Below are 115,343 nucleotides of genomic sequence, written 5' to 3'. Positions count from 1 at the left end.
AGCTATTATAGTATACTTGACTTTTCTTCGTTCCGCAATTATACGCAATTGGCAAGCAATCTTTGCCGCTCCAACGCCGCTCGGTCAAAACCTGAACCGAGCATGTCCTTGCGGAATAAAATCGCGAAACCCTTCCAAATGAAGCAGCGCCGTTTTCACCTGTAAACCGCCTCTGAACCCCGTCAATGCAGAACTTTTGCCGATGACCCGGTGGCACGGAACGACGATCGGTACCGGATTGGCCCCGTTCGCTGTGCCCACAGCCCGTACGGCTTCCGGACTTCCGACCGCCTCCGCGATATCCGAATAACTCCGAACCTCCCCATACGGTATCCGGGTTAAAGCTCCCCACACATTTGTTTGAAAAGCGGTGCCGCGCAAATCCAAGGGGAAGTCGAACGCTTCCCGATGCCCGTCGAAGTATTCGGACAATTGCTTGATATATTCGGACAAACGAACGCACTCCTCGATCAATACGGGGTTCGGTATTTTTTTATTCGCCCACGATTGCAGTGTTTCAAATGATTCGTTCGGCAGTGTGATCCGGCATACCCCCCGATCTGTCGCCGCCAGGTAAAGCGTTCGATTTTGCAATACAGGATGCCTAAACGATGTCCAGTACACTTCCGTCCTATTTCCATTTCCCATCCGTTTCAATCCTCCTTTATTGAGCGGGCTCGCCGGTGCTCTCCGAAGCAGGTGTTTTTCCACCCAAATAATATTGAAATACGGGATTCATCATCCCGATCAGCTGCTCGAGAGGAACCGCGGAAAGCGCCTCGCTGCGCAGCAAATTGCGCACAACCGCCAGGCCGATGAGCTGGGATACGACAAGCTCCGCTCTGAGCTCCCGGTCAGGTGCTGCAATTTTCTGCGCCATCGGCTGAACGATATCTTGATCAAGCAGCTTGCGAAGCGACGAAGCGGCGTCGGGATTGGCCAGCGTACGCATGATGATCAGCATGGGATCGTTCGGATCGTGTTTGTCCCATTCCGGCACTTGCGAATTGAGCAGCCTCGCTCCCAAAGCCGATAATTCCCCCTCGAAAACGGAGGATGGGCATATGCCGACGCTTGTCAGAGCGCTTAGAAAAAGCTCTTCCTTCGATCCGAAATACCGGATGACCAAGGCGGCGTCAATGCCGGCTCTGGCGGCGATTTTTCGCACGGTTACCCTCTCGTAGCTGTCCTGCGAAAACAAAGCGCGCGCCGCCAAAAGAATCTGCTGGCGCGTAGCTTCGGAATCGCGGGTATTTTTGCGGGTCGTATGTTTCGATTCACTCATCTTTTCGTATTCACCTTTCGATCTTCAGTTATGGATGATTCCACGCAGCATAACATCATTTTAACACAAAAATATGTCAACACATGTTGACATGTAAATATTGGGTATTTTACAATAAACATTGTCAACACCCGTTGACAATTGGGCATCATCTTATCCCATATTAAATTATCGAAAAGAGGAGATCGACATGGCAAAAAAAGAAATCGCGGTGGTTGGAGGAGGTTTGGCCGGTTTAACCGCTTCCGTATTATTGGCAAGAGCCGGCTGCTCCGTCACGCTATTCGAACGGTCAAGCGTACTTGGCGGACGAGGAGCGACGAAAGATGTGGGCGGCTTTCGTTTCAATCTGGGCCCCCATTCGTTTTATCTGGAAGAAAACGTGAAGTCCGTCCTCGAAAATATCGGCGTCAATTATACCGGTCGAACACCGGATCGCTCGAAACAGCTTATGGAGCTTAAAGGAAAATTAGGCAAACTGCCGAACACAGTCCCTTTTATTTTGCATAATGAAGTGTTGGAGGAAGACGCGAAAAAGGAAATTTTGAATCTTCTTTCCGGTGTACAGCAGACGGATACCGCAAAATGGCGTGGGAAATCCGTAGCCGAATGGATGGAAGACTGCTCCATTTCACATCCCGATACACGATTATTTGTGGAAGGTGCCCTGCGGCTTCTTACTTACAGTTCCGCTGCCGATCTGTTTGATGCGGAGTTGTTTCTGAGTCTTTTACGCACGATGCCGGAGGTATGGTACTTGGATGACGGCTGGGGTACGCTCATTTCCGGCCTGGAACAAGCCGCAAGGGAGGCGGGTGTCCGAATAGCGCTTAGCTCCAAAGTAAACCGAATTCATGAGACGGCGCATGGGTACAGCCTGTTATTATCTGAAGGTTCTCCCCATCCGGTCTCTTTCGTGATATTGGCGGTTCCTCCCGCTGCTGTGTTAAATTTGCTGGAAGAAACCGACTTTCCGGAACTTCGAAATTGGGCGACGGAAACGATACCCATTTACGCGTCGGCTTTGAATGTGGCCTTGAGGCATTTGCCTAATCCGGAACAGCCGTTTGTGCTCGGATTCGATACTCCTTATTACTATTCCGCTCATTCCGATGCCGCCAGGTTGGCTCCTGACGAAGGAGCTGTAGTCCACCTTATGAAATATGTCCGGCCCGGGGAAACGATCCATCATGCGGCTGTCCGTGAAGAACTGCGCACCTGGATGGATTCGCTTCAGCCCGGCTGGCGCGACCTGATCGTCGAGGAGCAGTTCCTTCCGAGCATGATGGTGGCCGGCGATATCATACAGGCCAAACGCGGCGGTCTCGCCGGCCGGTTCGGTCCCCAAGTTCCGGGTACGCCGCACCTCTACGTTGCCGGAGATTGGGTTGGAAATGAAGCTCAATTGGCAAATGCCAGCATTATGAGTGCGTGTCGCGCCGCTTCCATGATTTTGGAAGGGGGCGAACTTTGAACATCGCCTTATTTATACTTCCGACAAAATAGTTAAGAGGCCGCCGGTTACGGCAGCCTCCAGTCAATCTATATGAGCTCGGTTACCCGATAACCGCATGAATAAACCTCTCGAGAGCGGCGACATCCGTAATGTTTTTGTTGCAGGATTCGCTGTTCACGCACAAATAGTTGCCGATCGCTTTATAGTAATCGGGCGAAGCGTTGGCCGGTCTTGATTTGGTGACGGCCGTAAACAAAGCTGCCTCTTCATGACGGTTGCACAAGAAACACAAGCTTTTCTTGTTGGTCGGGGTAAATCTTCCCTCCACCCCTACAGGCTTCCCGTCCAGATGATAAACCAGGAACAGCTTATTCGTGGCGATATCGGTCCATCCGAGATAAGTCAAATACCGGTAATCGATTGCGGCCAAATCGGGAACCTTTAACTTTTTATTTTTCGGAAACAGCTTCATAAGCTGCTTCTCCGTCACACGCGGAAACTCCGTCATATACGGCTCGAGCGACTGCAAATAGTGCTGGAATTCTCCCGGCGAATTGAGCCCCGCCATCCGCTCCAGCATCTGCCTCTGCAGCTCCGTTGAGTCTGCGAACGATTCGACAATTTTGACCTGAGCGCTGTACCTTACCGATTCCACTACTTTCGGATCGGATACCGTGCTGCAAGTTTTTTGCAGCAGATCGGCCTGTTTTTTGATCAAATTATATTGATGGTTTCTAATAAATGGTTGGTTCATCGCTTGTCAGCCCCTTATTTTGAATGGATGGAAAATAAGGTGCAAAGCCCATTATTAGAAACGATATAAGCTTACTCGGGCGACTATATTAAAATAACCGCCTCATGCAAAGTATCGCCCTAACATCAGGCTTTGCATGAGCCGTTACAAGTTCCGGCAAATTGATTTGCCATTTCTACCGACCTCCCTTGTCATGATCATTATAGCCTGAATGCAGGCTTTGCCGCAACCGTACATAGCAAGCAGGGCCAAATTGGCATCCGCGTGAAGGTTCAATCCATCATTTACCTGGACCCTGCCGAAGATTCCGGACAAAAGCCGGGATTTCTCCTGCACAGTCTGCCGGCATAGGATGGCAGCAGGGACGCCAGACCGCGGTAATATGCGCGGATTTTATGATTGTCGAGCGGATTGCCGGCCTGAAATCTTACCGTCAGTACCGCATGCACGTGTTGATAATCATATTGGCCGAAGGACGGAGGAAAAAGAGGCACGACGTCGTTTTCGTTGAAGATGCGGATCGATTCGCCGACCGAACGGCGAAACGCCGCGACAAATGCGGAATCGCCCACTCTCGGTGAACCGAACGTAACGACCGAAGGACGGCGGAACGCCGTGTGAGCCGCAATATCGGGAGCGCACAACGTGGCGAGTGCGCCTCCCGAGCTGTGGCCGGCAAGGACAAGCTGCCTGCCCCCGGCAGCCAGTCTGCCCAGCCGGCGCAGCAGCTTGTTTCTGACCGCACGGGCATACAGCTCGGTAAACCCCTTATGCGTATGTCCGCCTTTGCGAATATATGGATACGGCACCTGCTCCCAGTCGAAATCGGAGAGCAGGTCGTTTAAGTTTTCCGTTCCCCGGAATGCTACAATCACCTTCTCTTTGGAATGGATGATGAACCCGAGATAAGGAAACCGTTCTTCTCCCATCTCGGCGACAAGCCGGTACCCGCGAGGCAGCACGAACGTCCCCTTTGTCTTGTACTGCTCAAGCGACTGAGCGACGACGGCCGATAAAAATATCGCTTTGCGCACCCTGCGCGTGTCTTCCACTGCAATTCTCCTTTGCCTAAGAAGCGTTCCTAATACATTATTCAAAGCGCTTTTATCTGCACACGAAAAAAAAGAAAAACACCGGAAACAAGCCGGTGCCGTAATCGGATGGTACGTTATTCGGTGTCGTCGTCCTCTTTATTCTTCTTCTTGTTCTGATCGTCCCCGCTGTCGCCGCCTTGGTCCATTTCTTGTCCTTGCCCGTGTCCATCAAGCTCGTCGTTGTCTTGACCTTCATCCTGCCCTTGCTCCTCCTGCTTATCTTCCGTACCTTTTTTCCGGTCGTCGTTCTGATCCGTTTTATTTCCCGACTTCTGATCCTGTCCTTGGTCGTCCGCTTGCTTGTCTTTCTTCTTTTGGCCCTCCCCCTGCTCGCTTTGCTTCAACTTCTTCTGTGTCGCCTTGTCGATCTCTTCCTGCTGCTTAAGCTTGTAATCTTGGATTTCCTGCAGCGTCTTCAAATGAAACTGCGCTTCGTGGTCGATGATTCCGCCTTGCTCTCCTCCCGCTCCGCCTTGCTGAGTCGCAGACTGCTGCTTCTGAGTAGCCGCCTGGCCACCGCCTTCCGATCCGCCTGAGCCGCAAGCAGCAAGCCATAAGACACACATGAGCCATAACAAACCAAGTCGATTCATCGTATACCCTGCCTTCTTTTTTGGTTTATTTTTCCCGATTCGGCAGAGCGTATTCCGGGATGGAAAGATCCGATGTTTCGAGGGCATTGTTGTCAATTGTTACAATTTATTTTGTCATAAACTACAATGCTGTCCATATACTTAAGAGGCATAACGATTGACCAGAAAGAGGTGTCGCTACGATGTGGGAAAGTGTCCTAAATCGAGAACATTTGGAAATTCAGGCGGATCAGAGCCGCAAATCGGTGCTGCTGCGAATAAAAAAAGCGCAGCCCGCCGCCGAGGCCGCATCGCTGCACTTAAACGAATCCGAGTTTTTCGAAGTGATTCATACGTTATTGACGATTAACCGAACCTTTAACCAGCCGGCGAACTATTTCGATGCCGAAAAGCCGTAAAGAGCCCGGGGCGCTAAGTTCCCTTTACCAGCTTGTCGTATAACACCGCATAAGCCGCTGCCGATTTGCGCCAGCTGAAGTCTTTTTTCTTGATGTTGTTTAAAATGGCAGCCCACGCCTCGGCATTGGAATAAATCCGCACGGCGCGTTCGACCGTATACAGCATGTCGTGAGCGTTGTAGTAGCTGAAGCTGAACCCGGTGCCTTCGCCGGTTTCTTCATTGTAAGCCTGCACCGTGTCGCACAGCCCTCCGGTTTCGCGGACGATCGGCACGGAGCGGTAGCGCATCGCAATCAGCTGGCCGATGCCGCACGGCTCGAATTTGGACGGCATCAGGAACAGATCGGAGCCGGCATATATTTTCCGGGCGAGCGTCTCGTCAAACAAAATGTTCGCCGACAGCTTGTCCGGATACCGGTCCGCAGCCCACTGAAACAGCCGCTCGAACCGCTGCTCGCCGGTGCCGAGCACGACCCACTGCGCCTCCAGCGCAAGAAGCTGCTCGATTACGTGGTCAATAAGATCGATGCCCTTTTGCTCGACAAGCCGGGTTACGAGCGCGATCAGCGGCACCTCCTTGCGGATGGGGAGACCGAGCCGTTCCTGCAAGAGCAGTTTGTTTTGCTGCTTTTTGGCGAATGAATCGCGATAATTGACATCGACGCGCGGATCCGTCATCGGGTCGAATTCGTCGTAATCGATCCCGTTGACGATGCCGTACAGCCGGTGGCTTTGGCTGCGCAGCAGGCTGTCCATGTTTTCGCCGTAAAACGGCATCTGGATTTCGGAGGCATACGTCGGGCTGACCGTCGTGATCACATCGGAGTACAGCAGCCCGCCCTTCAAAAAGCTCGCCCCTCCGTGCATTTCCAGCGCATACCCCGAAAAATGCTCCTCCCCGAGCGCGAAGAAATCCTCAAACATCTCCTTGGCAAAAACTCCTTGGTACATCAAATTATGTATCGTCATCATCGTCTTGATATGTTTGTACGGCTCCTGCCAGCTGAAGTGCGCCCGCAGCAGAACAGGAATCATCCCTGTCTGCCAATCGTGGCAGTGAATGATGTCAGGCATAAAATCGATGTACGGCAGCGCGTCAAGCACCGCCCGGCAAAAGTACGCGAACCGTTCGGCGTCGTCCCCGTAGCCGTAGCAGCCTTTGCGCCGGTAGTAATATTCGTTGTCGATAAAATAAAAGGTGATGCCGTCATGAACGAGCTGTAAAATGCCGCAGTACAGGTTCCGCCACCCCATCGTCAGGTTGAACGTAGCAACGGTTTCCATCTGCTCCTTGTAAACTGCGGGCACGTCCTCGTAATTCGGCAGGATGACCCGCACGTCCGTCCCCAGCTTGGCCAACTCCTTCGGCAGAGAACCGATGACGTCGGCCAGCCCTCCCGTTTTTGCAAAAGGTACAGCTTCCGATGCCGCAAACAACACTTTCATGGCGTTTATCCACTCCTTTTATTTGTTGCCGAGCGTTTCGATTCGTTGAGGTTATGCCCTGCCGCGGCGGTTCGAGGAAGCGGAAATTGCGGGTTGTTCGGGGGAGCGGTGCGTTTCATAGGCGTGTGTCTTGGGTGCAGGGGATATCCTTTCGGTTCCTCTTGAAAAAATGGTTCTCATATTGAAACGGCTAGAAGTTGAACCATTTTTTCAAAGGGAACTCGCTTTCGCTCTCCAGGACATCCCCAGGTAACTATCATCGCCCATGAAATGCACACAGTCTCAAACCAAAACCCGCCGACCCGCGTTCCGGGAAGGCCACGAAAGAAACGGCAAAACCTCAAAGGCCGAAGCGACCGGCATTTTTTCTCTATAGTAAAGTCAATGAGAGCTTATACACTGAAGAACCGCTTGTTCAGATCACTTTCGTTTTGGAGGCGATAAACGGCGCTTTGTTGTCGCCGGTCAGCACGCGTCCGCGGCTGATGAATACATCCTTGTCGAGGATTGCGTTTTCGATGATGACGTTTTCCTCGATCTCGCAGTTTTGCAGGATGATGCTGTTTTTCACGTAGGCGCCTTTGCGGATTTTGACGCCCCTGAACAGGATGCTGTTTTCGACTTTTCCTTCGATGACGCAGCCGTTGGCGATCAGCGAGTTTTTGGCGATAGCATTGTCCAAGTATTTAGCCGGCGGCTCGTCTTTGACCTTCGTGTAAATCAGATTTTGCCGGAAGAACAGCTCGCGCCAAATGTTCGGATTCAGCAGCTGCATGCTGTGCTTGTAATAACTTTGAATCGTATTCACTACTCCAGCATACCCTTCGTGCAAATACCCGTAAACGCTCAGCCGGTCGATATTTTTCATGATGCCGTCCCGAACGAGATGATCGTATCCTTGGGCGAGGCACGATTCGACCATATCGAGCAGCAGCTCTTTTTTCATTACGAACATTTCCATCGAAATGTTGTCGGTGCGCAGGCGGCCGGTATTTTCCTCGATCACGGTCACCTGGCCGCTTTCCTTCACCGCCAGCCGGCGGAATTTGGCCAGCTCCTCGTGATCCGCCCGCTTGTACACGACGGTAATATCCGCTTCTTTCTCCATATGGTATTCAAGCACGGCGTTGAAATCGATGTTGCACACCAGGTGGCTGCGCGAGATGACGACGTATTCCTCCGGTCCCCGGTAAAAGTAGTCGCGATGGCTGTAAAACTGGAACAAATCGCCTCGCGCCATGCCGGTCGTCTCGTGCAGTACTGCCGGCAGGATGAAAAGCCCCCCTCTTTTGCGGTCGAGATCCCATTCCTTGCCGGAGCCGAGATGATCCATCAGCGAGCGGTATTTATGCTGTGTGAACACGGCTACGTTTTCGATGCCGGAATTCACCATGCTGGAAAGCGCAAAATCGATCAGCCTGTATCTCGCGCCGAACGGCACTGAAGCCACGCAGCGGTAATAGGTCAATTCTTCCAAATCATCCGGTTCGTTAACCAAGTTGATAACGCCCATCATCCGTTTCATCCGCCGTCACCCTTTCATCGTCGTCAAGCTGATTGTTTCGTTGCTGCCGATCAACGTGATGTCTTGACTGCCTTCCGGGTGGCCGATGGTAACGCCGTCCTCGATGACCGTCCCTTCTCCGATGATCGCCTTATAAATGCGGACATGGCTGCCGATTCTTACGTTCGGCATGATGACCGAGTCCTTGATTAAGCTGCCCTCTCCCGTCTGCACTCCGTAAAATAGTACCGAGTGGTCCACCTCGCCGAATACGCAGCAGCCTTCGTTGACCAGCGATTTGCGCACCTGCGCGGTAGGAGCGATATATTGGCCGGGCTGAGCGTAGTTGACCGAATATATGCGCCAGCTGCGGTCGTTCAAATTAAACTCGGGATCGTTTTCGAGCAGGTCCATATTCGCTTCCCATAAGCTTTCGATCGTGCCGACGTCTTTCCAGTAGCCCTGGAACGGATAAGCGAACAGCTCTATGCGGTCGCGCAGCATTTGCGGGATGATATCTTTGCCGAAGTCCTTGCTCGACTGCGCGTTCTGCTCATCCTTGATCAGGTACGATTTCAGCGTGCTCCAATTGAATATATAAATGCCCATCGAAGCGAGGTTGCTTTTCGGCTCCTTCGGCTTCTCGGCGAATTCCGTAATCCGGTCGTCGTCGTCCGTGCTCATGATGCCGAAGCGGCTCGCTTCCTCCCATTTCACCTGAATGACGGCGATCGACGCGTCGGCGCCCTTGCGTTTATGAAAATCGAGCATCCGGTCGTAATCCATCTTGTAGATGTGGTCCCCCGAAATGACGAGCACATATTCCGGGTCGTACTGCTCGATAAACGGAATGTTGCGGTAAATCGCATTCGCCGTCCCTTCATACCAGTTGCCCCCCTGCTGCTCCATAAACGGAGGAAGCACGGTAACACCGCCGTTTTTGCGGTCAAGATCCCAAGGGGCGCCGATCCCGATGTAGGTGTTCAGCACAAGCGGCTGGTACTGCGTCAGCACGCCTACCGTATCGATGCCGGAGTTCGTACAGTTGCTGAGCGTAAAATCGATAATCCGGTATTTGCCGCCGAAATGAACCGCAGGCTTCGCCAAATTTTTCGTGAGCAGCCCGAGCCTTCTTCCTTCGCCGCCTGCCAGCAGCATGGCCACGCATTGTTTTTTGCGCATTGCTGATGCCCCCTTTGGATGAGTGAGTATGGCCGTATTTCAAACTTTGGCGTCAATCCGCCGTCCGGCGGCGCCTCCCCGGTTTGGTGCCGGATGCAGCCGCGCTGCGGACGGGTTTCAGCCAGACGGCGCCGAGCGGCGGAATCGTCATCTCGATGCTGTAGGGACGATTATGCCAAGGCAGCTTATTCGCCTTCAACCCGGCTGGATTGCACACACCTGAGCCCCCGTATTTTTCCATATCACTGTTAAAAAATTCGATATACTCGCCGGGCATCGGGACGCCGATGCGGTATCCGTGATGCACGACCGGAGTGAAGTTGCACACAAAAACGATAAAATCGGACGGGTCTTTCGCTTTTCTCATGAAGGTAACAATGCTTTGCTGGTCATCGTGAGGATCGATCCACTCGAAGCCTTCCGGCCGGTGGTCAAGCTCCCAAAGTGAAGGTTCGGTGCGGTAAAGTCGGTTTAAATCGCGGGTATATTGAAACATATTCCGGTGACTGTCGTACTGCTCGATCATTTCCCAATCGATGTCCTCCAGGTCTTTCCATTCGTCGAATTGACCGAACTCGCCGCCCATAAACAGCAGCTTTTTGCCAGGATGGGCCATCATATAGCCGTATAAGGCGCGCAGATTGGCGAACTTTTGCCAGTAGTCACCCGGCATTTTGTTCAGAAGGGATTTTTTGCCGTGCACCACCTCGTCATGCGACAAAGGCAGCACGTAATTTTCGGAGTAAGTGTACATGAAGGAAAACGTCAGCTTGCGGTGGCTTCCCCTGCGGAAATACGGGTCCACCTCCATATACTTAAGCATGTCGTTCATCCAGCCCATGTTCCATTTATAATTGAAACCGAGCCCTCCGGTGTAAACCGGTGTCGTAACGAGCGGCCAATCGCTGGAATCTTCCGCCATCATCAGGCAGTCGGGAAAATAAGCGAATACCGTCTCGTTCAGTTTTTTCAAAAAAGCGATCGCATCGAGATGCTCATCGCCGCCGTGACGATTCTTGATCCATTCCTCGCGCGGCTTCATGAAATTGAGCGACAGCATGCTGGCGACCGCATCGACGCGCAGTCCGTCGATGTGAAACTGCTCCATCCAGAACACGGCGTTCGAGATCAGAAAGCACACCACTTCCGGTTTGGAAAAATCAAACGCGAGCGTGCCCCATTCTTTCTTGTCCGCCAGACGCGGGTCTTCCGGCTCGTAAAGCGGCTGCCCGTCGAACAGCCTGAGTCCGTGATCGTCCTTGACAAAATGGCCGGGCACCCAGTCCATGATGACGCCGAGCCCGCTTTGATGACAGCGGTCGACAAAATACATAAAATCTTTCGGCGTGCCGAACCGGCTCGTTACCGAGTAATACCCGGTCGCCTGGTACCCCCACGAACGGTCGTACGGATGCTCCGCGAGCGGCAGCAGCTCGATATGGGTATATCCCATTTCCACTGCATATGCGACGAGGTCGTCGGCCAGTTCCCTGTAGGTGCGGAAGGTTCCGTCAGGATGCTTTTTCCACGTGCCGAGATGCACTTCGTAAATGAGCATCGGGCTGTTGTAGGAGGAGCGCTCCCGCTTGGCTTCAAACCATGCGCCGTCGTTCCACTCGTAGCCGGCAAGCTCGTAAACCCGCGAAGCGGTGCCCGGCTTCAGCTCCGAGTAAAACGCATAAGGGTCGGCTTTCCAAATCGTCGTGCCCTGTGCCGTTTCAATCTCGTACTTGTAATATTGGCCTTCGCTTACGCCCGGGATAAACGCCGACCATACGCCCCAAGTGCTGACTTTGGCCATTGGATGTTTGCGCCCGTCCCAGCCGTTAAAATCGCCGGCGACGCGAACCGCTCTCGCGTGCGGAGCCCATACCGCAAACCGGACTCCGGCGATGCCGTTCCACGTCATGAAATGAGCGCCGAGCATACGGTAGCTGTGGTACAAGCTGCCTTCGTGGAACAAGTACAAATCTTCGCTGCTTGGGATCAAATTTGTCATCGGGCCATCCCCTTCGAGAGCTGTGTGAAACGTCATCGACACTGTGCGCACGCTCCTATATGTGAAAATACTACATCGGACGTAAAAATCCTTTCCTTGCAGCGTAAATTCACAATCTTTTTACTCAAACGGACCTAAACGACAAAAAAAGCAGGATTTTCACGGATTAGGTCGAATTATTAGCTGATTACCAAAGAAGGGTGGAACTACTGTGAATGACAAATTAAAAGGGCTTCTGCTCGGCATGTCGATCGGCGTCATGCTGACAGGCTCGCTTGCTTTTGCCGACTCTACGCAAATCGAAGTGACCCTGAAAAACCTGAAATACATGTTTGACGGAAAAGAGGTCAAGCAGCAGGACGGTCAGCAAAGCATCGTGTATGACGGCACGACGTACGTGCCTATCCGGTTTGTCAGCGAAGCTCTGGGCAAGCAGGTGACGTGGGACGGCGAGAACGATACGATCTGGATCGGCAAAACTCCGAACGCCGTCGTTGCCGAGTATACCGGCGGACAAGTCACTTCCGGGCAGCTCGACAACTACATCGCCTTCTGGACCTTGCTTGATCCGGAAAACAAGCCGCGCGAGACGGTCAAGGGTTATAAGAAAACCATGCTGAACCAGTGGATCGGTTATCAAATTTTAGCGGGACGGGCCGACGATGCGCTGAAAGCTTCTCTGAAGGATACATACGAAAGCCAGTACGAACAGATTAAAAACCGGATCACCCAGCAAAACGGAGGTGCCGATTTTGACGGGCTGCTTGGCGAGGTGAATCTGACGCCGGACGATATCCGGCATTACATCGAAACGGTGGTCACTGCGCAAAAGGTCGTTGAATCGCAAATTACCGACGTGCGTCTGAAAGACCTGTACGATTACGAAATCAAGTTCCGCACCGGTCAATTTACGACGGCATCCGTACGCCATATCCTGATCGGGCTCACGGACAGCAAGGGCAATGCAAGAACGAAGGAAGACGCCAAGAAGCGAGCCGACGATGTGCTTGCCAAACTGAAGGACGGGGGCGATTTTGCCGCTCTCGCCAAGGAATATTCCGACGATCCGGGCTCGAGTGCAAACGGAGGTTTGTACGAAAACGCCCCTGTCCAGGAATGGGTGCTCCCTTTCAAAAACGCCGTGTTGGACCAGGAGCCGGGCAAGCTCAGCAGACCGGTCGAAACGGAGTTCGGCTATCATATTATCCGGGTCGAGTCCCGCAATACGCTCACGTTCGAGCAGGCTAAAGACCAAATCAAACGGCAGGCCGTATTCAACCAGCTCGATCAATTCAACAAAGTCGAACTGCCGGGCCTTATTCAGAGCACCAACATTCCGGATTGATCCGGTTTCATTCCGCTTGTTAAAGCCGCCTCGCGCGGCTTTTTGCTTGCCATTTTTGTATTGGCCAGCGGATTCATGTACAATAGGAGATTGAAACAAGACCTGATGAACATACCCCGTGAAAGAAGGTACCGCTACATATGTTTGCTGCTCAAGATTGGGTCGATTACGAACTGCTCGATACCGGCGGCGGCGAGAAGCTGGAACGTTGGGGCAACATCGTTCTGCGCCGCCCGGACCCGCAAATCATTTGGCCCTTAGTGAAAGAAACCGGCATTTGGAAAAACGCCGATGCCCATTACCATCGCAGCTCCAGCGGCGGCGGCAACTGGGAGTACAGAAAGCAAATCCCGGAGCGCTGGACGATCCGCTATGACAAGCTGCAATTTTACATTAAGCCGACCGGCTTCAAGCATACGGGGTTGTTCCCGGAGCAGGCGGCCAACTGGCGCTGGATGATGGACAAGATCCAGGCGTCCGGCCGGCGTATCCGCGTGCTGAATCTGTTCGCATACACCGGCGGCGCTTCGGTTGCCTGCGCTTCCGCCGGAGCCGAAGTATGCCACGTTGACGCTTCGAAAGGCGTCGTTCAATGGGCCAAGGAGAATCTCCAGCTTTCCGGTCTCGGCGACCGCCCGGTTCGCTTCATTACCGACGACGTGTTCAAATTCGTGCAGAGGGAAGTGCGCCGCGGCAGCAAATACGATGCGATCATCATGGATCCTCCGTCCTACGGACGCGGACCGAACGGCGAAACCTGGAAGCTTGAGACCGACTTGTATCCGTTCATCGAGACCTGCATGGGGATTTTGACGGAACAGCCGCTGTTTTTCCTCATCAACTCCTATACGACCGGCCTCTCCGCCACGGTGCTGCGCAATATCCTGACATTGTCGCTCGGACGCAAGCATAACGGCACCATCACGTGCGGCGAAATCGGCCTGCCGATTACGGCGTCGGGCCTGACGCTGCCCTGCGGCATTTTGGGACGCTGGGAGTCGTAAAATGAAGACGCGTTTTCCGAACGTCCCCATCCTTTATGAGGATAATCATGTGCTGGTCGCGGTCAAACCGGTGAATGTGCCGACGCAGGAGGATGACTCGCGCGATCCGGACCTGCTCACCTATTTGAAGCAGGATATCAAGATCCGGTTTCAAAAGCCCGGCAACGTCTATTTGGGGCTTGTTCACCGGCTGGACCGCCCGGTCGGCGGCGTGATGGTGTTCGCCAAGACGTCGAAGGCCGCCTCCCGCCTCTCCGATGCGGTCCGCACCCGAACGCTGCGCAAAACGTATACCGCCGTCGTGCGCGGCAGGCCGAAGCAGCCGCAGGCGACGCTGAAGCATTATTTGCTCAAGGACGAGCGAACGAATACCGTCTCCGTCGTGCCCCCGGATAAGAGCGGCGCCAAAGAAGCGGTGCTGGATTACCGCGTGATCGGTTCGTCCGAAGGGTTATCGCTTGTGCGCATCCATCTGCACACCGGGCGGCCGCATCAAATTCGCGTGCAGTTTGCCGCGATCGGCTGCCCGCTGTACGGCGACCAGCGCTACGGAGCGAAGCTGAACGAGGCAGGCCAGCAAATCGCGCTGTGGGCGACGCAGCTTACGTTCGAGCATCCGACGCTCAAAGAAACGATGAGCTTCAGCTCCATGCCGCCAAACGAATATCCGTGGCACCTTTGGCCGGCCGACCTGCTGCAGGTCGGCCCAGGCAGCACACCATGAAGGCCGGACGGCAAGTGTCCGGTCTTTTTTTCCGTCAGGGAGTGTTCCGTTACCCGGCTACTTTTCCGAGCAAATAAACGAGCAGCTGCTGGTTGTGCGACGAAATCCGGCCCAAATATCCGCGAATGAACTCCTCACGAATCCGCACTCCCCGTTCGCATTCCGCTCTCCCCTTCTCCGTCATCAGCACCCATACGATTCTCCGGTCCTTTTCGTCCCGCTCCCGGATAATCAGCTCGCCTTTTTCCATTCGGTCCAGCAGCGTCGTAATGGCCGCCGGAGTCGTCGCCAAATACTCGATAAAATCGGATGGCTTCATGCGTTCCTGCGTCGCCAGCAGCTCCAGCACGCCCAGCTGCCCCTCGGTCAGCGTCGGCGCAAGTTGGGCCTCCATGTACGAGTGGATGTCCTTGGACAGCTTGGACCATACTTTGACAAAATCGTTCGGACTCAAAGTCGATCATCTCCTGCTACACCAAACTTTTCCTCTTTCCTAAAAAAATTATAACAAGCTTTGTGCGCGAAAAAAAGGTTAATCCCATTAATATTTTGGGACATGAATCGGCAAAAACGAGGAACACTTGACCCATTTCAACATATATTGCAGTATAGGCTGATAACACGATGTAGAGGCTTGTCAGATCGGCGCGTTACTCGGCCAAAATTTTCCGAAGGAGCGATTGGCAATGGACGATTGGAAGGTGAACCTCGCTGAAAAAGCTTTGGAGAAAGGCATAATAAACGACCCGCAGTGGCTGCAAAAGCTCGATGAGCCTGTGCCTCTGTGGGCCGTTTTGGACATGATGCTGCAGCTTGTCCGCAAGCTGGAGCCGGAATATTCAAGTTATGATTGATCGGCAGTCATACCGTCGGGCTTATAACCGATCAGGCTAAACGAATGACATCAAGGACGAAATCCGTTTTGTCCAAAGCGATGACCTGCTTGCCGGTCGACTTGCGCTCCTCGATCGGAGCGCTTTCGGTCGAGAACGTGCGGCGCTCTCCGCTCTTCAGCACAGCGACGAGGTCAAACGCTTCCTTGACCGCGAAAGCGCCGACCAGCATCGTCCCGTTCGGCTTCACACGTTTGCCTTCCTTGAACTCGAAGGTGAATATGCCTTTGCCGCCCCGGCCTTGGACGGAATAGTCCATGAGCAGCGAACGTTTGGCATACCCAAGATCGGATACGACGAGAACCTCGCCTTCTTCCCCTTCCACCCATTCGGAAGCGATCACCTCATCGTCTTCTTTCAGCTGGATACCTCTCACCCCGGCCGCCGCACGGCCCATCGGGTTCACCTCATCCTCGCGGAAACGAATGCTCATGCCGAGTTTGGTGACGAGTAAAATTTCCATATTGTTCAGGCTGAGACGCACATCGATCACTTCGTCGCCATCTCCGAGCTTGCAGGCGACGATTCCGGTCGTCCGGTTCGTCATGTACTCTTTCAGCTCAGTCCGCTTGACTTGGCCTTTTTTGGTTACGAACACGAGCGACTTGGCCGGATCTTCGAAATCTTTGACCGGAATGACACTCACGATCTTGTCGTCTTTCGGAATCGGGATTATGTTGACGATGGCCGTTCCGTTTTCCTTCCACTTGTACTCCGGCACCTGGTGGACCGGAAGCAAATAATATTGCCCTTTTTGCGTGAAAATCATCAGGTTTTCCAGCGTGTTCACGTCGAGCATATAGCGGACGTAATCGCCTTCCTTCACGCCGGTGCTTTCGATTTCGCCTCCGGAGCGGGTAAACGACAGCTTGCTTGTCCGCTTGATGTATCCGTCGTTTGACAGCGTCACGAACACATCCTCCGCAGTGACCATCACTTCCAGGTTTACCTTGAGCTCCTCGACTTCGCCCTGAATCTCGGAACGGCGGTCAACGCCGTATTTGCTGCGAATGCCGCCGATTTCATCCTTGATGACGCCAAGCAGCTTTTTTGTGCTGGACAGGATCGATTGCAGATAAGCGATCGTTTTCTGCACGTCCTTCAGCTCTTTTTCCAGCGACGTAATCTCCAGGTTGGTCAGCCTGTACAGCTGAAGCACCAGGATCGCATCCGCCTGCCGCTCGGAAAAACCGAATTTCTCCACGAGGTTGTTTTGCGCGTCCTGGCGATTTTTCGACGCCTTGATCGTGGCAATCACTTCGTCCAAAATATTTAGCGCTTTAACGAGCCCTTCCAGCACGTGGGCGCGGTCCTCGGCTTTTTCCAGTTCATATTGCGAGCGGAACGTGACGACTTCCTTCTGGTGCTCGATGTACGCCTCCACCATCTCTTTCAAGCCAAGCTGCTTCGGCGTTTTGTTGACGATCGCCACCATATTGAAATTGTACGTCACCTGCAGGTCCGTCTTCTTCAGCAGGTACGCGAGAACGCCCTGTGCGTCCGCATCCTTCTTCAGCTCGACGACGATGCGCAGCCCGTTTCGTCCGCTTTCGTCCCGCACTTCGGCGATGCCTTCGATTTTCTTCTCCAAACGGATGTTCTCCATCGCGGTGACGAGACGGGATTTGACGACTTGATACGGAATTTCCGTGATGACGATCTGCTGCTTGCCGCCGCGAAGATCCTCGATGGCCGTCTTCGAGCGCACGTAGATGCGGCCTTTGCCGGTACGGTATGCCTCGCGAATGCCTTCCTCGCCCATGATGATACCGCCGGTCGGGAAGTCCGGACCTCTCACGATCGTCATCAGCTCTTCGAGCGTGATGTCAGGTTTATCCATCACCGCGATGCAGGCGTCGATCACCTCGCGCAGGTTGTGCGGCGGTATTTCCGTCGCAAAGCCGGAGGAGATGCCGCTGACGCCGTTGACGAGCAGGTTCGGATAACGTGAAGGCAGCACGACAGGCTCCTTCGCCGTATTGTCGAAATTATCCTTGAACTGCACGGTGCGCTTCTCAATATCGCGGAGCAGCTCCATCGCAATCTCCGACAAGCGAGCTTCCGTGTAGCGCATCGCCGCCGCCGGATCATCGTCAATGGAGCCCCAGTTGCCGTGCCCGTCGATCAGCACGTGGCCCATTTTCCAAGGCTGCGCCATCCGGACCATACCCTCGTATATCGACGCGTCGCCGTGCGGATGGTAGTTGCCCATTACGTCCCCGACCGTTTTGGCCGATTTGCGGTACGGCTTGTCCGGGGTGTTGCCGGCATCATACATCGCATACAAAATGCGCCGCTGCACCGGCTTGAGTCCGTCGCGCACGTCGGGTATGGCCCGGTCCTGGATAATATATTTCGAATAGCGTCCGAAGCGGTCGCCTACGATTTCTTCCAAATATGCGGGTAGAAACTCTTCGAGAATGCTCACATGTACCCCCCTGTCGATTCATAACAGTACGGCGAGCAATGGCCTTTCAGGACATACCGCCCCTGAACCATGCTCACCGGTCTTATTCTTCGTATTCGGTAAAATCGACGTTCTCGATGATCCAGCGTTTGCGCGGGTCGACCTTGTCGCCCATCAGCGTCGATACGCGGCGCTCCGCTTTGGCGGCGTCTTCAATCTGCACCTGCAGCAGCGTCCGCGTTTCCGGGTCCATCGTCGTCTCCCACAGCTGCTCCGGGTTCATCTCGCCGAGACCTTTGTAGCGCTGAAGCTCGAGACCTTTGCCGAGCTCCTTGGTCAGCGCCTGCAGCTGCTCGTCGGTCCAGGCGTATTTGACGACGGTGTTTTTGCCCGATTTCTTCGTCACCTTGAACAGCGGAGGCTGGGCGATATACACCTTGCCGTTATCGATCAGCGGCTTCATGTACCGGTAAAAGAAAGTCAGCAGCAGCACCTGTATATGCGCACCGTCCGTGTCGGCGTCGGTCATGATGATGATCTTGCTGTAATTGCTCTCCGACTGGTCGAACTCCGGCCCGACGCCCGCTCCGATGGCAGCGATGATCGCCTTGTATTCGTCGTTTTTCATAATATCGACGAGCTTCGCTTTCTCCGGATTCATCGGCTTGCCCTTCAGCGGCAAAATCGCCTGGTACCGCGAATCCCGGCCCTGCTTCGCCGAACCGCCCGCCGAATCGCCCTCGACGATGAACAGCTCGGTGCGCGTAAAATCTTTCGACTGCGCCGGCGTCAGCTTGCCCCCGAGGTTCGAGCTTTCGCTTTTGCCCTTCTTGCCGCTGCGCACTTCCTCGCGCGCCTTACGCGCCGCTTCGCGGGCTTTCGCCGACTGGATCGCCTTTTTCATGATCAATTGGGCGGTTTGCGGGTTCTCCTCAAGGAAAACGGCCATATGATCGGCCACGACCGAATCGACCGCGCCGCGCGCCGAAGCGCTGCCGAGCTGGTCCTTCGTCTGTCCGACGAATTCGACCTCGCCCATTTTCACGTTGATGACGGCCATCATGCCTTCGCGCAGGTCTTGGCCGTCGAGATTTTTATCCTTTTCCTTCAAAAAGCCGTTCTTCCGCGCATAATCGTTCATCACACGCGTGTACGCCGTCTTGAAGCCGGTCTCGTGCGTTCCGCCGCCGCGGGTCGGGATCGAGTTGACGAACGACACGATCGTTTCGGTGTAGCCGTCGTTGTACTGCAGCGCCACCTCGACTTCGATATCATCTTTCTCGTCGGCAAAATGGATCACATCGTGCAGCACCGTCTTCTCTTCGTTCAAAAATTGCACGAACTGACTGGCGCCGCCGTCGTATTTGAACGTCTCTTCCTTGTCGGCGCGCTCGTCCTTCAGGGTTACCTGCAGCCCCGAATTCAGAAAAGCGATTTCCTGCAGGCGTTCGGCCAGCGTATCGTAGTTAAGCGCGATGCCGCCCTGGAATACGCGTTTGTCCGGCTTAAACGTAACTTTCGTTCCGGTCTTGTTCGTATTTCCGATCACTTCCAGACCGGTTACCGGTTCGCCGACATGCTCCTTGCCGTCCGGGTCAACCCAATATTCGAAGCGCATCCGGTGCGTTTTTCCTCCGAGGTAAATCGTCACCTCGAGCCACTCGGACAAGGCGTTTGTTACGGAAGCGCCTACGCCGTGCAGGCCCCCGGACTTTTTGTAGCCGCCGCCGCCGAATTTTCCTCCCGCGTGCAAAATCGTAAATACGACCTGCGGTGTCGGGATGCCGATCTTATGCATGCCCGTCGGGATGCCGCGGCCGTTGTCGAGCACCGTGACCGAGTTGTCCTTATGTATCGTCACGTCGATTTTCGAACAAAACTTCGCCAAATGCTCGTCCACGGCGTTGTCGACGATTTCCCAGACGAGGTGATGCAGGCCGGACGGGCCGGTGCTGCCGATATACATGCCGGGTCTTTTGCGGACCGCGACAAGCCCTTCGAGCACTTGAATATCGTCGGCGCCGTAGTCGGACGGCTTATTTTCTATATTGGCAAACAGGTCGATCTGTTCGGGCATTGAGGTTCCCCCTAATATGCGAAAAAACGATGGTCGTCTGTTTTTTCCGGTTCTCTTTCGTTCTACAGCGTTCTAATGTGCATTATATGCATTCGACAGCGCTAGTTCAAGATATCTTTTTTCGTAAACGCCCAAAAAGACACGATCACCGACGCGATTCCCCAGACGGAAAGCACGATTAAGGAGAACGTTAAGTCCATTCCTTTGATCGGTGGCATTGATCCGGTCAAGTAATCGGTAAGCCGAAAATTGACCATAAACAAGTATTTCGCCGTCTCCCAGGACGACACCATGTTGGTCAAAATCGTGCCGGCAATGATCAGCGCGAGCATGATGCCCATTCCCGCCGCGGTGCTGCGCACGAGCACGGAAATCATCAGCGACATGACGGCCACGATCAAAGCGGCAAACCAGACAAGCCCGAACTCCATGATCAAATATATCCACTGCTCCACCGGCCTGACGTACGACAAATCGAGCTCCGCTCCGACTACCCGAAAGCCGAAAAATACCGGCATATCCCAGCCTCCGTAGCCGAACACGACGCCGGAAATAAGGTAACAGAGCACCGCCGTCGAGATGACGGTAAGCGACACGAACAGCACGAGGCTGATCAGCTTGCTGAGCAATATTTTCCACCGTTCGACAGGTCGGGTGAGCAGCAGCTTGATCGTGCCTGTCGAATGCTCGGAGGAGACGAGATCGGAGGCAATGACCATCACCATGAGCGGGATAAACAGGCTGATTGCGTTTTTCAGAAACTCCCGGGTGAACGTGACCGCATTCGGCGAAGCCGGATTGACGTCCTTGTCCAAATAATATTGAGCCAGCTTGACCTCGACGCGGCGCCACTGCTTCCATTCCTCCGGCACCCGGTTGCTGCCGATGCTTCGCGTATAATCGACAATTTTCTGCCGCTGCTCCGCCCGCCAGTCGCTTGTACCGAACTGCTTCAGGTTGCTTTGCGCCACTTTGTACTGGGCATATGTAAACATCGGGATAAGGGCGGCGAGGATGAGAATGACGACGAGAAAACGGCGTTTTTTGACGATTTTGATACATTCGTTCTGAATAAGCGGTATTAAGCTACTCAATGCGCTCACCTTCCGTCAGGCTGAGGAACAAGTCCTCCAGCGTCGGATTTTTCATCTCGATGGCAAACAGCCGAACGCCTGCTTCCACCAGGCTTTGATTGATGCGCGGCACGTCGCCGGTGTTCATTTGCGTAACAATCGTACCGCCGTTTTGCTCGCCATGCGGGTCCGGCTCCGTAACGGCGAGCACCTGAATGTCCGGAGAACGGCCGAGCACGTCCAGCGCCCGATCCAGCGGCTCCGCCTTCCAGACGACGCGGCTGCCGGCCTGGGCGATCAGCTTGTCCACCTCACCCACCTGAATAACTTCACCGTGGCTGATGATCGCCACACGGTCGCACATTTGCTGAATTTCGCTGAGCAAATGGCTTGAAACGAACAAGCTTAGCCCCGTATCCGCAAGCTGGCGGATAAATTCGCGCATTTCCTTGATCCCTTGCGGATCGAGTCCGTTCGTAGGCTCATCCAAAATCAGCAGTTTAGGATTTCCCAGCAGCGCCTGGGCAATACCGAGACGCTGGCGCATCCCGAGCGAATATGTGCGCACCTTGTCGTGGATGCGCTGATCCATGCCGACGATGTCGACCACCTCGCGAATCCGCTTTTCGCCGACGCCGGGCAGCATCCGGGCAAAATGCTCGAGATTTTCCCAGCCGCTCAAATACCCGTACAGCTCCGGATTCTCGACAATACAGCCGACATATCGGAGCGCTTCATTATGCCGCATATGTACGTCGTAACCGCAAATTTTCACGGAGCCTTCCGTCGGTTTGATCAGATCGACGAGCATGCGGATCGTCGTCGTCTTGCCGGCGCCGTTCGGGCCGAGAAAGCCGAATATTTCACCGGCATATACATCAAACGAAATGCCCTTGATGATCCATTTGTTCTTTATTTTTTTACGAAGTCCGTTAACGGACAAAACGACCTCAGGCTGCCCATGCTGAGCCACGAAACCCACGCCTCCTTTTAAACTCATTTCAAGATCTGCGCGATCCGCTCGGCAATCCGTTCGTAGCCGTCCTGGTTCGGATGGAAATGATCGCTGTACAAATATTTGGTCAGATTCAGCTCAAACAAATCGTAGGTCGGCACGACGACGACGTTCGGGTACCGGTTCGCCATTTCGAAGGCGGACGTGTTCCACTTTTGCACGACGAGAGAGCCTTCTCTCGTTTCGTCCAGATCAAGGAACGGATGGTATAACCCGACATAATATACGATCGCCTTCGGGTTCGCTTTGGCTACGATGCTTAGCACCTGCTCAAGCCGCTTTAACGCTTCGGGCATCCGATCCGCGGCCGCCTTTGCGCTGAAGCCCTGAGACTGATCGAGTATGCCTTGGCCGCCTTCAAACAAATCGTTGCCGCCGATCGTAAGCAGCACGATATCCGATTCGGCGATCGCTTGGGAGATTTCTTTTTTCGCGTCAAGATCCTTCAGTAAATCGGTCGTCCGGTAACCCGGAATGGCGAAGTTGTTGTATACGAAAACCGGCTTGCCGGCCTGCTTCTCCAGCTTGTCCCGCAGCTGTCCGACGTACCCCTTGCCCGTCAAATCCCCGGTTCCCGCCGTCAGCGAATCGCCGAGCGCGACGATGCGAAGCTGCTCTCTGTCCGCCAGCACGTCCGGCTTCTTCTGCTCCGAAGCCGGGAGCCCCGGCTCGTTCGACACGACAGGATTCGGAAACAAAATTTGATTGACCGCATACACAAATCCGAATGCGCAGAGCGCCGTAGAAACGATGCTGCCGATGACGACCGCGCGCCATAACCACTTGGACGATTTCAAACGTTTCCCCTCCACCTGCTTCTGTTAAAATATGTCGATTGCTCTGTTTTTAAGAGTAAAGGTTTGAGCGGGAATTTGCAAACTCGAGGCCCCCCCCTAAATGGGAGCCCCCCCTAAATCCCCCCATGGGGGGGACCCCAGGCGCTCGGGCGCCCTGGACCCGCCCGCGGTACGGGAGTGCTCGCTTCTAGTTCGCGTTCGTCGGGCATGGATTTTTTGGGCTGCGCATAAAAAATCCTATGCCCGACACGCTTTACTTTGGGAGCGAAGCTGCCGGGAGTGACTGAGTGCCTCGGGCTCGCGATTGTCCTTCATGGTTTTGCTGTAGCAAAACCTATTACAGACGCGCTTTACTTTGGCGCGGTGTGGTGCCAAACAAAAAACAAGCCCCCATGTTCTCAGGCGGAGCTTGTTTTTTGTGTTAAAGATATGTAACGCGGCAAATCAACTTTGATCACACATCAAATCACTTGCTTCAAAAGGCGGTATTGCGCTTGGATGAGGCCGTGGTAGATGCCGCGGTGCTTCATCAGCTGCTCGTGATTGCCCATTTCCATCAGCGTGCCGTGATCCATCACGACGATGTTGTCGGCGCTGCGGATCGTCGAGAGACGATGCGCGATAATAAATGAGGTGCGCCCTTTCAGAAGCAGCTTGAGCGCCTCCTGAATTTTCAGCTCCGTTTCCGTATCGATGCTGGCCGTCGCCTCGTCGAGGATGAGAATGCGCGGATCGGCGAGCAGCGCCCGGGCGAACGAAATGAGCTGCCGCTGTCCCATCGAAAGCACGTTGCCGCGCTCCTGCACCTCGGTGTCGTAGCCGTTCGGCAGGTTCACGATAAAATCGTGAGCACGTACCGCCTTGGCGGCCCGCTCCACTTCCTCATCGGTTGCGTCCAGCTTGCCGAATCGAATGTTTTCCCGGATCGTGCCGGAGAAAATGAACGTGTCCTGCAGCACGATACCGACCTGCGATCTCAAGCTGTGCAGCGAGACGTCGCGGATATCGTAGCCGTCGATCGTGATCCGGCCGGCCGTCACATCGTAAAACCGGCACAGCAGGTTGATGATCGTGCTTTTGCCGGAGCCCGTATGGCCGACCAAAGCGACCGACTGCCCCGCTTCCACGTTCAGGTTCAGCCCTTTCAGGGCATAACGTCCGGGCTCGTATTCGAATTTCACGTTTTCAAAGTGAATGTTGCCGATGATCGGCGGAAGCTGGATCGGATCTTTTCTCTCCGGGACGGAAGGCTTCTCGTCGATAAATTCGAATATCCGCTCGGACGAAGCCATGGCGATGAGCAGGTTCGAGTACATTTGGCCGAGCCGGTTGATCGGCTCCCAGAAGTTGCCGATATAGTTCGCGAACGCAACGAGCAGACCGACCGTAATTTCGCCTTTTTGAATCAAGTAGGCGCCGAACCAAAACAAAATGCAGTACCCGATCGCACCCGTCACCTCGATGATCGGGTTGAAGCTTTGGTTGAGCGTCGACGCCCGGTTCCAATGCTTCGTGTTATCCTGGTTCATATGATCGAAGAAGGCGATATTTTCTTTTTCCTGGGTAAAAGCTTGCGTCACCTTGATTCCCTGAATGCACTCGTTCAGGTGCGAGTTAATGCGCGCGGTGCGGATTTGCACCGTCTGCCACGAGCGGCGGATGGCGACGCGCAGCTTGGTCGATACGAGAAACATGATCGGTACGGTCACGATAATCGCAAGCCCCAGCTTGAAGTTAAAAAACAGCAAGATGATGATGATGCCGGTAAGCTGCACACAGTCGATCATCAGGTTGACGACGCCGTTGGTCAGCAGATCCTGCAGCGAATTGACGTAGTTGACGATGCGTACCAACACCGAGCCGGCGGGCCGTTTGTCGAAAAAGTTAAACGAAAGCTTCTGAATGTGGCTGAACAAGTCGTCCCGCAGGTCGTAAATCACCTTTTGCCCGATAAAGTTCGTATAGCGGATACGGTATGTATTGGCGGTCCATTGTATAAGATACAGCGCCAAAATGCCTCCGACCGCAAACAGCAGCAGCTTGCCGTTGCCGGCGAGGAGCGCCTTGTCGATGGCGAAGCTGATGAGCAGCGGGATAAATAGCTTCGACAGCGCGCCGACGCACATCATGATGATGATGATCGGCAGCAGCTGCTTGCTGTAAGGCTTGACGTATTTGGCCATACGCCGGACCTGGTTCCAGTCGAAAGGCTTGTCGAGCTCCTCGTCGTCCTGATAGATGAACCTGTGCTGCACGTCCTGCTTCGGAGCTGCGTTTTCCGCAGCCTTTTTTTCATGGGCGGCTTGGGTGCTCAATGGGAAAACCTCCTTTGGGCGGCGGCTGCAACTTCGGAGGCAGAGACTTTTTCCGCCGCTTCGACCCCCGAAGCGCTGTCGGACTCGATCCCCTCGCTGTCCTGCTCCGGCTCGTCTGCAAACTGGATTTTGTATGTTTCCAGATACGGGCCTTCCTGCTTCATCAGCTGCTCGTGGGTTCCCCGCTGCACAACGCGGCCTTGATCGAGCACAAGTATTTCATCCGCGTGCTTCAATGAAGATATTCGGTGCGCGATGATAAACGTCGTGCGGCCTTTCATCACTTCCTGGAAGCCAAGCTGAATCTCGTGTTCGGTTTCCATATCTACGGCGCTTGTCGCGTCGTCGAGGATCAGAATTTTCGGGTTTTTCAGCAGCGCCCGCGCGATCGCAATCCGCTGCTTTTGCCCGCCCGAGAGGCCGAGTCCGCGCTCGCCGACGATCGTATCATAGCCGAGCGGCAGCTCCATGATGAAATCGTGCGCCTTGGCCAGCTTCGCCGCGCGAACGATGTCGTCCATCGACGCGTCGCGAATGCCGTAGGCGATATTGTTGCGGATCGTCGAGGAGAACAGGAACGTTTCCTGGAAGACGATCGCCATTTGCTGACGCAGGCTTTCCAGCGTCACGTCGCGGATGTCGATGCCGTCGACCGTAATTTTGCCCATCTTGACGTTGTAAGCGCGAAGCAGCAGCTGAATGACCGTCGATTTGCCGGAGCCGGTGCCGCCAAGCAGTCCGATTATGGAGCCTGCAGGCGCATCGATGTTCAGGTCATGCAGAGCCGGCTGCTGTTCCGGATAAGCGAAGGTGACGTTTTCGAAGCGCACATGTCCTTTCACCCGCTCGGATTTCAGCTCGATCGCATTGTCCTTATTTTTCACGTGAACATGGTGATGCAAAATTTCCAGCAGCCGTTCGCCGGCGGCCTTCGACTGCGTGAAGTTGTTGATATGAAAGCCGATTTGCCACATCGGTCCGATGATGTACCAGATCAAGCTGAAGCAGGCGACGAGCTCGCCGAGCGTAATGGTTTTCCCCAGCACCAGGTAACCGCCGACGCCGAGAAGAATGACGACGCTCGCATTCGCAAAAAACTCCATCCGCGGAAAATAGGTCGCCCAAATGTTCGACGTATCGACGTTGTTTTGCTTGTATTCCTCGTTGCGCTGAGCAAACTTTTCGATTTCAAAAGGCTCCCGCGCGAACGACTTGACCGTGCGGACACCGGTGATGTTCTCCTGAACGGAAGTCGTCATGGCGCTCATCGATTTGCGGATTTGCCGGAACGCCGGATGGATCTTGCTTTCAAAGCGGATCGCCGTAAAAGCAAGCAAGGGCATCGCCGCCATCGTGATCAGCGTCAGCTTCCAATTGATCGTCATCATCATGATCGTGCCGAACGAAAACATGAGAACGACGTTTAATATTTGCACGAAACCGAAGCCGATAAAGTCGCGCACAGCCTGCAAATCCGCCGTCAGTCTCGACATCAGGTCGCCGGTGCGCGCTTTGTCGTAATACTGGAACGATAAATACTGCAGCTTCTCGTACAGCGAATTTCTCAGCCGGTAAGCCGTGCGGTTGGCGAGCTGACCGCTCGATGCGCCCTGCAGCCACATGAACAAACCTTTAATCGTGACTACGGTAACGACAAGCAGCGCCAAGTAAGGGACCCCTTCAAACTGCTTTTTCGTGATGACTTCGTCGATCAGGTACCTGAGCAAGTTCGGGTAAACGAGCCCCAGCGTAACCGCGACGAGCAGGCAGAGAATAGCGGCATACAAAAATCGCCTCTCCGGCCAGTAAAACTCCTTCAGCTGCCTGAATACTTCCATGACTACCTCCCAGTTGTTGTGAGAAACGCGGGCGGCTTTCGCCCGAAAAACCGCCTAAAAAGCAAAAAAGACGGCTTTTCAAAAGCCTTCTTACCTTCGGAGCGTCGAAATTCCCGCGCGCTCTGCAAGCGTTTTTATGAATCTTAACACCAACCACCGCAAGCGGCAACAGCGCCGTTTCCGATAATTCACGGTTTCGCCACATTTAACCCGATATGCTCACAAAATGGAGAAACAATCCAACTAATTCATCCAAATGGTGCCGAATGTTGCCAAAGAAAGCCCTTTCATGAAAACGGCGCAAATAGGCTGCCGAAACCGCATGAAATCAAGGTTTTTGGCAGCCTGAAAATATCGGTATAATTAATTTTTCGCGTTGTCCGGCCTTTGCAATGCCTATCCAAGCAGACCGAGCAGCTCCGCCTTGCGCGTCTCCAGCTCCTGCTCGTTCAGCTTCATTTCAAGCGCGGCGGTCAAGCCTTCGACATGTTCCTCCAGCGATACGATATGCCGCTCTCGCAGCTGCTGGAACCATTGCCGGTATTCGCTTAAGTAAGCTTGTTTAAGCGCCTCGGCCTGCATCGCAGCGTAGCGGTTGATCGGTTCGGTTAGCCTGGCCTCCAGCTCCCCTTTCAGCTTCGCTTTGCCGTCCCCTTCGAAAAACGTTTTGGCATTTTTGAAAAAGCCTGCCAGCCATTTGCCCGAAACGTCGTCCGCCGACAGCTTCTGATTCAGCTCCGGCGTCGCAAACTTCGCGCTCTCGTAGCTGTCCGCCTCATAGGCGTCCACCCGCCCGGCGATTTCCCGCTCCCATTCCGCATAACGCGCGCGGGCGAGCTCGTTCATTTTGTTTTCGATTCGCAGCGTCGTCGCGAGCGATTCCTGGGACAGGTCAAAGGCAATCATGCCCGTCAGATCGTCCCAAGCCGTCTGCATAAGCGTTCTGACATCGCCCCGGTCCTCCCGGAAGACGGACGGATTAAACGCGATATTAAACAGCTCGCCGAACCGGAAGGAGGTTCGCTGCTTCACGTAATAGAGCAGCTCGTCGATTTCCTTGGCCAGTTCCTTCTCGTCGTTCGCCGCATCGGTTTGCCGCAGAAGCCGCTCCGCTTCCTGCCGGGCGCTGCGCAGCGAAGCCGCCTTGCGCTGCCGCTCCTCCGCGTCGGACCGCGCCTCGGCGATCCACTGCCCCATCACGTCAGCCGCGCGTTTAATTTCCTGCTGCGCGGAACGGACGGCGATATCGGTCAGCTCCTCCAGCGAAAACTTGACGAAATCGCGCTCAAACGCCGTAATGCCGGATTGCTCGGCAAGGGCGCCGTCCCCCGCAAGCTTTCCTTCCAGGGCCATTTGGCTGGAAATCGGGAAAATGCGCGGATGACGGATGCCGTGCGTCAGCAGGTTCGCTTCGACGTGTCCGACGACGCCGTCCAGCTCCTCCTGGCTGGAAGCAAGATCCGCCGCATTGACGATAAAAAACATTTTATCCATTTCAAAGCTGTCCTTCACCCGTCCGAGCTGCAGCAAAAATTCCCGGTCCGCCTGAGAGAACGCGTGATTGTAATAAGTGACGAACAAAATGGCGTCGGCGTTTTTAATGTAATTGAACGCAACTCCGGTATGCCGCGCGTTGATCGAATCGGCCCCCGGCGTATCGACGAACACAATCCCCTGCTCGGTCAGCGGATTGGCATAATACAGCTCGATCACATCGACAAAGCACGACTTGCTTTCGTCCGCTACGTACTCGCGGAACTCTTCGAGCCCAACCCGAAGCTCGCGTCCCAAATTCGGCTCCGCCGCTTGCCAGCCCTTCTCGACCGCCTTCAGAAACGTGAAGTGAGGTTTGCCTTTGGCGGTCACGTGTGCCGGGGAAAGCTTGCCAATCTGCGCAAGCGCCGCCGTCAGATCCGGGCTTTCGGCTCCAAGCGCCTTCAGCGAGTATAAAATATCTTCGGTCATCGCTTCGAGCGATTTCATTTTCACTTTGACGCTGCCGTGCGGCCAATCGGCGTCCGGCGGCATGATTTTGTTGATCGCCGCCGTCGTCGGATTCGGCGATACCGGCAGCACGCGTTCGCCGATCAGTGCGTTGGCGAACGACGACTTGCCTGCACTGAAAGCGCCGAACAGCGCGATCGTGAAGCGGCTCTGGCGCAGCCGCTCCGCCTTGTCGCGCATCGCCCGCGCGACGCGCGCGAGCGCCGCCGTGCCGGCGATGGCGCGCTCCGCCGCGGCGAGCTGCTCCGCGGCGCGGGCGAGCCGCTCGCGGTGCCGGCTCGCGCCGAGCGCGCCGGCCGCCGGCCGTGCCGCGGACGCGCCCGCCGGCTCCGCCGCAGCGCGTGCGGGCGCGGCTGGCGCAGCCGGAGCGGCGCCGCTTGGCGCAGGCGCCGCGGCTGCGCGGGCCGGCGCGCGGTAGCCGGCCGCGTCCGGCAGTGCCGGCGGCAGCGGCGCGGGCGCGAGCGCGGCGAGCAGCCGCTCGCGGTACGCGGCCTCCTCGCCCGCGAGCCGCTCGAGCTCGCGCACTGCGCGAAGCCGCGTCTCGAGCGCCGCGAGCTGCGCTTCGAGCGCGGCCCGCTCCGGCGCGCCCAGCTGCGCCGCGAGCTCGGCGAGCCGGTCGGCGGCGTCAAACGCGCGCTTGCGGCCGAGCGTCTTCGCCTCGGCGGCGATCTGCCGGCTGTAGTTGAGCGTGTACTCGCCGGTAAAACCGGCCGCAGGGTTCACCTGAGCGGCAAGCCACTCCGGCGTCACTTCCACTTGCAGCTCTTCGGCGACGCCCGCCGCATCGTCGGACCGGAAGCCGAACGCGCTCCACTGCTTCTTGAGCGCGTCGCGAAGATGCCATTCCAGCTGCGTGTGCACCTTCTCCGTAAAGTCGCGGTGGAACGCTTCGAGCCGCCGCTCGATTTCCTTCGCAGTTTTTGCCGCCCCGGCGAAAAATCCGACCTTAAAGCCGGGTTTCCGGCTCTGCAGGTACTCGTGCGCCAAATCCCGCGTCGCCGCGGGCGTAATATTGGCGTTTTCCGCTACGCCGGACGCCTCCTTGCGCATCGCTTCCTTCATTTGCTCCGGAAGCTTCTTCAGCGCCTCCAGCCGCTCCGCCAGACGCGCGTATTCGGCTTGCGCTTCCTCCGCCCCGTCTTCGGCGAGCTCGTCTCTCAGCGCGGATTTGACCGCCTCAGTGCGGTCCGCCATCGCCTTGGCATGTTCGTTCACCAGATGAACGGCCGATGAATACAGGCTGTATTCCGTCAGCTGAGGGGCGCGTCCGACCAGCTCCTTTAGCGTCCATAGGAGACGGTCCCAATCGTTTAACGGATGGTTCTCCTGTTTTACCGACGTATAAAATACGCCGTCCGGCTCGATATGCCAGTTGCGGAAAGCTTGCAGCGCGCTTTCTTTGTACTCCTCGAACGACAGCTCCTGCTCGCGGTGTTTGTCGATCATATTGATGATCAAATAAAGCGGTTTGCCGCGTTCCTTCATTTTTTTCGTAAATGCAAAGTTGATTTCCGACTGCACATGATTGTAATCCATCACGTAAAAAACGACATCCGCCAAATGCAGCGCCGATTCCGTCGCCATATGGTGCGCATCGTCCGTCGAGTCGATGCCGGGCGTGTCAAGCAGTGCCGCATGCTCGCCGAGAAAATCGATCGGATAGCGGATTTCCACCGTTTCGATATCCGTGCCGTTTTTGCAGTAAGCATCCAGCTCAGCCAGCGGAATCGAATGTACCTGCGGCCCGCCTCCGCCATCATGCTCCCCATCTTCCGAAGACCTGTGGGTGACCCTCGCCTCCGGCTTCCCGTTTGCAATGCTGACGATGTTTGCGCTGGTCGGGATCGGGCTCGACGGCAGCAGCTCGTGCCCGCACAGCTTGTTGATCATGCTCGACTTCCCCGCCGAAAAATGCCCGCAAAACGCGATATACATTCGCTGCGCTTCCGATTTGTCCAGAAGCTGCCGCATTTTTCTCGTTTGTACCCGGTCGCCTGCCGTTTCGAAGTTGTTCTCTATATTCTGCAGCGCCGTCAGTATGCGTTCCCCGCTGTAAAGCACGTTGTTCATCTCGCTTTTGTCTCTCCCCGTCTCTCTCTAACGTCTAGGTTAAATAAATAAAAAAAAACCGAAGAAGCTTCGGTTTTTAGTGTACCATATTTTCGCGTTCCGGGATAAAAATTTCGAAAACGCCGCCATGCTGAAGAATCGTAATGTCCTTGTTTTTCACTTTCATCACCACGACATCCGGTTTCGCCTTCATACGGTCCAAGTAGCTTTCCGGAACGTCGCCGGAGCCGTTAACCGTCACGCCTTCCACTTGCTTCTCTTCGTTTTCGGCGATCGGCGTAGCAAGCACCTTTTCATAAATATCGGAAAATACTTCAAAATCATTTGTATATACAGATATGCATTTCATAAGCCATTCCCATCCTTTGCCAATTGTCTCGTCATCTCTATGGATTAGATTTCCTACTGTTTCCGGTTTTCATACGTTTTTTTCCTTCTTTGCATATATCCAAAAGCGGACATACCCCGCATTGCGGGTTTTGCGCCTTGCAATGGTAGCGCCCGAAAAAAATCAACCGGTGGTGCGTGAGAGTCCATTCGTCCTTCGGCACCTTTTTCATCAGCTTCTTCTCGACTTCAAGCACCGAATCTTCTTCCGCCGCAAGGCCCAGCCGTTTGGACACTCGCTCTACATGAGTATCGACTGCGATAGCCGGTACGCCGAAAGCGTTGGACACGACCACATTCGCCGTTTTACGTCCGACGCCGGGCAGCTCGGTCAGCTGCTCGTGAGATTCGGGAATTTGCCCGTTATACTTGTCCAGCAATATTTGACAAAGCTTTTGTATGTTCTTCGCCTTATTGCGAAAAAGCCCGATTCTGCGAATATCCTGCTCCAGTTCTTCAAGCGGCACCGCCAAGTAATCTTCCGGCCGCTTGTACTTTTGGAAAAGGGTAGCTGTCACCTTGTTGACCGTCTCATCCGTACATTGTGCGGACAATAAAACCGCAATAGTCAACTCGAAAGCGTTCGAATGATGCAGTTCGCAATGAGCGTCCGGAAACATGCCGCCGATCGTATCCAGAATGTGGCGGACCTTCGAAGTTGTTGCCAAATTGCCTGTCCCCCTTCTTAAAGGGTGTTAAATCCAAGTTTAACGAAAAGCGCAAAGGTAATCAATGCCTAAAACCGACAAAAAGCGAACATTTTTTTAAAATTAACATTTCGTTGCAAAAACGGCAGCACCTCTTCCGAGGTGCTGCAAGCGAAACTATTTTTCAATTTCAATGATCTTGTCGTCGAGCACATAAACCGTCACTTCGTCGTTTTCGGCAAATGCATTAGGGGCTATCGTGTTCGTTCCACTGTGCAAATACGCTTTGGCGTGGAAGTTGTAGGTCGTTTTATCGTTATTCGCGGTAGATTTAAGCTGAAGCTGATTGAGCACGTAATCGTAGGAAGCGACAACGCGCTTGGTCGCTTGCGCCACACTGATGAGCACCTGGTCGCCTCCGTCTTTGATCACTTCGACACGGTCGCCGGTTTTCACGCTCGTCAACGCCGCGGATGTCGTTCCGTTCAGTTTAATAGTAAAATTTTTACCGACCGGAATGACTTGAACTGCACCGGAGAAGTCCTGCACCGTTACCGTACTCGAAGCGCTGTCGACGCCGGTCACCTTGCCGCGGATCGTATTCATCAAGTTTACTTTTTCCAGTGTGCTTCCGTAGAACGACATCTTCACATATTCATCAAGCACGATATCTTCGAACGTCCCGCCGGTTTGCGTAGCCTTAACGATTTTGTTATTGTTGTCCACCGTGACGGTCGAGAGTGTACCCGTCTCGTCTTTCACGCTGATTTGGCGATCGGCGGTATTGATGACAAGTACCTTGTAGATTCCCGATTTCTTCGAAACGATCGAGTTGACCATATCCTGATCGCGGTTGAGTGCCAATCTGACGGTATCCCCCACCTTGACGTCGGAAAGCGTAGCGCTTTTCCCTTTGCCGATCACGTCGATGGATGCACCGTAGGTCACATTGAATCTCAGGTTTTGCCCGCCGGCTGTGCGGACCGTAATTTCGTCCGGATCGGCGCTCGTGTTGACCTGCGTCACCGTTCCGTCGATATTTTGCGATAAGGATACCGAAATCAGCTTATCTTTGGAAGCACGGATGTCAAGATGCGTGCCTTTCTCCAAATATTTCTTGAACGTATCGTAAGGCGTATCGAGATCAAACGATTTGTATACAGTGGAATCCGTCAGCTTGTAAACGCTGTACGATCCATTCTCCTGCGCAACGGTAAGCAGCTTGAGGTCCGGGTCGTAGTTGACGATTTCGGCAAAGGTCAAATCGTTGACCGATCGGTTGGTCACGGTAATTTTCACGACTTTGTCATTGAGAATATCCAGCGACAGCTGATCGCCAACCTCCAGATCGTAAATCCCGGCGTTGCTCAGCCCTTCGACGGAAACGATCGTATTGTCGGCGATATAATATGCGCCCAGCGTGTTGCCCGTTTTGTTGATCGTGATGATCGTTTTGTCCTGATTGACGCTTGTAAGCGTGCCCTGAACGTTCGTGCCGAAGTCCGCCGCTTTATGGACCTTTATCGACACGATCTCGTTGTTTACGATCTCGTATCCGACAACATCCCCCGCGCGAAGCTTGCCGAGCTCTCCGACGCTGCCGTCGACGTTCACTACGGTAACCCGATTTGACACCGCATACGTCTCCTGATTGCCGCTCGATTGCTCAAGGAATACCATACGGCCGTCCTGGTCTTTCGGGTTCACGATGGAACCTTCGGCTTTTTTGTTGATCGGCACTTCCTTGACGATAATTTGCGAAATTTTCGAATTCGCCACAAGCAGGCTTCTCTTCAGCTCCACCTTACTTCCGATCGGGATGGAGCCAAGACTCATCCCCCGCCCGTCTTTGTCCGTTACCGTTACGTTTGCCGCGAGCTGCTGGAGGTTCTTTTTGCCGTTTTGCATAATCGATACCATCATTTGGTCGACGTACAACTCGGAAAGTATCCCTTCCGCCGACTCCATCCGCTCTTGGTCGTTCGTAATCTCGATGTAATAGGCCGTTCCCGAAACGGCGACGACGTACACCTCGTAGGTTTGCTTGATCGCGGATGCGGCGATCTTATTTTCGCTTTTTGCACTGTACACCGCTGCTTCCGGGCTGATCGTATAATCGTACGACTGGCCTTTCGCATCGAGCACCGTAATTTTTTTATCGGTAATCTCCGCGGCGTAGCCCGTTATGACCCGTTCGGAGCGCTTGGTCAAATATTGGTCGGCACGGCTTAAAAATGTCGCCATCTGAGCCCGTGTAACCGCATTTTTCGGGCCGAAATTGTAATCGTCGATGCCGTTGACGATCTTCAGCAAATAGGCTTCATTTATGTATCCGAGAGCCCAGGAGGAAAACTCTTTCGCATCCTGGAACGATGAAGGCACAGACGATACCTGCTTCGCCTCGACTTCCTTTCCGGCCGCGCGGACGACGATTTTCGCTACCCATTCACGGGTAGCCGGTTTTGAGCCCCACGCCGTTTTGGAGGAGCCGGACGTTCCTTCCGTTTCCTCCGCTGCGCTGATGAGTCCCTTGTCAATGGCGAGCGCTACGTAAGGTTTGGCATAATCGTCTACGGTAACGGGCAGCGCGTATGAAGCGTTTTTCACTTCACCGGCCAGGCCCATCATGCGGATTGCCATAATAATCGCGTCCTGCTGCGAAACCTGGTTGTCGGGCAAAAAGGAACCGTTCGCATATCCCTCGATAATGCCGAGCGTGGCCAGCTTCGTAACGTGTTTCGTATACCACGTGTTAGGAACCACATCTGTAAAAGAAGTGCGCACCGAAGTATTGCTTAACGACGTGCTGTTTATGGTGCTATTTGTCGTGTTGGTCGACGTGTTGTTGTTGGTGGACGTGCTGTTTGTCGTCGTTCCCGCTGATGTACCGGTTGTCGACCCCGCCGGCGTCGTCGTATCGGCTGCGAAAGCCGCCGTGTTGCCCATGGCCATAGCCAGCGTGAGCACACTCGCAACAAGCTTTGTGCGGCGTTTATTTTTTTTGTTCATTATGTTGCTCCTCTCCCAAGCGGCGATATTAGAGTGATAGTTTCATAGATTTGCATTCAGGAACGTTTCATTGGATGAGGAAGGTCCATATGCCCCATCAGGCTTTCCGCTTTCTTGCCGTCCACCAAAATGTCCACCATCTCGATTTCCGGAAACTGAAACAGCGTGCGGCGAAGCGCTTCAAGCACGAGCTCTTCCCCGGGAGCTCCTTTTCGCGCCTCCGGACTTATCGACAAATCGACGGTAAGAGCCGATCCCGAGCGTACTGCGCTCTTGAACGTAAAACCTTTGCAAAGAGGCACCAGCTTGGCGTCCGAGGATGTTGCCAGCGCACCGAGTGCGGCCAAATACTTGTCCTCATCCTGCTTATAGGAAACGGCGATCTCCTTCTCAATCAGCTTTTCTCCGTTTTCATCGCCGAAATAAGCCTTCAGCGTCTTTCCTTCAACCGGTTTCTTCGCTTCGGACTGTACGGGAGCCGGCGCAGCTTGGGATTCGTTCCCCGATGCCGGGTGGTGCCCATCCGTTTTGGCTTGTCCGCAGCCGGTTATCGCAAATAGCAAGCATGCGCCTGCAGCTATGACGTACATCTTCTTGAGCATCGAAATCCTCCTAAATAGTAAGCATCGGCATTCGCTGGCGCGGGCCGTCCTGCTTAGGATGATAGCCTTCAATTGGAGTTAAGGGTCTCTACGATGGCGGCGACAATCGATGCGGCAAGTTTGTTTTGGAACGCATCCTGATATAAAAGCGATTCTTCTTCCTTGTTCGATAAATAGCCGCATTCCAGCAGTACGGCAGGCATCGTCGTATGTTTGATCACGTAAAAATCGGACTGCCGGACTCTGCGGTCGTTAAGTCCGGTGCCGGCCAAAGCTTGCCGATGAACGATGTTCGCGAAGGATTCGCTTTCCTTTCTGGAATAATACGTTTCAATGCCGCGAATTGTTGCATTGGAAAATTTATTCGCATGAATCGATAAAAATAAGTCCGCCTCCGCGTCATTGGCCACGGCAACCCGTTCGGCGAGCTCCAGAAACGTATCATCCTTGCGCGTCATGACCACTTCGATGTCCTTCTCTTTTTCCAGCAGGTTGGCCACCTTCGTCACCATAGAGAGCGTAAAGTCCTTCTCGTATCTGCCGGTGGCGGAAACTGCCCCGGTGTCTTTATCGCCATGTCCGGCATCGATGACAACTTTATATTTCGGCGCAGGCTTTACGTCAAATACGAACTGATTCGTCTGCTTGGAATCCGCAGGCTTCAAAACTATTTTACTCTTTAAATCTATTACCATTCTAACGATAGATGGCTCAGTTGAAAATAGGGAGTAACGAATTTTTTGAATGGCCGGGTGATCGACCGCAATTTCCCCCTGCTTGTCCGCGTTCACTTTCAGGGAGGGATCAAGCTGGGCATATGGAAAATCGACGACGAGGCGGTCCGGATTTTTCAGCTTCGTGATGTTCGGCTTCATTCCGTTTGCCGATGTTTTGACGATGATTTGCTCCGCATTCAGGCTGATTCCTTGCACCGTCACGATCGTTTTCTCTTCGGCGGGTTTTGTACCCTCAGGTTTCGCTCCCGCAGCCGTTCCCGGCTTTGCTGCCGCATCGGAGGATGTCGCCGCGCCTCCGCCCGCCGTCCCGTTTCCGGTTGTGCCTGCAGGCTTGTCCGAGACACCGTTTCCGACCGAGCCAGCAGGCTTGTCCGGCGTGCCGGTTTCCGGTTTGCCCGCCGCCGGATTCGGCAAGTTCTGCGGATTTTGCTGCTCCGCCGGCTTCGGGCCGATCGCCTCTATAGGCTTCGCTGAGGGCTGCTCGTTTTGCGGAGAGGCATTTTGTGAGTTCGTATTTTGTCCATTCGTATTCGGTTGGCCGGAATTTGGTTGCCCGGTATTGGGCTTGTTCGCATTTGGCTGGTCGGCATTCGGCGGGCTAACAGCGGGACGGCTCGCGACCGGCTGGGCCGCATTTTGCGAGCTTTTATCGGATGCGTCGGCATTTTGCGGCTCGGAGGCCGACGCTGCATTTTTGAACAAAAATACCGAACGTGTAAGCTCGTCCCACGTCACTTTAACGCCGAGCTGCTCGCTTACGAAACGAAGCGGCAGCATCGTGTTGCCTTCTACGATCGCCGGTGCGGCCTCAAGCGCAACCTTCGCATTGTTCACGACCGCTACAGGCTGATCGATGCTCAGTTCGATGTTCGTCTGCTCTTTTTTCACGGTCACTTTACGGGCATCGCCGTCCCACTGCACCTTGGCGCCAAGCTCTTCCGCGATAATACGCACAGGCACGATTGTGGTGCCTTCCTTCACGATGCGCGGCGCCACCTCCGCAGTCAACTGCTTGCCGTTCAAAAACAGCTGTATGGGCTGCACCGCAGCGCCGGCTGAAACCGGAAACAGCAAAATCGACAAAGTCACGAACAATGCGAAAAATACGAATGAAAACCTCATTTTACACCTCTGTTAGTTCTGGATTATGTATGGCATGCAAAAAAGAACAGAAATAGACATAAATCTGAAAATAACGGGAACATCCGACGATATATTAGACCGATTTTTTTCCAAAAAGTTGCGGTTGACTCCCCAAAAATCGATGCTTTTCTCAATAAAAAAAGCTGCCCCGAGGAAGCCTGTGAAGGCTACCCGGGACAGCCGGGACATTCCGCTTATTTGTAGGCGAGCCGGGATGCGTGAGCCGCTTCGTACGCCGCAATTTTGTCCTGATGCTGGAGCGTCAGACCGATGTCGTCAAGACCTTGCAGAAGGAACTGACGGCGGTGCTCGTCGAGATCGAACGAAATTTCAAGCCCTTGGCCGTCAGTGATCTTTTTGTTCTCCAGATCGACCGTCAGCTTGTAGCCTTCGTTTTTCGCGGTGCGCTGGAACAGCTCTTCCACCTGCTCCTCGCTGAGCTTGATCGGCAGAATGCCGTTTTTGAAGCAGTTGTTGTAAAAAATGTCGGCGAACGAAGGAGCGATGACGACGTTGAAGCCGTAGTCCTGAATCGCCCACGGAGCGTGCTCGCGGGAGGAGCCGCAGCCGAAATTCGCGCGGGAGAGCAGAACCGAAGCTCCTTGGTAGCGTGGCTGGTTCAGGCTGAATTCAGGAATGACGTTGCCCTTCTCGTCCCAGCGCCATTCGAAGAAAAGGAATTGGCCGAAGCCGGAACGCTCGATGCGCTTCAAAAATTGCTTAGGAATGATCGCGTCCGTGTCCACGTTCACGCGGTCGACCGGAGCCACAAGGCCGGTATGCTGTTTAAATGGTTCCATGGTTATATCCCCTCACGATCTATGATTTAAGCTTCTTGCTTTACTTTGAATTTCCAGTCGCGCACGTCGACGAAACGTCCTTCGATCGCAGCTGCGGCCGCCATCGCCGGAGATACGAGGTGCGTGCGTCCGCCGCGGCCTTGACGGCCTTCGAAGTTCCGGTTGGACGTCGAAGCACAGCGCTGGCCCGGTTGCAGAACGTCCGGATTCATCGCCAGACACATGCTGCAGCCTGCATCGCGCCATTCGAAGCCGGCTTCGGTGAAGATTTTGTCCAAACCTTCCTTTTCCGCCTGTATTTTTACGCGTCCGGAGCCCGGAACGACGATTGCCGTCACATTCGGGTTAACCTTATAGCCTTGAGCCACCGCAGCCGCGGCGCGCAGGTCTTCGATCCGGCCGTTCGTGCAGGAGCCGATAAACACGTAGTCGATAGCGACTTCCGTCATCGGTGTGCCCGGCTTCAAATCCATATATTCAAGCGCCTTTTCAGCCGCTTTGCGTTCGTTTTCCGTAGCGAAGCTTTTCGGATCCGGCACTTTCGCCGTAATGTCGGTACCCATGCCCGGGCTTGTGCCCCAGGTCACCTGCGGGATCAAGGAGTCCGCATCGAATTCGACCACTCGGTCGTAGCTGGCGCCCGGATCGGTAACGAGCTGCTTCCACTGCTCCACCGCTTGATCGAATGCCGCTCCTTGAGGAACGTACTCACGTCCGCGCAGGAAGTTGAACGTCGTTTCGTCCGGAGCGATCAGGCCCGCTCTTGCGCCCGCTTCGATGGACATGTTGCACACGGTCATGCGCTCTTCCATCGACAGGGAACGAATCGCTTCGCCGGTGTACTCGATAACATAACCTGTCGCAAAGTCGGTGCCGTATTTGGCGATGACGCCGAGAATGAGGTCCTTCGCCGTAACGCCCGGCTTCAGCTTGCCGTTAATGCGCACTTCCAGCGTTTTCGGCTTGGATTGCTGCAAGCATTGGGTGGCGAGCACGTGTTCCACTTCGCTTGTACCGATACCGAAAGCGAGTGCGCCGAACGCGCCGTGCGTCGATGTGTGGCTGTCGCCGCAGACGATCGTTTTGCCCGGATGCGTCAGGCCGAGCTCAGGCCCCATAACGTGAACGACGCCTTGGTCGATGCTGTTCAGGTCGAACAAAGTGACGCCGAAATCGGCGCAGTTTTTGGAAAGCGTGTCGACCTGCTGCTTGGAGATCGGGTCGGTGATGTTGAAGCGGTCTTTCGTCGGAACGTTGTGGTCCATCGTCGCGAACGTCAGGTCCGGACGGCGCACCTTGCGGCCGTTCATGCGGAGGCCTTCGAACGCCTGCGGGGACGTTACCTCATGCACCAGGTGCAAGTCGATGTAGATGATGCTCGGCTTGCCGGCTTCCTGATGAATAACATGGTTGTCCCAAATTTTTTCGAACATTGTTTTTGCCATGGAATCCTCACCTCATTAAGTATTCGTATAATCGTAGTAAAAGTGCAACCTCATCACCCATATTACCACGTTTCATTTGTTAACATCGTACCATTTCTTTCTTCATTGATCCAAGATATAATATCTATAAGATTAATAGGTTCGAACAATAACGATTGACGTCATCCAAATTCATGCCAAACGAAGGAGCGTATCCCATGGGTCAAGAAATCGAACGCAAATTTATGCTCGCCAGGTTCCCCGAAGATGAGATCCGGCAGGGCGTTTTAACCGTCGTATCGAGAAAAGAAATCGATCAGACGTACCTCGCGTTTTCCGCTACCGAAGAAGTCCGCATCCGCAGACTGTCCGAGAACGGCCGCAATGAGTACACGCATACTTTTAAAAGAGGCAACGGACTATCCCGCGAGGAAATCGAATATGCGATCTCCGAAGATATTTATGCACAGCTTCTCGGGAGCTCCGGTAAAACGCCGCTGAAAAAAGTGCGCACGACGCTTGTTTCCGCGGACGCGCTTCATTTCGACATCGACGAGTACCGCCCTCAGTTTGACCTGACGGTCGTGGAGGTGGAGTTTGCCGATACTTTAAGCGCGGAAAACTTCGAAGCGCCTTCATGGTTCGGCCGTGAGCTCGGAAGCGAAGAGGAATACCGCAATAAAAAGCTATGGCTGTCGCTGCAGGAAACTCCTTCCCCGAGGGAGGGCTGAGCGATGGAGCTGAGACAGCTTCAATACGCGCTGCAAATCGCCATCGAGCGCAATTTTTCCCGCGCCGCGGAAAAGCTCCATATCGCGCAGCCGTCGCTCAGCCAGCAGCTCTCGAAGCTCGAGAAGGAAATCGGCGTGCTGTTGTTTCAGCGCACGACCAACTCGGTCGAGCTGACGCATGCCGGCTCGCTGTTTATGGAGAAAGCGCAGTCGATTCTCGATATGGTCGAACAGCTTAAACAGGAGATGGAAGATATTTCGCAGATGCGCAAAGGACGTGTGGTCGTCGGCAGCCTGCCGATAACGGGAGCGCATATTTTGCCGCTCGTGCTGCCCGCCTTTCAAGAGAGATACCCGGAAATCGAAATCGTGCTCGTCGAAGAGACAACCGCGAATCTGGAGCAGCTCACCTTGGGGGGACAAGCCGACATCAGTCTGCTTTCGCTGCCGCTCATCGACGACGCGCTCGCCTACGAGCCGATCATCGAAGAGGAAATCGTGCTCGCCGTCCCGCCCCAGCATCCGCTTGCGGCGGCGGAAGCAAACGGCAGCGCTTCTTCGGTCGAAATCGAAAGCTTGCGCCACGAGCCGTTCATCGCGCTCAAGAAAGGCCAGGGGTTCCGCCAAATTACGCTGGAGCTTTGCCAAAACGCCGGATTTACGCCGAACATCGTTTTCGAAAGCAGCAACATCGAAACGGTGCAGTCGCTCGTCGCCGCGGGAATGGGCATCGCCTTTGTGCCGCATATGGTGTCCCGCAGCGGCTGGAGCCAGCATGCCCCGGCTTATTTGAAGCTCGCCTCGCATCCGACGCGAACGCTGGTCATCGCCTACCGTAAGGGGCGTTATTTGTCCAAAGCGGTCGACGCGTTCATCTCGACGTTTCGCGACGTGCTGGGGCAAACGAAAAGCCGATCCGGCAGCTGAGGATCGGCTTTCTTCATCTGGGTATAAACCCGCGATTTTATTAATAAAGGCTTGGTCTGCGATCCTCGAATATCGGAATCGTTTTCCGTACCCGGTCGACATCGTCCAGATTAATCGACGCGCGGATGATGCGTTCGCTTTCGTCGCCTTCGGCGATCACCTCGCCCCAAGGGCCGATGACCATCGAATGGCCGAAAAAGTCCGTGGCGCCGCTAATGCCTACACGGTTGCACGACACGACGAACATTTGATTTTCGATCGCTCTTGCCGTGAGCAGCGTCCGCCAATGATGAAGCCGCGGCTTCGGCCATTCCGCAGGGACGAACAGCACCTTCGCCCCGCCGAGCGCCAGCTTGCGCGCCAGCTCCGGAAAGCGGATGTCGTAGCAAATCATCACGCCGGCCGGCACTTCTCCGAGCTGAACCGCACCTACCCGCTCGCCGCCGACCAAATACTTCTCCTCATCCATCAAGCGGAACAGATGAATTTTCGAATAATCCGCCACTTTGTTCCCTTCGCGGTCATACACGTAAATCGTATTGCGGACGTCGGCGCCGACCTTTTCCGCAATCGAACCGCCCACAATATGGACGCCATGCTCGCGGCTGAAGGCGGACAGCAGCGCGTCCGTCCGTTCGCCGTTCGGATCCGCCAGCTCGTGAATGCGGTCCAGCGCATAGCCGGTGTTCCACATTTCCGGAAAAACGATGACGTCCGGCTTCGGCGATCCGTTTACCGCTTCGGCGAGCAGCGTTTCCAGCTTGGCAAAGTTGGCGTCCGGCTCGCCGATCGCGATATCCATCTGCAGCAACGCAATGTTTAATGTATTCGTCGACATAAGTTCACTCTCCATGACATAGACAGCAGTTATCTTTTTAATATATGCGAAAAAGGCGCCGGGCTCAATGGTTTTTGATCAGCAAATTATTGCAGGTCGAACAGCTCCCCGGAGTGCCCCGCCGGGCGGCTCTTCCTTTACTGTTTAACGGCGAGCCAGACCGTCCAGCGGTCTTTTTCTACGATCGGCCCGCCTGTTTTAAACGCTGCCCTCTCTTCAATAAAATCGCAAAGCTCCTCCAGTTGCCGATCGGCAAGCTCATGCAAAATCGATCGCCCCGTTCGGGCCATGAGATCGCTTCTCAACGCTTCCATTCCGGAATACGACGCGCGCGTTTCCCATAGCGTTTCCGTTTCGACCGTCTGAAAACCGGCAGCCGCCAAAGCCTGACACACCACTTCGTCCGGATGGCGGCGAGCCGTTTCGAACGGCGCAAGCCATCGATATTTTTCGAAAAAATACCCGCGAATATGCTCGGCGTTTCCCGGCAGCAAGCAATCCTCCGGCGTTCGGTCCTGCACGATCAGCATTCCTGTATCGGCAAGCAGCCGATGGGCTTCCTTAAAGCAAAGGAGTAAATCCGGGTGCGAAAGATGATGGATCAGCGCCCTTTCCAGGATGATGTCGAATTTCCCGCCGGGAAGCCCCGTATGTTGAGCGGTGCCTTGCCAAAATGCGATTTGCGGCAAACCCGCGCAATTTTCTGCCGCCCCCGCGAGCATCGCTTCGGAAAAATCAATGCCGACCGCTTCCGCGGCGCCGAGCTCGATCAGCGCCTTCGTATATATGCCGCCACCGCACCCGATGTCCGCGGCTTTTTTGCCCGGAAAGGAAATGCGGGCGGAAAGCCAGCTTTTCCAGCTGTCATTGACCGATCTTTGCGCGTAGCTGCTTCGGTTTGCGGCATCATGAAAATCGATGGTCATTTTCGGCACCATCCTCGAATATCAGTTTTATGTTTCGTTTAACAAAACTAAGTACCGCTATACGAAACAATCTCATTTTACCATGCTTATATCCTTGTTGAGAAGCGTTTTTCCATGCCCTTCTATGCCGCCTATACATGGGGATTAAATTTATGTTACATTATTGCTAACCTGAGTCTGACAAGACAAGTGAAATCGCAAATTGGAGTGAACGTTTATGACTACAAAATCAACGCAGGCCGGCGCTTCGGCTTTTCCGATTCGGGCGGCGGAGCGCATTCAGGAGCTGCCTGTGCAGTTTTTCGCCAAGCTGGTCGGAAAGGCAAACGAGCAAATCGCCGCAGGCCATGATGTCATCAATCTTGGGCAAGGCAACCCGGACCAGCCGACTCCCGAGCACATCGTGCGCTCGCTGCAAAAAGCGGCCGAAAATCCACAATACCACCGGTACCCGCCGTTTAACGGGTATTTGTTTCTGAAGCAGGCGGTCGCGCAGCGTTATAAGGAAGATTACGGCGTCGAGCTTGACCCGGAAACCGAAGTCGCCATTTTGTTCGGCGGCAAAACGGGGCTCGTCGAGATCAGCCAATGTTTGCTGAACCCCGGCGACGTTTGCCTTGTGCCCGACCCCGGCTATCCCGATTATTGGTCGGGCGTGGCGCTCGCGGGAGCGGAAATGGTAATGATGCCGCTGCGGGCGGATAACGCCTTTCTGCCTGATTATTCCGTGCTGAAGCAGGACGATGTGAACCGCGCGAAGCTGATGTTCATCAACTATCCGAACAATCCGACCGCGGTGACGGCTCCGGCTTCCTTTTATGAGGAGACGATTCGGTTTGCCGCGAAAAACGGCATCGTCGTCGCCAGCGATTTCGCCTACGGCGCGATCGGCTTTGACGGACAAAAGCCGGTCAGCTTCCTGCAGCTTCCGGGAGCGAAAGAAGTCGGCATCGAATTTTATACGTTATCGAAAACATACAATATGGCCGGCTGGCGCGTCGGCTTCGCTCTCGGCAACCGCGAGGTGGTCCGCCTGATCAATTTGATCCAGGACCACTATTACTGCAGCCTGTTCGGCGGCATTCAGGAAGCTGCGGCTGCCGCGCTGACAGGGCCTCAGGACTGCGTGGCGAATCTGCTTGCCACTTACCAGAGCCGCAGGGACGCGCTGTATGCGGCGCTTAAGCGCATCGGCTGGGAAGCAAAGCCTTCGCAGGGATCGTTTTTCTGCTGGCTGCCCGTGCCGAAAGGTTATACGTCGACCTCTCTGGCCGATCTGCTGCTTGACAAAGCGAAAATCGTCGTCGCGCCGGGCATCGGTTTCGGGGAAAGCGGCGAAGGCTTCGTACGGCTCGGACTGCTGTCCGACGAAGCCCGCCTGGAAGAAGCGGTCGACCGCATCGGCAAGCTGAACTTGTTTTAGAAGCGGCGGCGTCCGTGCATTTTGTCCAAGCAGCGGCTCCCGAAACTTTACAAGCGCGGCCGCGGCATGGTATCCTAAAAAGAAAACAAACGTAATGATGGGAATAGTAAGAAGTCGGCTTAGCGACCAGAGAGTAAATTCCGCAGGCTGCAAGAATTTACCGCATGATGCCCTTCCGAACCCGCCCCGGAACGGCCAACGATGAGTTGGACGGCGTCCCTCTGCCGTTACAGAGGCCTTAAGACGGATGAATGTCAAATTCATCAAGCAAGGTGGTACCGCGGAAGCTCAAGCTTTCGTCCTTAGCCGGACGGAAGCTTTTTCATTTTTCATCCCTATTTCCTGAAACGAAGAAAGAAGTGATTCAAACCATGAAGCAAAGGATTGTCGTTAAAATCGGCAGCAGTTCGCTGACCTCGGACGAAGGCGGACTCAATAAGGAAAAAATCGTCTTTTTTGCCGGGGAGCTGGCGCGGGCTCATGCGGACGGCTTCGAGGTGCTGCTCGTCACATCGGGTGCGGTGGCCGCGGGCTTCCGCCAAATCGGCTACGCGAGCCGTCCGAAAATACTGCACGAGAAGCAAGCTTCCGCGGCCGTCGGCCAGGCGCTGCTGATGCAGGCGTACCACGAGGCGTTCAGCGCCCATGGCGTAGGGGTCGCGCAAATACTGCTCACCCGCTACGATTTCTCCAACCGGAAGCGAATCCATAACGCAATGATGACGATCGACGAGCTGATGCGCCGCGGCATCATTCCAATCATCAACGAAAACGACACGGTGTCGGTCGATGAGCTGAAATTCAGCGAAAACGATACGCTTTCCGCGCTCGTCGCCAATCTGGTCAAAGCGAGCCGACTGGCGATTCTCACCGATATCGACGGGCTTTACACAGCCGACCCGCGAAAAAATCCGGAAGCGCGGCGCATCGACCGCGTGGAAACGATCGGCGACGAGCTTTACCGTATCGCGGGCGGCTCGGGCTCTTCCGTCGGGACGGGGGGTATGCTCTCCAAGCTCGAAGCGGCGCGCATCGCCATGCGCGGCGGCGTGCCGGTGTTCATCGGCCAGGTGCTCGAGCCGGGCGACCTGCGGATTGCCCTTGACGGAATCGGCAAGGGTACATATTTCGAGACGACGGCTCATGCGCTGCCGGTCAAAAAACAATGGCTCGGCTTCCACTCGCTGCCGCAGGGCCGCATCGCCGTCGACGGCGGCGCGGAAGCCGCCCTTGTGAGCGGCGGCAAAAGCCTGCTTCCGGCCGGCGTCAAGGAAGTGAGCGGCGATTTTCACCCCGGCGACGTCGTCGAGGTCGTCGGTCCCGGCGGACATACGCTCGGCCGCGGCGTCGTCAACTATGCGGCATGGCAGCTGCAGGCGGTCGCCGGGCTGTCGACCGAAGAGGTGCAGCGCCGCATCGAGGTGCCGCGGATCGAGGTCATCCACCGCGACGAGTGGATTACGCTGCAGCAGGTGAACTGATGCTCCGCGGCGCTGCTGCATCGGGATGCCGCCGTATGACGCCGAGTGTTTGAGTCGCATACGCCAAAACAAGAAGGTACAATATGAATCCAAGAGGAGGAATCACTCTATGTCGATACATCAAACCGCCGTCAGCGAAGTGGTACAGAAGGCCACGCTGGCGAAGCAAGCGGCTCACCGGATGAGCATGCTCACGACGGAGCAAAAAAACGAAGCGCTGCTGCGGATGGCGGATGCCCTTATCTCGGAGCAAGCTTCGATCATCTCCGCCAATGCGCTCGATTTGCAGCGCGGCCGCGAGAACGGCACCAGCGAGTCGCTGCTTGACCGGCTTGCGCTGAATGAAACGCGCATCGCCGCCATGGCTGACGGCCTGCGCCAGGTTGTGGAGCTGCCCGATCCTGTCGGCGACTTGCTCGAAGAGTTTGACCGGCCTAACGGCATGCACATCCGTAAAGTCCGCGTGCCGCTCGGCGTCATCGGCATGATCTACGAAGCGCGCCCTAACGTGACCGTGGACGCCGCCGGCCTTTGCCTGAAAACGGGCAACGCCGTCGTTTTGCGCGGCGGCTCTTCGGCGCTGGAATCCAACCGGCGCATCGTGGAAGTGCTTCACGGCGCATTGGCAGAGTCGGCAATTCCGGCGGACGCGCTGCAGCTCATCTTCAGCGCCGACCGCTCCTCCGTCGACGAAATGTTGAAGCTGAACGGGCTGATCGACGTGCTCATCCCACGCGGCGGCGCATCGCTTATCCGGAACGTGGTCATGAACGCGACCGTGCCGGTCATCGAAACCGGTGCGGGCATATGCCATACGTTTATCGATGAGAGCGCGCAGCCGGACATGGCGGCTCGCATCGCGATCAATGCGAAGGTGCAGCGCCCGTCCGTCTGCAACTCGATGGAGACGCTGCTCGTGCATGAGGCTTATGCCGAAAAGCACCTCGCCACGCTTGCCGAGGAATTCCGCAGCCGCAATACCGAGCTGCGCGGCGACGAACGTGCGCGCCGGCTCATTCCGGACATGAAGGCGGCGGCCGCGGCAGATTGGGATACCGAATATAACGACTACATTTTGAACGTGAAGATCGTATCCGGCCTCGACGAAGCCCTGGAGCACATACGCCGCCACGGCACGATGCATTCCGAGTGCATCGTTACGGAAAACGAAGCGAATGCGCAGCGGTTTTTGCAAGAAGTGGATGCCGCCGCCGTTTATCATAACGTCTCCACCCGCTTCACCGACGGTTTCGAATTCGGCTTCGGCGCCGAAATCGGCATCAGCACGCAGAAGCTGCACGCGCGCGGACCGATGGGCCTCCCTGCCCTCACCTCGACCAAATTCGTCGTAACCGGAAGCGGACAAATTCGCGGCTAAGGCTGCTGCGCATGATAATATTACGCAAGGGCCCGAGAGGAGTTTACCGAAAATGAGCATGACTTTACTGGACGCCAAAATCACATTCGTCGGCGCCGGATCGATGGCGGAAGCGATCATTCGCGGGCTGCTCGATAAGCATAAAGCCAAGCCGGATAACCTGTTTGCCTTCAACCGCAGCGATGTCTCGAAACTCAAGGCGCTGCGCGAAAAATACGGCATCCGCATCACGGGAGAACCGGCGGAAAAAGACGAATTCGTGCGCAAAGCCGATATCGTCGTCGTCGCTTTCAAGCCGAAAGATGCCGTTGAAGGACTGAGCGCACTGCGCCGCCTGCTTCATCCCGGCCAGCTGCTCGTATCCGTCATCGCCGGTTTGTCGATCGAAACGATGCAGTTTATTCTCGAAGCGCAGATGCCGATCGCCCGTACGATGCCGAATACGTCCAGTACGATCGGCCTTGGCGCATGCGGCCTCAGCTTCTCCCCTGCCGTAAGTGAAACGCAGCGCGGTCTCGCCCGGGAGATGTTCGAGGCGACGGGGATCGTCGCGCTCGTCGAAGAAACGCAGCTCGACATCGTCACCGGCGTTTCGGGCAGCGGCCCCGCCTACATCTACTATATGATGGAGGCGATGATCAAAGGCGGCGTGCAGGGCGGGCTTTCCGAGGAGACTGCACGCGAGCTGACGGTGCAAACCGTGCTCGGGGCTGCCCGCATGGTGCAGACGACGCTGGAAAATCCGGCCGATTTGCGCCGGAAGGTAACATCACCGAACGGAACAACGCAGGCTGCGCTCGAGACGCTGGACCGTCATCATTTTTCGGAAGGCGTTGTTAAGGCTGTCCTCCGCGCGGCGGAACGCGCCAAGGAAATGGGCGATGCAATCAGCGAAGGCGCCGGATTGACGGCCGGAACCGCATCCGCTCTCCGTTCCCAAAATATTCAAAAGTAGGTGTTTGATCAGTGAGTTCTTATTGTTTGGCCACATATCGCTGCTACGACGAGAAAGCCGATTTCGCCAAAAAAGCCCAAGGCATTGCGGTAGGACTTACCGTCGGCAGCTGGACGGATCTTCCCGAGGCCAAAAAAGCCGAGATGGAAAAGCATTTGGGCCGCGTTGTCGATATTCGCGTCCATGAGCCTGCAGAGGGAGCTCCGTTGTCGGAGCGTTACGCCGATATCGATATCGCTTACCCCGATCTGAACTACAGCCGGGACATCCCCGCTCTGCTCGTTACCGTGTTCGGCAAGCTGTCGATGGACGGGCGGATCAAGCTGATCGATTTGAAGTTTTCCGGGGAGTTCCTATCCGCATTCCCCGGTCCGAAATTCGGCATCCGCGGCGTTCGGAACCTGCTCGGCGTTCATGACCGCCCGCTTCTGATGAGCATCTTCAAATCGGTTATCGGACATGACATGCCGGCGTTAAGGGAGCAGTTTTACTTGCAGGCGCTCGGCGGCGTCGATCTTATCAAAGACGATGAAATATTGTTCGAAAATCCGTTGACACCGATCGAAAAAAGGGTCGAAACGTGCCTGGAAGCCGCCCATCAGGCCGAGAAAGAAACCGGTCAAAAGCTTCTCTACGCCGTCAATTTGACAGGACCGACATTCGAGCTTAAAAATCAAGCCCGCAAGGCGATTGCCGCCGGCGCTAACGCATTTCTGTTCAACGTCCTCGCCTACGGCTTCGATGTTCTGCACGAGCTGGCACGCGACCCGGAAATCAAAGTGCCGATCATGGCGCATCCCGCAATGGCCGGAGCGATGTACCCGTCGCCGTATCACGGCATCGCCGCTTCGGTGCTGCTTGGCAAGCTGATGCGGATCGCAGGGGCGGACATCGTGCTGTTCCCTTCTCCTTACGGCTCGGTCGTCATGCCGCGGGAAGAAAATATGGCGATCCAGCACGCGCTGCTGTCCGGACCTCCCGAGTACATATATGCGGGAGGAAGCGGGAACGGCTCCGGGACGGCGAATCCGGCCGGTACGGCGTTCCCTCAAACCAGCTTTCCGGTACCTTCCGCCGGCATCCACCCCGGACTTGTACCGCTTATTTTGAAAGATTTCGGCGGTGAAGTGATCGTGAACGCCGGAGGCGGCATCCACGGCCACCCGATGGGCACTGCAGCCGGAGGACACGCTTTCCGCCAAGCGATCGACGCATGCCTTCAAGGCAAGCCGCTGCGCGTCTATGCCGAAACGCATCCGGAGCTGCAGGCGGCTATCAACGCATGGGGGATCAAAGAATGAATGGCAGCATGAACAGACAACGAATCATCTTTTGCGATTTTGACGGGACGATCACCGTGAACGATAATATCGTCGCGATTATGAAGCATTTCAAACCGGAGGGCTGGGACAAACTCGTCGAGCAGGTTTTAAGCAAGCAAATCTCGATCAGTGAGGGTGTCGGCGCTATGTTCGCGCTGCTCCCCTCTTCCCGGCAAAAGGAAGTCGTCGACTATGCGATCAGCAACGCCGTCATCCGTCCGGGCTTCCGCGAACTTCTCGATTACTGCCGCGAGCAGGACGTTAAGTTTCTTGTGACAAGCGGCGGCATCGACTTTTTCGTCTATCCGCTGCTGGCGCCGTTTTCGATACCTCAGGAAAACATCTACTGCAACGGCAGCGACTTTACCGGAGAACGCATCCGCATCGTCTGGCCGCATCCGTGCGATGAGCAGTGCCACAACGAATGCGGCATGTGCAAAACGACGATTATCCGTTCGTATCCAAGCGATCGGTACGAGAAAATTTTGATCGGCGACAGCGTCACCGACTTCGAAGGCGCCAAGCTGGTCGATACTGTGTTTGCCCGTTCCCACTTGATCGACATGTGCAAGGAGATTGGACTGCCGTACCATCCGTTTAACGATTTTTACGACATCATCGACAAATTACAATCGAAGGAGGCAATACGTCCGTGACCGCCCCCATTTTGCTGGAGGAAAAACAACGCGCTTTCGCCGAGCTGCGCGAAGCGAAGACGCTGCTTGCCGCCAAAGGCTGGTTTCCCGCCACCAGCGGCAACTTATCGATCCGCGTCGGCGAGTTTTCGCCGGAGCAGTTTACATTTGCCATTACCGCGAGCGGCAAAGACAAGTCGGTAAACACCCCGTCCGACTTCCTGCTCGTGAATGAAAAAGGCCAGCCCACCGAAGCGACGGGGTTGAAGCCTTCCGCAGAGACGCTCATTCATTGCGAAATATACCGGCTGACCGGCTGCGGCGCGATTTATCACGTGCATACCGTATTCAACAACCTGGTATCCGAGCTGTTCTGGGAACAGCGCAGCATTCCGGTCGAAGGGGTCGAACTGATCAAAGCGTTTAACATTTGGGACGAAGACGCGGTCATTCACGTGCCGATTTTGCCCAACTATGCGGACATCCCGAAAATCGCCGCGCTCGTACCGGACGTACTCGACAAACGCGTTCCCGGCATCATGCTGCGCAAGCACGGCATTTACGCCTGGGGCGCCAATCCGTTCGAAGCGAAACGCCACCTTGAGGCGTTCGAATTTTTGTTCGAATATGTCTATCGCTGGCATTTGTTGAAAAAGTAAGGCTCCTAATAAAGGGATCGCTAGTGGCAGGTATAAAACCCGCCCGAGCGATCCTATTATTTTTTTACTAGTCGCTTTTAGCTGTCCGCTCCCGAAAACATAAAGTCTCCCCGGCTCCTACCGTCCGATTAACTAATTCACCTGAAAAACAAAAAAACCCGGATCCTTTCCGATATTCAGAAAGGAAACGGGGCATTCTTTGCCACTCGGCTAATGTTTGATATCCATCATGTACCACAAACCCATAACGGAAGCAACCTATGGTTTGGGTGTGCGCATTTACCCCAGTATTGGCAAATGCTTAAATTCTCACATTGCACGCCTGAGCGCCTGAGATCCATCTCCCCCGGAACTTACGACACTGCCGGCTGCGGTGCCTTTTTGCCGAACGAGTAAACATACAGCAGCGCGCTGAACACTACAACAACGCTTAGGAATAAAATAAGATTGCCGTATAAATATGCCCGAGCGTCCGAGATCAACGGATGAAGCGGGAATGCGAACAGCTCTTTTTCCATCGCCTTGGCGACCAACGCCGTCACTATCGCCCCGGAAAGCGTCGAAATCATATTGAAAAATCCCATTCCTATGCCGATCTGATGACCAGGCAGCACTTGCGTGACGCTTTCCGCAAGGGCAGTCTGCGCGAAAGAAAAACCGATGTACATCAATACAAGCGCCGTACCGATGTACCAGACCCAAAGCCCGACGGACGAAGATTGCAGCAGCAGACTGGTTGCAATCAAACCAAGTCCCAGGTATACGACAAAATGGCTTCCTCTCTTGACCGTCATATTGCCGGCCACTTTGCCGAAGATAACGGCGCTGAATGCTCCCGGAAACATGACAAGTCCGATATTTTCCGTGCTCAGACCGTACATTTTGCTTAACATGAGCGGGATGACAAACATGATGGACATGACCGTTCCGAAGATCAGGAATCCGATCGCCAGGCCGCTCCGGTACAGCGAATTCGTAAAAAGGCCCGGATCGACAAACGGTTCTTTCGCCCGGTGAATACGAACGATAAACAAGACTAGCGCCGCCAAGGATGTGAGCAAATAAAGCCAGTTCGTTTCCGTCGTAAACAAAATGAGCGTCGTGACCACAAGGCCGAGCAGCACCGCACCGATTAAATCCATGCTGCCCGCTTTGCGACCTTCCGTAGGCAGATACTTTTGAAAAAAAGGAATGGCGGCGAGCACAGGAAGCGGTACGAGAAACAATACGGCCCAATGAAACGTTCCTGCGATATAACCGCCGAGCACCGGCCCGATGCCGATCGCAAAAGATACAGTTGAAGTGATAATCCCGAACATTTTCCCCCTCTCTTCCTGCGAGAAGAAACGGGCAACCATGACAAACACGAGCGCCGGGATTGCAGAGCAGCCTGCCCCTTGAATCGCTCTCGCTATAATGATCGTCGGGTACCACGACTGTAACGCAAAACCCAAAATCGACCCTGTGCTGTAAAGCACGATGCCTATCGTAATCAGTTTTTTGACGCTGAACATATCGGACAGCTTTCCGAATATGACCATGCCCATGCCGAACACGATAAAAAAGATCGTAACGACCCAGCTTACTCCGGATGCGGTAAGGCTGAACTGTTCGGCGATGCTTGGCGTTGACACGTTAAATACGGATTCGTTCAGTACGGCGAAAAAAATAACAAAATAGATCCACGGCACACTTTTCTTTATCTCCGCGTGCTGCGTCACAGAATGGGCACCACTCTCCACTGCATGCATTTCTTTATTTTCCCTCCTATTTTTAATTGAAAACTCAAATCTTGTTCGATACCCTCCTATCCTAACATAAGCTGTGTTCGGCAATTTCTTATCGATTGCTGTTTTGGACTTGTCTGAGAAAAATGTTCATCAGCAATGGCAGCGATATCAAAATGGGCGGATCATCCAAGCGCGGCGGGTAAAGCATCACCTGCTGGCGGGGGATTGGCGTATGGGGCATAACCTCGATCGGTTCCTTGGACCTTGTGCGCAAAGTAGTATGAGGAAGCAAAATGTCCATTGCCCGCATCCCCCAGGAAACGGAGGTGGCCATCAAATAGTAGGTGCCCGGTTTGACGTCGTTAAAACAAAAATCGCCGAGCGACGGAAGCAGCGTTCCGTAGAGAGGCAAACCTTCGGGAATCGGTTTGGCGAACAAGCCGATCAAAATAATGCCCTCAAAAGGAACTTCCGCCTGTACGGTCCCTTCTATTCGGTTATACGCCGTTGAAACCGGATGCCATCTGCTCCAGTCGTTCAGCTTGCGCAAAGTGTGGAAATGGTTGTCCGCCTGATGCGTCTGGTTGCGAAATTCGGAAGGCGTCACTCCTACCCGTTCGGTAAATCGGGTCGTAAAGGTGCCCAAACTTTGCTGGCCGATCTCAAGTCCGATATCGCGAACGCTTAAGTTCGTTTGCAGCAGCAAATCCTTGGCCTTTTGCAGCCGCATCGAAGAGACGTAATACTGCGGCGAAAGCCCGGTTCTTTCTTTGAAAATGCGAATGAAGTGATATTGGCTGTAACCTGCGTATCGCGCCAATCGGGTAAGCGGAAGGTCCTCATAAATATTTTGATGAATGTATTCGATGACTCCGTCGATTTCCGCATAACGGTCGGTTAGCATTTCTGTTACTCCTTCCTAATTATTTCGCAGCCCGAAATAAGGGAACAATAGTTCGTATTTATATTAGCATATTTTTGATAAAAATGGAACAACTTTATCACCCCCTAAATCCCCCTCTAGGGGGACCCCAGGCTTCCGTAGCCGGCCTTGCTCCGCAAAGCCCTTAAGGCGCTCGGGCGCCCTGGACCCGCCCGGTTTGCACGGCCGCTCGCTGCTAGGTCGCGTTTGTCCGGCATGGATTTATTGTTGCTTGTAATAAATCCTATGCCGGACACGCTGCACTTTTGGCGCGATGCCTGGGGAGGAGGTTCGTGCCTCGTGCCCGCGGATGGCTGCCGTGGTTTTTGCTGACGCAAACACCTATGGCTGCCCCGCTCCACTTTATTTGGCGCGATAAGAGTGGTTGCTGCCTCAAACCCTGCTCACAAAAAACGACCCTCTCTCCTTTCGGCGAGTAGGGTCGTTTAAGGCGCAACGCCTTATTTCGTGCGAAACTTCTGCGCATATTCTTTGGCCTGCTTGACGTTAGCAACGCGGTTGCGGCTCCAGTCGAGCAAAATGCGGTCGATGTATTTGAAATGCACCTTGCCGGCAAATACCGCCTCCTTCAGAGCGGCTAAAATCAGCTCTTCCTTATACCGGTCTTTGTCCAGCCAGGTGGTGATTGTCTCCATTTCCATCGGCGTCAGCGGGCGGCCGAACTCGTTTTCGAAAATCGTGAATACGTTGCTTCCCTCGTCCTGCAAAAGGGAAGCCGCCGTCTCCGCCTGCCGCTTCCGGTAATCGTCTGCCCAGCAGGCCGCCATTTTTTCGTAAAGCGGGGTAAAATTGTAGCGCTCGAACTGAACGCCGGTCTGGGCGTCGACATCCTGATCGATCGTAATAAAGCCGCCTTTCAGCAGCCTTTGCAGGCTGGCAATTACCGACTCCTGCCCGACCGACATGCGCGCCTGAATATCCTCAAGCGTCGGAAACTCCGCTTTTTCCTTTTCCCCGAACGCCATCACATGGATCAGCAGCATCGCGTCGGTTTCGGTCAGCTTGAGCCGCGCATACGTTTTAAGAAGCAAATAAGGGATCTGAACGGATCCCTCTCGAATGCCGGCGAGGAAGCCGGCCATGACCGATTGTTGTTCTTTCATCCGACCATCCTCTCTCCTTGCCTGTTAGGTTACGGATACAAGCGATACAGCAGCCGCGGGAACGGAATCGTCTCTCTGACGTGGTCGAGGCCGCATATCCACGCGACCGTCCGTTCCAAACCGAGCCCGAAGCCGGAATGCGGCACTGTACCGTATTTGCGCAAATCCAGGTACCATTGGTACGCTTCCTTGGATAGCTCGTGTTCCTGGAACCGCTGTTCCATCAATTGCGGATCGTCGATCCGCTGACTGCCGCCGATGATTTCCCCATAACCTTCCGGGGCGATCATATCCGCACACAGAACGACCTCCGGCCGTTCGGGGTCCGGCTTCATGTAGAAAGCCTTGATCTCCGTCGGATATTTTGTGATGAATACCGGCTTGTCGAACTGCTCGGCGATCGCCGTCTCGTGCGGTGCTCCGAAGTCTTCGCCCCAGGTGAACTCCATCCCCCGCTTTTGCAAAAACTGTACGGCCTCGTCGTACGAAATTCGCGGGAATGGCGCCTGCACCTTTTCCAGCCTGGTCGTATCGCGTTCGAGCACCTTCAGCTCCTTTTCGCAATGCTGCAGCACCGACTGGACGATATGGGCGACAAATTGCTCCTGGATCTTCAGATTTTCCTCATGGTCGACAAACGCCATCTCCGGCTCGATCATCCAAAATTCGATCAAATGCCGGCGTGTTTTCGATTTTTCCGCTCGGAACGTAGGACCGAACGAATAAACGCGACCGAGCGCCATTGCCGCAGCTTCCATATACAGCTGGCCGCTTTGCGTCAGAAAGGCGTCTTCATCGAAATATTTCGTATGAAACAGGTTAGTCGTTCCTTCACAGGAAGACGGCGTTAGAATAGGAGGATCGACCAGGTGGAAGCCCCGCTCGTCGAAAAATTGCTGGATCGCGCGAATGATCTGCGCTCTTATGACGAGAATCGCCCGCTGCCGCGGACTGCGCAGCCATAGATGGCGGTGGTCCATCAGGAAATCGACGCCGTGCTCCTTCGGAGTGATCGGATATTCTTCCGTGATTTGGATGATTTCGATTGCCGTGACGGTCAGCTCATAGCCGCTTTGACTCCGCTCATCTTCGCGGACCGAACCGGTCACATAAAGCGAGCTTTCCTGGGTCAGCTTTGAAGCGGCTTCCCATACGTCGGCTCCCACTTCGCTTTTGACGACAACCGCCTGAATGAACCCGGAACCGTCACGCAGCTGCAGGAACTGGATTTTTCCGCTGGAACGTTTATTGTACAGCCAGCAGCCGATCGTAACCGCGCCGCCTACGTGATTTTTGACATCGCGAATCATACATTTTTCAGACATACGGCAACCTCCTGCATCGCTGATCTACGTCATTTCCATCATTATACACTAATTCTCCCGGACAATTAAGGCGTGGGTATCTCGGGCGATGACGAGCTCCTCGTTCGTCGGGATGACGAGCACCGCGACCTTCGAAGAAGGCGTCGATATGGCCCGTTCTTGGCCGGAATGATGTTCGTTAAGCACATCGTCGATCTCCACTCCGAAAAACGTCAAACCGTCGCAAACCGCCTTGCGCAGCCGGGCGGAATTTTCTCCGACGCCGGCCGTGAAAACGAGGACATCGAGCCCGTTCATCGCCGCGGCATACGAGCCGATATATTTGCGCAGCCGGTAAGCGTACATGTCAAAAGCGAGCGCGGCGTTTTTGTCGCCATCCTTCATCGCCTGCACGATTTCCCTCATATCGCTGGAACCGCCGGAAATGGCGAGCAGCCCGCTGTGCTTGTTGAGCATCGAATTGACTTCGCCGAGCGTCAAATCCTCCTTGGCCATCGTATAAGGTACGATCGCCGGATCGATGTCGCCGCTGCGCGTCCCCATCATCAGCCCTTCCAGCGGCGTCATCCCCATGCTCGTGTCAAACGATTTGCCGCCCAGCACTGCCGTACAGCTTGCCCCGTTTCCGATATGGCAGGTAATCATTTTCAGCTCCTCGATCGGCTTGCCCAGAAATGCTGCAGCGCGTTTGCTCACGTAATCGTGCGATGTGCCGTGGAACCCGTACCGGCGTATTTTATGTTTCCGGTAGAGCACCATCGGAATCGGATACAAATAAGCTACCGGCGGCATCGTCTGATGAAAAGCCGTATCAAACACGACCGTCTGCGGCGTATCCGGCATGTTCGCTTCCACCGCCTGAATCCCGAGCATGTGCGCGGGGTTATGGAGCGGCGCCAGATCGAACAGCTGTTTGATTTCCCGCTTTACCTCGTCGGTGACGAGAACCGACTCTTTGAAGCTCTCCCCCCCGTGTACGACACGATGCCCCACCGCATCGATCTCCCCGATCGACCCGAGCACGCCGTACACCGGATGCACCAGCGAATCAAGCACTTTGCGGATCGCCGTCGTATGCTCCAAAATTTCGCTGACCTCGCGGTATTCCTGCTTGCCCGTCGGCTCGCAGCTCAATATCGCCGTCTCCATGCCGATGCGCTCGACTTTGCCTTTGGCAAGCACCGATTCGTCCCGCATATCGTATAGCTGAAACTTGACGGAGGAGCTGCCTGCGTTGATAACAAGAATTTTCATGATATCCGGTCACCGTCCTTATTGTAGCGGAAAAAGCCTTGTCCTGTCTTGACGCCAAGCTGCCCTGCCCGGACCATCTGCTTTAATACCGGTGCCGGCCGGTATTTGATATCGCCGAATTCGCGGAACAGACGTTCCATCGCGGCCAGCACCGAATCAAGCCCGAACCGGTCGATCATTTCGAGCGGCCCGTAATGAAAATCGTAGCCGATGCGCATCGCCGTGTCGATATCTTCAGCCGTCGCCACCCGCTCCGACAAAACGTGCAGCGCTTCGTTGATGAGCGTGCAGATGAGCCGCGTCGTCACGTAACCCGGCGACTCGTACACCTGGATGCCGTGCTTTTGAATCGTCTCGGTAACAAAACGCTTCGTTTCCTCGAATGTCTGATCCGACGTTTTCAAGCCGCGGATGATTTCCACCAGATCGATTTTCCACACAGGATGAAGAAAATGAAGACCGATCACTCGCTCCGGCCGGTTTGTAACGGCCGCCAACTCAGTCAAACTGAGGGTGGACGTGTTGCTGGCAATGATGACATCCGGCGGGCAAATTGCATCGAGCTGCCGGAACAGCTCCATTTTCTGCTCCAAATCTTCGCTGATCGTTTCGATCACCATATCGCACAGCGACACGTCGCCCAGAAATGTAACCTTATGTATGCGGGACAAAATCAGCTTTTTCTCCGCCGCGGTAATCGCCCATTTTTCCATCTGCTTGTCCAGATTATTTTCGATCATTTCCCAAGCGGCATCCAGCTTTTCGATTGTCCGCTCGGTTAAAAATACTTCGAGACCTTTCGCAGCCAGCATTTCGGCAATGCCTTGCCCCATCGTGCCCGCTCCGAGCACGCCGATTTTTTTAAATGTCATAAGTCCGTTACACCGCCTTTTAACAATGACAAAATAAACAAGTTTAAGCGAATATATCTTTTATTTTACACGATAAAACCCGATTTGACTGTTAATCATATCATACCCTTATATGGCGCACAAACGACTTTTTTGTGGCTTAAAATCATTTTTCCATGCATGCAAAAAATCCAGCCCCTCCACAGGGACTGGATCGAATCATGCAGGCTGCGGCAGCTCCGAACCCGCGAGAAGCTCGCGAAATTGTTCGCCGGACAATACTTCCTCGTGAATCAGGATGTCGAGCGACTGCGTGAACACCGAACGGTGCTGTTCCAGCACCTTGCGGGTTTCCTCGGTCAACTGCTCCAGAATAGCCGCATTTTCCTTCATCAGTTCTTCTTTCGTCACCATTTGCCGGTCGATGATGCCGAGATTCGTTAATCCGCAATCCATCATCGTGTGTACGAGATTAAGCGCCTGCTCGAAATCGTTGCGGGAGCCGGTGCTCCGGCCGCCGTAAAACATTTCCTCGGCCACGGCCCCCCCGAGAGCGATCATGATCTGCTGCTGCAAATGCTCCTTCGTGTACAGATATTGATCCTGCTGCGGGTTATGACGCACATAACCGAGCGCCTTGCCCCGCGGGCTCAACGCGACCTGAGATACCGACCCGGGACGTACGATTTCGGCTACGATCGCATGGCCCAGTTCGTGCAGCGCCACACGGTCGCGTTCTTCCTTCGTCGATTCGCGGTCGGTTCGCTCGCCCATCATCACTTTGTCGACGGCGAGCGACAGGTGGCGCTGCTCGATGCTTTCCAGATCATCGCGCATCGCATAAATCGCCGCCTCGTTCATGACGCTCTCCAGCTGGGCACCGGAGAAGCCGAACGTTTCTTCCGCCACCGTCTCCAGGCTGACGCCTTCGGCGAGCGGTTTATTTTTCGCATGGATGTTCAAAATATGCAGACGCCCTTTTTTATCAGGCAGATCCACCTCGATATGGCGGTCGAAACGGCCCGGCCGCAGCAGTGCGCTGTCCAGCATCTCCTTGCGGTTGGTTGCCGCCATGATGAGAATGCGAGGGCTTTCCGCCGTATGAATTCCGTCCATCTCGGTGAGCAATTGGTTGAGCGTCTGATCGTATTCGCGATGCTGTCCGCCATCCCGCTTGCCGCCAATAACGTCGATTTCGTCGATGAAGACGATCGCACTGTCTTTGTTTTCTTTGGAGGCGCGGTTTCGCGCTTCCTTGAACAAGTCGCGGATGCGGCTTGCACCGACGCCGACGTACATCTCGACAAACTCACTTCCGGATGCCGCCATAAAAACCGAATTCGTGTAATGCGCCGCGGCTTTGGCCATCAGCGTTTTCCCCGTGCCCGGAGGACCGGTCAGCAAAATCCCTTTGAGCGGACGTATGCCCAGCTTCTGAATCTCCTCGTAGCGGATCAGAAAGTCCAGAGCTTCGCGCAGCTCTTTTTTAGCCCGGTCCTGGCCGCCGATTTCATCGAACGTCAGAAACGCCGGCGTGCGCACTTTGCCGCGGCGTTCGCCGCCCATTCCCATATTTCCGCCGCGCATACGAGTCATGTAAAAAAGAGAAGCTAACAATACCGTCATGAAAATAACCGGGATGATATTCACCCCGATGAACAGCAAAAACAACAAAACGACTGGAATCGTACCTATCAATATTTCTTTACCGTACTTACTCATTTGGCCACACTCCGATCTTCGCAGGCGTGCGCGGCAAAATGACGAATTTGCTTTGATCACCGTCCGTCAGTCTGATATATACATTTTTCTCGTCCATTTCGCTCGACACTTGCAGCCCGTTCATATTTTTCGCGTGCTCCTGCAGCGTTTTGGGAATTTGCGCGTACTGCTTCGTTTCCATCGCCTGCGCGACGTCGAACAGCACGCTGGACCACCATTGATCCAGCTTCGGCGTCGAATTGCCGGTCACGCGGAATTCCACATCTTTCTGGCCGATGATGGAAGCGCCGTCCGTCGTGATTTTGTGAACAATTTCACGAAGATTTGCATCAGGACGGAGCTTCAGTTCGATAACCGCCTTGCTGCCGGACAGATCCATATTGGCGCTTTCTACACCGGGAGCGGATGTCACGATAGCATTCAGCGGGTTTTCCATTGCCATGCTGCGGTATGCGTAATACCCTCCGAACAGCAGGCTCGCACTTAAAAAGACGCTTATAAAGACAGGTAAGAGACGTAACCTCATAGCTAACGTCCCCCTTTCTGATATCATATTTTGTATACTCCGAGTATATCATATGATATAGCAATTGGGCTAATGTAATGTGTACCATCTGCCGATGCCCCCCCTAAATCCCCCTCTAGGGGGACCCCATGCTTTCGAAGCTGGCTTTGCTTCGCAAAGCCCTCAAGGCGCTTTGGCGCCCTGGACCCGCCCGCAGCACGGGAGTGCTCGCTTCTGGTTCGCGTTTGTCCGGCATGGATTTTTTGCTTTCAGGCAAAAAATCCAATGCCGGACACGCTTTACGTTTGGCGTGATCCTTTGGAGAGTTCATTCGTGCCTCGGGCCCGCGATTGGCGTCATGGATTGGTGCAGGTGCACCGAATCTTCTGCCGCCCCGCTTTACAACTTCGATACCCGAAAAGACAAACAAAAACAAACAAACCGGACCTGAGGTCCGGTTAGCGTTCGAAGCTATCGATTTGGTTGTTGTTAATATCGTATACGCTGAATTGCGTTTTGTCGGGCATGACGTCGACGATCATATAATGGTACACCGGCTTGGGGCCGACAACGACGTTTTTCTTGTCCTTGACGGCGGTATACAGCGGGGCGCCGGCGCCGCCGATCGTCAGCTGCGGCACTTTGTTGCGGAATGCCGCATAAAAGGAAGAATCGACTTCGCGCCGGCTGTAGTTATGTTCGTGGCCGACAAAAACGGCGCTGACGTTGTATTTGTCCAAAATCGCCCATAACGCGTCACGTTCGCCGGGATTCGCGTCCAGCGAATTGCCGAAATGGCTGCTGCCCGGATACGCCGGAATATGGAAGGAAACGAAAATGTGTTTCTTATCGCCTGTCTGCAGCAGCTTCTCCAGCCAATCGCGCTGCGCGCCGTCGACGATAAATTTCCTTTTCGCATCCTGCCGATTGGAATTAAGCACGATAAAGCGGGAGTCGCCGTGATCGAAATAGTATACGGTTCTCCCGTAGCCGGCAAGCTGGTCGCTTGGCAAGTAATCGAACTGCTTGCTGAACACTTTTTCGTCATAATCATGATTTCCTAACGCCGGATAGACGACATTCAATGGAAAATAATCGCTGACAATCCGTTTCCATTCCGTCAGTTCGCTGTTCACCGAGCTGCCTCTAACCTGATCGCCGGTAAACAGAAGGAAAGCCGGCTGCGGGGACAGCTCCTTCACCTTGCCGAGCAGCTTGCGCAGCGTCGCTTCCGCGATTGCGTCGCCGGATCCGCGGCTGTCCCCCATCACGACAAAACGAAACGTCGAAGAATCGGTTGGGGAAGATTGGGGGGATGAGGGAGCAGGCGAAGTTCCCGAAGCCCCGGCTTCGTCTGCCGGACCCGTACCCGGCACGCCGGCACATGCGGTTAATACGATGATGAAAAATATGATGGCCGTCACAGCAACAAAATTGCGCATCCGCATCCTCCCCAGTTCCGTCCGGCTATTGCAGGCTTAGCTTGTACGTATCTATCAGCGTGCCGTCCTTGAAATCGTAGTAATCGTAAAAATATTTCCAGCCTTGCTCACTTTCATATTTGTAGAAGGCTTCCCAAACAAGCCTGTCCCCAAGCTTGCCCGGAGTGGTGCGAAGAACGGTGCTGTCCGGGTTTTTCGCAAGCACCGCCTCCTTCACCTGGTCTGCAGTTACTCCGTCGGACGCCATTTCGGTAATCACTTCGTCATCGCTAACCCAGACAATGATCGGCTGGCCGATTTTGTCTTCCCCATGGATGATCGTATACTGCTTGTTTCCAATAAACCGCTCCACCTTGACAGGCTTTACCAAAATCGTTTTTTCATATGCGACCTTGACGGCCTGGCGCTGCACGCTCCATTCGCTTTCTTCGACGGAAGCGAGAAACTTAAAACCGAAAAATACGATCGCGGCCACAACCACACTCAGCCCGATTAAAATTTTATAACGAAGTTTCATGGCCGTTAGCCCCTTACGATGTCAGCCTTTCAAAGCATTTTTGCGCTTCATGCAAAATGCGCTCTTCATCGAGAGTCAAGCATTCGCCGCCGCGTACAACCCACCGGCCGTCGATGCAAACGTCAACCACGTCTTTAGCCGAAGCCGCATAGACGATATGGGATACGTAGTTCGTTTTCGGATAAAAATGCGACTGATCGATATCGACGGCGATAAAATCCGCTTTCATGCCCGGAGCGAGAATTCCCACATCCTCAAGCCAAATCGATTTGGCGCCTTCCGAAGTACCCATCTTGAAAGCTTCCGCGGCGGGCACAGCAACCGGGTCTCCGGACACCCCTTTATGGATAAGTGCGGCGAGACGCATTTCCTCGAACATGTCCAGGTTATTGTTGCTGGCCGAGCTGTCCGTGCCCAAGGAAACGAGTACACCCGCTTGGCGCAGGTCCGTCACGCGAGCGATTCCGCTTGCCAGTTTCAGGTTGCTGCCGGGATTATGCGAGACGCGAACATCGTAACGTTTCAAGATCGCAATCTCTTCGTCGGTCAAATGAACCCCGTGTGCGACAAGCGTCGGTCTGGAAAATACGCCGAGTTTTTCGAGATGTGCGACCGGACGCAGTCCGTATTGCTGCTCATTGTCAAGCACTTCCCGCAACGATTCCGACATATGCGTATGAATCGGCAGATTCAATTCGTGTGCAACCTGGACGATCCGCTCGATATAGTCCGGCGGACACGTATACGGCGCGTGCGGCGACATCATCGTCGTAATGCGGCCGTTCGCTTTGCCGTTCCAGTCTTTGGCGAATTGCGTCGCTTCCTTCAGCTTCGCGTCCTGTACCTCCGGCGGACACAGCCCGATGACGCCGCGGGTCAGCACGGCCCTCATGCCGGACTGCTCCACCGCCTGCGCCACCTCGTTCATATGGTCGTACATATCGACAAATGTCGTCGTACCGCCCTTGACCATTTCCAAAATGGACAGCAGCGTGCCGTATTTGACATCATGTGCGGTAAACTTTCCCTCGATCGGCCACATTTTTTCCTGCAGCCATACTTGAAGCGCCATATCGTCCCCGTACCCGCGCAGCAGCGACATCGCCGCATGACAGTGCGTGTTGACAAGGCCGGGCATATACAGCTTGCCTTTCCCGTCAATCACTTCATTGTAGCCTTCCAACGATGGAGGAGCCTGTTCCCCGATCGCCGTGATGCGGTTATCTTCGAGCTCCATATAACCGGAGATAACCGGCTTGTCTTCGTTCATTGTAACAAATAATCCGTTGGTGATCAGCGTTTTAGCCATAAAGGTCAAAATCCCTTCTTCCATATATGTAGAAAAACTCCCTTTTCAATGTACCTTTTCCACCGCATAAAATCAAGAAAGTCGATGTTCCAAGCCTCATAAAGCGGCACACATGAACATAATTTGAAAGGGGCAAACTAGGATTGCTTTTCGGGGATCGGGTATGGTATTTTTAATTTTGTGTAAATTTCTGCACGGTTCTACATAGTTTTCACATTATGAACGGGGGGTTAACCAGTGCTTTTTGCCAAAAAGAATGATACCGATTTCCTGCTGCTTCTCATCAAATCAGCGGAAAACACGCTGGAGGGGGCGCAAATGTTCCGTAACGCCATGATGGGGGACAAGCCGCCGGCGAGCTTTTATCCCGAGCTGAAAGACCTGGAGCATAGGGGAGACCAGATAACGCATCAAATCTTCAAAGGCTTGAACAAGACGTTTATTACTCCGCTTGACCGCGAGGATATTCTCGAGCTCGCCTCCAAATTGGACGACGTGATGGACGGAATTGAAGCGACGATCGCCCGTTTCGATTATATGAACGTACAAAAAACCGACAAGTTTATGAAAGATTTCTCCGCCGTCATCGTCCAGTCGTGCCAACACATTTTGGACGCTTTCAAGCTGCTTGCCCGCAAAAAGTACATGCAGCTCACCGAGCATACGGTGCAAATCAACAGTCTTGAAAACGAAGGCGATACGCTTATGAGGGAAGGCATCAGGCAAATTTTCCTCCACCCGACAGACCCTTATCACGATTTTAAGCTGAAAGAGATATACGAGCGTCTGGAACAAACAACCGACGCGTGCGAGGATGTCGCGAACATCTTGGAGAGTGTCGTGCTCCGCTATTCTTAAGGGTTGTTAGATCAGGAGGAAACCATGCTTACCCTACTTGTATTTATTGTCATACTGGCGCTGCTCTTCGATTTCATCAACGGGTTTCACGATACGGCGAATGCCATTGCAACGTCGATTTCCACCCGCGCCTTATCGCCGAGAGTCGCGGTGTTCGGAGCGGCCATCCTTAACTTCGTCGGCGCTGTATTTTCCTCGGAGGTCGCCAAGACGGTCGGCGGGAAAATTGCGAACCCGGCCAATATTCCGAACGGTATGCCAATCGTTATTGCAGCCCTGCTCGCTGCGATTATTTGGAACCTGTTGACATGGTATTTCGGAATTCCTTCATCCTCCTCACACACGTTGATCGGATCTCTGGCAGGCGCCGTCATCGCCGGCGCCGGAGTCGATTTCGTCAATTGGAAGGGATTTATTGAAATCATCGAAATATTGATTTTGTCTCCGATTGTCGCGTTCGGTACCGGCTTCGTCATCATGTGGATCATCAAGCTGCTTATCATCAGCGGAGGCAACAGCTCCCGCTCCAAGCTGAACAGGGTGTTCCGCACGCTGCAAATTTTTTCAGCGGGCCTCCTGTCCTTCTCGCACGGCGGCAATGACGCGCAAAAGGCGATGGGCGTCATCGTATTCGCGCTGGTCGCCACCGGCGTCCAGCAAGATCTGCAGGTCCCCTTATGGGTTAAACTGCTTGCTGCTACGGCTATGGGGCTTGGAACGTCGATCGGCGGATGGCGGATCATCAATACGGTGAGCAAAAAGCTGATCAAGATCGAACCGATCAACGGCTTCGCTTCGGATTTGAACTCGTCGATCGTTATCCAAACGTCCACCGCCATGGGCATGCCATTGTCCACCACACACGTCATTTCCTCATCGATCATCGGCACAGGAAGCGTCATGAGGTTTTACGACGTCAAATGGTCGGTCGTAACAAAAATGGTAATGACCTGGGTCATTACCATTCCGATCAGCATCGTGCTGTCCTATATCATATATAAAATCATCTTCGGCTTGTTCTATTAGAACAAGCCTTTTTCGTATTGACATGATCGATACATGGGCATAGTACAGCGTGTCGGCCATAGGTTTTGCGCCAGCAAAACCATGGCAAACATACGCGGGCACGAGGCACGCATCCGCTCCCAAATCATCGCTCCCAAAGTAAAGCGTGCCCGATATAGGATTTTTGAGTGAAGCCCAAAATCCATGTCGGGCAGACGCGAACTAGAAGCGAGCATGAGCTCCCGGAGGGCGGGTCCAGGGCGCCCGAGCGCCTTAAGGGCTTTGCGGAGCAAAGCCAGCTACGGAAGCCTGGGGTCCCCCTAGAGGGGGATTTAGGGGGTGCCCTTTGATTTTAGGGGGTGCCTTTGATTTATGGAGTGATTTTCATTTGTCCAAATAATACGCCAAACTTTGCAGTTCCGCCGTGAGATCCGCATGATGGACCCGTACCGTACTCGGAACTTTAATAATCACCGGAGCAAAGTTCAGTATCGCCTCAACCCCGGCTTCGACGAACTGATTGGCGACATTTTGCGCCTCCGGGGCCGGCACCGTGATGATGCCGATCCGCACGTGCAGCCGTTTAATCGTCTCGGAAAGCTCCTGCATCGGCTGCACAAACAAATTGTTGATCTGCTCCCCGACCTTGGCCTGATGCGCATCAAACACAGCGACGATTTTCATGTTATCCTTTAAATAAACGTTATAATTGCAAAGCGCCCGTCCCAGGTTGCCCGCACCGACCAGAGCTACGGAAATAAGCTTGTCCAGCTTCAAAATTTGCCGTATTTTTTCAATCAAATAATCGACGTCGTAACCGATCCCCTTTTTCCCGAACTCCCCGAAATAGGCGAGATCTTTGCGGATCTGCGCCGGGTTCAGGTCAAGCTTGTGCCCCAGATCCTGCGAGGAAACGGTATGCACGTTTTTCATGCTGAGCTCGTTCAAAAAACGTAAATATATCGGAAGCCGCCGGACGACGGCTTCGGAAATTTTCGGCGTTTTCATTGTTCATGCTCTCCCATCCATTGCTTAATCCGCGAAACGAGCTGGGTCGTCGGCATATGCTCGATTTTCGGTCCCGGCAGCGAGTACAGAAAGTAACGGCCGTAATTCGTATCGATCACTCTCGTGTCATAAATGACCACAATGCCTTTGTCACCCGCAGTCCTAACCAATCGGCCGAACCCTTGCTTGAACCGGATCACCGCCTGGGGCACCGAAAGCTTCATAAACGGATTTAAGTTCTGCTTTTTCAAAAACTCCGTTTTCGCCTCGACGAGCGGGTGATTCGGGGGCTGGAACGGAAGCCGAACGATCGCAAGGCAGGTGAGCGCTTCTCCCGGAATATCCACGCCTTCCCAGAAGCTGCTCGTGCCGAGCAGCACGCATGCCGGGTGGCTTTGGAACATCCGCGTCAGCTTGCTGCGATTGCTGCTGTCGACGCCTTGACCGAGCACCTGAATGCCATGCGCGGTCAGCCGATCCTTAAGGCCCGGGTGCGTCGCCTTCAGCATCCGGTTGGACGTGAACAACACGAGCATGCGCCCGTTGGTCTCCACCGCGATGTCGGAGAGCGAATCGACAAGCTTTTCCACGAAAACGGCCTCGCTGCCCATCCCCTTGAGGCTTGGGAAATCCCGCGGAATGACGACTAACGCCTGCTGCCGGTAATTAAAAGGCGATGGCAGCATGACCGTTTTCAGCTTCCCTCCGTTATCTTCGGTTCCGAGTCCAAGCTGCTCGCACGTATATTGAAACGACTTGTCTACCGACAGCGTAGCGGAGGTCATTACGACGCTTTCCTTCGCGTCGAAGAAATATTCCTTCAGCATCGGACTTACGTCCATCGGTACGCTGAACAGCTGAAGCGATTTTGCCTTCATTGTCGGGCTCGCCTCCAGCCAGTACACGTACGTATCGTCGGTCATATTCATAAAGAAATGCAGCGCATCCTTGTGGCGCGTAAGCTCTTTGCCGCTGCCACCAAGGTCCGTTACTACACTCTGCACCTCATATTCCTCCTGAACCTCTTTCAGCTCGCTTAACATCTTGTCGAGCTTCTTCGATACATCGTTCAGATTCAAATAAAGGTTGCTTTCGATGCCCTGCAGCGTCGGCCAAATCGAAGGAAGTTTTTCCTTCTTCATCCGCAGTACCGGCTGACCCATCTCGCTTTGCGACGGGTCGCTGCCTGCGGCAAGCAGTTGATACAGCTGCTCGGTCAGCAAATCCCAATCTTCCTTAATCTGCACAAGCTTGGGGACAATTTGGTCGATCGTCATTACCCAGCCGGCCGCAAGCTCGCCCTCGTGTTTTTGCAAACGCTGGCGCAGGTGTGACAGCTGTCCGCTGCGGCTATCTTTATACAGCCATTGCAGCGTATTGACCAATTGGAAATAATGCAGTTCGATGCCGAGATGTTTGCTCGCCACCTCTTCGAAATGATGGGCCTCATCGATAACAAGATGCTTGTACGCCGGCAAAATGCGGTTTTCCGCCTTCATATCGGTGAACAGCAGCGAATGGTTCGTAATGATGACATCCGCATTGTTCGACGCATACCTGGCCCGATGGTAGAAGCACTTGCGAAACCACGGGCAGTTGCGGTTCAGGCAGGAATCGGCATCGCTCGCCACCGTATGCCAAAACTGCGGACCTTTGCTGCCGAAATGAAGCTCCTCTTCGTCACCGGTGGCGGTTTCCCCGAGCCAAACGAGCATTTGTCCGGCCGTGACGCGGTCTTCTTTGGCGTTTTCAAAATCGAGTGCATTCATTTTATGTTCGAATTTGCGCAGGCACAAATAATGGCTTCTGCCTTTAAGCACAGCAGCCCGGAAAGGTACGGGAAATATATCATGAAGCAGCGGTACGTCCCGTTCCTTAAGCTGTTCCTGCAAATTGATCGTATGCGTGCTGACGACGACTTTTTTGTCCTGCTTCATGCCATAATAAAGGGCGGGAATCAAGTAACCGAGCGATTTCCCCGTTCCGGTGCCGGCTTCGATGAGCAGATGCTGTTTGCCCTGCAGTGCAGCTTCGACCTCCTGCTGCATCTTCACCTGCGCTTCCCGGTCTTCGTACATTTCGAATCGCACCTGCAAATTTCGTTTTACTTGTGCGTAAAACTCGGAAAATTGATCGGGTATCGCAGCGACGTCGCTTTCCTCGCGGACGAACTCGTCCTGATCCCAGTCATCAACCGCCAGTGCAAATTGGCGAAAAAATTTGCCGGTTTCCGGTTCGGCGGCAGGCTGCAGCTCTCTGAAGGTGCGAATTTCTTCCAAAAACCAGCCCAAATCGGTTGCATGCGCCTCGAAGAGCGCGCACATCCGCTGCAGCGTCAGCAGAGGAAGCTCGAGCAGCCTCTCGATGCATTTGAGCCAGAGCAGCGCCGTCACCTCGGCATCGCTGTCCGCTTGATGCGGGCGCTCGTGCTCTATGCCGAAAGCCTGGCAAGCAAGCGACAGCTGCAGGCTTGACATGCCGGGAAACAGCATCCGCAGCAAATCCATCGTATCGAGCACACGGCCGTCAAACGGAAAATAGCCGTTTTCGTCCAGCGCTTTTTGCAAAAAAGACAAGTCAAAACCGACATTATGGCCGACCAGCACCGCATCCGTAAGCAGCGGAACCATCTCGCCGATGACCTGCTCCATACGCGGGGCGTGCTGGACCATTTCGTCCGTAATGCCGGTTAAGCTTGTAATAGAAGAAGGTATACCGATTCCTGGATTTACCAGGGAAGTATACCTGTCCGTAATTTGAAATTGATTTATGATGACAAGGCCGACCTGAATGATTTCGTCATTCGACTGGCTTCCCGTCGTTTCGAAGTCCAGAACCGCGAATTTCATTGCTTCCCGTGTCAATCCCTTCTTAAGCTCTTCCTCTAAGCATACCAAAAAGAGGGGACTTATGGGAATAGAAAGTTTAGTCAAACATAAATTCGAGCGTACCCTTATGTTCGTAACATAATCCCATATTCAGTAATGGCTCAATGCTGGCAGGGTCGGTTTTATAAGCTTTGCGAAAATATTCGCACGCTTTGTCGAGATTATGATTTTGCACTTGAATACAGCCCATGGCGTTATAGGAGATAGCTTTCATTTTGGCGTTTTCGGCAATATGTGTGAGAAATTGAAAATGTCGGTAAGCTTCCGCCAAATCCCCTTTACGCAGATGGCTCATAGCCAAATAGACGCGGGCGAGCAAAAAATCGGGCTGTCCGCTTACAATGCTTTCAAACTCCCGGATCGCTTCGTCATACATAAGCAGCTTGTAATAGCCCTGTCCTCTTTGAAACGGAAGCGAATGTTTTCCGGAAAGCTCCGGATCGGATGCATGTATATAAGCTTCGTGCTTGGCGCGCTCCTGTACATACTTCCCCATTTTTTCTTCAAAAAGCAGCCACTGTTCGATGAACGTGTCACTCATGCCGCGCAAAATGCGCAGTTTTTCGTCCATCTCCGCTTTTTTCGCAGGGGGTGCCGCCGCATAACCGGCTATAATTTCATCAAGCACTTCGTTCATTGACGCAAAAAGTTGAATTATCATACGCGCATCCCACCTTACCGAAGGTTATCTTCATTGTTTGCTTGGATGCGCTATTTCATGCGTCACAAAATCGTGGAATGGATCTCTTCTTTGAGCAAACTGACGACTTTGTTGTTCTCCCCCATAATCGCGATCGTCGGCTTGTACCGGCGGGCTTCTTCGTCCGTCATGACCGCATAGGAGATGATGATCACCGTATCTCCCGGCTGAACGAGTCGCGCCGCAGCGCCGTTCAGGCAGACGACGCCGGAGCCGCGCGGCCCGGGAATGATATAGGTCTCGAAGCGTGCGCCGTTGTTATTGTTAACGATTTGCACTTTCTCGTTGGGGAGCATGTCGACCTGGTCAAGCAAATCCTCGTCGATCGTAATGCTGCCGACATAGTTCAAATTCGCCTCAGTAACGGTGGCGCGATGGATTTTCGATTTCAGCATCGTTCTAAACATGCGAATTCCCCATTTCTATGATCAAATTATCGATCAGCCGCGTTTTGCCGAATTTTACGGCTAGTGCAATAATGACGGACGGCGGCATTTGTCCCGGCTGGACAGGTGCAAGCTCCGGATAAGAGAGCAGCTCGACATAGTCGATGTCGGCCAGTTGTGCCGTACGAATATGCTCCTCCACCCGCCGCCTGACCTCATCCGGCGATGCGCTCCTTTCCCGGATGAGGGCTTCCGCCAGCCGCAGCGACTGGGACAGTACCAGCGCCTGCTTTCGCTCTTCCGGGCTTAAATATACGTTGCGCGAGCTCATCGCAAGCCCGTCTTCCTCCCTGAGCGTCGGGCATGGCACGATCGTCACGTTCATGTTGAGATCGTCGACCATCCGGCGAATGACCGCCACTTGCTGCGCGTCCTTCATGCCGAAAAAAGCTTTGTCCGGCTGTACGATGTTGAACAGTTTGGTGACGACCGTCGCAACGCCGTCAAAATGTCCGGGACGGGACGCTCCGCACAGCCGCTCCGTTACTTCGGCGACGCTGACGGTCGTCTTGATCGGACGCGGATACATTTCCGACGTTTCCGGCAAAAAGACGATGTCGGCGCCGGCCGCTTCCGCCATCTTCAGATCGCGCTCGTGATCGCGCGGATATTTTTCAAAATCCTCGTTGGGACCGAATTGCAGCGGATTGACAAAGATGCTCATGACGACGATATCCGTCTCTTTTTTCGCCGCCGCAAGTAAGCTCAGATGACCTTCGTGCAAATATCCCATCGTGGGAACAAATCCGACGGTGCCGTCGCCTTTTTCTTTTCTAAGCCGGCGAATTTCCTCTTTCAACTGCGAAATGCGCTTGATTGCTTGCATCGCTAATAACCCCTTTATTTAGAAGGCACGCTGCCGTATAAAGGCTGCAATTCCTCCTGCTCGATATGAAAAGCATGCTCTTTCGTCGGGAAGCTTCGTTCCTTGACTTCGCGGATATATTCGGAAATGCCGCTGCGGATTATATCTCCGACATTGGCATACGTTTTTACAAATTTTTTCGGCACGATGTCCGCCGCATAGCCAAGCAGATCGTGAAAAACGAGCACCTGCCCGTCCGTGGCCGGTCCCGCTCCGATGCCAATCGTCGGGATGGCCAGCTTATCGGTAATCAGCTCGGCGATCTCGTCCGTCACCAGCTCCAGCACGATGGAAAAAGCGCCCGCCTGCTCAAGCGCCTTGGCATCCTCCAGCAGCTTCTGCGCCTGCTTGGAGCTTTTCCCCTGCACGCGGTAGCCGCCGATCTGATTGATCGACTGCGGCGTAAGGCCGACGTGGGCCATGACCGGAATGCCGGCCCGCACCAAACCTTGGACGGCCTCCGCAATCTCCGCTCCGCCTTCCATTTTCACCGCATTGGCCAGACCCTCCTGCATGATTCTCGCCGCGTGCTTCAGCGTAACGTCCAGGCTTCCGTGGTAAGTGGCAAATGGCATATCGGTCACAATAAACGTGTTCGTTGCGCCGCGGGTGACAGCCCGCGTATGATACACCATGTCGTCAATCGTTACCGGTACGGTCGATTCATAACCGAGCACGACGTTGCCGAGCGAGTCGCCGACCAAAATCGCGTCAACTCCCGCCTCCTCGGCCAGACGCGCCGACGGGTAATCGTAGGCTGTAACAACGGTAATCGGGACGCGATCCTGCTTCATTTTTTTGAACCGGGTCAATGTGAGAGCTTTTTTCTCCATATCGGTTTCCCCTTTCGCCGGAGGATTTCCCCCGTTAGTATGCGCCCGAGCAGCCCGTTATGAACCGATAAAAGCAAAAAAACCTTTTAGCCCGCAGCTAAAAGGTCCATTCGTCAAAAAGAATCTCATGATTCTTCTGTCTCGGTCCGTTCGGCTCAGAGCAGAATCCACATAGAACAACATTGCAGCTGATTCAGTTGTGCAGTATTGCAGAAATGACGCATGCGGAGTACGGTTCCGCGAAAGATACCGTCTCGTTAACGCCATTATAACAGACTTCAGGGAAAAGGAACAGTCTCTTTTTTCCATAAATTAGCGAAGTTCGACATCACCGGAGTAAACTTTGACACGTTCGCCGCTTGCAACCCGCACCGTTAATGCACCGCTGTCGTCAATCGACTCGGCGACCCCTTCGACATAGCCGTTCGGCATCTGACAGCGAACCGTCCGGTGCAGCGATACCGAGAGCGCCTCCCACATCATTCGGACAGGGGCAAAACCTTGCTCATGAAACAGCGAATACAGCACCTCGAATTCATGCAAAAAAGCGGCAATCAGAGCGGCCCGGTCAACCGGACGGCCCGACTCGATAAACAGCGATGTCGCCTTATCCTGCAGCTCCTCGGGATAGTCGTCCGGCTCCAGATTGGCGCTAATGCCGATACCCGCCACGATATACTTCAGCCTTTCGTCCTCGGCTTTCGATTCGAGCAATATACCGGATATTTTTTTGCCGTTTGCCAGCAAATCGTTCGGCCATTTGATGCCGGCGTCGACATTGGTGGCACCCCGGATCGCCCGACACAACGCCACCGCGGCAAGAAGAGTGAGCTGCGGCGTAAAATGCAGCGGTACCCGCGGGCGCAGCAACAGGCTCATCCAGATGCCCTTTCCTTTGGGCGAATGCCAGCCGCGGCCCATCCGGCCGCGGCCGGCCGTTTGCCGCTCGGCGATGACGAGCGTTCCCTCCTCCGCGCCCTCTTCCGCGAGCCGGTGCAGCACGTTTTGTGTAGAATCGGCTTCGTCGATATAACGAATTGTGCGGCCCATCGCTTTCGTTGACAAGCTGGCGCTTAAACGGCCTACATCCAGCCTGTCCGGCTTGGCGATGAGCCGGTAGCCTTTGCGTGACACCGCTTCAAACCGGTAGCCTTGCTGGCGTAAAGCTTCGATATGCTTCCAAATCGCGGTGCGGCTGCAGTTCAGTTTTTCGCTGAGCTGCTCGCCGGAAAGGAATTCGTTCGGATGCCGCTCGAACAGCTCGATAATTTTTTCATTCATAGGAATTCGGACTCCGTTTAGGTTCATCTACATTTTCTTTGCAAAGGGTATAAGCTTTATCCAGCAGAACCTGCTTGTCGTTAGCCAAAGCTCCGGTAGCTGTCAAAGTTAGCAGCCGGTGAAGCAGCTCGCCGACCCACGGACCCGGACGCTGCTGCAAATGCTGAGTCAGCTCCGTTCCGGTGATCGCCAGGTCGCTCATCCGCACCGTCGGCATCTCTTCGATCCACGCCGCCCCGCCGGCGGCGAACGCTTCCCTCGCTTGCACGATGACATCGTCGGGCAGTTCGAGGCCAACTCCCGGATCGAGCCGATAAATCGCGGCGAGATCCTCCATACAGCTGATGCCATACTGCAGTGTCGTCCGTTTCCACAGATCGCCCAGCGCATTCAGGGCGCCGCCCGCGCTTCGCACCGCTTCCTGCATTTTGCGGTCCGCGGCGACCCGCTGCGCGATCTGCTCCAGCTTCGTCTTTGCGAACGTCAGCGTCCGCAGCGACTCCTTCACCGCTTCCGCCTCCGCGGCGAGCGCGATAAACAGATACCCCCAGCGCTGCAGGGGGTTCACTAGCACGTGCAGCGGCTTCCATCGCTTCACGGCTTCGGCTTCGAGCGGCATGCCGACGTCAGCCTTCAGCTGCCGCAGCACGCCGCTCTCCGCGAGCAGAAGGAGCGCCCGGTTCGGGTGCGCTCCTTCGATCATCCGCTCGAGCTCCGCCCGCACCCGCTCGAGCGCAATATGCCCCAGCAGCGGTGCCAGCTCAAGCAGCGCCTGCCACGTCCGCGGTTCGACAGCGAGCTCGTATTCGGCCGCGAACCGCAAGCAGCGCAGCATGCGCAGCGCATCCTCGCCGAAGCGCTCTTTCGGCTCGCCGACGCAGCGAAGCAGCTTTTGCGCGATGTCCCGCCGCCCGCCGAACGGGTCGGTCAGCCCGCCGTCCGCATCCATGGCCATCGCATTCATTGTGAAGTCGCGGCGCAGCAGATCTTCCTGCAAATCGCCGACAAATTCGACCTCCGCCGGCCGGCGAAACTCTATGTAATCCGCTTCCTTGCGGAACGTCGTCACTTCGTAAGGCGTTTTGCCGATCATCACGGTGACCGTTCCATGCTGCAGCCCGGTGGGCACCGTTCGCTCGAACAGCGCCTGAACCTGCTCCGGCAGCGCCGATGTGGCGATGTCGATGTCTTTGATCGGCCGGCCCATCACCGTATCGCGCACATAACCGCCGACCATATAGGCCAAATAGCCATGCTCCGCCAGTTTCTGCAGAATGTGCCGGGCCCCTTGCTCCAGTTGCTTTTGCATGCGTTTACCCCAAACAGGTCAGTTTATTCGTCAAATCTTCCGGAAGCTCGCGTTCAAGCACCCGGTAATAAATTTCCTCATATTGGGCCATGATCCGCTCGTTGCAAAACGTCGTACGCGCCCGGTGCAAGCACGCTTTTTTCACCGTCTCATACAGCTTCTCGTCGTTCAGCAGCAGCTTCACATAAGCGGCCATCTTCTCCGTGTCGCCGATATCGGCCAAAAACCCGGTTTCCCCGTGGGTAATGAGCTCCGGAATACCGCCGGCATTCGACGCGATCGTCGGCACGCCGCAGGCCATCGCTTCCAATGCGACAAGGCCGAAGCTTTCTTTTTCCGACGGCAGAAGCATCACATCGGCCAGCGACAGCAATTGCGCGACATCGTCCTGCTTCCCGCAAAACGTCACTTTGTCGAGCAATCCGAGCTCCTTGACCTTGCAGTGCACCTTCGACAGCTCCGGCCCTTCGCCGACGAAAAGCAGCCGTGAAGGAATATCCTTGCTTACGAGCGAGAACGTTTCGACTACGTCCAGCACTCTTTTGACTGGGCGGAAGTTGGAGATATGGATCAAAATCTTTTCATGCGGGTGCGCGAACTCCCGGCGCAGCTTCTCGACATCCCGCGGATAATACACCCGCTTGTCGACAAAATTGTATGCGAGATCGATAGGCTTCTCGATCGCCAGCAATTCGCGAGTTTCCCTGATCAAATCTTCGGAAACGGCTGTTACGGCGTCGCTCTGGTTGATCGCGTAACGAATCAGGTCTTTCAGCGATTCGTCATGCGCCAGCACCGTAATATCCGTTCCGTGCAGCGTCGTGACCACCTTCAGCTGGCTGCCGACCATTTGGCGCGCAATCAGTGCGCATACCGCATGGGGGATCGCATAATGCACATGAAGCAGGTCCAGCCCTTCGAGCTGTGCCACTTGCGCCAGCTTGCTGGCGAGCGACAAATCGTAAGGAGGATATTTGAACACGTAATAGTCGTTCACTTCGACTTCGTGGTAGAAAATATTCTTATGAAACTTGCCGAGCCGAAAAGGCATGCTGTGCGTAATAAAATGAACCTCGTGTCCCTTCTCCGCCAGCAGCTTGCCCAGCTCCGTCGCGACGACGCCGGAACCGCCCAATGTCGGGTAACACGTGATGCCGATTTTCAACCTGCCGTTCATGAGTCTCCCTCCGTTTCCGTGCAAATCTTCACCATAATGTATTCAGAGCCTTTTTAAAATAGGTTTACCAAATAAGGAAGCTTGGTTACGAATCCTTCCGCATAATCGACCATCCGTTTTTGGCCGAGCATCCGGTCGCGCGCCTCCACACGCTCCAAATAACCTTGGTTGAGCGGCGTTTTCACCGTATCCGCCCCTGCCGTTTCGAACTGCGAGCGGTACGCTCGCAGAGCAGCCATTTTATCCTCGTGGCATGACGTCACATCGACGAGCAAATCGGATTCATACGTATCGTTGATGAAATAAAAATATAACTGCTCCACCGTATGTGCCGGTTCCTCCGGCATATATTTGCGCAGCTTCGCATTGAATACAGCCTCCTCGACAAGGCGGCTGCAGGCGATGTGGTCGGGATGCCGGTCCTGCCAATAAGGCGCAAAAACGATGGCCGGCTTCAGCTTGCGGATTTCCGCAACGATAGCGTCAATTTGTTCCCGCCCGCCGACAAGCCCACGATCGGGAAGTTCCAGGTTCGATCGATAACTTAATCCGAGGATTCGTGCGGCATCGGCCGCCTCATGCTTGCGCGTCTCCACCGTGCCGTTCGACGACATTTCGGCCCGTGTCAAATCGCAAATGCCGATGCGGCGTCCGGCAAGCGAATGCTTGCGGATCGTTCCGCCCATGCCGATCTCGGCATCGTCCGGGTGAGCGCCAAACACCAAAATATCAAGCTGAGCCGCCATTATTCGATCACACCCGGTTTATATTTATGTACGAGCTCCCGCCACGCGAAATCGCCGCGATCGAGCGCTTTCACTAAAATTTCCGCCGTGGCGATATTGGTCGCCACCGGAACTCCCTGCACGTCGCATAAGCGAAGCAGCGCGCTGATGTCCGGTTCGTGCGGCTGCGCCATCAGCGGATCGCGCAAAAAGATTATCAAATCCATGTCGTCGGTCGCCACCATCGCTCCAATCTGCTGGTCGCCGCCCAAAGGGCCGGACATAAACCTGTGAACCTGAAGCGAGGTGTTTTCCATTATCCGCGTGCCCGTCGTCCCGGTCGCATAAAGCGTATGATGCTGAAACACCGGTTCGTATGCCGTGACGAAGTTGACCATCTCTTCTTTTTTACGGTCGTGTGCAATTAATGCGATGTTCATCGAGAGACCCTCCTGTATACAAGAAGGACAAAGAGCGGCGCACGAAAAGCCCGTTCTTTGCCCCTTGCTCATTAATCGATAAAATGCTCGAAGCCGTATGTAATGCCGGTCAGGCTCATCACCTTTTTGACGGCTATGTTGACTCCAGGCATGTACCCCGCGCGTTCGTAGGAATCGTGGCGGATTTTGAGCGTTTGCCCGTGTCCGCCGAAAACCACTTCCTGCTGTGCGAATACGCCGGGCAATCTCACGCTATGTATGCGAAAGCCGTTATAATAACCCCCGCGCGCCCCTTCGATCGTCTCTTCCTCTTTCGGGTTGCCCTGGCGAAGCTCGGGACGGTTTTGCGCGATCAGCTCCGCGGTCTTGATCGAAGTTCCCGACGGAGCGTCGAGCTTTTGATCTCCATGATACTCGATAATTTCCACATGCGGCATATATTTTGCGGCCTGAGCTGCAAATTTCATCATCAAGATGGCTCCGATCGAAAAATTCGGGGCAATGATGCCGCCGATGCCTTGTTCCTTGCACAGCTTGTCCAAGTTTTCGACATCCTCCGGAGTAAAACCCGTTGCTCCGATGACCGGACGAACTTTATGTTTGATCGCCAGTTTGGCGTTGGAAATGACGGATTGCGGCGTCGTAAAATCAACGATCACATCCGGCTTCGCTTCGACCAAAGCGAGCTCCAGATCGGTTTTCACCGCGACGCCGCAATTGTCCAGGCCAGCCAGTCGGCCCGCGTCGATCCCTTCGGAGGATCGACCGACGGCAGCGACGAGCTGCAGCTCGGGATCGCCCAGCACCATTTTGACCACTTCCCGGCCCATTCTTCCGCTAGCGCCGGCAACGGCAACTTTGATTGGTTCAGTCATGATATCAGTTCCTTTCTACTTGCTGCGGGGCTTTGCCGAGCCGCCTATATATAGTTGAAATTTCGATTCGAATTCGGAAAGCAGCTGCCCCGCCCCCTGATGCTGCGGATCCAGCTTGAGCGCTTCTTTCACCGCCTGAATGGCAGGGCCGTAATCCTCGGTCCGGGCGTAAGCCAACGCAAGCAGCAGGAAGGCTTCCAGTGCAAGCGGATCAAGCGCGACCGCTTGCTTCAGCATCGCGATGGCCATGTAGATTTGACCGCCCGGCTGCGAAAAATATTTCTCAGCTTTCTGAAGCAGCTCTTTAGCCTGCAGGTTTTGGAAATGGGAGCGGTAATATTCGTCCTCCGGCTCCAGCCGACGGGCCATGTCCGCATGCTCTAACGCCTTGGCCAGCTTGTTGCTTCTTGCGCACGTAATCGACAGCTTGTAATGGTAATTTGCATTTCCCGGCTCCAGCTCGATGGCCCGTTCGAACCATTCGATCGCCTTCTCAAAATCCCCCGCCAAAATCGACTCGTACGCTTTTTGAATCGCCCGCTTTCCGTCCATTCCGGCGCCATCCTCCTTTCGCAAAAAAGGGTGATGGTACAGCATATGAACTTCAGTTCGAATCGGTGTTTATTTTCGTCCAACGGTTCGCGTCGCGGGTGTTGAACTTGTGCATCACTTTCTCATGGGCTTCCGTTAAATCGATGCCCAGCGAATTGGCGAAGCAGATCGTAATAAATAAAATATCTCCCAGCTCCAGCTCGATCGAGCTGTCGGCTTCATCTTTCTTTTTCGGCTTCGGTCCAAACTGGTGATTCACTTCTCTCGCGAGCTCTCCGACTTCCTCGGACATCCTCGCAAGCATCGCCAGCGGGCTGAAATACCCTTCCTTAAACTGCGATATGTACCCGTCGACTTCCTGCTGCAAACTCTTCAGGGAGCGTTCCGCCATATAACCACCTGCCTTCCCTAAGTTCCCGAAACAGGCTGTTCGTTCATCATAGAAAACAGCCATATTAACATGTTAACGCAAAGCAGCGGTAATGACAAATTTTTTTTGAAAAAAGAAAAAACAGGTATAATGATCCGCGGGCGGATTCATCATACCTGAGAGAGCGCCTAAATTTCCAGGAGGACCTTATGGAACCCCGCCAAAACACCGCCATCATAAAATCGATCATCCCCATCGTGCTCGGAACGGCGATCTACGCGTTCGGACTTCATTATTTTGTGATTTCGAACGAATTGATGGAAGGGGGGATTACGGGCATCGCTCTGCTGCTGCACTACGTGCTGAACATTCCTCCTTCCTACAGTACGCTAGCCATCAATATCCCGCTGTTTTATATAGGATGGAGAGTGTTCGGCAGACAGTCGATGCTGTATACCGTCGTCGGCACCGTTTCGCTTTCCGTCTTCCTTTGGATCATGGAGCTTGTCATTGCCCGGGGCTGGATAGTGCCGTTTCACAGCCGCCAAGATTACTTTCTCGTTACCGCTTATGCCGGGGTCACGCTCGGGATCGGACTTGGCATCGTGTTCCGTTATGGCGGAACGACCGGAGGATCGGACATTATTGCACGCATCGGCCAAAAATATAAAGGCTGGAGCATGGGCCAAATGATATTGCTGTTCGACCTGACGGTCATCGGAACATCGCTGCTGTTCATCCCGAAGGAAAAAGTGCTTTATACGTTTGTCGCCGTGTTCATCTCTTCCAAGACGATCGACGTTATCATCGAAGGAGCTTATTCCGCCAAAGCGTTCACGGTCATTACCGATCATGCCGAGGCTTTAACGTCAGCGATTATGCGGGACATGGATCGCGGCGCCACGCTGATTCCGGCGGTAGGCGCCTATTCCGGCAAAACGAAGCACGTCGTCTACTGCGTCGTGTACCGGTACGAAATGAAACATCTGAAGGATCTCGTACACCGCGTCGACCCGGCCGCCTTCATTATTATCAACGAAGTCCACGACGTCGTCGGAGAAGGTTTCCGAACCGTATGAGGCCGTCACATTTTATCGATTCTCCTCACCGGAATGATTCCGCGTTCCTTTTGAAACAGCCTCCACCCGGCATACACCAGCGCCGCTATGATTGCCGAGCCAATGCCGATCGACCAAATGATCGGTCTGCCGTTATCGATGATCGGCAAGTAGGCCGGCGTATCTTTTTTATGGAACAATCTATCGATCATTTGCCGAATCTCCGGGATGACCGACAAAATCCTTTTATACGGCTCCGTTTCACTTGCCAGCTGCGATTGAACGAATGTAACAAGCGAATCGGCTTTTTCCACGTCCGTTGGGGATCTGGAAATAAGCAGGGACGGATGGATCAGTCCGTAATGCGAATAAAGCCCGGCGAAAGCTTTGTCCGTTTCCGCACGGCTCGCTTCCGTTGCCCCTTTTTCCAGCGCCTTTATATCATTTTGCAGAACGTTATAATATTGCAGCCACATCGGATCGTTCATCGACTTCAGCGCATCGACGGCGAGACGCAGCTTGATCGTGGAAACTTGTCCTTCATCCGGCGAAAATTTAACCGCATTAAACACGCGTTTCGCTTGTGTGACCGTTTCCGTTAAAGCATGCATCCCTTCCACCGATGTAATGCCTTCAAAGTGAATTTGCGTCAGTTGGTCGCTAACCTGCTGCAGGGAATCCCGTCCGCCCATTATATCGCCCTGCTGCACCTTTTTATACATGTCGTCGGCCAGCTCATTCAAACGTTCGATCTTCTTCACCTGCTCTTCGCTGCGTATCGTCGCATTTTGCTCCGTACCGGCCCCGTCCCGGTTGCAGCCGGCAAGCAGCGCCACAAGCGTCAGCGCTACTAATATTGCTGCACCTTTTTTCCTTGCCCCTTGAAAAAACATCGGACATCCCTCCTAGTTTCTATCCTATGGGGGGATGTCCTCTTTTAGACCGAAAGCCGGCGCAGTTTCATCATGATGAAAGCGAGACCAATGGTGACTAGACTAAGGATGACCGTAAATGTCGCAATATCGGGCAAGTCGTCGGCCAGCACCCGCGGCAGCCACGGATAAACGCCTTGGCCGTAATCCATATAATCGTTTAATAAAGTCCAGACGGACGCGACGGCTGCGGCCCATACGCCATACCGGTAAAACATCACATAAAGCAGCGCTTCCGCGGCCATGCCGAGATGGGAAAACACAAGCATGCCATCCTTCCATGTCATCACATCTCCCTGCACGGCAGAGACGACGATCATCGTTACCGCCCAAATGCCGTATTTAACGGAAGTGATGACGGCAAACGCTTCAACAAAGCTGCGTACAGGCCCAATTGCGCGGTTATTCCGTCCCCGCGAGTCCCAAATCATCCATGCGAGGAATGCCGTAAAAAAAAGACTTGCAGTCGGACTATCAGGAACAAACGGCAAAAACCAAAGCGGTTTCGTTTCGTAAGTATCGACCAGTTGCTCTCCGTACCAGATGTACCCATAAATCGTCCCGAGAAAATTGACCCAGAACAACCCCCAAAGCATTTTCGGACCGGAAAGAAATGATTTGGAAAAATAGTAACCTAACATCGGTCTCGTCCCCCTGGCTGCGGCCTGTTTCAAAATGAAAACCTGACCGAGAGTATCGGTCAGGTTTACTGGCTTAAGATTTCTTTTGCTTCGCCAGCCATTCGGCCAGCTTGTCGATATCGGCATCGGTCAGACCTTTCTTGATGTTTGCATCGTACTGAGGACTCATGCCGCCTTGACCGTTTTTGATGATGCCTAAAATTTCGTCTTTGGAATGTTTGTCGCCAATGCCAAGCAGCATCGGGATGCCGGCATTCGGCATACCTTTCAAATCTCCGCCGTGACACTGTACGCAAGTCGCCTTCTTGTAAATCTCCGCAGCCGGATCGTCGGCTGCAACGAGTGCCGGAGCAGCCGCTTTCTTCTGCTGTCCTCCGCCTCCTGCGCCTTGCCCGCTGCCTTCCTTCCCTTTGTTCGCATGCAGTTCTTCTTCACGCTTGATATGTTCGGGAATGATATTTTTTTCTTTCAGTTCCAATTCATAGTGATGCCAGGAAACAATCGTTAAGTACGTGCATGCGACTAAGCTTAGTCCCATCAGCGTTGATGCGATCGGGCGTCTGTAGAAACGGCGCTCCTTGCCGGTATCGAGAAACGGAGCGAGAAGCAGACCGCCAAACGCGATCCCCGGAACGATTACCGTACCCAAAACGACAAACTGGTTGGATGTGTACGGATATTTGAGCAACTGGTACAGAAACAGGAAATACCAGTCGGGCATCGGAATGAACTGCGTATTCGTCGGGTCCGCCGGATATCCGAGAGGAGCCGGATCGGACATGACGAGCACCAGAATACCGACAAGCACGACGACCGCAACCATCCATTCCTTCAGCAGGAAGTTCGGAATAAACACCTCGGATTTTCCCGGATAAGCGGAAAAATCGGGCTGCTGCAAACGCGACGATTTCGCGCGGACGCGGGAATCGCCCACGTATACGATTTTTTCGTCAGATTTATGACCGTGAGCCACTTCAGCCACTCCTTTCTATTATAGCGGACCGGAAATACCTTGTTTACGGATCATGAAGAAGTGACCTGCGAGAAGTCCAAGCAGAGCACCCGGCAAGAAAAATACGTGCAGCGCGAAGAAGCGGGTTAGCGTTTGCGCACCGACGATTTCGCCGCCCTGTAAGAAGGTTTTCACATAGTCGCCAATGAAGGGAACGGATGCCGCGATTTTGATGCCCACCTGCGTCGCAAAGTAAGCTTTGTTGTCCCAAGGAAGCAGGTACCCTGTGAAGCCAAGGCCCAGCATCACGAAGAAAATCAACATACCTACGACCCAGTTCATTTCACGAGGCGCTTTGTAAGAGCCGGTGAAGAACACGCGGAGCGTATGTAGGAACATCATGACGATAACAAGGCTTGCGCCCCAATGGTGCATGCCGCGCACGATGACGCCGAACGCCACCTTGTGCTGCAAGTAATCGACGCTCGCGTAAGCGTTGATAATATCCGGCACGTAATACATCGTCAAAAACATCCCGGATAAAATCTGAATAACGGTGATGAAAAACGTCAAACCGCCGAAACAATAAACAAATGCGGAGAAATGGTGCGCCGGGTTCACGTGTTCTGGAACTTCGTGGTCCGCAACGTCTCTCCACATCGGCGTGATATCCAGACGTTCATCGATCCAGTTGTACATGTTTTTAAACATCTGATGTTACGCCTCCTTCGTTAGACGTGTTTATTCGGACCAAGCTGTCCTACATAAACGAAGCCATTTTCCACTTTCACTTCATACTCGTCGAGCGGCGCCGGAGCAACGGCCAGGTTTTTGCCTTCCGCCGTATAATGAGCGCCGTGGCATGGGCAGAAGTACTGGTCTTTATACTCCGGATTCGCATTCCAGTTGACCGTACAGCCCAAATGCTTGCAAGTCGGATTCAAGGCGAAGATCTTGCCGTTTTTATCCTTAGAAATCCATGCTTCGAGTTCCGGATCGCTCTCGTACCAGCCGTCAACCTGATGCACTTGGAACTTAAACGATGCCGGCGTGTTCGTGATTTTGGACTCTTCGACAACTTTAACCCAAGCCGCCTTCGATTTAGGCTGAAGCACTGGATCGATCGCAAAACGAATCATCGGCACAAGCATGCCCGCGCCCATGAACGCGCCGGCTCCTCCAAGGGTATAAGAGAGGAATTGACGGCGGGACATCTCGCGTCGTTTCACCGGCTTCTCCCCATGATGCTCAGACTCGTGGTTTTTGTGATCATTCATTTTCCCGTTCTACCCCCTTTAAGCGACATCACACTATCGTTCGACACAACTTTACACCTCATACTAGGACATAACTAATAATAGCCTACGGCTCCAGTAGCGTCAAGAACGGCGGGTTTGATTTAAAGCCGGTAAACCAAGCGTTTCAGGCAAAGTTTAACGAAATTGTCACAACTGATTTTCAGCCTAAAACTTATGCCTTCTTGCTATATAATGGGCAATTTATTCCTCAATCATACGCCGGGATTCAAGTTCTTCGCAGTTTGCCACATAGCGCCGACCTCACCTGCAATGCGAAGTCGCACTGCGGCCGAATCCAAACTCAGCCCCTCGCTACCGACATGAACGATCAAATCTGCCGACGGCAGATTGACGGTATGTAACGGCACGGACTCCGACATCACCAGCAGATAGCGGAACCCCGCCTCGTCCTTCAGCCGTTGGCACAACCGGTTCAGACGCTCCGCCTCCAACGGATCGTCGATAAAATGATAGGCGGGATACGTAACGACCCTCCCTTTAAACGGAATTTCGACAAGATCGAGCAAATCGCGCAGACGCTCCAGCTTTTCGGCTGCTTCATGCGGCGCTTCGCTGCCGGCAAGTCCCGTGACGGGCAGCAGGCATGTGTCCAAATACGTCCGCAGTTCATCCCATTGTTCTTTCGATATATCGCTGAATTTCATGTTTTTTCACCCCGCTCCCTAGTCTAAAACAAAGTCCCCAAAAAGGGAAGAAATCTTCCGAAGCACAAAAAAAGACATATGGCCGGATGCCATACATCTTTCATAATGGTGTCATATTTAGACCACATGCGAAGCTTAACCTTGGGATAACAATGTTTTCAGTTCCGTGGTGAGGGCAATAAACGATTGTTCGTCTCCCTCGGCCAAAGCTTTGTCTATTTCTTGGTACAAATACTGTTCCCTGAATTTGCGAAGCGCCTCATCGAGCACCATTTCCGCAAACAGGTTCAGCATTGTATCGGTCGACACATTTGATTTTCCCATAGGACCTACCTCCATGCAGCGGCCTAGCCAGCAGCTTGAGAGCGTTTAACTGCCATGTTGTTTATTGTTTAATCCGCTTGTGTCCGGTATTCCGTTCCCTTGAGCACGTAGCCTTCCATCGTCCGTTTCATGCGCTGCAAATCTTCTTCGGTAAGTTCACGGACGACCCGGGCCGGCGAACCCAGCGAGAGCGTGTAGGACGGAATCTTTTTGTTTTCCGTCACCAGCGAACCTGCTCCTATTAAAGCATATTCACCGATCTCGGCGCCGTTAAGTACAATAGCCCCCATGCCGATTAATGTGCCCTTACCTATCGTGCATCCGTGGATGATCGCCGCGTGTCCTACAGACACTTCTTCCCCAACGATAAGCGGTTGGTTCGTGTTTACATGACCGACGCTTCCGTCCTGAATGTTGGAACGGCTGCCGATCATAATGGGAGCCAAGTCTCCACGCAGCACCGTGTTGTACCATACCGTCGACATTTCGCCTATCGTCACGTCACCGATGATATGCGCGCCCGGTGCGATAAATACACTAGAGTGCACCTTGGGTACGAATTGCCCATACGAATGAAACATACGATCACTCCTTCGGTCCAATATTTGCCGGCCCATCGCCGGCTTGAAATTGGAGTGATTGTAGCAATCCCGTTACAGCTTGTCAATGGGGAGCGCTACTCTATCTTCTTCGGCCACGTATGTTCCTTGAATGATCCCGGAGCCGAGCTTCGTGATTCGCAGCACCTTGCCGTGCTGCCCGTCCTCGCCGATGCGCAAAAGCCCCAAATGCATCATCATCTGTACGATCCTCGTCTCAAGAATCGATTCCGGAGTGTCGTAATAAAACGGGCGAATCAGCGGAACAAGCACCTGCTGCAGCGAATCGTAAGTCGTCCACTCGCCGGTCAGCTTGTCGATCCACTGCACCAGAGCCTGAACATTGGGCACCGGATTTTTATACAGCCTGAGCCAGAAACGGTACACTTGCAGCAAATCTTCCTTGTATCCCTCCACGACCCTCGCCGTCCCCAAATCGGTCAACGTCAGCGTCTGATTATGTTCGCTGATCAGGTCGTGATAGTAGCAATAATCATAGATGAGCGAAAAACGGCTCGGGTATTCCCTGAACATCCGACCGTAGCCGAACCGCCACGCGGTTTTGCCGACCGGCTCTTCCTTGACGGAAAACCGGTCCAGCACCTGCTGCAGCGAACGTTTATACATATAACTTTCCGCAGTCAAAGCAACCGGCTGCTGATAAAGGTAATGGAGGAAATGGTATATGTCGTCCACGATCAGCTTCTGCTCGTCGCGATATACACCCGGTTCCCCGAGCGTGACCAGGCTTTTGCGAAAATGTTTGGCGAGCACGTCACCGAACCGTTTCTTCAAATCCGCCGGCACCTGGAACAAATACCGCGTTTGCTGCGAGTAGCCGTTGAACAGCCAGCCGCGCTGCTTAAATCTCGTGATCATGTCCCGCGGGTTCCAGTTATCGTTTGCATCTTTTTGAAACCTGCTTTGCTGCACGCGAGCAATAAGCTCTTCGAGACTAAACGAACTCCTCTGGTCGAACAGCAGCGAATTTAAAAAACGAATATCCTCCATCCCCAGATTCTCAACCAGCCGTTCAAACACGTCCCTCCGGTTCACCGTAGTCAAAATGGACTGGATCAGCTCGTTTTTGGAGTGTCCGTTGCATTCGCATTCGTAATTGTTCGCAATTCGGCTCAACTCGTGAATGTCCGCATAGCTGAGCATGTCCGCCAAGTTCATTGCCGTACCCCCTGCGTGGCGCTTGCGCGATAATCGTTTCTACTTCCCATTATGGGAACCATCCGGAGGAAATAAACGTGACGCCAAGAAAAAAAGCCCAAGCTGCCTAAGCTTGGACTTTTGAAGAAAGGACCGATTATTCCAGCGCATCGAGATGTTTAGTACAGTTGAGTAAAAGCGGACTCCAACCGATCTGCGTTTTTTGCAGCACGCTGAGGGACGTATTTTTCAAAAAGTCGCTTAGCGTTTCGCCCGTCAGCTTCTTCAGCAGCGGCACGATCATCCCCCCATGGCTTACCACAAGCACCCGTCGCCCCGGGTAGGAAACCGCAGCGTCCTCCAGCACCGTCAGCCCGCGGGAGAGCAGCTGCTCGTCCGGCTCCATCCCGAGCTCGAGCTCGCGCTGGCGCCAATTGTCACCCCATCGCTCAATCCTTTCCTGCTCCGTCGTTCCTTCGATTTGCCCGAAAGATCTCTCGCGCATGCGCGGCTCATAGGCCCAGATCGGAATTTGCAGCTCGCTTGCAATAATGTCCGCCGTTTGCCGCGCCCGAATCAAATCGCTCGTAATGATCCCGTCCCAAGATTCGTCTTTCAGCCTGCGTGCCAGGGCCTCCGCCTGCTTGATGCCTACCTCGGCCAGCGGGGTATCGAGCTGTCCTTGCATGCGTCCCAGCAAATTCCATTCCGTCGTGCCGTGGCGAATGAGTCCTACCGTTGTCATATTGTCGACTTCTCCTTTGTCCCAAAAAAAGTAGCCCCTTTGGAAGGGGCATCTCGTTCGTTTAAGATCGCGTCCGCGACAGCCAGTTCATGATGAGCAGCGTTGCCGTCATGCCGATCAGCGAAAGAGCCAGCATGTAGTCCCGATACGTATGAATCGGTCCGACCTGGTATGTAAACGGCTCGTTAAATCCTTTCAAACTGGCCACAGCGGAAGGCATCGCATGTACGTTCATCGATTCCTGCTTGCTGCTGGCGACGACTACCGGTTCGCCGATACGACCGAATACGGAAGTGTCGGTAGCGGACATCTGGGTTTCAGGTTTTTGCTCATGGACGATGGAATACAGGAAGCTGAACATAAACAAAGCCAGGCAAAACGCGATGACCGCCGTAAAATTTCGCCGCATTTTGAAGGAGATGGCATACATCCGGTCCGTAACCGGCATTTTCCAATTCTCATCCTCGTAGATCCGCTTCATAACGCTGGAAGAAATCGGCGTGCTTGCTTCCAGCATCGTTCCTTCTGCGGCAAATTTGATTAGCTCCGCGCTCTCCTGCCACATCTTAAACTCTTCGGCGCAGGCGGGACAATGTTTTATATGTTCATTCACGCATTGTTTTTTCAGATCGGTATCGGGCAAATCCCAATACACTCCAAACAACTCTTGAATGTCCTCACATTTCATCGCTGATTCATCCCTTCATACTCTTCAAAAATAGGTTCCATAAAATACGGCTCCAGCTGCAGCTTCACGCTCGCCCTCGCCCGAAACAGCAGCGATTTGACCGAGCTGACAGTTTGCCCGAGAATCCCCGCAATCTCTTGATAATCGAGCTGCTCGTATTCCCGTAAAATGAGTGCGGACCGCTGTTTTTCCGGCAAATTGTTGATGGCATCCCGTACCATGGACACTTTTTCGTTACGCAGCACGGTCTGCAGGGGGAGCGTCTCCACGTCCGTCTGCGGCGTGTGGCCGCTTTGTTCCAAAGAGACTTTCATTGTTTTATTTTTACGAAGCTCGCTCAGCACGGTATTTCTCGCAATCGTATAAAGCCATGTGGAAAAAGTTGCCTCGATCTCGCGGAACGAATGCAGGCTTCGGTAAGCCTTATAAAACGTTTCGTTGCACAGATCCTCCGCCATCGACTCCATCTGGGCGCTTTTCAGCATATGATAGATGAAAGCGAGAATTTTTCGTTCATACCGGCGCATGAGTTCGTTGTATAGTTGAACGTTACCGTCTTTGATTTCTCTAATCAACTGGGAATCGGTCATTCTACCTACGACCCTCCTCGTGATTCCGTATGCTCTCCCAGTGATTCACATAGTTTTACCTATCCGGGAGGAAAAAGTTGCGCTCGTATGTTAAAAAGTTTTCAGCAAATTTTCAGGTAAGATAAAGCTGACAAGCCGTCAATAAAGCATTCGTTAAAGACACGCAAAAATCCTGCTTTTTTCGACAGTTATATACGGGCATACATCTATTCTATTTTATATGAGATTCGATTACAAATATACTTCTAGGAATCCAATGCGTAGGAAGCAAATGTGGTTTCCCGAAACTTCTCTTTCCATGGCGAACGGCCCGGGATCTTGGAGAAAAGCTCTTCGGCGCGATTGTAATATAACGACTGGATGATGCGGCAGTATTCGATGCAGCCGGAGTCGGCGACGAACGCAAGGCATTCCGGCTTATGGCGCAAAAACTGCTCCGTTGACATGTTCCCCTCGTAAAACAGCTTCAATGCCGGGAACTTCCCGTCGCAATGGGCAAGCATATACAAGATCGGAAGCGTCCGCTTCTTGTGCAACAGGTCGTTTTTCAAATCGTACCGCTGCACATCTTTTACATCGTTATTGATCTGTGCCATAATCCCGATGCAGTCGGCCAATTCATTCATGAGCCTGATCGCTGCGGCGTCGGATTGAGGTGCGTCGAAGCCTCCCATATAACAAGCAAGCCGAATTAATGAACCCGATTTCTCTTGCACTACTGCTATGTAATCCTGCTCCGATTCGACGCAGTGGCCGAGCAAATCTTTATGTTGTCCGTCGATGGCGCGCGATACGATGCGGGCCGTTTCCTGAATCATCGGAACCGTTTGCGGCGAGTGCTCGACCAGTTGCCCCAGTTTTCCCATAAACCCCATCAGAAACGCGAGTATCGCGTTAATCGTCTGTTCCTGTGGGCACCGCATCCACGGCTTCTCCATGTTATCGCGATCCTGCACGTCGTCCACAATGTCCAGTGTAAGTATCAAGAGCTCCGTAAGAGCAGCAATTTCTCTAATAAATGGAGATTCTCCCCCCAACATGCGGTGGCTGTATTCCGTTATGTCTCCCCATATACTATGCTCCGCCGCTTTGTCCGCGATAAACGATTTTAGCAACGCATTTAACGGCTCCGCTTTTACATATTCATCCAAGAGCTCATTCATGACTTCTATTATTTCGCTTCGCACGTTGTTCCCTCTCCCTGCCTCAGCTTACTGCCGAAATCTTGCCGTTCAGCGGCACAATAATACGCATGCGAAGCCCGCAGCCTTCGCTCGTTTTTAACTCGAGATGGCCGTCCAGATGCAAAACACGGCTTCTCATCTGCGCCAGCCCGGCGCCGGAAGCGCTCAGCTTCCCCGTTTCGATGCGCACCGGATCGAAGCCAATACCGTCGTCGTGATAATGGAGATGAGCTTCATTATCTATAACGAGCAGTAGAAACGTGACTATAGTCGCTTTCGAATGTTTTTTTGCGTTGCTTAGCAGCTCCTGGATAATGCGGTACAGATGACGTTTCGTGTCCATGTCCCACCCCTCAACCGCTTCGGCGTTATCGGCGCTGAAGTCAAGTTCGAACGGGCAGGCTGCTCTTTCGTCCTCCATCAATTTATTCACCGTCCGGATCAGACCAAGCTCGCTCAGCAGGCTCGGGTACAGCTCAAAGCATCTATGGCGCAAGTTCGATTGCATAACCTCCACATAGTCCATTATGCTGCGGACTTGTTTCGCTTCTTTTGGCGGGATTGTGCCGCTTCCGGCTGCCGAAGCGAGTCGCTGCTTAAGGAGATCCAAGTCCTGCATGGTCGAGTCGTACAGTTCGGTTACGATTCTGCTGCGCTCCGTCTCCTGCAGCTCGAACATCAGCTTGCGGTACCAAATGAAATCCTGCCCCGTCAGTTCGTTTGGCACATAAGCGGCAACTTTCCGAAGCTTCATATTCAGCTTGCGGATCAGATGCATATTTTCCAGACTGACTGCGAGATAGGAAACTATTAAAGTCAGCCACTGCACCTCTTCCTTGCCAAGAAGCGTATTTGTCTTTTTCCTCGTCATAACCAGATAACTCGTAAATTCTTCATGTCGATTGATCTCCAGACACGTATACATTTCCGTCCCGGTGCCGCTGCGAATAAGCGCCTCGACGTCTCTTTCCCTGATTTCCCCTTCGCAAATCGTTTCGATCGTATCTTTATATTGAAACGCTAGCGCCCCGCCGAAAACCTGCAAGGTCTGAACGATATCGGTCAAAATCATTTCCTTCAGCTCCCGGAAGCTGGAAATCGTCTGCAGGTTGGTGGAAATTTTTTTCAATGCCAGCTGCAGGTTATGTTTGCGTGGGAATATGACCGCTTCCAGCTTCGTAGCGAAGTATTCGAGCGAATACAAAACGAAAGTGAGTATGATCAGAGTAAGAAAAAAGATGAAAACCAGATGCTTCGGCGAGGCATCGCGTTCAAAGATCACCGCGGCAAGTCCTGTAATGATTCCGCTTGGAATGACGGACAGGATCATTGTGAACACAAGCCGACGCAGCACGAGCTGAATATCATACAGCTGCTTCGACATGATCAGGTACGCGAATGAGATCGGCAGAATCAGCACAAACCAGCCTGTATACAGCGAGCTTACGAAATCGTCTCTCCATAGCAGCTGAGGGATAAAGCTCAGACAAACAAAAGGAGAGAAAGAGACGATAAATGACCACCAGACCGTTTTGATGATGGTCGACGCGTAAGAGTTTTCTTTTCGGTATTTGAAATAGAGGTAAGATAGAAATAGAAGATTGACCACGATTCCGAGCAAAAAGAAGGCGATAACTAATTTAGTACTAGGCTCGTAAAATAGATTCGTGATTTTTGGCAAAAAAAACGTAATTCTTGTTGAAAATGCAAAAATGACAAAGTAATAGCCATATCTAAGTAGACGAGTTGGGAATGTAATAATAGTGTTTCCTTTTTCTCGCATCAGTACTATAAGAAATTGAAGGAATAATAGCGGCAATGCCATCATTAACGTACTGATTACCACTTTTCCGAGCGTATCTCCCCTTTGGGAAGCACCGAGGCTTGCGAAAATGAATGCGATGTCCAAAAATAATAATGATAGAAAAAGTGCCGACCGAGAATAACGCTGTTTTGTATACAGCAGAATCGCCAATGAAATACATAAAATCTCTCCGAATATAGGAAAAACATCAACATGAGCAGAAGTATTTGCTTTTCTAGTTTCTACTTCGATCGTTTGACCGTCTCGCTCTATTGCAATACTATTTGCCTGCTCAATACTTCCCCATTTTTGTACTGTAAAAAATCGATCGACCGTTTCTCCGTTGATTAGTTTAACAACATCGCCAGGCTGGAGATTCAAATTTAAGCTGGCGCTGGAAAACTCCAGTTTTCGGACGATCCAATCTTTGCTCTGGTTTTGCTGAAGCAATATGCCGAGATATGGATACTGAAAACTAATATAACTAAACCATAATTGCAGCGAAACTAGTAAAACAATAACCATTCTCGTAAAAAAAACGGAACTCATTAAAAGATTCCCCTTGCTTTTTCCATATTTTCCGTGAATAATAAAAGAGCAAGACCTGTAAAAATTTGTCGGAAAGTGAGTGATTCTTATGCAAACCGCTATTTTTTCTTCAGGACTCCAACATGTTGTTTACGAGTTGAAACAGATGGATTCTCAGCAAATCATTCAGCGGCTCAAGGATCGCAAGTGGCTTTCTTCTTTCTCGTTATCCGCTGCTGAGGAACACGCTCTAACGAAGCTCTTTGCGGAAAAGGCAGACGATCGTACCAGAAAATCGGCCCCCGCGGATACTTGGTATTAATCTCCTTCATTATTTTACCAAATGAAAAAGAGATTGTATATTTAGAGTTTTGTTTCTAAATATGCAATCTCTTTTATTTGTTTAAAACAAATATTGTTGGCACTTGAATTATTGTTGGATTAGCTTGCGAATCTCTTCTACAGATATATCAATCGTCTCCGCCACTTTTTCAGGGGAAAATCCTTTGTCGAGCAATTTCCTAATGATCTCTTCTCTTCCTTTTTCAATTCCTTTTTCAATTCCTTTTTCAATTCCCTCTTCAATACCTTCTTCGTATCCCCATCGTTTCCACGCAGGCATAAGTTCCATGATCAGCTTCCCCTCCTCCGGAAATTGTCGCTGAAGCTCCCGAAGTATCGCTTCTTCTTCTTCTTTATCAGGTTTAAAATACAAGTCTGCCACGGACATAATCAACGCCAGCCGAGCGTCGTCCAACTTCTTGCGGAGCCGTAAAATCATCCGCAAATAGGCCAGTCTAACGTCCCGTCTCTCCCTTTTATTATACCCCATTTTTGCAAGCAGCGCAGCGGCCACCGGATTATCCGATTCGATGAATGTTCTCCAGTTCTTGCTTCGCAGCTCGACCTTCAAAAATTGAAATCGCAAAATATCGTGCTCCGGAATCGCCATTGACACAGTATCCGGTTCATCCTTGGCTTCGTCGGCCGTAAAAATCGCAATTGGAATTATCAGCTTATGTTCTTTCCGATGCCTTTCGAACAGGCGACTGAAATAAATAAACATCCTTTCGTGGAAATCCGTGTCTTTGTAGGACTGAGGCTCGAAATGAACGAGTACATACGCATCAAGAGCTTTGTAACGGGTTTCCAACAGCAAGTCCAGGCTGCGTGATTCCTCACCGACTATATCGACGAGCAGTTCCTGCATAAGAAATCGTGTCTGGGTATGATCAAGCAATGGGTCCAATCCGGGAAAAAACAATTCGATAAATTCCTTGAAAAACGTCTGCAGCAGCTTCTTAAACGCTTCGTCGTGATTGACGATCGCTTTTTTGTTCGATGTGAGCTGATCATCCTGCTCATTCATTTCGGCTTCCCCCTTCCTGAACATATCATAACCTTTTCCAGGCTGCATTTACAAAAAAAAATAGCCACCTTAGAAAGGTGGCCCACACTCATGAAGGAGTGTGTAGAATTCGGATAGGAGTGGAGAGAAACCATACTGTACTTTTATTATATGAATCCGTTTTCATTTTGTCAACATTTTTTTGTAAACGTTTTATTAATTTTTAAAAAATTAAATGTGCACCGAATACTGCGATTTCAGAAGCTCGAATGCCTTGTCCATTTGAATCTCGTCGCGGAAAGACAACCGAAGTACTCCCGGCACGTCCTCACGGCTTTCGATAATCTGGATGTTGCTGATGTTGATCCGGTGATCTCCGAGCTGCGTTGCGATCCGCCCGACGATGCCCGGCTCATCGGGAACGTCCACGTAAATTTCGTAAACCGACGTGATCATGCCTTTGCGGCGTTCGGGCAGTTCGCTGCGGAACCGGTTCGCCTTGCGGAACTCTTCCTCGATCCCCGCACCGTCCATATTGTCCAGAAGCCGGATAAACCGTTCGATTTCCCCGTTCCAATCGTTCAGCAGTCGCAGCATAATATCGCGGTTGTTAATCAAAATGTCGCGCCAAATAATCGGATCGCTGGACGCAATCCGCGTAATATCGCGAAACCCGCCTGCGGCCAGATCGCGGTAGAGCGGATTTTGCTCATTATACTTCGCGATCTGATTGACGAGGGCAACCGCAATGATATGCGGCAAATGGCTGATCGCGCCGACGATGTCGTCATGAAGTTTGGCGTCGACTTTGACGATGTGCGCACGCGTATGCTGCAGCAGGTCGACCAGCCGGTCATAGGCGTCTTGCGGAGTATCTGTGGACGGGGTCAGCACGTAAAACGCGTTTTCGAACAAACGCGAAGTGGCCGCCTCAACGCCGGATTTCTCTTTGCCGGCCATCGGGTGTCCACCGATAAAATGGACGCCGCTACCGAGCTCAAGCTTTTCCGCGCAAGCAGCGATCGACGCTTTCGTGCTGCCGACGTCGGTGACGATGCAGCCCGGCTTGAGGGGAAGCTTCTTCAGCTTGCACATGTATTCTTCCAGATTACCGACAGGAACGCCGAGAAAAATAAAATCGGCGTCCCGCACGGCTTCTTCCATCGACGTCGTCGCATAGTCGACGACGCCGCGTTTCATATATTTTTCCACCGATTGCGGATTGTTCGAATGACCGACGACATGCAGACCGGGCTTGCCTTTAAAGCAAAGGGCCAGTGAGCCGCCGATCAGTCCGACTCCGAAAATAGTTATTTTCATGGAATAATCAACCTTTTTTTGCAGCATTACACCTGGACGGGAACTTCTTTCAGTACGCTTTCCAGTGCGGCAATGAATTTTTCGTTTTGTTCCTGGCTTCCGACCGTGACGCGGATTTTCGTCGGGAATCCGAGTTGGTGCCCGCCGCGAACGATGATGCCCTTGCGCAGCAGCGCTTCGAATACTTGACCCGCCGGACGTTTTACATCGACCATGATAAAGTTGCCGTGAGCTTCAAAATAAGACAGACCCAATTTATCGAATTCCGCTTGCATGTAGCGGATGCCGGCTGCGTTCTGCTCGCGGCACGAATCGATAAAAGCCTGGTCGCGGATCGCCGCCAATGCCGCCTTTTGCGCGAAGCTGGTCGTGTTGAACGGCTCTCGCACCTGATTGACGGAACGGATCACGTCCGGATGGCCGATGCCGTATCCGATACGAAGCGCGGCCAGACCGTAAATTTTCGAAAAAGTACGTAGAAGAATAATATTTTTGTATTGTCTTAAAAGTGCGAGTCCGTCCGGATATTGTCCGGTCGTGTTATATTCCGCGTAAGCTTCGTCCAATATGACAAGCACACTGCTTGGTACGGCGGCCATAAATTTGGCGATTTCCTCATGCGTGTGCATCGTGCCCGTCGGGTTATTCGGGTTGCAGATCCAGACAATTTTCGTTTTGTCCGTCACTTTGGCCAGCATGGCGTCCAGGTTCTGATTGCCGTTTTCATCCAGCGGCACTTCGACGATCTTCGCCCCTTCGATTTCGGCGTTGTGTTTGTACTGAGGGAAGGTGTGCGTAGCCATGATTGTCTCGTCACCGGGAACGAAAAATGCGCGTGCGATCAGCAAAATAACTTCGTCCGAGCCTGCGCCGAAAATGATCTGGTTCGTATCGACGTTCCAAAACTTTGCTACTTCCTCCGTCAATTCAACGGCGGCGCCGTCCGGATAAATGCTCGTCTGGTCAGCCATCGCGACGATCGCTTCTTTCGCCTTCGGGGAGCATCCGAACGGATTTTCGTTGGATGCGAGCTTGATCACTTCCGTCAGTCCAAGCTCCCGTTTTACGGCATCGATCGGTTTGCCCGGCTGATATACCGGCAAATGCATAATATGTTGTTTCGGTTGCATGCGGGTCACCTCTGGTTTTTTGCGATGCTTCTTTTGATAAAAGCCGAAAAAAAGCCGGTTGTTGAAAATGTCCGCAACCGTCTTTTTTCACAACATTATCTTAAAGCCTCACGTTATTTTCCTATTAATTCTCTCACAAAATTCGAAATTTGCAATAGCCCTTGCCGATATGTCGCTTCCGATTCAAGAAGCGGAAGCGCCTCTTCGATTTGCCGGACGAGCGCACTGCCGACAACGATACCGTCGCACGTTTTGGAAAAACGCGCGAACTGCTCGTTCGTCGAAACGCCGAAGCCAACCGCCACAGGCAAATCGGTCGATTTGCGCACCGTGGTGATAAATTCGTCGATGCCGCTGTGGAACGACGTTCTGGCCCCGGTAACGCCGAGCGAGGACACGCAGTAAACGAATCCCGAAGCGCGGGAGACGATTTTATGGATTCTTGCGTTGGAGGTCGGGGCAACCAGCGGAATGATATGAATGCCGAAACGCTCGGCAACCGTGCGGACCTCCTCATCTTCCTCCATCGGCAGATCGGGAACGATAATCCCGCTGATGTCGCTGTCGGCCAGCGTTTGGAACAATTTCTCCAATCCGAACTGCAGTACGGGATTGTAGTAAGTGAACAAAATAAACGGCAGCTGGCAGCCTTCGCTCCGCGCCAATTTAGCCGCCTCGATGCAGTCGCGCACGCTGATTTGGTGCTTGCCGAGCGCGCGCATCGACGATCTTTGAATGACCGGGCCATCCGCAAGCGGATCGGAATACGGCACTCCGAGCTCGACGATCGCCGCTCCGGCCTGCTCCAACGTTTTAATAATGTCGACGGATGTGCGAAGATCCGGATCGCCTATCGTAATAAAAGGAATGAAGGCCGGCTCGCCGAGCGCCTTCAGCTCGGCAAATTTTCGGTCAATCCGGTTTTGATTAGTGAGCGTCATGTCCTGTCACCCCCTTAAAGTTTTGCGTAGCAAAACTAGCTTCGGAAGGATTCACGTACTTCATGATCGCTTCCACGTCTTTGTCGCCGCGACCGGACAAGCTGACGATGATGATCTGGTCTTTCCCCATCGAAGGCGCCAGTTTGGCGGTTTGTGCGATCGCATGCGCGCTCTCTAGCGCCGGGATGATGCCCTCGGTGCGGCTGAGCAGCTGCAGTGCGTCAAGCGCTTCTTTATCCGTGATCGGATGGTACTCCGCCCTGCCCGTATCTTTCAAATAGGCGTGCTCCGGTCCGATGCCCGGATAATCGAGTCCTGCCGAGATCGAATGAGCCTCCTGTACCTGGCCGTATTCGTCCTGCAGCAAATAGCTCATCGAGCCTTGGAATACGCCGGGGCTTCCCAAGGTCATCGTTGCCGCATGCTCCTTCGTATCGATCCCTTTGCCGGCCGCTTCCGCACCGATCAACCGAACGCCGGCATCGCCGACAAACGGATAAAAGATACCCATCGCATTGCTGCCGCCGCCGACCGCCGCCACGACCGCATCCGGCAAACGGCCCTCCTGCTCGAGAATTTGCTTGCGCGCTTCGTCCCCGATGATTCGCTGGAAATCGCGCACCATTTGCGGATACGGATGAGGGCCTGTCGCCGATCCGAGAATGTAATACGTATCGTCAACGTGGCTGACCCAGTAACGCAGCGTTTCGTTGCAGGCATCCTTTAACGTTCGGGTGCCCGATGTAACCGGAACGACTTCCGTGCCGAGCAGGTTCATGCGGAACACGTTGAGCTGCTGGCGCTTCATGTCCTCTTCGCCCATGAACACCTTGCACTCGAACCCGAGCAGCGCGGCTACGGTTGCGGTAGCTACTCCGTGCTGGCCAGCGCCGGTTTCCGCGATGATTTTCTTTTTGCCCATCCGTTTGGCGAGTACTCCCTGTGCGATCGCATTGTTGATTTTATGCGCGCCCGTATGGTTCAAATCTTCCCGCTTCAGGTATATTTTCGCGCCGCCCAAATGTTCACTGAGCCGCTGCGCGTAATAGAGCGAGGTCGGTCTGCCCGAATAGCGGTGAAGCAAGTAGTTGACCTCTTGAATAAAGCTTTCTTCCTTGGTATATGTGTTAAAAGCTTCCTCCAGCTCGATGAGCGCGTTCATTAACGTTTCCGGCACATAACGGCCGCCGAACTTTCCGAAGCGGCCGTATTCGTCCGGCACATTCGCATTAAACACAAGCTTTCACCCTTTCGACAAACGTTGTAATTTTCGAAACGTCCTTCACTCCGTCCGTTTCCACGCCACTGGAAATATCGACGCCGTCCGGACGGTAACGGCTCAGCAGCTCCGCGACATTGTCCGCATGAAGGCCGCCTGCAACGATGAGCGGAATTCCCGCCTCTCTCGTCACCGGCAAGTAATCCGGAATACGTTCCCAATCGAACGTTTTGCCGGTGCCTCCCCCTGCCGTATCCAGCAGGATGCCGTCGATTGAGCCCAAGTAGATTTCCAGCTGCTCGCGCGGCGACGACCCTGTCTCTTCGGTTACGGAGAACACCTTGTACACCTTGACTCCTAACGTTTCCTTCACTTTCCGGCAAAACTCCGGCGTTTCCTCCCCGTGCAGCTGAACGACATCGAGCGGAGCTTCAGCCAGCGTCATCTCCAACTGCTCGAACGACGGATTCACGAATACGCCGAACATAAGCGGAGTCCCGTCCGGACGTTCACCTCGGTAAGTACGGATCATCTCTCCGACTTGCTCGGGTGTGACCTGCCGGCGGCTTTTGGCAAAAATAAACCCGATATGATCTATCGGCAATTGAGCGATACTCCGAATCGTTTGCGGCATCATCAAACCGCATATTTTAACAGTAGCAGCCATAACGTAGGGTTACTCCTTCACGCCTGCCGCGACAGGACCGAGCAGATCGCGCACCGCTTGGCCGACAACCGGCTGCCTCATGAAAAGCTCGCCGACAAGAACCGCCCGGGCACCTGCGGAATACAAATAATCGATTTCCTTCGAGTTCGAAATACCGCTTTCGCTGACTATCGTTTTGCAGGCGGGAATCAGTCCGATCAGTTGTTCGGTGGTGCGAATGTCGGTAACAAACGTCTTCAGGTTGCGGTTGTTGATCCCGATCAGCGTCGCATCGAGCGTCAGTACACGTTCCAGCTCCTCCCGGTCGTGCACCTCAACGAGCGTGTCCATGCCGAGGTCGCGGGACAAAGCCAGAAACTCCCTCATCTGCTCCGTCGTCAAAATAGCCGCAATCAGCAAGATCGCATCCGCCCCGATCATCCGGGCTTCATAGATCTGATGCGCATCGATCGTAAAATCTTTGCGCAAAATCGGCACGTTCACCGCTTCCCGAATGCGTGTCAAGTAATCGTTAGCCCCTTGAAAATACTGAACATCCGTCAGCACGGAAATGCAGTCCGCCCCGGCTTCCTCGTAAGCGCGGGCGAGCCCCACCGGCTCGAAATCCTCGCGAATAAGCCCCTTGGAAGGGGACGCCTTCTTGACTTCCGCGATCAGCCCCATGCTCCTCTTCCGGCGTGTGGTGAGGGCCCGCTCGAAACCGAGACATGCAGGCATTCCCGCAATCCTTTTCTCCATATCCGCTATGGTCAGCGTTTCTTTCAGGCGGGCGACCTCATCTTGCTTTGTGGCGACAATTTTATCAAGAAACATGGCTGATTTCTCCCGTAAAATGAACTAATTGCTGCAGCTTCTCGGCGGCTTTGCCGGAATCGATCACGTTCGCGGCCAACTTGACACCTTCCTGTAGTGTAGCACAGAGGCCCGTCACATAAAAGCAGGCGCCGGCGTTCGCAAGCACAATGTCGCGGGGAGCGCCGAGGCTGCCGGCGAATACGCTGCGAATCATTTCGGCATTATGCTTCGCATCGCCGCCTTTCACTTCACTTAGCGAGGAGGCGCGAAGCCCAAGGAAATCCGGCGTGATTTCATACGTGCGCAGATCGCCGTCCTTCAGCTCGGTCACCTTGGTTGCGTCGCAAATGCTGATCTCGTCCAGCCCGTCGAAGCTCGCTACGACAAGCCCGCGCTTTATTCCCAGATCGCGAAGCACCTCGGCGATCAGCTCCGTCTTGTCTTTGTCGAAGATGCCAAGCACCTGACGGTCGGCGCCCGCCGGGTTGGTCAACGGTCCGAGCAGGTTGAAGATGGTGCGGATGCCGACCTCCTTGCGCGGTGCGGCCGCATGTTTCATCGACTGATGATACAGCTGTGCGAACATAAAGCAGATGCCGACTTCGTCCAAGCAGCGGGCTGCCTGCTCGCCGGTCAGTGAGATGCTCACGCCAAGCGCCTCCAGCACGTCGGCGCTGCCGCTCTTGCTCGACATCGCGCGGTTTCCGTGCTTCGCCACGCGGATGCCTCCGGCCGCCGCAACGATCGCGGAACATGTGGAAATGTTGAACGTATCCGCTCCATCTCCGCCCGTGCCGCAAGTGTCCAGAAGGTTCATCTGCTCGGTGCTGACGCGGTTCGCTTTCGCCCGCATCGTTTCCGCGAAGCCGGTAATTTCCGCAGCCGTCTCGCCTTTCATCCGCAGAGCGGTCACCAGGCTGCCGATTTGTGCCGGCGTCGCCGCACCGTCCATGATTTCCCCCATCACGTCGCGCGCTTCGTTCCGCTCCAGATTTTGCAGCGCGACCACCTTTTGAATCGCCTGTTGAATCGTCATTTTTCGCTCCATATCCGTTCCCCTCCCAAGCGTTTAACTATAATAATCATGGTTAATGACCGAATATTCCCTGGCTTTGGGCTGGAAAATCGCTTCCGCCATGCGGATCGATTTCAGCATGCCTTTCGCTTTGTTGACCGTTTCGGTATATTCGCTCTCCGGTACGGAGTCCCACACGATGCCGGCCCCTGCCTGCACGTACGCTTTACCGTTTTTGAACACGATCGTGCGGATCGTGATACACGTGTCGAGGTTGCCGGAAAAGCCGAGATATCCGATCGCTCCGGCATAAGGTCCGCGCGTTTCGTTTTCCAGCTCGGCGATGATCTCCATCGCCCGCAGCTTCGGTGCGCCGGAGACGGTACCCGCCGGCATACAGGATATAAATGCGTCGAAGAAATCTTTATCCTTCGCGATTTTGCCGGATACGTTGGAGACGATATGCATCACGTGGGAGTATCGCTCAATTTGCATAAACGTATCGCATTTGACCGTGCCGAATTCGGCGACGCGGCCGATATCGTTGCGCCCGAGATCGACGAGCATCAAATGTTCGGCCCGCTCCTTCTCGTCCGCAAGCAATTCCTTTTCGAGCGCCAGATCCTCCTCCGTCGTTTTGCCGCGCGGGCGGGTTCCGGCGATCGGCCGCGTTTCCACCCGTTCGTCTTCGACGCGCACGAGCAGCTCCGGCGAAGTGCCGACGATCACGTCGTCGCCCATTTTAAGGTAGTACATGTACGGTGACGGGTTCATCGTTCTCAGCACGCGGTAAACGTGAAGCGGCGATACGTCGGTCTCGATCTCGAACCGCTGGGACAGTACAACCTGGAAAATATCGCCTGCGCGAATGTATTCTTTCGCTTTTTCGACATTTGCGATAAACTGTTCCTTCGTCAGGTTCGACTTGATCTCGCCCAGCTCGACGTCGTCCGGAATCGGGTTTTGATGGTGCGCATAGGATGGCAGCGGGCGCTTCATCTTCTCGATCGTCTCGTCGATCTTATCGCATGTGCGGCGGTACTCCGCCGCAATCATCTCGTCCGTCGCAAACGGAGGCACATGCACGTTGGCGATGATTTTCAGCTGCTGCTTGAAATGGTCGAACACGATCACCTGATCGCAAAACATGAACTGCACGTCATTCATCTGCAAATCGTCCACGCGGTGCGCCGGCAGCTTTTCGTAATACTGGAGCAGGTCATACCCGAAAAATCCGACCGCTCCGCCCGTGAAACGGGGCAAATCCGGCAGGGACGGGCTCTTGAAGTTGCGGAGGTACCCCTTCAGCACCTCGATCGGCTTCTCCCGCAGCTCCTTCGTCTCTCCGCGGGCAAATACGTGGGTGACGCCGTTTTTCGCCTGAATGTGCATAAACGGGTCGGTTCCGATGAAGGAATATCTCGCCCATTTCACTCCGCCCTCGACACTCTCCAGCAAAAACGCATGCTCTTCTTCGTAAAAATGCTGAAACAGCCTGATCGGCGTCTCCGTGTCGGCCAGCAGGTGCCGGACGACCGGAATCAGATTGTATTCCTTGGATAAGCGAATGACTTCCTTCAGCTCAGGGGTATACATGGACGCTCCACTCCTTTGTGTGCAAATAGAAAAACCTCTACCGTCGCGGTAGAGGTTGAAAGTATCGATCAGCACGCAAATGCTTCCGTTCCGGTGGAACGCCGAACAAAGGCATATCGCCCCTTGTCAAGGCATACCATGACCGTAAAAACATCTGCCATTCGGCTCTGCATTTAGCTGAATTGTACTGAACTCGTCTCGACTACTCTCATCTGAACTCTACTCGACTCTGCTCTCATCAAATCCTACCACCTACTATACAACGCGAAAATCACGATGTCAATCCAAATCCTTGGGTTCGGCCGCTGTGCCCTTACTTCGCTTTGCTCAAATCCGGACGAAGCCTCATCGCGTCTTTCAAATACACGTGCACGATCTCGTTTTGGCTTTTTTCCGTGTTCACCATCACCATCAGACGAATGCATTTCGGCAAGCTTCCTTCAACCGGCACCTCCAGGGAACACATGAGCGGAACGAGCTCCCAGCCCGCCATCGACCGAATCGCTTTGGCAGGGAACGTTGCCGTAAGATCTTGAGTTACCGTTACGTACACGCACGCGATCTCCTCAGGTTTAATCGCATTTTCGGCAATAATATGATTTAACATTTCCGTAGTCGCCGTTAAAATTTCATTTTCCTCGTTGTGCTCTACCGTCGTAGCTCCGCGAATTCCCCGAACGTACATGGCTTAGTCCTCCCGTTTCAATTGTTCTACGATGTCCCTGACCCAGTCCGCCGAAACATCCTTGCGAATTTCCACCTTGCCGATAGCTTGGGGCACGATAAACACCATCTTGCCTTCCTTAAACTTCTTGTCGTGCATCATGGCGTTCATGATCTCGTCGGTGTTCAGATGCTCCGGAAGCTTGGTCGGCAGGCCGAACTTTTTCAGAATCCGCTTCGTAACGGTGTAAATCTCTTCCGGATAACCGAACCTTTGCGCCAGCTTGGCCGCTCCGACCATCCCGATGGAAATCGCTTCGCCATGGACAAGCTCTCCGTATCCGGCCACCGCTTCGAGCGCATGACCGATCGTGTGGCCGAGATTCAAAATGGCGCGCAGATCGTTTTCCTTCTCATCCTGCGAGACGACGGTCGCTTTCACTTTGCAGCCCTGATACAACCCGTACTGCAGCGCATCGGAATCGAGGGCAAGCAGTTTGTCCACGTTGTCTTCGCACCAGGCGGTAAAATCGGCGTCCCAGATCAAGCCGTGTTTGATCATCTCCGACAGGCCGTTTCGGACGTCGCGCGGAGGGAGTGTTCTGAGCGTCGCCGTGTCGTACAGCACCATCTCGGGCTGGTGAAACGCACCGATGATGTTTTTCGCTTTCGGGTGGTTGACCGCAACTTTGCCGCCGACGCTGCTGTCGTGCGCCAAAATCGTCGTCGGAATTTGCACGAAGCGGACGCCTCGCATATAACTCGCAGCAACGAAGCCGGCCAAATCGCCGACCACGCCGCCGCCGAGCGCCACAACCGCCGATTTGCGGTCAAGCCCCGCGTCCAAAGCGACACCGACGATATCCTCGAGCATCGAGAGCGATTTCGCCTTTTCTCCCGCCTTCACGACGTAACTGACCGCCTTGAAGCCCGCCTGCCGCAGCAGCTGTTCCACGCGCGGCAAATGATGTTCTGCAACGTGGCTGTCCGTAACGATCAAAAGCGGAGAAATTTTGCTCAGTCCGTGTTTTTCGAAAAAGGAGCCGATGTTGTCCAAGATGCCTTCGCCTATATAGATCGGATAGGATCGTTCGCCCAGGTCAACGGTTAACTCCATCATTTCGCTCATATTAATAGCTCCTCACTTGCTGCAGGTAGCTTTCATAGTTGCGGCGAATTTCCTCGACCGAATCTCCGCCGAATTTCTCCAAAAACGCGCGGGCCACTTCCCAAGCGACGATATTTTCCAAAATAACGCCTGCCGCCGGAACCGCACACGTATCGGAGCGCTCGACCTGCGCCGTAAACGCTTCTTTCGTGTCGATATCGACGCTTTGCAGCGCCTTGTACAGCGTAGAGATCGGCTTCATCACGCCGCGTACGACGATCGGCTCTCCGGTCGTCATGCCGCCTTCAAAGCCGCCAGCACGGTTGGAAGCGCGGTAAAAGCCCCGCTCCTCATCGTACATAATTTCGTCGTGCACCTTCGAACCGCGCAGTTTGGCCGCTTCGAAGCCGATGCCGAATTCGACGCCCTTGAACGCCTGAATGGACAGCACGGCTTGTGCGATGCGTCCGTCCAGCTTGCGGTCCCACTGCACGTGGCTGCCAAGGCCGACCGGCACGCCTTCGACGATACATTCGACGATGCCGCCGAGCGTATCTCCTTCTTCTTTCGCCGCGTCGATCGCAGCGATCATTTTCGCTTCCGCTTCCTTGTCCGTTACGCGAACCGGCGATTCCTCCGTGAGCGCGATCAGCTCATCGATCGGCAGCTCGGTGCGCTGCACCTCCACTTCGCCGATGCGGATCACCTGGCCGGCAACCTTGATGCCGAACTCCTTGAGCAGCTGGCGTGCGACGCCGCCGATAGCGACGCGCATCGTCGTTTCTCTGGCGCTGGAGCGCTCGAGGATGTTGCGCAGGTCTTTCTGGTTATATTTCAAGCCGCCGTTCAAATCGGCATGTCCGGGACGCGGACGGTTCACGCGGCGCTTTGTTTCGTCATTGCCTTCGATCGGCTCGATGTTCATCACCGATGTCCAGTGCTTCCAGTCGTTGTTCTCCACCACAAGCGCGATCGGAGCGCCTGTCGTTTTGCCGTGGCGAACGCCGCCGACGATTTGAGCGGTATCCTTCTCTATTTGCATACGCCGGCCGCGGCCGTACCCTTTTTGACGTCGTGCCAGCTGAAAATTTACCTCTTCAAAATCGATCGTCACGTTGCTCGGAAACCCTTCGATGATGCCTGTCAATTGCGGGCCATGCGTTTCTCCTGCGGTCAAATATCTCACTTTCGTTTCCCCTTTCATCCTATCCAGACAGCGCTGCTTAGGCGCACTTTAACGCTTTTATGCGCTAAGCACATGTGCTCATTATAGTATAGGTCGCCCGGTTTGACAAGAAATGTCACGCTAAAAAAGCACCCCCTAAATCGGATGCCCGCCCCCCTAAACAAGATGACAGAGCGTCACAATAAGATATGAAAATGTTCGAGCGGTTCACGGTTTAAACTCTGTTTAAACCGTGAATTCTTTTTACTACACAGTGCAGGTAAGTCGCCGGGATTTTGAGTGTACGACCTCGCCCCCTAAACTGACTTACCACACCCTGAGAACAAATCTTTGTCGCCACGAGCACACCCATCAAATTTCGGTCTGGGAGGGTGTTGGTAGCCTGTGTAGAAAGGATGATCTATTTGGATGCGATTCGTACTTGCTGCGCCGGCCTCGATGTTCATCAGGCCAACGTTGTTGTTTGCTTGTTAAAAGGCCCTCTTCATCAAAAGCCGACGAAAGTGATTCGGGAGTTTTCTACGGTACTCTCCGGCCTGCTCGAACTAGCCGACTGGCTCACTGAAGAAGGATGCACAGAGATCGCCATGGAAAGCACCGGCATCTTCTGGCAACCTGTTTACAATGTACTTGAAGCTTCTTGCACCATCACTCTGGCCAACGCTGCCCATATTAAAGCCATCAAAGGCCGTAAAACCGATATGAAAGATGCCCAATGGATCGCAGAACTTCATCGGTGCGATTTAATCCGCGGCAGCTTTGTGCCTCCTGTGGAAATCCGCGAATTGCGAGATTTGACGAGATACCGCAAAAAACTCGTTGGGCACGCTACCGCCGAAAGAAACCGCATCTTGAAGGTTCTCGAGATGGCTAACATTAAGCTCTCCACCTTTATGAGCGATGTTTTTGGCGTTTCCGGCCGTCTCATGCTTCAAGCTCTTGTGAATGGCGAAGTTATTGAACCCGCGCAAATCGCCGATCTTGCCAAAGCCTCTCTGCGCTCCAAGATTCCGCAACTCGTTTCTGCTCTCAATGGTCGCGTCACCAAACACCATCGTTCCATGATCGCTAGATCGCTCAAACATCTCGAATTTCTCGAACAATCCATCGCTGAGTTAGAGGCCGACATGGAAGTATACTTCGCACCGTATCAGCGGCAATTAGAGCTATTGGATAGTATTCCTGGTGTTGGCGAGCATACCGCCAAGATCATCTTGGCTGAACTGGGAACGGATATGTCTGTATTTCCCACGGAGATGCACCTATCTTCTTGGGCAGGGCTTAGTCCGGGCAATAATGAGAGTGCCGGTAAAAAAAAAGTACTACCATAACCAAAGGCGATAAAATTCTTAAGTCTGCTCTCACAGAAGCAGCCTGGGCCGCCAGCAACACGAAATCCTACTTAGGTGCAAAGTTCTGGTCCATTACAAGTCGGCGCGGGAAAAACAAGGCTGTCATTGCGATCGCCCATAAGATTCTAGTCATTGCGTACCACATCCTATTGAAGAACGAACCGTACAAAGAACTTGGTGCGGACTATTTAGAGAAACGACGAAGCATTTCCAAGGAAGAGCTAATGATTCGTAGGCTACAAAAATTAGGTTACTCGATACAAAAAGTAGACGAACTTCCCTCAACCAGTTAGGCTCTTTTAAAAAATATTCATTATGGGGACCGGGCATCCTATTGCCTTTTTTCGGCTTTTGACCTCATTTCAATCCATTTTCTCTTCGAAGTGACCTCGAGCTAAACGTTATTTTCCCATCAAATCCCCCCATCGGGGGGACCCCAGGCTTCCGTAGCCGGCTTTGCTCCGCAAAGCCCTTAAGGCGCTCGGGCGCCCTGGACCCGCCCGTTAGGAGTGACTGCTCGCTGCTAGTTCGCGTTTGTCGGGAATGGATTTATTGCTTGTAGGCAATAAATCCTATTCCCGACACGCTTCACTTAGGTGTGATGTCAATGTAGTACCAAATGTGCCTCGGGCCCGCGTTTTGTCTGCCATGGTTTTGCTTATGCAAAACCTATGACGGACACGCTTTACGGACCAGCCGGATCGGTTACGTGAAGAATACACCTCATCCGCCCGCACTCGTATTTTTTAAGCCGTTTTCAATTGATTTGCACAAAAACAGCGGCGGTCGTACGCGTACAAAAAAACGCGCCGCAGCGATCGGCTGCAGCGCGCTTTACGTTTGCTCGTGGTCCCGTTACCCATTGACCGGCTGCTTGCGCAGAGCTCTCGGCAGCTCCGCAAGATCCGGATCATCGACCATTCCCATAATTTGCATGGAGTCGATGCCCAAAATTTGCGCGCATTCCTGAATCGTGATGAAACCTCTGCGATAAGCGTTGATTACTTTCCGTTTATCCATCGTTTCCTCCAGCTCTTGCAGACATGGTGTTTCTATAAAGCTAGTATAGGAAATGATGGAAAAAAATATACATCCGCCCTTCCCCGGTCACTGCACTTTCCGGTAAAAGAACGTATCGGCCGGCTCCATGCCGTATTGGCCGGGCGAAAATATTTGTTCGGTGCTTCCAACGAATAAAATGCCGCCCGGCTTAAGCGCCTTGGCGAATTTGTGGTAAAGCAAATGCTTCGCTTCCTCGGTGAAATAGATCATCACGTTGCGGCATACGATCAGGTCGAAGCCCGTATCGAACGTATCGGTAAGCAGGTTTTGCTTTTGAAATTTAACCGCTTTCTTCAGCTCGTCGGATATGTAATATTGGACGCCGTCGGCCCTGTAGTACTTTTGCAAATATTTGGCCGGAACATCCTTGACGGAGCGATCCAAATAAAGCCCTCTGCGCGCTTTCTCCAGCGCCCCTTCGTCAATGTCCGACGCCAGCAGATAAGCTTCCGGCAGCGCCTTCAACTCGGCGAGGATCATCGCCAGCGTATACGGCTCTTCACCGGTGGAGCAGGCCGCGCTCCATATTTTCAAGCGCCGGGTCGTCTTGAGCATGTCCGGCAAAAATTTTTGCTCCAGCACTTCCCACCGGTTCGGATTGCGCCAAAACTCCGAGACGTTGATCGTCATACGATCGAGAAACTCGTAAAAGAGCGATTTATCCTTGGTCATCGCGTCAAAAAAAGACGCAAACGTATTGTAGCCTTTCTTCAGGCGAAGCGTCGTCAGACGGCGTTTCATTTGCGCTTCCTTATACTGGGCCAAGTCGATCGTCGTATAGTCCTTAACCTTTTTGACAAACAGCAAAAAATCCTGATCTTCCATGAAGTCACCCTTCCCAGCATTAGAATCCTTTTTCATAATTCCATGCGTTCGGGGAAATTCCTGCTTATTCTACAAAAAATGATACGGGAATTCCCGTATCATCGGCTGCTGGTTATATCCACATCTGGATCGTTTGATTGTAATCGACAAGCTCTTCAGGCTTAAAGAATATCCCGATTTCCCGCTCCGCGTTTTCCAGAGAATCCGAGCCGTGAATCAGGTTTCTTTGCGTATGTACCGCGTAATCTCCGCGAATCGTTCCGGGCAGCGCCTCAAGCGAATTCGTTTTGCCCATCATGGCGCGGGATAAGGCAATGATTTGATCCCCCTGCCAAACCATCGCAAACACCGGACCGGAAGTTATAAATTTCAAAAGTCCGTCGTAGAAATCCTTGCCTTTATGTTCGGCGTAATGAGTTTCCGCCAGCTCCTTAGTCACCATCATCAGCTTCGCGCCGATCAATTGAAATCCTTTCTGCTCGAACCGCTTTACGATTTCGCCGATCAAATTGCGCTGCACGCCGTCCGGCTTGACCATCAGAAACGTTCTTTCCATTCTGCATTCCCCCTAAGAGTTTTTGCGAAGCAAAAACTTGCTTCGTAAGCATCCGCTTTGAGTTTTTGCGAAGCAAAACTTGCTTCGAAAGCAGTCGCTTCCCAATAGTTTGTCATCTTTTACCATCCATTGTTGTCCAAATATAAAAATAACATACTATTAGAGCAAATGGAACGCATTAATAAGAACGGTTTCCAATAAAATGGGCGATGCCGATCAAATCTTTTTTGACGGATCCTTCAGGAAGCTCGTTGAGCGCCCGAATCGCCTTGTCTATGTATTTTTCTGCGAGCAGCTCCGCTCTGCGGATACCCGAGCTCTCCCGAACCATGCGGATAAACCGGCTTACATCGGTTTGCCCGTCGGCTTCCTGAATGACCGCGAGCTCTTTGAGCAGCGGATCCTTCAGATTTTCCTCCTGCAAGGCGAAAAGCACCGGGATCGTAATATTCCCCTGCTTGATGTCGCTGCCCGGCGGTTTGCCAAGCTCCGCTTCCGTGCCGCATAAATCGAGGATGTCGTCGCGAATTTGAAACGCCATGCCTACGTTAAAGCCGAACGAATACAGCCGGTTCGCCCAGCGTTCCGGCACCGAGGCCGCAATCGCTCCGAGCTGGCAGCTGATAGCAATCAGCAGAGCGGTTTTCCTCTTAATGCGCAGCAAATAATCGCGCACCGTTTGCTGCGTGTTATAGAAGAAGCGGATTTGCTCCATTTCCCCGATGCTCATTTGCACGATCGCTTTGGACATGATTTGGTGAATCTGCGGATTCGGCAGCTTCGTTACGACACCAAGCGCCTTGGCAAAAATATAATCGCCCGTATACATGGCGATTCTGTTGTCCCATTTCGACCTGACGGTCAGTTGGCCGCGGCGCGTATTCGCATCGTCGATGACATCATCGTGTACGAGCGACGCCATATGGATGAGCTCAAGCGGCACCGCGACGTGTTTGATCGTCTCCAGATCATAATTGCCGAACTTCGCGGAGAGCAGCACAAACACCGGGCGAATGCGTTTTCCGCCCGCTTTCAGCAAATGAAGCGAGGTTTCCCTGAGCACGGCATGGTCCGAATAGATGCTGCGTTCAAGCTCTTTTTCTATGTAGTTGATATCTTTCCTCAGCTTGGCGTAAAGATCAATAAGTTTCATTCCGTCACCTGTACCACAGAATCTTTGGTCCAAATTTGCAAAGGCGCCTGCTCGGGCAGCAGCCCCAGCTCCGATGCATGCCGATAGTAGGCGGCCAGCCCTTTCCATTGCGCCGGCCCGAAATCATAGCACAAATTGGAAAAATAGCTTTGCCAGTAAGCGGATGTGCCTCCGATGCGGGTTATCGCCTGCGCAATCATGCCCGCCGGATCCGCAAGCGATTTCCGCTTGCTTTCTACGAACGCCTCGTGAATTCGCCCGATCAGCTCCGACTGCTGCTGCAGCGTAGCCTTGCGGATCGCCCATACGGCGAACGTCATCCAATGTCCCGTATGCCGCTGCCATTCGGCTCCCAGGTCGGTGACCGCGTATCCGTGGTCGGCCCAGCTCGCCTTGATCGCATCGTCGCCGATCAGCAAGGCGGCGTCGTTACTTTCCATCATTTCCGACAATGAGGGCGCGGCATACGTATAAACCGGCTCATGCCCGTAAAATTTTTTCAGGATAATTTTGAGCAGATTGACCGAAGTGGCCGAAGTTGTAGGGAGCGCAATGCGAGCATGGCCAAGCCGCTCAAGCGGTTCCCGGTGAAACAGCAAAATCGATTTGACTTCGCGGAAGGCGCTGACCGACAAATCCGGATAAAGCACATAATCCTCATGATGCTCCCCGTAAGAAAACGACGAGATTGGTCCCATTGCAATTTCTCCCCGGGCCATCGCCTCGTTCAGCCCCGTCGGCACCTGATGTACGAGCTCGATCCCTCCTCCGAAGGAATCGAGCGGGAAGTAGTAAAAAACCGGCCACACATTCGTATAATCAATCTGTCCGATCCGAACGGTATTTCGCGTCTCGTCCATCGGCTTCTCCCCATCTTCTGTACAATTCGTGATCCAATCCCATGCAGTCTAACACTTTTCCTACCAAAAAATCAACCAGCTGATCGATCGTCTGCGGCCCATGGTAAAAAGCCGGCATCGCGGGAATCATCCGCACCCCCATGTTCGCAAGCTTCAGCATGTTTTCCAGATGGATCGCATGCAGCGGCGTTTCGCGCGGAACGATCAGCAGGGGCCGACCTTCCTTCAGCATAACGTCGGCCGTCCGCTCGAGCAAATTGTCGGACGCCCCGTGCGCAATCCCCGACAATGTGCCCATGGAGCATGGCATGATAACCATGCCTTTGGTGCGAAACGATCCGCTTGCCGTTGCGCCGCCGATGTCCTGAATTGCATGGTATTTGTACGTTCCCATGCGGCCGCCGAAATTCGCTTCGAGCGACTCCAGCCTGCGCGCGGCGTCCCAGCCAAGCTCTTCCTTAAGAACGCGCCATCCGGCGTCCGTTATGAGCAAATGAATATGTTCTCCCGCCGAAAGCAGGTGCTGGCACAGCCGTACGCCGTAAATGGCGCCGCTCGCCCCGGTTATCCCGATCACCCATGGCTTGTTCATCAGCGCTGCACCACCAGATCGATCAGCGTAAAGCAAAACATGACCATACTCAAGATGCCGTTCATCGTAAAAAAGGCAGTGTTCAGCTTGGACATATCTTGCGGAGAAACAAGCCGGTGTTCATACGCCAAAATGATATAAGCGATAATAAGACCGAACAAATACCACCAGCTTAACGTCGTCATAAAAAACAAAGCAATAAGTCCAATTGCCGTAGCGATGTGGAACAAACGCGCAAGCAGCAGGGAGTTTTTGAGGCCAAAGCGGCTCGGAATCGAATGAAGCCCTTCCTGCCTGTCAAAATCGATATCCTGGCATGCGTAAATCACGTCAAATCCGGCCGTCCAGAAGGCGACCGCAACGAACAGGACGATGGAGGCCCAGGAGATGTGCCCGGTAACGGCCACCCAGCCTCCCAGCGGTGCAAGTCCGAGCGTGATGCCGAGTACGACGTGACAGAGCCACGTAAACCGTTTCGTGTACGAATAAAATACGAGAAAAAAGACCGCTATCGGCAGCAGCTTCACCGCAAGCGAACTAAGATGCGCCGTCGCCCAAAAGAGCAGAACGAACGAGACGATGATAAACAAGATCACTTCCTTGGAGGATAGCAACCCCGCGGGAATCGCCCTTCCTGCGGTGCGCGGATTTTTCTTATCGATCACTTTATCGATGACGCGATTAAGCCCCATCGCCGCGCTTCGCGCTCCTACCATCGCGAGTGTGATCCAGCCGATTTGCGACCAGGCCGGAAGGGAGTGAAAAACGACCATCGAGCCGAGTATCGCTCCCATGAATGCAAAAGGAAGCGCGAATATCGAATGTTCGAATTTGATCATTTCCAAAAAGATTTTTGTTTTTCTAAGCAGCATGATTAAAAACACTCCTTGAAAGCTTTCCGGCAGGAAAGCCCGCTTTGTAAACCAGCTTATCCCATAAGAATCAGATCCACATAAATTCCTAGACGACAAAAACGGGCCATTTAGGCCACGTTTAGATGCGGGGTTTGATGCCGATATGAACGGCGGCTATGCCCCCCGTGAGCGGATACGCCTTCACTTCCGTGAGGCCGGTTTTGGTAAAAATATCGGCAAGCTGCTTATGGTCCGGAAAATGGACCAACGACTCGGGCAGCCAACGGTATTGCTCGTACCGCTTGGCGATCAGCTTGCCGAGCATCGGAAGCACCCGCTTAAAATAAAAATAATAAATCGATTTGAACGGCTGCCACGTCGGCTTCGACAGTTCAAGAGAGACGACCATGCCGCCCGGTTTCACGACTCTTTGCATCTCCTCGATCACTTTGACGAGATCGGGAACGTTGCGCAGTGCGAACCCGATGGTCGCGTAGTCGAACGTATTGTCTTCGAACGGTAGGCTCATCGCATTGCCGCGAACCAGCTCGATTTGCTTGTCCAGTCCGGCCATCTTCACCTTGGCCGCGCCGACATCGAGCATGTTTTGGCTGAAATCTAGCCCTACCATGTGCCCCGTTTCACTCGCCCTGGCCAGATCGATCGTCCAGTCACAAGTTCCGCAGCATAAATCGATGGCGGTCGTGCCTTTTTTCACATTCATCCGGTTCATTGTAAATTTCCGCCAAGCCTTATGCCGGCGAAAGCTTAAAATGTCGTTCATCATGTCATACTTCGGCGCGATGCTCTCGAACACCGAATGGACGAACTCTTCTTTGGATTTAGTCTGCATGCCTCATGATCTCCTCAAATTTCCTCAATCGCCCGCGGAGCGGCCAAATAATTGCGCAGCGGCTCGCTGATATGCTGCAGCTCGGCAGCCAGCTTATCCGTGCCGAATTCGGCGAGCGTCGACTGCAGCTGAGCGGTCTGCTGTTCGAGCATGTGGTACAGCTGGGCCGTAATTTTATACTTGTGCCACAGGTTTTTCAGCTTAAAAGCGTCGGGTTCTTCCGTTTGCAGCAGCTTCTTTTCTTCCTTCGTGCCGTTCTGCATCACGTGCCAATACCCCCAGCTTCCGACGAAATCGTGGGCGGCTTCGCTCCGGTTGATTTCGCCGATCAGCACTTCCAGCAGCGTAAACCGCCGCAGCGTCTCCGGCCAAACAATCGAGTAAACGTCCTCAAGCAATCCGGAAAATGACAAAAACAGCTGGATTTTAATATCGACCGATTGCTTGATATATTCCTCGGCCGTCAGCTTCCACTGTTTCATCGATAAATACAAATTCATTTTCAAACGGTTCGCTTCGCAAATGGCGTTCGACAACGTCCCGATCAAATCGATTTGTCCGGCCTGCGATAACAGGTGGTAGAAACGGCTGCTGAAATAATCGCCGGCCAGCACTTTAAGCTGCCGGGAACGGGCTGCGATCGTTTCTTTGTCGTTGCTGTGGTTGCTGACCATATCGTGCGTATCCATGCCCAGCTGAACGAGGGACGTGACGAGAGCAAAAAGCTCGCTGTTTCCCGATAAAGACGCATTTTTGTTAAGAAACGCGTATAACAGCCGGGTCCGAAATTCGGGAAAGCGAGGCAGCTCCGTATATTTCTGGATCATGTCATACTCGATGTACGGTTTTGCGATTTCTGGGATCCGATATGAACTCATTCATTTGCCTCCGAACGTACGAAAGCGATCAAGCTTTCCTTATCATCTGATTAATTATATCACAACGGTGCGGTTATCGCATATATCCATCCTGGCCTTCGAAGCGGTCTTTCCACTTGGAAGTATATGTAACACGGTAGTGCGACTCCACGAATTGCGCCAGCTCATAAGTGCTGGCGGGTGCCGTTTTGTCCCCCGGCATCCAATTGTCCCGGCGCGCATCCAACGCGGCCAGCAGCACTGCCCCGGACTTCCGAGAACTGTCCGCCCCCGTATCCATCACACGGACGAACACCTGATTGATGTTTGTCGTTTGCTCAAACATATATTGGGGGATTTCATAAAAATCCCGAAGCACATCGTCTTTCGCCGCAGCGGCGTTCGAGCTGAGATCGATCGACAGAATAGATCGGTTGAGATCGACCTTCCGCACCCGCAAATGCAGCTGCATCTTGCCGATCACATCGACGACGTTTTTGTCGTTCAGCGCCACCGCTTTCGGCAAAAACACCGAACTGAACAAACGGCCGCCGTCCTGTCCAAGATGGGGAAGCGCCGACAAGCCGAATGTAATCGCTATAGACAAAAGCAAAGTGATAACAATACGTTTGGTCCAGTTCATGGCAAACCTCCCAGGCATTGGGCTGCGAGCCCCATACTCGTACTATTATCATTGTACAACGAAAAAAAGCAGGCTATGCCTGCGCAAGCTGAAAATTTATTCCTCCGTATCGATGACGCCGTATTTCGTAAACACGATCGCTTTGCCACGGATTTTGACCGCAGACGTATGATCGGTAAATTGCGCGATCATGACTTCGCCTTTGTCCAGCTTTTCCGTATGATGAAATTTGGTATCGAGGCCGCGCGTAA

General features: G+C 53.6%; 108 protein-coding genes (1 of these 108 only partly in view). 19 read left to right on the top strand and 89 right to left on the bottom strand.

Going from position 1 to position 115,343, the window contains the following annotated elements:
• Positions 1 to 84: 84 nt before the first annotated feature.
• On the bottom strand, positions 85 to 648 hold the full coding sequence (locus MYS68_RS09050) for a methylated-DNA--[protein]-cysteine S-methyltransferase (protein ID WP_248925523.1): 564 nt from the start codon (positions 646 to 648) through the stop codon (positions 85 to 87).
• A 16-nt stretch (positions 649 to 664) separates the two neighbouring features.
• Positions 665 to 1,285, bottom strand: a complete 621-nt coding sequence (locus tag MYS68_RS09045) for a TetR/AcrR family transcriptional regulator (RefSeq protein WP_248925522.1) — start codon at positions 1,283 to 1,285, stop codon at positions 665 to 667.
• A gap of 121 nt (positions 1,286 to 1,406) precedes the next feature.
• Here MYS68_RS09045 and MYS68_RS09040 point away from each other — a divergent pair, with 121 nt between their 5' ends.
• Entirely contained in the window at positions 1,407 to 2,759 is a 1,353-nt protein-coding gene (locus tag MYS68_RS09040) for a phytoene desaturase family protein (protein WP_275983452.1), read from the top strand.
• A gap of 82 nt (positions 2,760 to 2,841) precedes the next feature.
• Here the strand turns inward: MYS68_RS09040 and MYS68_RS09035 are convergent, their stop codons facing one another.
• The 3 genes from MYS68_RS09035 to MYS68_RS09025 all read right to left on the bottom strand — a co-directional run bounded on the left by MYS68_RS09035 (position 2,842) and on the right by MYS68_RS09025 (position 5,182).
• The gene (locus MYS68_RS09035) at positions 2,842 to 3,495 is read right to left on the bottom strand and encodes a FusB/FusC family EF-G-binding protein (RefSeq protein ID WP_248925520.1); all 654 of its coding nucleotides are present in this window, start codon (positions 3,493 to 3,495) and stop codon (positions 2,842 to 2,844) included.
• 284 nt (positions 3,496 to 3,779) lie between these two features.
• A complete protein-coding gene (locus MYS68_RS09030; RefSeq protein ID WP_248925519.1) occupies positions 3,780 to 4,547 on the bottom strand; it encodes a lipase family protein in 768 nt (255 codons plus the stop codon).
• Positions 4,548 to 4,663: 116 nt separating this feature from the next.
• Positions 4,664 to 5,182, bottom strand: coding sequence for a hypothetical protein (locus tag MYS68_RS09025; RefSeq protein WP_248925518.1), 519 nt, complete (start codon positions 5,180 to 5,182; stop codon positions 4,664 to 4,666).
• Between the two features lie 182 nt (positions 5,183 to 5,364).
• Here MYS68_RS09025 and MYS68_RS09020 point away from each other — a divergent pair, with 182 nt between their 5' ends.
• On the top strand, positions 5,365 to 5,580 hold the full coding sequence (locus MYS68_RS09020; protein WP_248925517.1) for a hypothetical protein: 216 nt from the start codon (positions 5,365 to 5,367) through the stop codon (positions 5,578 to 5,580).
• Positions 5,581 to 5,593: 13 nt separating this feature from the next.
• On the opposite strand, the gene glgA is transcribed toward MYS68_RS09020, so the two are convergent.
• The 4 genes from glgA to glgB all read right to left on the bottom strand — a co-directional run bounded on the left by glgA (position 5,594) and on the right by glgB (position 11,712).
• On the bottom strand, positions 5,594 to 7,027 hold the full coding sequence (glgA, locus tag MYS68_RS09015) for a glycogen synthase GlgA (RefSeq protein WP_248925516.1): 1,434 nt from the start codon (positions 7,025 to 7,027) through the stop codon (positions 5,594 to 5,596).
• A 415-nt stretch (positions 7,028 to 7,442) separates the two neighbouring features.
• Complete coding sequence (glgD, locus tag MYS68_RS09010; RefSeq protein ID WP_248925515.1) at positions 7,443 to 8,552, bottom strand: glucose-1-phosphate adenylyltransferase subunit GlgD; 1,110 nt, start codon at positions 8,550 to 8,552, stop codon at positions 7,443 to 7,445.
• 6 nt (positions 8,553 to 8,558) lie between these two features.
• The gene (locus tag MYS68_RS09005) at positions 8,559 to 9,713 is read right to left on the bottom strand and encodes a glucose-1-phosphate adenylyltransferase (protein WP_248925514.1); all 1,155 of its coding nucleotides are present in this window, start codon (positions 9,711 to 9,713) and stop codon (positions 8,559 to 8,561) included.
• Between the two features lie 52 nt (positions 9,714 to 9,765).
• Entirely contained in the window at positions 9,766 to 11,712 is a 1,947-nt protein-coding gene (gene glgB / locus MYS68_RS09000; protein ID WP_248925513.1) for a 1,4-alpha-glucan branching protein GlgB, read from the bottom strand.
• Between the two features lie 211 nt (positions 11,713 to 11,923).
• On the opposite strand from glgB, the gene MYS68_RS08995 reads away from it, so the two are divergent.
• The 3 genes from MYS68_RS08995 (at position 11,924) to MYS68_RS08985 (ending at position 14,785) form a co-directional block, all read left to right on the top strand.
• On the top strand, positions 11,924 to 13,057 hold the full coding sequence (locus tag MYS68_RS08995) for a peptidylprolyl isomerase (RefSeq protein ID WP_248925512.1): 1,134 nt from the start codon (positions 11,924 to 11,926) through the stop codon (positions 13,055 to 13,057).
• A gap of 140 nt (positions 13,058 to 13,197) precedes the next feature.
• On the top strand, positions 13,198 to 14,061 hold the full coding sequence (locus MYS68_RS08990; RefSeq protein ID WP_248925511.1) for a class I SAM-dependent methyltransferase: 864 nt from the start codon (positions 13,198 to 13,200) through the stop codon (positions 14,059 to 14,061).
• Between the two features lies 1 nt (position 14,062).
• Positions 14,063 to 14,785 carry an RluA family pseudouridine synthase gene (locus tag MYS68_RS08985; RefSeq protein WP_248925510.1) on the top strand — a complete coding sequence of 241 codons (723 nt, stop codon included), beginning with the start codon at positions 14,063 to 14,065 and terminating at the stop codon, positions 14,783 to 14,785.
• Between the two features lie 49 nt (positions 14,786 to 14,834).
• Here the strand turns inward: MYS68_RS08985 and MYS68_RS08980 are convergent, their stop codons facing one another.
• Positions 14,835 to 15,179, bottom strand: a complete 345-nt coding sequence (locus MYS68_RS08980; RefSeq protein ID WP_420852209.1) for a MarR family transcriptional regulator — start codon at positions 15,177 to 15,179, stop codon at positions 14,835 to 14,837.
• A gap of 292 nt (positions 15,180 to 15,471) precedes the next feature.
• Between MYS68_RS08980 and MYS68_RS08975 the strand changes: the two genes are divergently transcribed.
• Entirely contained in the window at positions 15,472 to 15,639 is a 168-nt protein-coding gene (locus tag MYS68_RS08975) for a hypothetical protein (RefSeq protein ID WP_248925508.1), read from the top strand.
• 31 nt (positions 15,640 to 15,670) lie between these two features.
• On the opposite strand, the gene gyrA is transcribed toward MYS68_RS08975, so the two are convergent.
• From gyrA to leuC, 15 genes are all read right to left on the bottom strand, one after another.
• The gene (gyrA, locus tag MYS68_RS08970; protein WP_248925507.1) at positions 15,671 to 18,106 is read right to left on the bottom strand and encodes a DNA gyrase subunit A; all 2,436 of its coding nucleotides are present in this window, start codon (positions 18,104 to 18,106) and stop codon (positions 15,671 to 15,673) included.
• Positions 18,107 to 18,188: 82 nt separating this feature from the next.
• Entirely contained in the window at positions 18,189 to 20,162 is a 1,974-nt protein-coding gene (gene parE / locus MYS68_RS08965; RefSeq protein WP_248925506.1) for a DNA topoisomerase IV subunit B, read from the bottom strand.
• 101 nt (positions 20,163 to 20,263) lie between these two features.
• A complete protein-coding gene (locus MYS68_RS08960) occupies positions 20,264 to 21,256 on the bottom strand; it encodes an ABC transporter permease (RefSeq protein ID WP_248925505.1) in 993 nt (330 codons plus the stop codon).
• Positions 21,249 to 22,208, bottom strand: a complete 960-nt coding sequence (locus MYS68_RS08955; protein ID WP_248925504.1) for an ABC transporter ATP-binding protein — start codon at positions 22,206 to 22,208, stop codon at positions 21,249 to 21,251. The genes MYS68_RS08960 and MYS68_RS08955 overlap by 8 nt, the downstream gene beginning before the upstream one ends.
• A gap of 23 nt (positions 22,209 to 22,231) precedes the next feature.
• Positions 22,232 to 23,047 carry a GDSL-type esterase/lipase family protein gene (locus tag MYS68_RS08950; RefSeq protein ID WP_248925503.1) on the bottom strand — a complete coding sequence of 272 codons (816 nt, stop codon included), beginning with the start codon at positions 23,045 to 23,047 and terminating at the stop codon, positions 22,232 to 22,234.
• A 461-nt stretch (positions 23,048 to 23,508) separates the two neighbouring features.
• Positions 23,509 to 25,302 carry an ABC transporter ATP-binding protein gene (locus tag MYS68_RS08945; RefSeq protein WP_248930856.1) on the bottom strand — a complete coding sequence of 598 codons (1,794 nt, stop codon included), beginning with the start codon at positions 25,300 to 25,302 and terminating at the stop codon, positions 23,509 to 23,511.
• Positions 25,303 to 25,358: 56 nt separating this feature from the next.
• The gene (locus tag MYS68_RS08940) at positions 25,359 to 27,200 is read right to left on the bottom strand and encodes an ABC transporter ATP-binding protein (protein ID WP_248925502.1); all 1,842 of its coding nucleotides are present in this window, start codon (positions 27,198 to 27,200) and stop codon (positions 25,359 to 25,361) included.
• 396 nt (positions 27,201 to 27,596) lie between these two features.
• Positions 27,597 to 31,274: a dynamin family protein gene (locus MYS68_RS08935; protein ID WP_248925501.1), complete on the bottom strand. Its 3,678-nt coding sequence runs from the start codon at positions 31,272 to 31,274 to the stop codon at positions 27,597 to 27,599.
• Between the two features lie 76 nt (positions 31,275 to 31,350).
• Positions 31,351 to 31,623 (bottom strand): NAD/NADP transhydrogenase alpha subunit, encoded by a 273-nt coding sequence (locus tag MYS68_RS08930; RefSeq protein ID WP_248925500.1) that lies wholly within the window; start codon positions 31,621 to 31,623, stop codon positions 31,351 to 31,353.
• A gap of 37 nt (positions 31,624 to 31,660) precedes the next feature.
• Positions 31,661 to 32,329, bottom strand: coding sequence for an endonuclease III (gene nth, locus MYS68_RS08925; protein WP_275983450.1), 669 nt, complete (start codon positions 32,327 to 32,329; stop codon positions 31,661 to 31,663).
• A 156-nt stretch (positions 32,330 to 32,485) separates the two neighbouring features.
• Positions 32,486 to 35,317 (bottom strand): S-layer homology domain-containing protein, encoded by a 2,832-nt coding sequence (locus tag MYS68_RS08920; protein ID WP_248925499.1) that lies wholly within the window; start codon positions 35,315 to 35,317, stop codon positions 32,486 to 32,488.
• Between the two features lie 56 nt (positions 35,318 to 35,373).
• Positions 35,374 to 35,919 (bottom strand): GerMN domain-containing protein, encoded by a 546-nt coding sequence (locus MYS68_RS08915; protein ID WP_248925498.1) that lies wholly within the window; start codon positions 35,917 to 35,919, stop codon positions 35,374 to 35,376.
• A gap of 68 nt (positions 35,920 to 35,987) precedes the next feature.
• Positions 35,988 to 37,778, bottom strand: coding sequence for an N-acetylmuramoyl-L-alanine amidase family protein (locus MYS68_RS08910; RefSeq protein ID WP_248925497.1), 1,791 nt, complete (start codon positions 37,776 to 37,778; stop codon positions 35,988 to 35,990).
• 215 nt (positions 37,779 to 37,993) lie between these two features.
• Positions 37,994 to 38,599 carry a 3-isopropylmalate dehydratase small subunit gene (gene leuD / locus MYS68_RS08905; protein WP_248925496.1) on the bottom strand — a complete coding sequence of 202 codons (606 nt, stop codon included), beginning with the start codon at positions 38,597 to 38,599 and terminating at the stop codon, positions 37,994 to 37,996.
• 26 nt (positions 38,600 to 38,625) lie between these two features.
• Positions 38,626 to 40,044 carry a 3-isopropylmalate dehydratase large subunit gene (gene leuC / locus MYS68_RS08900; RefSeq protein ID WP_248925495.1) on the bottom strand — a complete coding sequence of 473 codons (1,419 nt, stop codon included), beginning with the start codon at positions 40,042 to 40,044 and terminating at the stop codon, positions 38,626 to 38,628.
• Between the two features lie 197 nt (positions 40,045 to 40,241).
• Between leuC and MYS68_RS08895 the strand changes: the two genes are divergently transcribed.
• Together MYS68_RS08895 and MYS68_RS08890 are read left to right on the top strand one after the other, a co-directional pair.
• Positions 40,242 to 40,754, top strand: a complete 513-nt coding sequence (locus tag MYS68_RS08895; protein ID WP_248925494.1) for a CYTH domain-containing protein — start codon at positions 40,242 to 40,244, stop codon at positions 40,752 to 40,754.
• 3 nt (positions 40,755 to 40,757) lie between these two features.
• Positions 40,758 to 41,681: a LysR family transcriptional regulator gene (locus tag MYS68_RS08890; RefSeq protein ID WP_248925493.1), complete on the top strand. Its 924-nt coding sequence runs from the start codon at positions 40,758 to 40,760 to the stop codon at positions 41,679 to 41,681.
• Positions 41,682 to 41,721: 40 nt separating this feature from the next.
• Here MYS68_RS08890 and MYS68_RS08885 read toward each other — a convergent pair whose 3' ends face one another.
• A complete protein-coding gene (locus tag MYS68_RS08885; protein ID WP_248925492.1) occupies positions 41,722 to 42,519 on the bottom strand; it encodes a carbon-nitrogen family hydrolase in 798 nt (265 codons plus the stop codon).
• A 137-nt stretch (positions 42,520 to 42,656) separates the two neighbouring features.
• Entirely contained in the window at positions 42,657 to 43,445 is a 789-nt protein-coding gene (locus MYS68_RS08880) for a class I SAM-dependent methyltransferase (protein WP_248925491.1), read from the bottom strand.
• Positions 43,446 to 43,662: 217 nt separating this feature from the next.
• On the opposite strand from MYS68_RS08880, the gene MYS68_RS08875 reads away from it, so the two are divergent.
• The 7 genes from MYS68_RS08875 (at position 43,663) to mtnB (ending at position 51,298) form a co-directional block, all read left to right on the top strand.
• Positions 43,663 to 44,868, top strand: coding sequence for a pyridoxal phosphate-dependent aminotransferase (locus tag MYS68_RS08875; RefSeq protein WP_248925490.1), 1,206 nt, complete (start codon positions 43,663 to 43,665; stop codon positions 44,866 to 44,868).
• 371 nt (positions 44,869 to 45,239) lie between these two features.
• On the top strand, positions 45,240 to 46,349 hold the full coding sequence (gene proB / locus MYS68_RS08870) for a glutamate 5-kinase (RefSeq protein WP_248925489.1): 1,110 nt from the start codon (positions 45,240 to 45,242) through the stop codon (positions 46,347 to 46,349).
• A 109-nt stretch (positions 46,350 to 46,458) separates the two neighbouring features.
• Entirely contained in the window at positions 46,459 to 47,727 is a 1,269-nt protein-coding gene (locus tag MYS68_RS08865) for a glutamate-5-semialdehyde dehydrogenase (RefSeq protein WP_248925488.1), read from the top strand.
• Positions 47,728 to 47,779: 52 nt separating this feature from the next.
• Complete coding sequence (gene proC / locus MYS68_RS08860; protein ID WP_248925487.1) at positions 47,780 to 48,682, top strand: pyrroline-5-carboxylate reductase; 903 nt, start codon at positions 47,780 to 47,782, stop codon at positions 48,680 to 48,682.
• A gap of 11 nt (positions 48,683 to 48,693) precedes the next feature.
• Positions 48,694 to 49,983 carry a 2,3-diketo-5-methylthiopentyl-1-phosphate enolase gene (locus MYS68_RS08855; RefSeq protein ID WP_248925486.1) on the top strand — a complete coding sequence of 430 codons (1,290 nt, stop codon included), beginning with the start codon at positions 48,694 to 48,696 and terminating at the stop codon, positions 49,981 to 49,983.
• An 8-nt stretch (positions 49,984 to 49,991) separates the two neighbouring features.
• Positions 49,992 to 50,660: a 2-hydroxy-3-keto-5-methylthiopentenyl-1-phosphate phosphatase gene (locus MYS68_RS08850; protein WP_248925485.1), complete on the top strand. Its 669-nt coding sequence runs from the start codon at positions 49,992 to 49,994 to the stop codon at positions 50,658 to 50,660.
• Positions 50,657 to 51,298 (top strand): methylthioribulose 1-phosphate dehydratase, encoded by a 642-nt coding sequence (mtnB, locus tag MYS68_RS08845; protein WP_248925484.1) that lies wholly within the window; start codon positions 50,657 to 50,659, stop codon positions 51,296 to 51,298. The genes MYS68_RS08850 and mtnB overlap by 4 nt, the downstream gene beginning before the upstream one ends.
• Positions 51,299 to 51,651: 353 nt before the next feature.
• Here the strand turns inward: mtnB and MYS68_RS08840 are convergent, their stop codons facing one another.
• From MYS68_RS08840 to MYS68_RS08790, 11 genes are all read right to left on the bottom strand, one after another.
• A complete protein-coding gene (locus tag MYS68_RS08840) occupies positions 51,652 to 53,049 on the bottom strand; it encodes an MFS transporter (protein WP_248925483.1) in 1,398 nt (465 codons plus the stop codon).
• 88 nt (positions 53,050 to 53,137) lie between these two features.
• Positions 53,138 to 53,932 (bottom strand): helix-turn-helix domain-containing protein, encoded by a 795-nt coding sequence (locus MYS68_RS08835; RefSeq protein ID WP_248925482.1) that lies wholly within the window; start codon positions 53,930 to 53,932, stop codon positions 53,138 to 53,140.
• A 479-nt stretch (positions 53,933 to 54,411) separates the two neighbouring features.
• The gene (locus tag MYS68_RS08830) at positions 54,412 to 55,074 is read right to left on the bottom strand and encodes a DnaD domain protein (protein ID WP_248925481.1); all 663 of its coding nucleotides are present in this window, start codon (positions 55,072 to 55,074) and stop codon (positions 54,412 to 54,414) included.
• A gap of 29 nt (positions 55,075 to 55,103) precedes the next feature.
• Positions 55,104 to 56,399: an asparagine--tRNA ligase gene (gene asnS / locus MYS68_RS08825; protein WP_248925480.1), complete on the bottom strand. Its 1,296-nt coding sequence runs from the start codon at positions 56,397 to 56,399 to the stop codon at positions 55,104 to 55,106.
• Positions 56,400 to 56,447: 48 nt separating this feature from the next.
• Positions 56,448 to 57,653, bottom strand: a complete 1,206-nt coding sequence (locus MYS68_RS08820; protein WP_248925479.1) for an acetate/propionate family kinase — start codon at positions 57,651 to 57,653, stop codon at positions 56,448 to 56,450.
• The gene (locus tag MYS68_RS08815) at positions 57,650 to 58,525 is read right to left on the bottom strand and encodes a 3-hydroxyacyl-CoA dehydrogenase family protein (protein ID WP_248925478.1); all 876 of its coding nucleotides are present in this window, start codon (positions 58,523 to 58,525) and stop codon (positions 57,650 to 57,652) included. The genes MYS68_RS08820 and MYS68_RS08815 overlap by 4 nt, the downstream gene beginning before the upstream one ends.
• Positions 58,526 to 58,723: 198 nt before the next feature.
• On the bottom strand, positions 58,724 to 60,226 hold the full coding sequence (locus tag MYS68_RS08810) for an AAA family ATPase (protein ID WP_248925477.1): 1,503 nt from the start codon (positions 60,224 to 60,226) through the stop codon (positions 58,724 to 58,726).
• A complete protein-coding gene (locus tag MYS68_RS08805) occupies positions 60,219 to 60,752 on the bottom strand; it encodes a hypothetical protein (protein WP_248925476.1) in 534 nt (177 codons plus the stop codon). Before MYS68_RS08805 ends, MYS68_RS08810 begins: the two co-directional genes overlap by 8 nt.
• Before the next feature lie 437 nt (positions 60,753 to 61,189).
• Entirely contained in the window at positions 61,190 to 62,173 is a 984-nt protein-coding gene (locus MYS68_RS08800; protein WP_248925475.1) for a metallophosphoesterase family protein, read from the bottom strand.
• A 25-nt stretch (positions 62,174 to 62,198) separates the two neighbouring features.
• Positions 62,199 to 62,690 (bottom strand): cell wall elongation regulator TseB-like domain-containing protein, encoded by a 492-nt coding sequence (locus MYS68_RS08795; RefSeq protein ID WP_248925474.1) that lies wholly within the window; start codon positions 62,688 to 62,690, stop codon positions 62,199 to 62,201.
• A 13-nt stretch (positions 62,691 to 62,703) separates the two neighbouring features.
• Positions 62,704 to 63,999 (bottom strand): amidohydrolase, encoded by a 1,296-nt coding sequence (locus MYS68_RS08790; RefSeq protein WP_248930854.1) that lies wholly within the window; start codon positions 63,997 to 63,999, stop codon positions 62,704 to 62,706.
• 237 nt (positions 64,000 to 64,236) lie between these two features.
• On the opposite strand from MYS68_RS08790, the gene MYS68_RS08785 reads away from it, so the two are divergent.
• Both MYS68_RS08785 and MYS68_RS08780 read left to right on the top strand, forming a co-directional pair.
• Positions 64,237 to 64,857 (top strand): DUF47 domain-containing protein, encoded by a 621-nt coding sequence (locus tag MYS68_RS08785; RefSeq protein WP_248925473.1) that lies wholly within the window; start codon positions 64,237 to 64,239, stop codon positions 64,855 to 64,857.
• A gap of 24 nt (positions 64,858 to 64,881) precedes the next feature.
• Positions 64,882 to 65,883 (top strand): inorganic phosphate transporter, encoded by a 1,002-nt coding sequence (locus MYS68_RS08780; protein WP_248925472.1) that lies wholly within the window; start codon positions 64,882 to 64,884, stop codon positions 65,881 to 65,883.
• Between the two features lie 363 nt (positions 65,884 to 66,246).
• On the opposite strand, the gene MYS68_RS08775 is transcribed toward MYS68_RS08780, so the two are convergent.
• From MYS68_RS08775 to MYS68_RS08710, 14 genes are all read right to left on the bottom strand, one after another.
• Positions 66,247 to 66,870, bottom strand: coding sequence for a redox-sensing transcriptional repressor Rex (locus MYS68_RS08775; protein ID WP_248925471.1), 624 nt, complete (start codon positions 66,868 to 66,870; stop codon positions 66,247 to 66,249).
• A complete protein-coding gene (dinG, locus tag MYS68_RS08770; protein ID WP_248925470.1) occupies positions 66,867 to 69,719 on the bottom strand; it encodes an ATP-dependent DNA helicase DinG in 2,853 nt (950 codons plus the stop codon). Before dinG ends, MYS68_RS08775 begins: the two co-directional genes overlap by 4 nt.
• A 76-nt stretch (positions 69,720 to 69,795) precedes the next feature.
• Positions 69,796 to 70,419: a tetratricopeptide repeat protein gene (locus MYS68_RS08765; RefSeq protein ID WP_248925469.1), complete on the bottom strand. Its 624-nt coding sequence runs from the start codon at positions 70,417 to 70,419 to the stop codon at positions 69,796 to 69,798.
• Between the two features lie 62 nt (positions 70,420 to 70,481).
• Positions 70,482 to 70,865, bottom strand: coding sequence for an aspartate 1-decarboxylase (gene panD, locus MYS68_RS08760; RefSeq protein ID WP_248925468.1), 384 nt, complete (start codon positions 70,863 to 70,865; stop codon positions 70,482 to 70,484).
• Positions 70,858 to 71,730, bottom strand: a complete 873-nt coding sequence (gene panC / locus MYS68_RS08755; RefSeq protein WP_248925467.1) for a pantoate--beta-alanine ligase — start codon at positions 71,728 to 71,730, stop codon at positions 70,858 to 70,860. Before panC ends, panD begins: the two co-directional genes overlap by 8 nt.
• A 14-nt stretch (positions 71,731 to 71,744) precedes the next feature.
• The gene (gene panB / locus MYS68_RS08750; protein ID WP_248925466.1) at positions 71,745 to 72,602 is read right to left on the bottom strand and encodes a 3-methyl-2-oxobutanoate hydroxymethyltransferase; all 858 of its coding nucleotides are present in this window, start codon (positions 72,600 to 72,602) and stop codon (positions 71,745 to 71,747) included.
• Positions 72,603 to 72,914: 312 nt separating this feature from the next.
• Complete coding sequence (locus MYS68_RS08745; RefSeq protein WP_248925465.1) at positions 72,915 to 73,883, bottom strand: biotin--[acetyl-CoA-carboxylase] ligase; 969 nt, start codon at positions 73,881 to 73,883, stop codon at positions 72,915 to 72,917.
• Positions 73,876 to 75,192, bottom strand: coding sequence for a CCA tRNA nucleotidyltransferase (locus MYS68_RS08740; protein ID WP_248925464.1), 1,317 nt, complete (start codon positions 75,190 to 75,192; stop codon positions 73,876 to 73,878). Before MYS68_RS08740 ends, MYS68_RS08745 begins: the two co-directional genes overlap by 8 nt.
• 4 nt (positions 75,193 to 75,196) lie before the next feature.
• The gene (bshA, locus tag MYS68_RS08735; RefSeq protein ID WP_248925463.1) at positions 75,197 to 76,369 is read right to left on the bottom strand and encodes an N-acetyl-alpha-D-glucosaminyl L-malate synthase BshA; all 1,173 of its coding nucleotides are present in this window, start codon (positions 76,367 to 76,369) and stop codon (positions 75,197 to 75,199) included.
• 53 nt (positions 76,370 to 76,422) lie between these two features.
• Positions 76,423 to 77,115, bottom strand: coding sequence for a bacillithiol biosynthesis deacetylase BshB1 (gene bshB1, locus MYS68_RS08730; protein WP_248925462.1), 693 nt, complete (start codon positions 77,113 to 77,115; stop codon positions 76,423 to 76,425).
• A complete protein-coding gene (mgsA, locus tag MYS68_RS08725) occupies positions 77,115 to 77,534 on the bottom strand; it encodes a methylglyoxal synthase (RefSeq protein ID WP_248925461.1) in 420 nt (139 codons plus the stop codon). The genes bshB1 and mgsA overlap by 1 nt, the downstream gene beginning before the upstream one ends.
• 71 nt (positions 77,535 to 77,605) lie before the next feature.
• Complete coding sequence (gene dapB / locus MYS68_RS08720; RefSeq protein WP_248925460.1) at positions 77,606 to 78,409, bottom strand: 4-hydroxy-tetrahydrodipicolinate reductase; 804 nt, start codon at positions 78,407 to 78,409, stop codon at positions 77,606 to 77,608.
• 15 nt (positions 78,410 to 78,424) lie between these two features.
• Entirely contained in the window at positions 78,425 to 78,961 is a 537-nt protein-coding gene (locus tag MYS68_RS08715; protein ID WP_248925459.1) for a tetratricopeptide repeat protein, read from the bottom strand.
• Positions 78,962 to 79,013: 52 nt separating this feature from the next.
• Positions 79,014 to 79,352: a nucleotide pyrophosphohydrolase gene (locus tag MYS68_RS08710; protein ID WP_248925458.1), complete on the bottom strand. Its 339-nt coding sequence runs from the start codon at positions 79,350 to 79,352 to the stop codon at positions 79,014 to 79,016.
• Between the two features lie 188 nt (positions 79,353 to 79,540).
• On the opposite strand from MYS68_RS08710, the gene MYS68_RS08705 reads away from it, so the two are divergent.
• On the top strand, positions 79,541 to 80,410 hold the full coding sequence (locus MYS68_RS08705) for a YitT family protein (protein WP_248925457.1): 870 nt from the start codon (positions 79,541 to 79,543) through the stop codon (positions 80,408 to 80,410).
• A 5-nt stretch (positions 80,411 to 80,415) separates the two neighbouring features.
• Here MYS68_RS08705 and MYS68_RS08700 read toward each other — a convergent pair whose 3' ends face one another.
• The 26 genes from MYS68_RS08700 to aroC all read right to left on the bottom strand — a co-directional run bounded on the left by MYS68_RS08700 (position 80,416) and on the right by aroC (position 105,485).
• A complete protein-coding gene (locus tag MYS68_RS08700; RefSeq protein ID WP_248925456.1) occupies positions 80,416 to 81,282 on the bottom strand; it encodes a sporulation protein YpjB in 867 nt (288 codons plus the stop codon).
• 44 nt (positions 81,283 to 81,326) lie between these two features.
• Entirely contained in the window at positions 81,327 to 81,962 is a 636-nt protein-coding gene (locus tag MYS68_RS08695) for a DUF1405 domain-containing protein (protein WP_248925455.1), read from the bottom strand.
• A gap of 73 nt (positions 81,963 to 82,035) precedes the next feature.
• Positions 82,036 to 82,935 carry a c-type cytochrome gene (locus MYS68_RS08690; protein WP_248925454.1) on the bottom strand — a complete coding sequence of 300 codons (900 nt, stop codon included), beginning with the start codon at positions 82,933 to 82,935 and terminating at the stop codon, positions 82,036 to 82,038.
• Positions 82,936 to 82,953: 18 nt separating this feature from the next.
• A complete protein-coding gene (gene qcrB / locus MYS68_RS08685; RefSeq protein ID WP_248925453.1) occupies positions 82,954 to 83,625 on the bottom strand; it encodes a menaquinol-cytochrome c reductase cytochrome b subunit in 672 nt (223 codons plus the stop codon).
• Positions 83,626 to 83,645: 20 nt separating this feature from the next.
• A complete protein-coding gene (locus tag MYS68_RS08680) occupies positions 83,646 to 84,191 on the bottom strand; it encodes a Rieske (2Fe-2S) protein (protein ID WP_275983449.1) in 546 nt (181 codons plus the stop codon).
• Between the two features lie 233 nt (positions 84,192 to 84,424).
• Complete coding sequence (locus MYS68_RS08675) at positions 84,425 to 84,877, bottom strand: DUF2487 family protein (RefSeq protein ID WP_248925452.1); 453 nt, start codon at positions 84,875 to 84,877, stop codon at positions 84,425 to 84,427.
• A 135-nt stretch (positions 84,878 to 85,012) separates the two neighbouring features.
• Complete coding sequence (locus MYS68_RS08670) at positions 85,013 to 85,201, bottom strand: IDEAL domain-containing protein (RefSeq protein ID WP_248925451.1); 189 nt, start codon at positions 85,199 to 85,201, stop codon at positions 85,013 to 85,015.
• A gap of 68 nt (positions 85,202 to 85,269) precedes the next feature.
• The gene (locus MYS68_RS08665; protein WP_248925450.1) at positions 85,270 to 85,782 is read right to left on the bottom strand and encodes a gamma carbonic anhydrase family protein; all 513 of its coding nucleotides are present in this window, start codon (positions 85,780 to 85,782) and stop codon (positions 85,270 to 85,272) included.
• A gap of 72 nt (positions 85,783 to 85,854) precedes the next feature.
• Positions 85,855 to 86,979: a hypothetical protein gene (locus tag MYS68_RS08660; protein ID WP_248925449.1), complete on the bottom strand. Its 1,125-nt coding sequence runs from the start codon at positions 86,977 to 86,979 to the stop codon at positions 85,855 to 85,857.
• Between the two features lie 136 nt (positions 86,980 to 87,115).
• Entirely contained in the window at positions 87,116 to 87,703 is a 588-nt protein-coding gene (locus MYS68_RS08655) for a histidine phosphatase family protein (protein WP_248925448.1), read from the bottom strand.
• Positions 87,704 to 87,764: 61 nt separating this feature from the next.
• Positions 87,765 to 88,391, bottom strand: coding sequence for an anti-sigma factor family protein (locus MYS68_RS08650; RefSeq protein ID WP_248925447.1), 627 nt, complete (start codon positions 88,389 to 88,391; stop codon positions 87,765 to 87,767).
• The gene (locus MYS68_RS08645) at positions 88,388 to 88,981 is read right to left on the bottom strand and encodes an RNA polymerase sigma factor (RefSeq protein ID WP_248925446.1); all 594 of its coding nucleotides are present in this window, start codon (positions 88,979 to 88,981) and stop codon (positions 88,388 to 88,390) included. Before MYS68_RS08645 ends, MYS68_RS08650 begins: the two co-directional genes overlap by 4 nt.
• A 245-nt stretch (positions 88,982 to 89,226) precedes the next feature.
• Entirely contained in the window at positions 89,227 to 90,168 is a 942-nt protein-coding gene (locus MYS68_RS08640; RefSeq protein WP_248925445.1) for a polyprenyl synthetase family protein, read from the bottom strand.
• Between the two features lie 19 nt (positions 90,169 to 90,187).
• Positions 90,188 to 91,846: a sensor histidine kinase gene (locus MYS68_RS08635; protein ID WP_248925444.1), complete on the bottom strand. Its 1,659-nt coding sequence runs from the start codon at positions 91,844 to 91,846 to the stop codon at positions 90,188 to 90,190.
• Positions 91,847 to 92,927: 1,081 nt separating this feature from the next.
• Entirely contained in the window at positions 92,928 to 93,866 is a 939-nt protein-coding gene (locus tag MYS68_RS08630) for an Rpn family recombination-promoting nuclease/putative transposase (protein ID WP_248925443.1), read from the bottom strand.
• Positions 93,867 to 94,076: 210 nt separating this feature from the next.
• Positions 94,077 to 95,165: a prephenate dehydrogenase gene (locus MYS68_RS08625; protein WP_248925442.1), complete on the bottom strand. Its 1,089-nt coding sequence runs from the start codon at positions 95,163 to 95,165 to the stop codon at positions 94,077 to 94,079.
• A gap of 26 nt (positions 95,166 to 95,191) precedes the next feature.
• The gene (gene hisC / locus MYS68_RS08620; RefSeq protein ID WP_248925441.1) at positions 95,192 to 96,295 is read right to left on the bottom strand and encodes a histidinol-phosphate transaminase; all 1,104 of its coding nucleotides are present in this window, start codon (positions 96,293 to 96,295) and stop codon (positions 95,192 to 95,194) included.
• Between the two features lie 113 nt (positions 96,296 to 96,408).
• Entirely contained in the window at positions 96,409 to 97,236 is an 828-nt protein-coding gene (trpA, locus tag MYS68_RS08615; RefSeq protein ID WP_248925440.1) for a tryptophan synthase subunit alpha, read from the bottom strand.
• Complete coding sequence (trpB, locus tag MYS68_RS08610) at positions 97,223 to 98,473, bottom strand: tryptophan synthase subunit beta (protein WP_248925439.1); 1,251 nt, start codon at positions 98,471 to 98,473, stop codon at positions 97,223 to 97,225. Before trpB ends, trpA begins: the two co-directional genes overlap by 14 nt.
• A complete protein-coding gene (locus MYS68_RS08605) occupies positions 98,466 to 99,122 on the bottom strand; it encodes a phosphoribosylanthranilate isomerase (RefSeq protein ID WP_248925438.1) in 657 nt (218 codons plus the stop codon). The genes trpB and MYS68_RS08605 overlap by 8 nt, the downstream gene beginning before the upstream one ends.
• A gap of 9 nt (positions 99,123 to 99,131) precedes the next feature.
• A complete protein-coding gene (trpC, locus tag MYS68_RS08600; protein ID WP_248925437.1) occupies positions 99,132 to 99,935 on the bottom strand; it encodes an indole-3-glycerol phosphate synthase TrpC in 804 nt (267 codons plus the stop codon).
• Positions 99,925 to 100,965 (bottom strand): anthranilate phosphoribosyltransferase, encoded by a 1,041-nt coding sequence (gene trpD / locus MYS68_RS08595; RefSeq protein WP_248925436.1) that lies wholly within the window; start codon positions 100,963 to 100,965, stop codon positions 99,925 to 99,927. The genes trpC and trpD overlap by 11 nt, the downstream gene beginning before the upstream one ends.
• 21 nt (positions 100,966 to 100,986) lie before the next feature.
• Positions 100,987 to 102,528, bottom strand: a complete 1,542-nt coding sequence (gene trpE / locus MYS68_RS08590) for an anthranilate synthase component I (protein ID WP_248925435.1) — start codon at positions 102,526 to 102,528, stop codon at positions 100,987 to 100,989.
• 313 nt (positions 102,529 to 102,841) lie between these two features.
• Entirely contained in the window at positions 102,842 to 103,213 is a 372-nt protein-coding gene (aroH, locus tag MYS68_RS08585; protein ID WP_248925434.1) for a chorismate mutase, read from the bottom strand.
• A gap of 3 nt (positions 103,214 to 103,216) precedes the next feature.
• Entirely contained in the window at positions 103,217 to 104,311 is a 1,095-nt protein-coding gene (aroB, locus tag MYS68_RS08580; protein WP_248930852.1) for a 3-dehydroquinate synthase, read from the bottom strand.
• Positions 104,312 to 104,321: 10 nt separating this feature from the next.
• Positions 104,322 to 105,485 carry a chorismate synthase gene (gene aroC, locus MYS68_RS08575; RefSeq protein WP_248925433.1) on the bottom strand — a complete coding sequence of 388 codons (1,164 nt, stop codon included), beginning with the start codon at positions 105,483 to 105,485 and terminating at the stop codon, positions 104,322 to 104,324.
• Between the two features lie 404 nt (positions 105,486 to 105,889).
• Here aroC and MYS68_RS08570 point away from each other — a divergent pair, with 404 nt between their 5' ends.
• On the top strand, positions 105,890 to 106,816 hold the full coding sequence (locus MYS68_RS08570; protein ID WP_248925012.1) for an IS110 family RNA-guided transposase: 927 nt from the start codon (positions 105,890 to 105,892) through the stop codon (positions 106,814 to 106,816).
• 876 nt (positions 106,817 to 107,692) lie between these two features.
• Here MYS68_RS08570 and MYS68_RS08565 read toward each other — a convergent pair.
• The 11 genes from MYS68_RS08565 to mtrB all read right to left on the bottom strand — a co-directional run.
• A complete protein-coding gene (locus MYS68_RS08565) occupies positions 107,693 to 107,857 on the bottom strand; it encodes a hypothetical protein (RefSeq protein ID WP_248925432.1) in 165 nt (54 codons plus the stop codon).
• A gap of 87 nt (positions 107,858 to 107,944) precedes the next feature.
• Positions 107,945 to 108,724, bottom strand: a complete 780-nt coding sequence (locus MYS68_RS08560; RefSeq protein WP_248925431.1) for a CheR family methyltransferase — start codon at positions 108,722 to 108,724, stop codon at positions 107,945 to 107,947.
• Positions 108,725 to 108,836: 112 nt separating this feature from the next.
• The gene (gene ndk / locus MYS68_RS08555) at positions 108,837 to 109,280 is read right to left on the bottom strand and encodes a nucleoside-diphosphate kinase (protein ID WP_248925430.1); all 444 of its coding nucleotides are present in this window, start codon (positions 109,278 to 109,280) and stop codon (positions 108,837 to 108,839) included.
• 178 nt (positions 109,281 to 109,458) lie between these two features.
• Complete coding sequence (gene hepT / locus MYS68_RS08550) at positions 109,459 to 110,433, bottom strand: heptaprenyl diphosphate synthase component II (RefSeq protein WP_248925429.1); 975 nt, start codon at positions 110,431 to 110,433, stop codon at positions 109,459 to 109,461.
• Positions 110,430 to 111,293: a menaquinone biosynthesis protein gene (locus tag MYS68_RS08545; RefSeq protein WP_248925428.1), complete on the bottom strand. Its 864-nt coding sequence runs from the start codon at positions 111,291 to 111,293 to the stop codon at positions 110,430 to 110,432. The genes hepT and MYS68_RS08545 overlap by 4 nt, the downstream gene beginning before the upstream one ends.
• Complete coding sequence (locus MYS68_RS08540; RefSeq protein ID WP_248925427.1) at positions 111,253 to 111,885, bottom strand: UbiX family flavin prenyltransferase; 633 nt, start codon at positions 111,883 to 111,885, stop codon at positions 111,253 to 111,255. The genes MYS68_RS08545 and MYS68_RS08540 overlap by 41 nt, the downstream gene beginning before the upstream one ends.
• Positions 111,885 to 112,757 (bottom strand): UbiA-like polyprenyltransferase, encoded by an 873-nt coding sequence (locus MYS68_RS08535; protein WP_420852102.1) that lies wholly within the window; start codon positions 112,755 to 112,757, stop codon positions 111,885 to 111,887. The genes MYS68_RS08540 and MYS68_RS08535 overlap by 1 nt, the downstream gene beginning before the upstream one ends.
• A 121-nt stretch (positions 112,758 to 112,878) precedes the next feature.
• Positions 112,879 to 113,592 carry a demethylmenaquinone methyltransferase gene (locus MYS68_RS08530; protein ID WP_248925426.1) on the bottom strand — a complete coding sequence of 238 codons (714 nt, stop codon included), beginning with the start codon at positions 113,590 to 113,592 and terminating at the stop codon, positions 112,879 to 112,881.
• A 14-nt stretch (positions 113,593 to 113,606) separates the two neighbouring features.
• Entirely contained in the window at positions 113,607 to 114,470 is an 864-nt protein-coding gene (locus MYS68_RS08525) for a heptaprenyl diphosphate synthase component 1 (protein ID WP_248925425.1), read from the bottom strand.
• A gap of 73 nt (positions 114,471 to 114,543) precedes the next feature.
• Positions 114,544 to 115,092, bottom strand: a complete 549-nt coding sequence (locus MYS68_RS08520; protein WP_248925424.1) for a hypothetical protein — start codon at positions 115,090 to 115,092, stop codon at positions 114,544 to 114,546.
• Between the two features lie 96 nt (positions 115,093 to 115,188).
• Positions 115,189 to 115,343: the 3' portion of a trp RNA-binding attenuation protein MtrB gene (gene mtrB / locus MYS68_RS08515; RefSeq protein ID WP_248925423.1), read on the bottom strand. The gene runs 67 nt beyond the window's last position; the window shows 155 of its 222 coding nt (coding positions 68–222); the start codon falls outside the window, past its right edge — the gene reads right to left on this strand; its stop codon occupies positions 115,189 to 115,191.

The sequence above is a fragment of the Paenibacillus hamazuiensis genome (assembly GCF_023276405.1).
GTDB classification, from domain to species: Bacteria; Bacillota; Bacilli; order Paenibacillales; family NBRC-103111; genus Paenibacillus_AF; species Paenibacillus_AF hamazuiensis.
Note: the sequence above shows the minus strand (reverse complement) of the source record. Positions and strands in the feature narration are given on the sequence as shown.

Bases quoted from the DNA above. Each gene is read 5' to 3' on its own strand.
- MYS68_RS09050 (WP_248925523.1), bottom strand. From the start codon at position 648: ATGGGAAATGGAAATAGGACGGAAGTGTACTGGACATCGTTTAGGCAT.
- MYS68_RS09045 (WP_248925522.1), bottom strand. From the start codon at position 1,285: ATGAGTGAATCGAAACATACGACCCGCAAAAATACCCGCGATTCCGAA.
- MYS68_RS09035 (WP_248925520.1), bottom strand. From the start codon at position 3,495: ATGAACCAACCATTTATTAGAAACCATCAATATAATTTGATCAAAAAA.
- MYS68_RS09025 (WP_248925518.1), bottom strand. From the start codon at position 5,182: ATGAATCGACTTGGTTTGTTATGGCTCATGTGTGTCTTATGGCTTGCT.
- MYS68_RS09020 (WP_248925517.1), top strand. From the start codon at position 5,365: ATGTGGGAAAGTGTCCTAAATCGAGAACATTTGGAAATTCAGGCGGAT.
- glgA (WP_248925516.1), bottom strand. From the start codon at position 7,027: ATGAAAGTGTTGTTTGCGGCATCGGAAGCTGTACCTTTTGCAAAAACG.
- glgD (WP_248925515.1), bottom strand. From the start codon at position 8,552: ATGAAACGGATGATGGGCGTTATCAACTTGGTTAACGAACCGGATGAT.
- MYS68_RS09005 (WP_248925514.1), bottom strand. From the start codon at position 9,713: ATGCGCAAAAAACAATGCGTGGCCATGCTGCTGGCAGGCGGCGAAGGA.
- glgB (WP_248925513.1), bottom strand. From the start codon at position 11,712: ATGACAAATTTGATCCCAAGCAGCGAAGATTTGTACTTGTTCCACGAA.
- MYS68_RS08990 (WP_248925511.1), top strand. From the start codon at position 13,198: ATGTTTGCTGCTCAAGATTGGGTCGATTACGAACTGCTCGATACCGGC.
- MYS68_RS08985 (WP_248925510.1), top strand. From the start codon at position 14,063: ATGAAGACGCGTTTTCCGAACGTCCCCATCCTTTATGAGGATAATCAT.
- MYS68_RS08980 (WP_420852209.1), bottom strand. From the start codon at position 15,179: ATGGAGGCCCAACTTGCGCCGACGCTGACCGAGGGGCAGCTGGGCGTG.
- MYS68_RS08975 (WP_248925508.1), top strand. From the start codon at position 15,472: ATGGACGATTGGAAGGTGAACCTCGCTGAAAAAGCTTTGGAGAAAGGC.
- parE (WP_248925506.1), bottom strand. From the start codon at position 20,162: ATGCCCGAACAGATCGACCTGTTTGCCAATATAGAAAATAAGCCGTCC.
- MYS68_RS08940 (WP_248925502.1), bottom strand. From the start codon at position 27,200: ATGGAAGTATTCAGGCAGCTGAAGGAGTTTTACTGGCCGGAGAGGCGA.
- MYS68_RS08935 (WP_248925501.1), bottom strand. From the start codon at position 31,274: ATGAACAACGTGCTTTACAGCGGGGAACGCATACTGACGGCGCTGCAG.
- MYS68_RS08930 (WP_248925500.1), bottom strand. From the start codon at position 31,623: ATGAAATGCATATCTGTATATACAAATGATTTTGAAGTATTTTCCGAT.
- MYS68_RS08920 (WP_248925499.1), bottom strand. From the start codon at position 35,317: ATGAACAAAAAAAATAAACGCCGCACAAAGCTTGTTGCGAGTGTGCTC.
- MYS68_RS08915 (WP_248925498.1), bottom strand. From the start codon at position 35,919: ATGCTCAAGAAGATGTACGTCATAGCTGCAGGCGCATGCTTGCTATTT.
- MYS68_RS08910 (WP_248925497.1), bottom strand. From the start codon at position 37,778: ATGAGGTTTTCATTCGTATTTTTCGCATTGTTCGTGACTTTGTCGATT.
- leuD (WP_248925496.1), bottom strand. From the start codon at position 38,599: ATGGAACCATTTAAACAGCATACCGGCCTTGTGGCTCCGGTCGACCGC.
- leuC (WP_248925495.1), bottom strand. From the start codon at position 40,044: ATGGCAAAAACAATGTTCGAAAAAATTTGGGACAACCATGTTATTCAT.
- MYS68_RS08895 (WP_248925494.1), top strand. From the start codon at position 40,242: ATGGGTCAAGAAATCGAACGCAAATTTATGCTCGCCAGGTTCCCCGAA.
- MYS68_RS08890 (WP_248925493.1), top strand. From the start codon at position 40,758: ATGGAGCTGAGACAGCTTCAATACGCGCTGCAAATCGCCATCGAGCGC.
- MYS68_RS08885 (WP_248925492.1), bottom strand. From the start codon at position 42,519: ATGTCGACGAATACATTAAACATTGCGTTGCTGCAGATGGATATCGCG.
- MYS68_RS08880 (WP_248925491.1), bottom strand. From the start codon at position 43,445: ATGACCATCGATTTTCATGATGCCGCAAACCGAAGCAGCTACGCGCAA.
- MYS68_RS08875 (WP_248925490.1), top strand. From the start codon at position 43,663: ATGACTACAAAATCAACGCAGGCCGGCGCTTCGGCTTTTCCGATTCGG.
- proB (WP_248925489.1), top strand. From the start codon at position 45,240: ATGAAGCAAAGGATTGTCGTTAAAATCGGCAGCAGTTCGCTGACCTCG.
- MYS68_RS08865 (WP_248925488.1), top strand. From the start codon at position 46,459: ATGTCGATACATCAAACCGCCGTCAGCGAAGTGGTACAGAAGGCCACG.
- proC (WP_248925487.1), top strand. From the start codon at position 47,780: ATGAGCATGACTTTACTGGACGCCAAAATCACATTCGTCGGCGCCGGA.
- MYS68_RS08850 (WP_248925485.1), top strand. From the start codon at position 49,992: ATGAACAGACAACGAATCATCTTTTGCGATTTTGACGGGACGATCACC.
- MYS68_RS08840 (WP_248925483.1), bottom strand. From the start codon at position 53,049: ATGCATGCAGTGGAGAGTGGTGCCCATTCTGTGACGCAGCACGCGGAG.
- MYS68_RS08835 (WP_248925482.1), bottom strand. From the start codon at position 53,932: ATGCTAACCGACCGTTATGCGGAAATCGACGGAGTCATCGAATACATT.
- MYS68_RS08830 (WP_248925481.1), bottom strand. From the start codon at position 55,074: ATGAAAGAACAACAATCGGTCATGGCCGGCTTCCTCGCCGGCATTCGA.
- asnS (WP_248925480.1), bottom strand. From the start codon at position 56,399: ATGTCTGAAAAATGTATGATTCGCGATGTCAAAAATCACGTAGGCGGC.
- MYS68_RS08820 (WP_248925479.1), bottom strand. From the start codon at position 57,653: ATGAAAATTCTTGTTATCAACGCAGGCAGCTCCTCCGTCAAGTTTCAG.
- MYS68_RS08815 (WP_248925478.1), bottom strand. From the start codon at position 58,525: ATGACATTTAAAAAAATCGGCGTGCTCGGAGCGGGCACGATGGGGCAA.
- MYS68_RS08810 (WP_248925477.1), bottom strand. From the start codon at position 60,226: ATGAGTAAGTACGGTAAAGAAATATTGATAGGTACGATTCCAGTCGTT.
- MYS68_RS08805 (WP_248925476.1), bottom strand. From the start codon at position 60,752: ATGAGGTTACGTCTCTTACCTGTCTTTATAAGCGTCTTTTTAAGTGCG.
- MYS68_RS08800 (WP_248925475.1), bottom strand. From the start codon at position 62,173: ATGCGCAATTTTGTTGCTGTGACGGCCATCATATTTTTCATCATCGTA.
- MYS68_RS08795 (WP_248925474.1), bottom strand. From the start codon at position 62,690: ATGAAACTTCGTTATAAAATTTTAATCGGGCTGAGTGTGGTTGTGGCC.
- MYS68_RS08790 (WP_248930854.1), bottom strand. From the start codon at position 63,999: ATGGCTAAAACGCTGATCACCAACGGATTATTTGTTACAATGAACGAA.
- MYS68_RS08780 (WP_248925472.1), top strand. From the start codon at position 64,882: ATGCTTACCCTACTTGTATTTATTGTCATACTGGCGCTGCTCTTCGAT.
- MYS68_RS08775 (WP_248925471.1), bottom strand. From the start codon at position 66,870: ATGAAAACGCCGAAAATTTCCGAAGCCGTCGTCCGGCGGCTTCCGATA.
- dinG (WP_248925470.1), bottom strand. From the start codon at position 69,719: ATGAAATTCGCGGTTCTGGACTTCGAAACGACGGGAAGCCAGTCGAAT.
- MYS68_RS08765 (WP_248925469.1), bottom strand. From the start codon at position 70,419: ATGATAATTCAACTTTTTGCGTCAATGAACGAAGTGCTTGATGAAATT.
- panD (WP_248925468.1), bottom strand. From the start codon at position 70,865: ATGTTTAGAACGATGCTGAAATCGAAAATCCATCGCGCCACCGTTACT.
- panC (WP_248925467.1), bottom strand. From the start codon at position 71,730: ATGCAAGCAATCAAGCGCATTTCGCAGTTGAAAGAGGAAATTCGCCGG.
- panB (WP_248925466.1), bottom strand. From the start codon at position 72,602: ATGGAGAAAAAAGCTCTCACATTGACCCGGTTCAAAAAAATGAAGCAG.
- MYS68_RS08745 (WP_248925465.1), bottom strand. From the start codon at position 73,883: ATGAATGAAAAAATTATCGAGCTGTTCGAGCGGCATCCGAACGAATTC.
- MYS68_RS08740 (WP_248925464.1), bottom strand. From the start codon at position 75,192: ATGCAAAAGCAACTGGAGCAAGGGGCCCGGCACATTCTGCAGAAACTG.
- bshA (WP_248925463.1), bottom strand. From the start codon at position 76,369: ATGAACGGCAGGTTGAAAATCGGCATCACGTGTTACCCGACATTGGGC.
- bshB1 (WP_248925462.1), bottom strand. From the start codon at position 77,115: ATGGCGGCTCAGCTTGATATTTTGGTGTTTGGCGCTCACCCGGACGAT.
- mgsA (WP_248925461.1), bottom strand. From the start codon at position 77,534: ATGAACATCGCATTAATTGCACACGACCGTAAAAAAGAAGAGATGGTC.
- dapB (WP_248925460.1), bottom strand. From the start codon at position 78,409: ATGACTGAACCAATCAAAGTTGCCGTTGCCGGCGCTAGCGGAAGAATG.
- MYS68_RS08715 (WP_248925459.1), bottom strand. From the start codon at position 78,961: ATGGACGGAAAGCGGGCGATTCAAAAAGCGTACGAGTCGATTTTGGCG.
- MYS68_RS08710 (WP_248925458.1), bottom strand. From the start codon at position 79,352: ATGGCGGAACGCTCCCTGAAGAGTTTGCAGCAGGAAGTCGACGGGTAC.
- MYS68_RS08705 (WP_248925457.1), top strand. From the start codon at position 79,541: ATGGAACCCCGCCAAAACACCGCCATCATAAAATCGATCATCCCCATC.
- MYS68_RS08700 (WP_248925456.1), bottom strand. From the start codon at position 81,282: ATGTTTTTTCAAGGGGCAAGGAAAAAAGGTGCAGCAATATTAGTAGCG.
- MYS68_RS08695 (WP_248925455.1), bottom strand. From the start codon at position 81,962: ATGTTAGGTTACTATTTTTCCAAATCATTTCTTTCCGGTCCGAAAATG.
- qcrB (WP_248925453.1), bottom strand. From the start codon at position 83,625: ATGTTTAAAAACATGTACAACTGGATCGATGAACGTCTGGATATCACG.
- MYS68_RS08680 (WP_275983449.1), bottom strand. From the start codon at position 84,191: ATGAATGATCACAAAAACCACGAGTCTGAGCATCATGGGGAGAAGCCG.
- MYS68_RS08675 (WP_248925452.1), bottom strand. From the start codon at position 84,877: ATGAAATTCAGCGATATATCGAAAGAACAATGGGATGAACTGCGGACG.
- MYS68_RS08670 (WP_248925451.1), bottom strand. From the start codon at position 85,201: ATGGGAAAATCAAATGTGTCGACCGATACAATGCTGAACCTGTTTGCG.
- MYS68_RS08665 (WP_248925450.1), bottom strand. From the start codon at position 85,782: ATGTTTCATTCGTATGGGCAATTCGTACCCAAGGTGCACTCTAGTGTA.
- MYS68_RS08660 (WP_248925449.1), bottom strand. From the start codon at position 86,979: ATGAACTTGGCGGACATGCTCAGCTATGCGGACATTCACGAGTTGAGC.
- MYS68_RS08655 (WP_248925448.1), bottom strand. From the start codon at position 87,703: ATGACAACGGTAGGACTCATTCGCCACGGCACGACGGAATGGAATTTG.
- MYS68_RS08650 (WP_248925447.1), bottom strand. From the start codon at position 88,391: ATGAAATGTGAGGACATTCAAGAGTTGTTTGGAGTGTATTGGGATTTG.
- MYS68_RS08645 (WP_248925446.1), bottom strand. From the start codon at position 88,981: ATGACCGATTCCCAGTTGATTAGAGAAATCAAAGACGGTAACGTTCAA.
- MYS68_RS08630 (WP_248925443.1), bottom strand. From the start codon at position 93,866: ATGAATGAGCAGGATGATCAGCTCACATCGAACAAAAAAGCGATCGTC.
- MYS68_RS08625 (WP_248925442.1), bottom strand. From the start codon at position 95,165: ATGAAAATAACTATTTTCGGAGTCGGACTGATCGGCGGCTCACTGGCC.
- hisC (WP_248925441.1), bottom strand. From the start codon at position 96,295: ATGCAACCGAAACAACATATTATGCATTTGCCGGTATATCAGCCGGGC.
- trpA (WP_248925440.1), bottom strand. From the start codon at position 97,236: ATGACGCTCACTAATCAAAACCGGATTGACCGAAAATTTGCCGAGCTG.
- MYS68_RS08605 (WP_248925438.1), bottom strand. From the start codon at position 99,122: ATGGCTGCTACTGTTAAAATATGCGGTTTGATGATGCCGCAAACGATT.
- trpC (WP_248925437.1), bottom strand. From the start codon at position 99,935: ATGTTTCTTGATAAAATTGTCGCCACAAAGCAAGATGAGGTCGCCCGC.
- trpD (WP_248925436.1), bottom strand. From the start codon at position 100,965: ATGGAGCGAAAAATGACGATTCAACAGGCGATTCAAAAGGTGGTCGCG.
- trpE (WP_248925435.1), bottom strand. From the start codon at position 102,528: ATGTATACCCCTGAGCTGAAGGAAGTCATTCGCTTATCCAAGGAATAC.
- aroH (WP_248925434.1), bottom strand. From the start codon at position 103,213: ATGTACGTTCGGGGAATTCGCGGAGCTACGACGGTAGAGCACAACGAG.
- aroB (WP_248930852.1), bottom strand. From the start codon at position 104,311: ATGATGGAGTTAACCGTTGACCTGGGCGAACGATCCTATCCGATCTAT.
- MYS68_RS08565 (WP_248925432.1), bottom strand. From the start codon at position 107,857: ATGGATAAACGGAAAGTAATCAACGCTTATCGCAGAGGTTTCATCACG.
- MYS68_RS08560 (WP_248925431.1), bottom strand. From the start codon at position 108,724: ATGGAAGATCAGGATTTTTTGCTGTTTGTCAAAAAGGTTAAGGACTAT.
- ndk (WP_248925430.1), bottom strand. From the start codon at position 109,280: ATGGAAAGAACGTTTCTGATGGTCAAGCCGGACGGCGTGCAGCGCAAT.
- hepT (WP_248925429.1), bottom strand. From the start codon at position 110,433: ATGAAACTTATTGATCTTTACGCCAAGCTGAGGAAAGATATCAACTAC.
- MYS68_RS08545 (WP_248925428.1), bottom strand. From the start codon at position 111,293: ATGGACGAGACGCGAAATACCGTTCGGATCGGACAGATTGATTATACG.
- MYS68_RS08540 (WP_248925427.1), bottom strand. From the start codon at position 111,885: ATGAACAAGCCATGGGTGATCGGGATAACCGGGGCGAGCGGCGCCATT.
- MYS68_RS08535 (WP_420852102.1), bottom strand. From the start codon at position 112,757: ATGCTGCTTAGAAAAACAAAAATCTTTTTGGAAATGATCAAATTCGAA.
- MYS68_RS08530 (WP_248925426.1), bottom strand. From the start codon at position 113,592: ATGCAGACTAAATCCAAAGAAGAGTTCGTCCATTCGGTGTTCGAGAGC.
- MYS68_RS08525 (WP_248925425.1), bottom strand. From the start codon at position 114,470: ATGAGTTCATATCGGATCCCAGAAATCGCAAAACCGTACATCGAGTAT.
- MYS68_RS08520 (WP_248925424.1), bottom strand. From the start codon at position 115,092: ATGAACTGGACCAAACGTATTGTTATCACTTTGCTTTTGTCTATAGCG.